General features: G+C 34.8%; 115 protein-coding genes, 14 tRNA genes, 2 rRNA genes and 3 pseudogenes (1 of these 134 running past the window's edge). 102 read left to right on the plus strand and 32 right to left on the minus strand.

Going from position 1 to position 115,343, the window contains the following annotated elements:
- From IEV35_RS06890 to IEV35_RS06985, 20 genes are all read left to right on the plus strand, one after another.
- A 23S ribosomal RNA gene (locus IEV35_RS06890) occupies nucleotides 1–87 on the plus strand; the annotation flags it as partial.
- Nucleotides 88–209: 122 nt separating this feature from the next.
- Nucleotides 210–325: ribosomal RNA gene (gene rrf, locus IEV35_RS06895) — 5S ribosomal RNA — on the plus strand.
- A 58-nt stretch (nucleotides 326–383) separates the two neighbouring features.
- Nucleotides 384–458: transfer RNA gene (locus tag IEV35_RS06900), tRNA-Asn, on the plus strand.
- Nucleotides 459–462: 4 nt separating this feature from the next.
- Nucleotides 463–554 (plus strand) — tRNA-Ser (locus IEV35_RS06905).
- Between the two features lie 19 nt (nucleotides 555–573).
- A tRNA-Glu gene (locus tag IEV35_RS06910) sits at nucleotides 574–648 on the plus strand.
- 4 nt (nucleotides 649–652) lie between these two features.
- Nucleotides 653–728, plus strand: a tRNA-Val gene (locus tag IEV35_RS06915).
- A gap of 184 nt (nucleotides 729–912) precedes the next feature.
- A tRNA-Met gene (locus tag IEV35_RS06920) sits at nucleotides 913–989 on the plus strand.
- Between the two features lie 78 nt (nucleotides 990–1,067).
- Nucleotides 1,068–1,144, plus strand: a tRNA-Asp gene (locus IEV35_RS06925).
- A gap of 24 nt (nucleotides 1,145–1,168) precedes the next feature.
- A tRNA-Phe gene (locus tag IEV35_RS06930) sits at nucleotides 1,169–1,244 on the plus strand.
- Between the two features lie 22 nt (nucleotides 1,245–1,266).
- A tRNA-Tyr gene (locus tag IEV35_RS06935) sits at nucleotides 1,267–1,350 on the plus strand.
- Between the two features lie 48 nt (nucleotides 1,351–1,398).
- A tRNA-Trp gene (locus IEV35_RS06940) sits at nucleotides 1,399–1,472 on the plus strand.
- Nucleotides 1,473–1,483: 11 nt separating this feature from the next.
- Nucleotides 1,484–1,556: transfer RNA gene (locus IEV35_RS06945), tRNA-His, on the plus strand.
- A 17-nt stretch (nucleotides 1,557–1,573) separates the two neighbouring features.
- Nucleotides 1,574–1,648, plus strand: a tRNA-Gln gene (locus tag IEV35_RS06950).
- Nucleotides 1,649–1,652: 4 nt separating this feature from the next.
- Nucleotides 1,653–1,727: transfer RNA gene (locus IEV35_RS06955), tRNA-Gly, on the plus strand.
- A gap of 9 nt (nucleotides 1,728–1,736) precedes the next feature.
- Nucleotides 1,737–1,810: transfer RNA gene (locus IEV35_RS06960), tRNA-Cys, on the plus strand.
- A 236-nt stretch (nucleotides 1,811–2,046) separates the two neighbouring features.
- Nucleotides 2,047–3,054, plus strand: a complete 1,008-nt coding sequence (locus IEV35_RS06965; protein ID WP_188383946.1) for a DUF3231 family protein — start codon at nucleotides 2,047–2,049, stop codon at nucleotides 3,052–3,054.
- A 10-nt stretch (nucleotides 3,055–3,064) separates the two neighbouring features.
- On the plus strand, nucleotides 3,065–3,541 hold the full coding sequence (locus IEV35_RS06970) for a hypothetical protein (protein ID WP_188383947.1): 477 nt from the start codon (nucleotides 3,065–3,067) through the stop codon (nucleotides 3,539–3,541).
- Nucleotides 3,542–3,620: 79 nt separating this feature from the next.
- A tRNA-Leu gene (locus IEV35_RS06975) sits at nucleotides 3,621–3,704 on the plus strand.
- Nucleotides 3,705–4,254: 550 nt separating this feature from the next.
- Nucleotides 4,255–4,914 carry a DUF429 domain-containing protein gene (locus tag IEV35_RS06980; RefSeq protein WP_188383948.1) on the plus strand — a complete coding sequence of 220 codons (660 nt, stop codon included), beginning with the start codon at nucleotides 4,255–4,257 and terminating at the stop codon, nucleotides 4,912–4,914.
- Between the two features lie 471 nt (nucleotides 4,915–5,385).
- On the plus strand, nucleotides 5,386–6,258 hold the full coding sequence (locus tag IEV35_RS06985; protein WP_188383949.1) for a hypothetical protein: 873 nt from the start codon (nucleotides 5,386–5,388) through the stop codon (nucleotides 6,256–6,258).
- A gap of 64 nt (nucleotides 6,259–6,322) precedes the next feature.
- On the opposite strand, the gene IEV35_RS06990 is transcribed toward IEV35_RS06985, so the two are convergent.
- The 6 genes and pseudogenes from IEV35_RS06990 to IEV35_RS20305 all read right to left on the minus strand — a co-directional run.
- Nucleotides 6,323–6,859, minus strand: a complete 537-nt coding sequence (locus IEV35_RS06990) for an MFS transporter (protein ID WP_188383950.1) — start codon at nucleotides 6,857–6,859, stop codon at nucleotides 6,323–6,325.
- Nucleotides 6,856–8,244 carry an FAD-binding protein gene (locus IEV35_RS06995; RefSeq protein WP_188384138.1) on the minus strand — a complete coding sequence of 463 codons (1,389 nt, stop codon included), beginning with the start codon at nucleotides 8,242–8,244 and terminating at the stop codon, nucleotides 6,856–6,858. Before IEV35_RS06995 ends, IEV35_RS06990 begins: the two co-directional genes overlap by 4 nt.
- Nucleotides 8,245–8,483: 239 nt before the next feature.
- On the minus strand, nucleotides 8,484–10,088 hold the full coding sequence (locus IEV35_RS07000) for an ABC transporter permease (RefSeq protein ID WP_188383951.1): 1,605 nt from the start codon (nucleotides 10,086–10,088) through the stop codon (nucleotides 8,484–8,486).
- Between the two features lie 22 nt (nucleotides 10,089–10,110).
- Nucleotides 10,111–10,992, minus strand: coding sequence for an ABC transporter ATP-binding protein (locus IEV35_RS07005; RefSeq protein ID WP_188383952.1), 882 nt, complete (start codon nucleotides 10,990–10,992; stop codon nucleotides 10,111–10,113).
- An 84-nt stretch (nucleotides 10,993–11,076) separates the two neighbouring features.
- Nucleotides 11,077–11,412 carry a hypothetical protein gene (locus tag IEV35_RS20095; protein WP_229740668.1) on the minus strand — a complete coding sequence of 112 codons (336 nt, stop codon included), beginning with the start codon at nucleotides 11,410–11,412 and terminating at the stop codon, nucleotides 11,077–11,079.
- 120 nt (nucleotides 11,413–11,532) lie between these two features.
- Nucleotides 11,533–11,697, minus strand: a pseudogene (locus tag IEV35_RS20305) (TetR/AcrR family transcriptional regulator); the annotation flags it as partial.
- A 357-nt stretch (nucleotides 11,698–12,054) separates the two neighbouring features.
- Here IEV35_RS20305 and IEV35_RS07015 point away from each other — a divergent pair.
- The 4 genes and pseudogenes from IEV35_RS07015 (at nucleotide 12,055) to IEV35_RS07030 (ending at nucleotide 17,227) form a co-directional block, all read left to right on the plus strand.
- Nucleotides 12,055–13,668 (plus strand): transposase, encoded by a 1,614-nt coding sequence (locus tag IEV35_RS07015; protein ID WP_229740669.1) that lies wholly within the window; start codon nucleotides 12,055–12,057, stop codon nucleotides 13,666–13,668.
- 261 nt (nucleotides 13,669–13,929) lie between these two features.
- A pseudogene (locus IEV35_RS07020) lies at nucleotides 13,930–14,391 on the plus strand (DNA alkylation repair protein); the annotation flags it as partial.
- 432 nt (nucleotides 14,392–14,823) lie between these two features.
- Complete coding sequence (locus IEV35_RS07025) at nucleotides 14,824–16,065, plus strand: LL-diaminopimelate aminotransferase (RefSeq protein WP_188383953.1); 1,242 nt, start codon at nucleotides 14,824–14,826, stop codon at nucleotides 16,063–16,065.
- Between the two features lie 559 nt (nucleotides 16,066–16,624).
- Nucleotides 16,625–17,227 carry an LptM family lipoprotein gene (locus IEV35_RS07030; RefSeq protein WP_188383954.1) on the plus strand — a complete coding sequence of 201 codons (603 nt, stop codon included), beginning with the start codon at nucleotides 16,625–16,627 and terminating at the stop codon, nucleotides 17,225–17,227.
- Nucleotides 17,228–17,443: 216 nt separating this feature from the next.
- Here the strand turns inward: IEV35_RS07030 and IEV35_RS07035 are convergent, their stop codons facing one another.
- The 5 genes from IEV35_RS07035 to IEV35_RS07055 all read right to left on the minus strand — a co-directional run bounded on the left by IEV35_RS07035 (nucleotide 17,444) and on the right by IEV35_RS07055 (nucleotide 24,064).
- Entirely contained in the window at nucleotides 17,444–17,953 is a 510-nt protein-coding gene (locus tag IEV35_RS07035; protein ID WP_188383955.1) for a DoxX family protein, read from the minus strand.
- 293 nt (nucleotides 17,954–18,246) lie between these two features.
- Nucleotides 18,247–20,430, minus strand: coding sequence for an alpha/beta hydrolase family protein (locus tag IEV35_RS07040; RefSeq protein WP_188383956.1), 2,184 nt, complete (start codon nucleotides 20,428–20,430; stop codon nucleotides 18,247–18,249).
- Nucleotides 20,431–20,592: 162 nt separating this feature from the next.
- Entirely contained in the window at nucleotides 20,593–22,113 is a 1,521-nt protein-coding gene (locus IEV35_RS07045; RefSeq protein ID WP_188383957.1) for a BCCT family transporter, read from the minus strand.
- A 552-nt stretch (nucleotides 22,114–22,665) separates the two neighbouring features.
- Complete coding sequence (locus tag IEV35_RS07050) at nucleotides 22,666–23,301, minus strand: DUF4956 domain-containing protein (protein ID WP_188383958.1); 636 nt, start codon at nucleotides 23,299–23,301, stop codon at nucleotides 22,666–22,668.
- A gap of 1 nt (nucleotide 23,302) precedes the next feature.
- Nucleotides 23,303–24,064, minus strand: coding sequence for a polyphosphate polymerase domain-containing protein (locus tag IEV35_RS07055; RefSeq protein ID WP_188383959.1), 762 nt, complete (start codon nucleotides 24,062–24,064; stop codon nucleotides 23,303–23,305).
- Nucleotides 24,065–24,337: 273 nt separating this feature from the next.
- Here IEV35_RS07055 and IEV35_RS07060 point away from each other — a divergent pair, with 273 nt between their 5' ends.
- The 4 genes from IEV35_RS07060 to IEV35_RS07075 all read left to right on the plus strand — a co-directional run bounded on the left by IEV35_RS07060 (nucleotide 24,338) and on the right by IEV35_RS07075 (nucleotide 29,381).
- Entirely contained in the window at nucleotides 24,338–24,688 is a 351-nt protein-coding gene (locus IEV35_RS07060; protein WP_188383960.1) for a VOC family protein, read from the plus strand.
- Between the two features lie 173 nt (nucleotides 24,689–24,861).
- The gene (locus tag IEV35_RS07065) at nucleotides 24,862–26,937 is read left to right on the plus strand and encodes an EAL domain-containing protein (protein ID WP_188383961.1); all 2,076 of its coding nucleotides are present in this window, start codon (nucleotides 24,862–24,864) and stop codon (nucleotides 26,935–26,937) included.
- Between the two features lie 155 nt (nucleotides 26,938–27,092).
- Nucleotides 27,093–27,731, plus strand: coding sequence for a hypothetical protein (locus tag IEV35_RS07070; protein WP_188383962.1), 639 nt, complete (start codon nucleotides 27,093–27,095; stop codon nucleotides 27,729–27,731).
- Between the two features lie 195 nt (nucleotides 27,732–27,926).
- A complete protein-coding gene (locus IEV35_RS07075) occupies nucleotides 27,927–29,381 on the plus strand; it encodes a sodium/proline symporter (RefSeq protein WP_188383963.1) in 1,455 nt (484 codons plus the stop codon).
- A gap of 59 nt (nucleotides 29,382–29,440) precedes the next feature.
- Here IEV35_RS07075 and IEV35_RS07080 read toward each other — a convergent pair whose 3' ends face one another.
- Nucleotides 29,441–30,607 carry an NAD(P)/FAD-dependent oxidoreductase gene (locus IEV35_RS07080; RefSeq protein WP_188383964.1) on the minus strand — a complete coding sequence of 389 codons (1,167 nt, stop codon included), beginning with the start codon at nucleotides 30,605–30,607 and terminating at the stop codon, nucleotides 29,441–29,443.
- 165 nt (nucleotides 30,608–30,772) lie between these two features.
- On the opposite strand from IEV35_RS07080, the gene IEV35_RS07085 reads away from it, so the two are divergent.
- Entirely contained in the window at nucleotides 30,773–31,972 is a 1,200-nt protein-coding gene (locus IEV35_RS07085; protein WP_268237916.1) for a CdaR family transcriptional regulator, read from the plus strand.
- A 35-nt stretch (nucleotides 31,973–32,007) separates the two neighbouring features.
- Here IEV35_RS07085 and IEV35_RS07090 read toward each other — a convergent pair whose 3' ends face one another.
- Complete coding sequence (locus IEV35_RS07090) at nucleotides 32,008–32,970, minus strand: ornithine cyclodeaminase family protein (RefSeq protein WP_188383966.1); 963 nt, start codon at nucleotides 32,968–32,970, stop codon at nucleotides 32,008–32,010.
- A 229-nt stretch (nucleotides 32,971–33,199) separates the two neighbouring features.
- On the opposite strand from IEV35_RS07090, the gene IEV35_RS07095 reads away from it, so the two are divergent.
- On the plus strand, nucleotides 33,200–33,883 hold the full coding sequence (locus IEV35_RS07095; RefSeq protein ID WP_188383967.1) for a phosphatase PAP2 family protein: 684 nt from the start codon (nucleotides 33,200–33,202) through the stop codon (nucleotides 33,881–33,883).
- A 76-nt stretch (nucleotides 33,884–33,959) separates the two neighbouring features.
- Here IEV35_RS07095 and IEV35_RS07100 read toward each other — a convergent pair.
- A pseudogene (locus tag IEV35_RS07100) lies at nucleotides 33,960–34,321 on the minus strand (VOC family protein).
- A 211-nt stretch (nucleotides 34,322–34,532) separates the two neighbouring features.
- On the opposite strand from IEV35_RS07100, the gene IEV35_RS07105 reads away from it, so the two are divergent.
- Entirely contained in the window at nucleotides 34,533–35,678 is a 1,146-nt protein-coding gene (locus IEV35_RS07105) for an MFS transporter (RefSeq protein WP_188383968.1), read from the plus strand.
- Between the two features lie 72 nt (nucleotides 35,679–35,750).
- Here IEV35_RS07105 and IEV35_RS07110 read toward each other — a convergent pair whose 3' ends face one another.
- From IEV35_RS07110 to IEV35_RS07120, 3 genes are all read right to left on the minus strand, one after another.
- Entirely contained in the window at nucleotides 35,751–35,906 is a 156-nt protein-coding gene (locus tag IEV35_RS07110; protein WP_229740670.1) for an FbpB family small basic protein, read from the minus strand.
- A gap of 200 nt (nucleotides 35,907–36,106) precedes the next feature.
- Nucleotides 36,107–36,664 carry a YusW family protein gene (locus IEV35_RS07115; protein ID WP_188383969.1) on the minus strand — a complete coding sequence of 186 codons (558 nt, stop codon included), beginning with the start codon at nucleotides 36,662–36,664 and terminating at the stop codon, nucleotides 36,107–36,109.
- A 156-nt stretch (nucleotides 36,665–36,820) separates the two neighbouring features.
- Nucleotides 36,821–37,126 (minus strand): phage holin family protein, encoded by a 306-nt coding sequence (locus tag IEV35_RS07120; protein ID WP_188383970.1) that lies wholly within the window; start codon nucleotides 37,124–37,126, stop codon nucleotides 36,821–36,823.
- A gap of 307 nt (nucleotides 37,127–37,433) precedes the next feature.
- Here IEV35_RS07120 and IEV35_RS07125 point away from each other — a divergent pair, with 307 nt between their 5' ends.
- The 4 genes from IEV35_RS07125 (at nucleotide 37,434) to IEV35_RS07140 (ending at nucleotide 41,255) form a co-directional block, all read left to right on the plus strand.
- On the plus strand, nucleotides 37,434–37,931 hold the full coding sequence (locus tag IEV35_RS07125; RefSeq protein ID WP_188383971.1) for a DinB family protein: 498 nt from the start codon (nucleotides 37,434–37,436) through the stop codon (nucleotides 37,929–37,931).
- 138 nt (nucleotides 37,932–38,069) lie between these two features.
- Nucleotides 38,070–38,870, plus strand: coding sequence for a helix-turn-helix domain-containing protein (locus IEV35_RS07130; protein ID WP_188383972.1), 801 nt, complete (start codon nucleotides 38,070–38,072; stop codon nucleotides 38,868–38,870).
- A gap of 329 nt (nucleotides 38,871–39,199) precedes the next feature.
- Complete coding sequence (gene asnB, locus IEV35_RS07135) at nucleotides 39,200–41,044, plus strand: asparagine synthase (glutamine-hydrolyzing) (protein ID WP_188383973.1); 1,845 nt, start codon at nucleotides 39,200–39,202, stop codon at nucleotides 41,042–41,044.
- 79 nt (nucleotides 41,045–41,123) lie between these two features.
- Nucleotides 41,124–41,255: a YuzL family protein gene (locus IEV35_RS07140; RefSeq protein ID WP_188383974.1), complete on the plus strand. Its 132-nt coding sequence runs from the start codon at nucleotides 41,124–41,126 to the stop codon at nucleotides 41,253–41,255.
- Nucleotides 41,256–41,289: 34 nt separating this feature from the next.
- Here IEV35_RS07140 and IEV35_RS07145 read toward each other — a convergent pair whose 3' ends face one another.
- Nucleotides 41,290–42,174: a LysR family transcriptional regulator gene (locus tag IEV35_RS07145; protein ID WP_188383975.1), complete on the minus strand. Its 885-nt coding sequence runs from the start codon at nucleotides 42,172–42,174 to the stop codon at nucleotides 41,290–41,292.
- 138 nt (nucleotides 42,175–42,312) lie between these two features.
- On the opposite strand from IEV35_RS07145, the gene IEV35_RS07150 reads away from it, so the two are divergent.
- Both IEV35_RS07150 and IEV35_RS07155 read left to right on the plus strand, forming a co-directional pair.
- Nucleotides 42,313–43,269 (plus strand): DMT family transporter, encoded by a 957-nt coding sequence (locus tag IEV35_RS07150; protein ID WP_188383976.1) that lies wholly within the window; start codon nucleotides 42,313–42,315, stop codon nucleotides 43,267–43,269.
- Between the two features lie 178 nt (nucleotides 43,270–43,447).
- A complete protein-coding gene (locus IEV35_RS07155; RefSeq protein ID WP_188383977.1) occupies nucleotides 43,448–44,095 on the plus strand; it encodes an SDR family oxidoreductase in 648 nt (215 codons plus the stop codon).
- Nucleotides 44,096–44,166: 71 nt separating this feature from the next.
- Here IEV35_RS07155 and IEV35_RS07160 read toward each other — a convergent pair whose 3' ends face one another.
- A complete protein-coding gene (locus IEV35_RS07160; RefSeq protein WP_229740671.1) occupies nucleotides 44,167–45,339 on the minus strand; it encodes an MFS transporter in 1,173 nt (390 codons plus the stop codon).
- Nucleotides 45,340–45,647: 308 nt separating this feature from the next.
- A complete protein-coding gene (locus IEV35_RS07165) occupies nucleotides 45,648–46,121 on the minus strand; it encodes a YbaK/EbsC family protein (protein WP_188383978.1) in 474 nt (157 codons plus the stop codon).
- A gap of 161 nt (nucleotides 46,122–46,282) precedes the next feature.
- Between IEV35_RS07165 and IEV35_RS07170 the strand changes: the two genes are divergently transcribed.
- The 12 genes from IEV35_RS07170 to IEV35_RS07225 all read left to right on the plus strand — a co-directional run bounded on the left by IEV35_RS07170 (nucleotide 46,283) and on the right by IEV35_RS07225 (nucleotide 60,512).
- Nucleotides 46,283–47,416: a tetratricopeptide repeat protein gene (locus tag IEV35_RS07170; protein ID WP_188383979.1), complete on the plus strand. Its 1,134-nt coding sequence runs from the start codon at nucleotides 46,283–46,285 to the stop codon at nucleotides 47,414–47,416.
- 117 nt (nucleotides 47,417–47,533) lie between these two features.
- A complete protein-coding gene (locus IEV35_RS07175) occupies nucleotides 47,534–48,460 on the plus strand; it encodes an LCP family protein (protein ID WP_188383980.1) in 927 nt (308 codons plus the stop codon).
- A 153-nt stretch (nucleotides 48,461–48,613) separates the two neighbouring features.
- Complete coding sequence (locus IEV35_RS07180; RefSeq protein ID WP_188383981.1) at nucleotides 48,614–49,228, plus strand: hypothetical protein; 615 nt, start codon at nucleotides 48,614–48,616, stop codon at nucleotides 49,226–49,228.
- A 267-nt stretch (nucleotides 49,229–49,495) separates the two neighbouring features.
- Nucleotides 49,496–51,859, plus strand: coding sequence for a glycoside hydrolase family 65 protein (locus tag IEV35_RS07185; RefSeq protein WP_188383982.1), 2,364 nt, complete (start codon nucleotides 49,496–49,498; stop codon nucleotides 51,857–51,859).
- Between the two features lie 68 nt (nucleotides 51,860–51,927).
- Nucleotides 51,928–53,178, plus strand: coding sequence for a sugar ABC transporter substrate-binding protein (locus IEV35_RS07190; protein ID WP_188383983.1), 1,251 nt, complete (start codon nucleotides 51,928–51,930; stop codon nucleotides 53,176–53,178).
- Nucleotides 53,179–53,434: 256 nt separating this feature from the next.
- Nucleotides 53,435–54,316: a carbohydrate ABC transporter permease gene (locus IEV35_RS07195; RefSeq protein ID WP_373284703.1), complete on the plus strand. Its 882-nt coding sequence runs from the start codon at nucleotides 53,435–53,437 to the stop codon at nucleotides 54,314–54,316.
- Nucleotides 54,316–55,152: a carbohydrate ABC transporter permease gene (locus IEV35_RS07200; protein ID WP_188383985.1), complete on the plus strand. Its 837-nt coding sequence runs from the start codon at nucleotides 54,316–54,318 to the stop codon at nucleotides 55,150–55,152. The genes IEV35_RS07195 and IEV35_RS07200 overlap by 1 nt, the downstream gene beginning before the upstream one ends.
- A gap of 55 nt (nucleotides 55,153–55,207) precedes the next feature.
- Complete coding sequence (locus tag IEV35_RS07205) at nucleotides 55,208–55,906, plus strand: YesL family protein (protein WP_188383986.1); 699 nt, start codon at nucleotides 55,208–55,210, stop codon at nucleotides 55,904–55,906.
- Nucleotides 55,907–55,939: 33 nt separating this feature from the next.
- A complete protein-coding gene (locus tag IEV35_RS07210; protein ID WP_188383987.1) occupies nucleotides 55,940–56,956 on the plus strand; it encodes a LacI family DNA-binding transcriptional regulator in 1,017 nt (338 codons plus the stop codon).
- A 57-nt stretch (nucleotides 56,957–57,013) separates the two neighbouring features.
- Nucleotides 57,014–57,706 carry a beta-phosphoglucomutase gene (pgmB, locus tag IEV35_RS07215; RefSeq protein WP_188383988.1) on the plus strand — a complete coding sequence of 231 codons (693 nt, stop codon included), beginning with the start codon at nucleotides 57,014–57,016 and terminating at the stop codon, nucleotides 57,704–57,706.
- On the plus strand, nucleotides 57,707–59,977 hold the full coding sequence (locus IEV35_RS07220; RefSeq protein WP_188383989.1) for a glycoside hydrolase family 65 protein: 2,271 nt from the start codon (nucleotides 57,707–57,709) through the stop codon (nucleotides 59,975–59,977).
- Between the two features lie 157 nt (nucleotides 59,978–60,134).
- Nucleotides 60,135–60,512: a hypothetical protein gene (locus tag IEV35_RS07225; protein ID WP_188383990.1), complete on the plus strand. Its 378-nt coding sequence runs from the start codon at nucleotides 60,135–60,137 to the stop codon at nucleotides 60,510–60,512.
- 101 nt (nucleotides 60,513–60,613) lie between these two features.
- On the opposite strand, the gene IEV35_RS07230 is transcribed toward IEV35_RS07225, so the two are convergent.
- Nucleotides 60,614–61,999, minus strand: coding sequence for a purine-cytosine permease family protein (locus IEV35_RS07230; protein ID WP_188384143.1), 1,386 nt, complete (start codon nucleotides 61,997–61,999; stop codon nucleotides 60,614–60,616).
- Nucleotides 62,000–62,365: 366 nt separating this feature from the next.
- Here IEV35_RS07230 and IEV35_RS07235 point away from each other — a divergent pair, with 366 nt between their 5' ends.
- Nucleotides 62,366–62,794, plus strand: a complete 429-nt coding sequence (locus IEV35_RS07235; RefSeq protein WP_188383991.1) for an NUDIX hydrolase — start codon at nucleotides 62,366–62,368, stop codon at nucleotides 62,792–62,794.
- Between the two features lie 254 nt (nucleotides 62,795–63,048).
- Complete coding sequence (locus IEV35_RS07240) at nucleotides 63,049–63,723, plus strand: metallophosphoesterase (RefSeq protein ID WP_229740672.1); 675 nt, start codon at nucleotides 63,049–63,051, stop codon at nucleotides 63,721–63,723.
- A gap of 70 nt (nucleotides 63,724–63,793) precedes the next feature.
- Here IEV35_RS07240 and IEV35_RS07245 read toward each other — a convergent pair whose 3' ends face one another.
- Nucleotides 63,794–64,837, minus strand: a complete 1,044-nt coding sequence (locus IEV35_RS07245; RefSeq protein WP_188383993.1) for a YkvI family membrane protein — start codon at nucleotides 64,835–64,837, stop codon at nucleotides 63,794–63,796.
- A gap of 193 nt (nucleotides 64,838–65,030) precedes the next feature.
- Here IEV35_RS07245 and IEV35_RS07250 point away from each other — a divergent pair, with 193 nt between their 5' ends.
- A complete protein-coding gene (locus tag IEV35_RS07250) occupies nucleotides 65,031–66,407 on the plus strand; it encodes a hypothetical protein (RefSeq protein ID WP_188383994.1) in 1,377 nt (458 codons plus the stop codon).
- Between the two features lie 98 nt (nucleotides 66,408–66,505).
- Entirely contained in the window at nucleotides 66,506–66,901 is a 396-nt protein-coding gene (locus IEV35_RS07255) for a VOC family protein (RefSeq protein ID WP_188383995.1), read from the plus strand.
- A 54-nt stretch (nucleotides 66,902–66,955) separates the two neighbouring features.
- Here IEV35_RS07255 and IEV35_RS07260 read toward each other — a convergent pair whose 3' ends face one another.
- On the minus strand, nucleotides 66,956–67,867 hold the full coding sequence (locus tag IEV35_RS07260; RefSeq protein ID WP_188383996.1) for a carbon-nitrogen hydrolase family protein: 912 nt from the start codon (nucleotides 67,865–67,867) through the stop codon (nucleotides 66,956–66,958).
- A 172-nt stretch (nucleotides 67,868–68,039) separates the two neighbouring features.
- Here IEV35_RS07260 and IEV35_RS07265 point away from each other — a divergent pair, with 172 nt between their 5' ends.
- Complete coding sequence (locus IEV35_RS07265; protein WP_188383997.1) at nucleotides 68,040–68,570, plus strand: hypothetical protein; 531 nt, start codon at nucleotides 68,040–68,042, stop codon at nucleotides 68,568–68,570.
- 95 nt (nucleotides 68,571–68,665) lie between these two features.
- Here the strand turns inward: IEV35_RS07265 and dsdA are convergent, their stop codons facing one another.
- Nucleotides 68,666–69,997, minus strand: a complete 1,332-nt coding sequence (gene dsdA, locus IEV35_RS07270; RefSeq protein WP_188384144.1) for a D-serine ammonia-lyase — start codon at nucleotides 69,995–69,997, stop codon at nucleotides 68,666–68,668.
- A 144-nt stretch (nucleotides 69,998–70,141) separates the two neighbouring features.
- On the opposite strand from dsdA, the gene IEV35_RS07275 reads away from it, so the two are divergent.
- From IEV35_RS07275 to IEV35_RS07290, 4 genes are read left to right on the plus strand one after another with little or no spacing between them, the layout of a single operon-like run.
- Entirely contained in the window at nucleotides 70,142–70,411 is a 270-nt protein-coding gene (locus IEV35_RS07275; RefSeq protein WP_268237917.1) for a CPBP family intramembrane glutamic endopeptidase, read from the plus strand.
- Nucleotides 70,412–70,461: 50 nt separating this feature from the next.
- Nucleotides 70,462–70,623 carry a hypothetical protein gene (locus IEV35_RS07280; protein WP_188383999.1) on the plus strand — a complete coding sequence of 54 codons (162 nt, stop codon included), beginning with the start codon at nucleotides 70,462–70,464 and terminating at the stop codon, nucleotides 70,621–70,623.
- Between the two features lie 30 nt (nucleotides 70,624–70,653).
- The gene (locus IEV35_RS07285) at nucleotides 70,654–71,148 is read left to right on the plus strand and encodes a phosphoribosylanthranilate isomerase (RefSeq protein WP_188384000.1); all 495 of its coding nucleotides are present in this window, start codon (nucleotides 70,654–70,656) and stop codon (nucleotides 71,146–71,148) included.
- 51 nt (nucleotides 71,149–71,199) lie between these two features.
- On the plus strand, nucleotides 71,200–71,646 hold the full coding sequence (locus IEV35_RS07290) for a GNAT family N-acetyltransferase (protein WP_188384001.1): 447 nt from the start codon (nucleotides 71,200–71,202) through the stop codon (nucleotides 71,644–71,646).
- A 137-nt stretch (nucleotides 71,647–71,783) separates the two neighbouring features.
- On the opposite strand, the gene IEV35_RS07295 is transcribed toward IEV35_RS07290, so the two are convergent.
- Nucleotides 71,784–72,197: a VOC family protein gene (locus tag IEV35_RS07295; RefSeq protein ID WP_188384002.1), complete on the minus strand. Its 414-nt coding sequence runs from the start codon at nucleotides 72,195–72,197 to the stop codon at nucleotides 71,784–71,786.
- Between the two features lie 168 nt (nucleotides 72,198–72,365).
- Between IEV35_RS07295 and IEV35_RS07300 the strand changes: the two genes are divergently transcribed.
- From IEV35_RS07300 to IEV35_RS07325, 7 genes are all read left to right on the plus strand, one after another.
- Entirely contained in the window at nucleotides 72,366–72,953 is a 588-nt protein-coding gene (locus tag IEV35_RS07300) for a DUF2441 domain-containing protein (protein ID WP_188384003.1), read from the plus strand.
- Between the two features lie 36 nt (nucleotides 72,954–72,989).
- A complete protein-coding gene (locus IEV35_RS07305; protein ID WP_308419772.1) occupies nucleotides 72,990–73,400 on the plus strand; it encodes an NUDIX hydrolase in 411 nt (136 codons plus the stop codon).
- 51 nt (nucleotides 73,401–73,451) lie between these two features.
- Nucleotides 73,452–73,847: a phosphotransferase gene (locus tag IEV35_RS20105; protein ID WP_229740673.1), complete on the plus strand. Its 396-nt coding sequence runs from the start codon at nucleotides 73,452–73,454 to the stop codon at nucleotides 73,845–73,847.
- Nucleotides 73,834–74,223 carry a phosphotransferase gene (locus IEV35_RS20110; protein ID WP_229740674.1) on the plus strand — a complete coding sequence of 130 codons (390 nt, stop codon included), beginning with the start codon at nucleotides 73,834–73,836 and terminating at the stop codon, nucleotides 74,221–74,223. Before IEV35_RS20105 ends, IEV35_RS20110 begins: the two co-directional genes overlap by 14 nt.
- 148 nt (nucleotides 74,224–74,371) lie before the next feature.
- A complete protein-coding gene (locus IEV35_RS07315; protein WP_188384145.1) occupies nucleotides 74,372–75,430 on the plus strand; it encodes an LLM class flavin-dependent oxidoreductase in 1,059 nt (352 codons plus the stop codon).
- An 11-nt stretch (nucleotides 75,431–75,441) separates the two neighbouring features.
- Nucleotides 75,442–76,008, plus strand: coding sequence for an NADPH-dependent FMN reductase (locus tag IEV35_RS07320; protein WP_188384005.1), 567 nt, complete (start codon nucleotides 75,442–75,444; stop codon nucleotides 76,006–76,008).
- 86 nt (nucleotides 76,009–76,094) lie between these two features.
- Entirely contained in the window at nucleotides 76,095–76,271 is a 177-nt protein-coding gene (locus IEV35_RS07325) for a hypothetical protein (protein ID WP_188384006.1), read from the plus strand.
- Between the two features lie 52 nt (nucleotides 76,272–76,323).
- On the opposite strand, the gene IEV35_RS07330 is transcribed toward IEV35_RS07325, so the two are convergent.
- From IEV35_RS07330 to IEV35_RS20310, 3 genes are all read right to left on the minus strand, one after another.
- Nucleotides 76,324–76,881: an NADPH-dependent FMN reductase gene (locus IEV35_RS07330; RefSeq protein ID WP_188384007.1), complete on the minus strand. Its 558-nt coding sequence runs from the start codon at nucleotides 76,879–76,881 to the stop codon at nucleotides 76,324–76,326.
- Nucleotides 76,882–77,086: 205 nt separating this feature from the next.
- On the minus strand, nucleotides 77,087–77,725 hold the full coding sequence (locus IEV35_RS07335) for a DUF3298 and DUF4163 domain-containing protein (RefSeq protein ID WP_229740675.1): 639 nt from the start codon (nucleotides 77,723–77,725) through the stop codon (nucleotides 77,087–77,089).
- A gap of 61 nt (nucleotides 77,726–77,786) precedes the next feature.
- Nucleotides 77,787–77,915, minus strand: a complete 129-nt coding sequence (locus tag IEV35_RS20310; protein ID WP_268237913.1) for a hypothetical protein — start codon at nucleotides 77,913–77,915, stop codon at nucleotides 77,787–77,789.
- A gap of 157 nt (nucleotides 77,916–78,072) precedes the next feature.
- On the opposite strand from IEV35_RS20310, the gene IEV35_RS07340 reads away from it, so the two are divergent.
- The 4 genes from IEV35_RS07340 to IEV35_RS07355 all read left to right on the plus strand — a co-directional run bounded on the left by IEV35_RS07340 (nucleotide 78,073) and on the right by IEV35_RS07355 (nucleotide 86,206).
- The gene (locus IEV35_RS07340) at nucleotides 78,073–78,921 is read left to right on the plus strand and encodes a patatin-like phospholipase family protein (RefSeq protein WP_188384008.1); all 849 of its coding nucleotides are present in this window, start codon (nucleotides 78,073–78,075) and stop codon (nucleotides 78,919–78,921) included.
- Nucleotides 78,922–79,342: 421 nt separating this feature from the next.
- Nucleotides 79,343–82,525 carry a DEAD/DEAH box helicase gene (locus IEV35_RS07345; RefSeq protein WP_188384009.1) on the plus strand — a complete coding sequence of 1,061 codons (3,183 nt, stop codon included), beginning with the start codon at nucleotides 79,343–79,345 and terminating at the stop codon, nucleotides 82,523–82,525.
- 176 nt (nucleotides 82,526–82,701) lie between these two features.
- A complete protein-coding gene (locus IEV35_RS07350; RefSeq protein WP_188384010.1) occupies nucleotides 82,702–84,543 on the plus strand; it encodes an FMN-binding glutamate synthase family protein in 1,842 nt (613 codons plus the stop codon).
- Between the two features lie 598 nt (nucleotides 84,544–85,141).
- The gene (locus IEV35_RS07355) at nucleotides 85,142–86,206 is read left to right on the plus strand and encodes a multicopper oxidase domain-containing protein (RefSeq protein WP_188384011.1); all 1,065 of its coding nucleotides are present in this window, start codon (nucleotides 85,142–85,144) and stop codon (nucleotides 86,204–86,206) included.
- Nucleotides 86,207–86,246: 40 nt separating this feature from the next.
- Here the strand turns inward: IEV35_RS07355 and IEV35_RS07360 are convergent, their stop codons facing one another.
- Entirely contained in the window at nucleotides 86,247–86,846 is a 600-nt protein-coding gene (locus IEV35_RS07360) for a TetR/AcrR family transcriptional regulator (RefSeq protein WP_373284709.1), read from the minus strand.
- 187 nt (nucleotides 86,847–87,033) lie between these two features.
- On the opposite strand from IEV35_RS07360, the gene IEV35_RS07365 reads away from it, so the two are divergent.
- The 12 genes from IEV35_RS07365 (at nucleotide 87,034) to IEV35_RS07415 (ending at nucleotide 94,582) form a co-directional block, all read left to right on the plus strand.
- Nucleotides 87,034–87,771: an SDR family NAD(P)-dependent oxidoreductase gene (locus IEV35_RS07365; RefSeq protein WP_188384013.1), complete on the plus strand. Its 738-nt coding sequence runs from the start codon at nucleotides 87,034–87,036 to the stop codon at nucleotides 87,769–87,771.
- 363 nt (nucleotides 87,772–88,134) lie between these two features.
- Complete coding sequence (locus IEV35_RS07370) at nucleotides 88,135–88,293, plus strand: hypothetical protein (RefSeq protein WP_188384014.1); 159 nt, start codon at nucleotides 88,135–88,137, stop codon at nucleotides 88,291–88,293.
- Nucleotides 88,294–88,335: 42 nt separating this feature from the next.
- A complete protein-coding gene (locus IEV35_RS07375; RefSeq protein WP_188384015.1) occupies nucleotides 88,336–88,857 on the plus strand; it encodes a DinB family protein in 522 nt (173 codons plus the stop codon).
- Nucleotides 88,858–88,909: 52 nt separating this feature from the next.
- Entirely contained in the window at nucleotides 88,910–89,458 is a 549-nt protein-coding gene (locus IEV35_RS07380; RefSeq protein WP_188384016.1) for a GNAT family N-acetyltransferase, read from the plus strand.
- Between the two features lie 191 nt (nucleotides 89,459–89,649).
- Nucleotides 89,650–89,976 carry a PAS domain-containing protein gene (locus tag IEV35_RS07385; protein WP_188384017.1) on the plus strand — a complete coding sequence of 109 codons (327 nt, stop codon included), beginning with the start codon at nucleotides 89,650–89,652 and terminating at the stop codon, nucleotides 89,974–89,976.
- Nucleotides 89,946–90,071: a hypothetical protein gene (locus IEV35_RS20445; RefSeq protein WP_373284710.1), complete on the plus strand. Its 126-nt coding sequence runs from the start codon at nucleotides 89,946–89,948 to the stop codon at nucleotides 90,069–90,071. The genes IEV35_RS07385 and IEV35_RS20445 overlap by 31 nt, the downstream gene beginning before the upstream one ends.
- Entirely contained in the window at nucleotides 90,056–90,499 is a 444-nt protein-coding gene (locus IEV35_RS07390; protein ID WP_268237918.1) for a PAS domain S-box protein, read from the plus strand. The genes IEV35_RS20445 and IEV35_RS07390 overlap by 16 nt, the downstream gene beginning before the upstream one ends.
- On the plus strand, nucleotides 90,499–90,738 hold the full coding sequence (locus tag IEV35_RS07395) for a PAS domain-containing protein (protein WP_229740685.1): 240 nt from the start codon (nucleotides 90,499–90,501) through the stop codon (nucleotides 90,736–90,738). The genes IEV35_RS07390 and IEV35_RS07395 overlap by 1 nt, the downstream gene beginning before the upstream one ends.
- Nucleotides 90,739–90,808: 70 nt before the next feature.
- On the plus strand, nucleotides 90,809–90,997 hold the full coding sequence (locus IEV35_RS07400; protein WP_188384019.1) for a diguanylate cyclase domain-containing protein: 189 nt from the start codon (nucleotides 90,809–90,811) through the stop codon (nucleotides 90,995–90,997).
- Between the two features lie 109 nt (nucleotides 90,998–91,106).
- Nucleotides 91,107–91,337 (plus strand): hypothetical protein, encoded by a 231-nt coding sequence (locus IEV35_RS07405; RefSeq protein ID WP_188384020.1) that lies wholly within the window; start codon nucleotides 91,107–91,109, stop codon nucleotides 91,335–91,337.
- Between the two features lie 16 nt (nucleotides 91,338–91,353).
- Nucleotides 91,354–92,121 (plus strand): AAA family ATPase, encoded by a 768-nt coding sequence (locus IEV35_RS07410; RefSeq protein ID WP_188384021.1) that lies wholly within the window; start codon nucleotides 91,354–91,356, stop codon nucleotides 92,119–92,121.
- Nucleotides 92,122–92,326: 205 nt separating this feature from the next.
- Nucleotides 92,327–94,582, plus strand: coding sequence for a LysM peptidoglycan-binding domain-containing protein (locus IEV35_RS07415; protein WP_188384022.1), 2,256 nt, complete (start codon nucleotides 92,327–92,329; stop codon nucleotides 94,580–94,582).
- Nucleotides 94,583–94,628: 46 nt separating this feature from the next.
- Here the strand turns inward: IEV35_RS07415 and IEV35_RS07420 are convergent, their stop codons facing one another.
- Nucleotides 94,629–97,421 carry a bifunctional diguanylate cyclase/phosphodiesterase gene (locus IEV35_RS07420; RefSeq protein ID WP_188384023.1) on the minus strand — a complete coding sequence of 931 codons (2,793 nt, stop codon included), beginning with the start codon at nucleotides 97,419–97,421 and terminating at the stop codon, nucleotides 94,629–94,631.
- 135 nt (nucleotides 97,422–97,556) lie between these two features.
- Nucleotides 97,557–98,378, minus strand: coding sequence for a hypothetical protein (locus IEV35_RS07425; RefSeq protein WP_188384024.1), 822 nt, complete (start codon nucleotides 98,376–98,378; stop codon nucleotides 97,557–97,559).
- A gap of 345 nt (nucleotides 98,379–98,723) precedes the next feature.
- On the opposite strand from IEV35_RS07425, the gene IEV35_RS07430 reads away from it, so the two are divergent.
- The 20 genes from IEV35_RS07430 (at nucleotide 98,724) to IEV35_RS07525 (ending at nucleotide 114,519) form a co-directional block, all read left to right on the plus strand.
- The gene (locus tag IEV35_RS07430) at nucleotides 98,724–100,667 is read left to right on the plus strand and encodes an efflux RND transporter permease subunit (protein ID WP_229740676.1); all 1,944 of its coding nucleotides are present in this window, start codon (nucleotides 98,724–98,726) and stop codon (nucleotides 100,665–100,667) included.
- A gap of 2 nt (nucleotides 100,668–100,669) precedes the next feature.
- Complete coding sequence (locus IEV35_RS07435) at nucleotides 100,670–102,490, plus strand: methyl-accepting chemotaxis protein (protein WP_188384025.1); 1,821 nt, start codon at nucleotides 100,670–100,672, stop codon at nucleotides 102,488–102,490.
- A gap of 134 nt (nucleotides 102,491–102,624) precedes the next feature.
- On the plus strand, nucleotides 102,625–103,272 hold the full coding sequence (locus tag IEV35_RS07440) for a hypothetical protein (RefSeq protein WP_188384026.1): 648 nt from the start codon (nucleotides 102,625–102,627) through the stop codon (nucleotides 103,270–103,272).
- A complete protein-coding gene (locus IEV35_RS07445; RefSeq protein WP_188384027.1) occupies nucleotides 103,272–104,030 on the plus strand; it encodes a cytochrome c biogenesis CcdA family protein in 759 nt (252 codons plus the stop codon). The genes IEV35_RS07440 and IEV35_RS07445 overlap by 1 nt, the downstream gene beginning before the upstream one ends.
- Before the next feature lie 53 nt (nucleotides 104,031–104,083).
- The gene (locus IEV35_RS07450) at nucleotides 104,084–104,677 is read left to right on the plus strand and encodes a peroxiredoxin family protein (protein ID WP_188384028.1); all 594 of its coding nucleotides are present in this window, start codon (nucleotides 104,084–104,086) and stop codon (nucleotides 104,675–104,677) included.
- A 40-nt stretch (nucleotides 104,678–104,717) separates the two neighbouring features.
- Entirely contained in the window at nucleotides 104,718–105,107 is a 390-nt protein-coding gene (locus IEV35_RS07455; RefSeq protein ID WP_188384029.1) for an OsmC family protein, read from the plus strand.
- Between the two features lie 71 nt (nucleotides 105,108–105,178).
- Nucleotides 105,179–105,862 (plus strand): response regulator transcription factor, encoded by a 684-nt coding sequence (locus IEV35_RS07460; protein WP_188384030.1) that lies wholly within the window; start codon nucleotides 105,179–105,181, stop codon nucleotides 105,860–105,862.
- Nucleotides 105,849–106,943 carry a sensor histidine kinase gene (locus tag IEV35_RS07465; protein WP_188384031.1) on the plus strand — a complete coding sequence of 365 codons (1,095 nt, stop codon included), beginning with the start codon at nucleotides 105,849–105,851 and terminating at the stop codon, nucleotides 106,941–106,943. The genes IEV35_RS07460 and IEV35_RS07465 overlap by 14 nt, the downstream gene beginning before the upstream one ends.
- Before the next feature lie 221 nt (nucleotides 106,944–107,164).
- The gene (locus IEV35_RS07470; RefSeq protein ID WP_188384032.1) at nucleotides 107,165–107,716 is read left to right on the plus strand and encodes a sulfurtransferase TusA family protein; all 552 of its coding nucleotides are present in this window, start codon (nucleotides 107,165–107,167) and stop codon (nucleotides 107,714–107,716) included.
- Between the two features lie 12 nt (nucleotides 107,717–107,728).
- Nucleotides 107,729–108,124, plus strand: coding sequence for a DsrE/DsrF/DrsH-like family protein (locus tag IEV35_RS07475; RefSeq protein WP_188384033.1), 396 nt, complete (start codon nucleotides 107,729–107,731; stop codon nucleotides 108,122–108,124).
- A gap of 82 nt (nucleotides 108,125–108,206) precedes the next feature.
- On the plus strand, nucleotides 108,207–109,334 hold the full coding sequence (locus IEV35_RS07480; RefSeq protein WP_188384034.1) for an MBL fold metallo-hydrolase: 1,128 nt from the start codon (nucleotides 108,207–108,209) through the stop codon (nucleotides 109,332–109,334).
- A 228-nt stretch (nucleotides 109,335–109,562) separates the two neighbouring features.
- Entirely contained in the window at nucleotides 109,563–109,790 is a 228-nt protein-coding gene (locus IEV35_RS07485; RefSeq protein WP_188384035.1) for a sulfurtransferase TusA family protein, read from the plus strand.
- Nucleotides 109,791–109,853: 63 nt separating this feature from the next.
- On the plus strand, nucleotides 109,854–110,633 hold the full coding sequence (locus tag IEV35_RS07490; protein WP_188384036.1) for a sulfite exporter TauE/SafE family protein: 780 nt from the start codon (nucleotides 109,854–109,856) through the stop codon (nucleotides 110,631–110,633).
- A 37-nt stretch (nucleotides 110,634–110,670) separates the two neighbouring features.
- The gene (locus tag IEV35_RS07495; RefSeq protein ID WP_188384037.1) at nucleotides 110,671–112,368 is read left to right on the plus strand and encodes an FAD-dependent oxidoreductase; all 1,698 of its coding nucleotides are present in this window, start codon (nucleotides 110,671–110,673) and stop codon (nucleotides 112,366–112,368) included.
- A 113-nt stretch (nucleotides 112,369–112,481) separates the two neighbouring features.
- Nucleotides 112,482–112,841 (plus strand): sulfurtransferase, encoded by a 360-nt coding sequence (locus tag IEV35_RS07500; protein WP_229740686.1) that lies wholly within the window; start codon nucleotides 112,482–112,484, stop codon nucleotides 112,839–112,841.
- 6 nt (nucleotides 112,842–112,847) lie between these two features.
- The gene (locus IEV35_RS07505) at nucleotides 112,848–113,108 is read left to right on the plus strand and encodes a metal-sensitive transcriptional regulator (RefSeq protein WP_188384039.1); all 261 of its coding nucleotides are present in this window, start codon (nucleotides 112,848–112,850) and stop codon (nucleotides 113,106–113,108) included.
- Between the two features lie 99 nt (nucleotides 113,109–113,207).
- Nucleotides 113,208–113,504: a rhodanese-like domain-containing protein gene (locus tag IEV35_RS07510; protein WP_188384040.1), complete on the plus strand. Its 297-nt coding sequence runs from the start codon at nucleotides 113,208–113,210 to the stop codon at nucleotides 113,502–113,504.
- Between the two features lie 47 nt (nucleotides 113,505–113,551).
- Nucleotides 113,552–113,911, plus strand: coding sequence for a rhodanese-like domain-containing protein (locus tag IEV35_RS07515; protein WP_188384041.1), 360 nt, complete (start codon nucleotides 113,552–113,554; stop codon nucleotides 113,909–113,911).
- 15 nt (nucleotides 113,912–113,926) lie between these two features.
- Complete coding sequence (locus IEV35_RS07520) at nucleotides 113,927–114,226, plus strand: rhodanese-like domain-containing protein (RefSeq protein ID WP_188384042.1); 300 nt, start codon at nucleotides 113,927–113,929, stop codon at nucleotides 114,224–114,226.
- A 53-nt stretch (nucleotides 114,227–114,279) separates the two neighbouring features.
- Nucleotides 114,280–114,519 carry a glutaredoxin family protein gene (locus IEV35_RS07525; RefSeq protein ID WP_188384043.1) on the plus strand — a complete coding sequence of 80 codons (240 nt, stop codon included), beginning with the start codon at nucleotides 114,280–114,282 and terminating at the stop codon, nucleotides 114,517–114,519.
- Between the two features lie 88 nt (nucleotides 114,520–114,607).
- On the opposite strand, the gene IEV35_RS07530 is transcribed toward IEV35_RS07525, so the two are convergent.
- Complete coding sequence (locus IEV35_RS07530) at nucleotides 114,608–115,048, minus strand: cell wall hydrolase (RefSeq protein WP_188384044.1); 441 nt, start codon at nucleotides 115,046–115,048, stop codon at nucleotides 114,608–114,610.
- 146 nt (nucleotides 115,049–115,194) lie between these two features.
- Here IEV35_RS07530 and IEV35_RS07535 point away from each other — a divergent pair, with 146 nt between their 5' ends.
- Nucleotides 115,195–115,343 carry the start of a transposase gene (locus IEV35_RS07535; protein ID WP_188384045.1) on the plus strand. 151 nt of this gene lie beyond the right edge of the window, so the window shows 149 of its 300 coding nt (coding positions 1–149); its start codon is at nucleotides 115,195–115,197; the stop codon falls past the right edge of the window.

The following is a 115,343-nucleotide window of genomic DNA, read 5'->3' on the forward strand; positions in this document are numbered from 1 at the left end:
TTAGAGACTATGAGGTTGATAGGTCCGAGGTGGAAGCGTGGTGACACGTGGAGCTGACGGATACTAATAGATCGAGGACTTAACTAACTTATTTGATTGTCGTTTGTTTACTCTTATTTAGTTTTCAAGGTATAAATTAACTAGTTTATACTTGATTTTTTCTGAAAAACGATTATAATAAAGTTTGTCACGAAAAAAGTAATATCTTGTCTGGTGACGATGGCGAGAAGGTCACACCTGTTCCCATACCGAACACAGAAGTTAAGCTTCTCAGCGCCGATGGTAGTTAGGGCATTGCCCTTGCAAGAGTAGGACGTTGCCAGGCGAACCTAATAACACTTAGGTTGTTCCTTCAAAAACTCAGTAAGGACAATGAATATTATTCCACAGTAGCTCAGTGGTAGAGCAATCGGCTGTTAACCGATCGGTCGTAGGTTCGAATCCTACCTGTGGAGCCATTCTGGAGAGCTGTCCGAGTGGTCGAAGGAGCACGATTGGAAATCGTGTAGGCTGCGAAAGTGGTCTCGAGGGTTCAAATCCCTCGCTCTCCGCCAGAAACCATTTAAATTACCTGGCCCGTTGGTCAAGCGGTTAAGACACCGCCCTTTCACGGCGGTAACACGGGTTCGAATCCCGTACGGGTCACCATTATGGAGGATTAGCTCAGCTGGGAGAGCACCTGCCTTACAAGCAGGGGGTCGGCGGTTCGAGCCCGTCATCCTCCACCATTAATGGATTAAATTTAATACTTATTATTATCGCGGGGTGGAGCAACGAGCATCACATCCACCGAATCCGCTACGAGTAACCCCGAAGCATATACATCTTCGAATAAGCTAGTAGATGCAGGGGTCACTAACAAGGTCATTGTACTAAATGCCGTACATGATTTAACTTAATACTTTTCATTATCGCGGGGTGGAGCAGTCTGGTAGCTCGTCGGGCTCATAACCCGAAGGTCGTAGGTTCAAATCCTGCCCCCGCAACCAAAAACATTCAACTTACTACGTCGAATAATCTTCTAGGTTAGTTGAATATCAGTAGCACTGTAAGTGCAACCAAATTTTGGTCCGGTAGTTCAGTTGGTTAGAATGCCTGCCTGTCACGCAGGAGGTCGCGGGTTCGAGTCCCGTCCGGACCGCCACTATATAATTTATATAAGCATAATGGCTCGGTAGCTCAGTCGGTAGAGCAACGGACTGAAAATCCGTGTGTCGGCGGTTCGATTCCGTCCCGAGCCACCATTTATGTCTTTTTTCCATTTTTGGAGGGGTAGCGAAGTGGCTAAACGCGGCGGACTGTAAATCCGCTCCTTCGGGTTCGGCAGTTCGAATCTGCCCCCCTCCACCATTTCACTTTTTAATAATTTTATAATTTAATAGTCATATTTTTAACTGTAGGGGTATAGTTTAATGGTAAAACGAAGGTCTCCAAAACCTTTGATGTGGGTTCGATTCCTACTACCCCTGCCATTTTTATTATGGCGGTCGTGGCGAAGGGGTTAACGCACCGGATTGTGGCTCCGGCACTCGTGGGTTCGATTCCCACCGATCGCCCCTTACAATAATATTATTGGGCTATAGCCAAGCGGTAAGGCAACGGGTTTTGGTCCCGTCATTCCTAGGTTCGAATCCTAGTAGCCCAGCCATATCGCGGAAGTAGTTCAGTGGTAGAACACCACCTTGCCAAGGTGGGGGTCGCGGGTTCGAATCCCGTCTTCCGCTCCATTTCTATACGGCGGTATAGCCAAGTGGTAAGGCAGAGGTCTGCAAAACCTTTATCACCGGTTCAAATCCGGTTACCGCCTCCAATCTTATCATCCTAATGGTAAATTGCTAATTCTCATAAGAAGCTCTTTTGTTTTAGTTGCTATTAAATGGCGATTAAAACAAAAGAGTTTTTTTATTGCTATAAATTGCTGTACGAAATAAAAGAGTGGAGGATTGTAATATATTTCAGAACCCTTTCAGTATTGTTACAAGAACTGTATATATTTTACAACTGGGGAATACTAAAGAGTAGTATTGACTCTGGAGGGAAGTTGTTATGGAAATAGAACATAATCCACGTTTAACAGCAGTTGAGTTATCACAAGTATGGAATGCATACATGTCAGATAGTCTATCTGTTTGTATTTTAAAATACTTTCAAAACTGTGTAGAAGATCAAAGCATAAAAGAAATTGTTCAATCAGGTGCAGAACTGTCAGAGTTACATTTGGAGAAATTAAAAGTTATTTTAGAAAAAGAAGACTTTCCGACGCCTATTGGATTCGATGAAAAAGAGGATGTACATATACAAGGACCAAAATTATACTCAGATGATTATATTTTAAATTATATGAGGGATATGGCAAGTATAGGTATGAACACGTATGGCACTGCAATTGGTTTTGCAGCGAGAGAAGATGTCCACCATTATTTTTCAACTAGTTTTGCTGAAACGAACCAATTACATAAGAGAGCAAAGAATCTAATGTTAGAAAAAGGAACATATGTAAGAGGGCCATATATTCAAGCTCAAGCTAAGCCAGAGTTTGTTAAGAAACAAAGTTTTCTAACAGGCTGGTTTGGGGAAAGAAGGCCATTAACTGCAATGGAAATAACGAGTTTATATGCTAATGTTCAAAGAAATTTATTAGGAGCATCAACATTATTAGGTTTTGCTCAAGTAGCTCAGTCTAAAGAGGTAAAAAAATATCTATTAAGAGGAAAAGATATTGCTAAGAAGCATGTTGAAGTCTTTGGATCTATCTTAACAGAAGAAGATTTACCAACACCTATGTCTTGGAATTCTGAGGTCACAGACGCTACTGATTTTGTTTTTTCGGATAAACTTATGATGTTCCATACGACAGCGCTTATAGCAGTAAGTGTTGGATACTATGGAATTGCCCTTGCTAGAAGTATGAGAAGGGATATTTCTACTCATTATACTCGTTTAATTGCAGAGATTATGAAGTATGCTGAAGACGGGACTAATATTATGATTGACAATGGTTGGTTAGAACAGCCACCTACAGCCCCTAATAGAAAAGACTTAGCAGATAGGTAGTGAAGAGGTAATGGCAAAGAACAAAAAAGCAGAAGTATTATTTTGGAGTATTGCATTACCGGGATTCGGCCAATATTTAAATGGTAAACTAGTTAAGGGGACTGTACTTATACTTTTAGAAATTATTGTAAATGTTAGATCAGGACTAAATTATGCTATACTACCAAGTTTCCATGGGAATATACAAGAGTCCATCACACATGTTAATTTTCAATGGTTAATGTTTTATCCATGTATATATTTATTTGCAATATGGGACGCATATCGAGATGCAGGAGGTGGAGAGGAGCCTTATTCTTTCTTACCTTTTGTATTCTCTGCATTTGTTGGGACGGTAGGTGTTGTTTATTCTCCTACATTTAATATTAATGGAGTGTATTTTGGAACGATATTTTTACCGATCATATTTTTATTTTTAGGATTCTTTATTGGGAAAATTATTCAAAAAATTACATTGTATGTAACAAGAACTAAGGATGTTCGTTAGAAAAACTTTACCATTGACTTAATCGCCTTTTCCGTGATATATTATTACTTGTCAGTCAAGCCGTAGACATTATTTATATGCCGGTGTGGCGGAATTGGCAGACGCGCGGGACTCAAAATCCCGTTCCCCCTGGGGAGTGTCGGTTCGACCCCGACCACCGGTATCAACTCTAAGCACATATAATTAAATATATTATCGTGATTGAGACAGGAATAACTTCCTGTCTTTTTTATATATATAAATGAAACAAGAGCTCCGCCCCTATGCTACTTAAAACCAACAAGTGCTCACTTTTGATTAAATGGACAAGACACGGTAATGGGACATGTAGGAAATGTTAAAAATGAAATCAAAATGCTAATTAAAGATTTTCTAGAAACCATCCTAATTCTAATGATCACATGTTGAAGCGTTACTTTTTTGGGAAACTGGTTAGTCCCCCAATGCGGTAAAGTAATAGACAGGGGACTGACCCCATGGCCCCGACCACCGGTTTCAAAACCTATAAACGTTGTAAAATCAAGACTTCACTCATAGTTCATTCTGTGTAGTTTTTTATTTTCCTTTAATACTTAAGGATGTGTCGGTTCGGTAGGGACCACAGGTATGATATATTATATTCGAATAAGAAATTATAATATTAAAGAAAAAGATAGAAAAGGAGATGGAATTCCCTTTCTTTTTATTTTGCTTAGAATTGAGGTGAAAATTTGATGAGAGTCATAGGGATTGATTTGTCAGGACCGAGTAACCACAAGGATACTGTTCTTACAGTGTTCGAAGTACAAAATAGTCAATTGGGATTTGTGAAAATTAGAAGTAATATGAGTGATGAAGAGATTTTAAAAGAGATTTTTGCACAAGCTCAATTAGATGAAGTTGTAATTGGTATAGACGCTCCTTTGTCTTATGAAGATGGTGGAGGGGACAGAGAATCGGACCGTGCCTTGAGAAGGTATATTGTTGAAATCGGGATGAAGCCCGGCTCCATCATGCCTCCTACTTTAAATAGAATGGTCTATTTAACTTTGAGAGGGATCAGGCTCAGTAGGGAAATTGAATCTCAAGTATACGAGCACCCAGTTTCAATTGTAGAAGTGCATCCCGGTGCTGTGATAGGTTCAAGATTATCATCAAAAGAAATGGATTATGTTTTAACATACAAACAAGACTTTAACGTGAGAAAGATTCTTCTAAGTTGGCTAGTGGAGCAAAAGCTGATTGGAGTTCCGGATACAGTAGCGGATTTTAGTCATTCTTTTGATTCCTGTGCAGCAGCCATAGGTGCCTGGCATTGGAAGGATAATGATTTTGTTCCAAAATGGATTTACCCTGCAAAATCTCCTTTACATCCTTATGATTATTGTTGTTGATGAGAACAAAACAACATACACGGAGAGGTTTGTTTTGGCTGTTAAATTTTAGTATGGGCATATTGAAAATTTGTAAGGGTGCTTACTTTGGCTTGAAGAATTTACTGTTAAGTATTTATATTGTAATTGAAATGGCCTCATTGGTTTCAATAATCGAGCTATATTGTGATGGATATAGCTTAGTATTAATTCGGGTGAACCCTACCACAAACAAGTAATTTAATACTACCTCCAAAACATCAAATCCTCCCCTTTTAATAAGAAAAAAAGGTGTCTGTCACCAATAATGACAGACACTTTATTTTTTGCAAAATTTATATTTAAAATAACGCCCCTTTTCTCCCACTTTCTTCGATTATAGTAACGAAGGGAGGGGGAGAATGAATAAACAGATCACTTAAAAAAGAATATTGAGCAGTTATTTTACTTATTAAAACGAATTATATTATTTGAAAGGAGAAGATTGTACAGTTGAATTCAAAGATTAATGTAGAAAAGAAAAGTGAAGTAAACGAGAAAAGGGTGAAATTAGAACAATTCTATCACCCTGACAATTATGAAAGAGTTGCTGAGAGAGAGTTAGATTTGGAGGCAAAGTTATATTTATCCGTAATTCTCCGTGGGGCATTGTCTGGGGGTTTATCTATAATAAAACCACTGGAATCAATTGATCAGAAATTAACGCCTACCACGGATTTTACAGTTGAGATGGTAAAGTCACTAACTACAAGAAAAATCATCGTTCCCCATTCAAGTTCTTCGTTAATGGCTTTTTCAGATGGAGATGATTTTCCTAAGCAATATGAAATTTTTAAGGTGTATTATTGGTTAAATATCAAGCCTAGTGATGGGGCATATGAGGAAATGATTAGAAGGTTGATGTATCCACATACAGAGAATTTGGTAGGAGTAGAAGATTTTTGTTATGACATGTGGAAGAAAATTGCCACGCATGAGTTATTCGAGTATATTCAATATCAATTAAAGAAGATTGATTTTCCTTCTATTTACCCAAATAAGAAAACAGCAACAGTGTTTGAACAGCTGCTAGATTATTTTTCTATGGCGGAAATATGTTATGTTATCGACCAAGGAATTAATCATGTTTCAAGGCTTTTTCTGGAAGGGAAATTAGTAAATTTAATGGCAGCTAATGAAGTGATAAATTTTTGTGAATCATACGCCGAAATGGCAATTGCAAAGAATTGGAAGTTGAAGAAATTTAGAAGGGATGAGCACTTGACCCCATCGCTAATTAGTAAAGTGTTTTTTACTACGATGTTAGGTGATCCTAATATAGGGTTTTATGAGAGTCCTGGTAATTCGCTGACGCATATTTTTTAAGAAATTAAAGGATGGTTCTAGGCGCTTCATGATGAAGCGTCAGAACCATCCTTTTGTTTCTTCTTCAAATTTTTTCCCTCTTAACAATGACGAAAGAAGCTATGATATAAACAAAGGAAATGAAATAAAATAAGCTTGCAATGGTTAAGAAATCAATTAAATATCCAGTTAGGATAATTGCTATTCCACTCCAAAGCGAAATGTATAGGTGATAATTTCCCATTCTTGTAGCTGCATTATCTGTATCTTTATTACGAGCTAAGAAGGCTTTTTCGGTATTTTTTTGGACCGCACCAAGAATCCCCATTACTATCTGTATCACATAAACTTGCCATACCTCATAAAGAAGCGGGATAAGTAACATTACTGCAGCCATGCCAAGTGTATAAATAAGAAGCATTTTCTTATCGCCAAATCGATCACCTAGTCGACCGATGATCGGATAGGAAAAAGCCGCAGTTAAGGTAAATAATCCATAAGCCCAACCAAATTGAGAGTAACTATCCCCAACATTTTTAATCAATAAAAGATAAAATGGAAACACGACACTTCCTGCTGCTATGAGAATGCTTTGGGCGATTAGAAACTTACGGAAATTCATTGGCTGTACTCCTTGTAAAATAGATTCATAAATACTTCATTCGGGTCATATTGTTTCTTTTGCTCGAAAAACTCTTTTTTACGCGGATAGGCTTCATCCATTTGTGATTGTGTCGGATAAGAATAATAAGGCAAATAATAAGAGCCATCGTGTTTTAAGGTAACATCAATCATTTTCTGGATAACCTTTTCCGTGTTTTGAATGTCTTTTTTACTTCTGCCTTGGTTAATTAACAAGACAAGGGCAAACATATCCTCTTTTGCGTAGGATAATACTGCTTCTTCATCCTTATTGACATAACGTACCGTAATATTTAATAAATTTAACTCTTCTGTCTCAAGCACTGTCCGTAGATCGTCAAGATAGGGAATGAGCTCATCTACTGGGACAAAATATTCTTGTAAAATTTCTGTTTTCGTTGGGTTATCATACTCCATAAATTTACTGTCGCCACGCATCGCGTTGTTGCGGGTAATGTAGTTTCCATCTTGACCTACATATAACTTGTTTTGCAATTCCCATAGGAGGTTCTTTCCCCAGTCACTGTAGCGTGAAAGTCCAAGCATGAATTTTTGAGGTGCAGCAAGTGTATCTTTTTTAAGTTTTGAGTAATTGGTTAACGTTTCTTGGTTCTCTACTAGTTCATAATCAGTAACATACATCTCTCTAAGTAAAGTATCTGGAGCTACTGATAATCTAGCAATATGTAACCGAATATCTTCATTTTGCATAACTTCGGTTTGAAAATAATCAGGGTAATCCAGGTAATCGATGTTCTTTGAACGAATTTGATACAGTTCGTCGTTCGTCAAATACAACGTGACATCAAGAATAATGCCGAATAAACCATACCCTCCGATTACTAGAGGAAATAGCTCACTATTTTCTGTTCGACTGACATTAATAATATCCCCTTCTGGATTAAGGAGTCGAAACGATTCAACAGTATCAATGAGCGAGCCATAGCGGATATCTCTCCCATGTGCATTAACACTAATGGATCCACCAATCGTAAAAATACTCTGAGACTGCATCACACGAATTGCTAATTTGTCGGGATTTATTTTCTTTTGGACATCATCCCATGTTGCTCCACTTTGAACGGTAATTGTTTTCTCATTAGGGTTATAATCCAGGATTTTATTATAATTCTTCATATCTATTACAACACCGTTAGGATAGTATGTATGTCCTCCTTGACTATGCTGCATCCCGGCGACAGAAATTTTCTCACCGTTAGTAATGGATTTCTTCACCCACTTTTGCAACTCTGCCTCACTAGTAGCACCATGCACCTCTTTTATCTTAGTGGGTAGCAACTGACCGACATCTTCCATAATAATTGGCTTTTGATTATAAAGCCAAAGAGAAAATAACAGTCCCATAACGTAAAAAGTACTAATCAGTATTATACTTTTCCTCAAAGAGATCTCCCCAAATTTGTGATAATTTATGTTAGTTTAGTTCAGTATAGCTTTAAAATCTCTAGAGTACAATAAACTTTTAATTTTCTGATTTTAACTAATGTATTACGAGGAAAAAAAGAGCTAGTAAACCGTGATAATCAAGTTTACTAGCTCCTTATTCTTATTATGATCAAGGTCCCAAGTGGACATATACAACTCTATGTTAAATCTCTTCGTCTATAACCGATATGGCCAATGAATAAAAGCGCAATACTTATAATCGTTAGCGTGAAGAAAATAAGTGCATCAAATTCCTCCATCGGCATTTGTGGGATCCAGCTTTGTACAGCAGTTTTAAATAACCATTCAGGTAAATCTAAAATATTGCTAAAGTAGTTTAATAGAAAAGAGTATACAAGATAAATATAAACTAATTTTCCTAGTTTTGGTGCCCAACCGAGCGCCATAGCTGCTAAACCGATAAAGAATAATACAGATGGTAAGAAGTTAAAACCTGCAGTAAGGAACTCAGAGAACCCCATAGTGTCGCTATCTCCTATCGTCGAGATTGCTGTTGCTCCTAAACTACCAGAAGCTAATACAGTTCCTACAACACCAGTTACAATAGCTAGAATAATTGTCGTCCAATAAAACTGGCTACGAGATACTTTAGTAGCAAACAGTTGGCTAAGATGTAAACGGTGTTCCTCTGCATAAAGTTTGTTAACGACAGCAATTGGTAGTATCGCAACCAACCCCATCATAACCATCGTTATGGTTGCAGTGAAGGACTCTTCTATCGTTGTACCAGCATGTGTAAACATTTGCTTCATCATTTCATTACTGCTGAGGAATGCCTGCATATCCCCGTAAATAGAACCATAACTTGCACCCATTAACACAAAAGCAATGGACCAACCGATTATGACTCCTTTATTAATTTTAATAAATAAACCACGAACAGAAAGCAGAGATTTTTTTGCATGTGCTCGACCTTCTCTGACTGGAAGATAGCCAGCCCCCATGTCACGTGCTCCTTCTAGAGCAAAAGCAATAACTACAAGGAGGATACTAAACAATAAGATAAAGCCAAGCAGATGCCAATTATTCTCAGTAAAAGGATAGGTTAAATAAGTCCACCCAAATGGATTGAGCATGGATAGGCTAACATTGGAAATATCTGTTCCGGCACGGATGATGTATAGTAATCCGATTATTCCTAGTGCTGAACCCGTGGCACCAGAAGATACAGGAATTAATTGGGACATGACAAGAGCGATTGCTGCACCAAGTACACCTGCAAATCCAATAGAAGCACCAAATAACAAGGATCCTTCAGCTGTGATCGTATCAGCCCCGAAGCTAACCATGACACCAGTAATAAATCCAGCGAGTATCACATTAATGAGAAAAACTTCTGCCATGACTGCTAGAGAATTTGCTTGCCGTCCAATTTGAAAGGAGCGTAATAATTCGGTTACACCAAGATCTTCTTCTTTTCGTGTATGACTGACCACGTGCAGAGCGGATATAATCATTGCGATTAAACCACAAAATAGTAACATTTCATGGGCGTACATGGCTCCTAATGTATAATCTTGTGCCGATTCAGCTGGTGTTGGGCCGACCATAGCAATCATTGCAGGGTTTTTTAATGTTTCGTACATTGCTGCTATTCCTTGGCCTTTTCCAATTTCTACAAAAGCTGGAACAAAGCCTGCAGAAAATAAACCAACACCTAAGATCCATATGATGATTTTTTTCCAATCACGTTTTACATATAGGAAGAACAAGGTATGCCACCGTGCAAATTTTTCCTTCATTTTATCTCCTCCTTTCTAATGGTTATCCTTCATAATGGCGCATGAACATGTCTTCTAGAGTAGGAGGCACAGCTTCGAATCGTTTGACTCCTAATTGGCTTGCTTTTAATAAAATACTATCGAAGTGTTTATGATCAACAGAAAATGTCGCTTGATTATCTTTTTGTTGGAAATCATATACTCCATTCATTTCACCGATCTCTGAAACATCACCTTTTGTTACGACCGTCACAGTAGAGCGTGTTAAATGACGCAATTCATCAAGGGTACCAGTTTCTACAATCTCGCCTTGACGAATAATAACGACCTTGTCTGCTAATCGTTCTACTTCACTTAAAATATGAGAGGAAAGTAGAATTGATTTCCCGGCTTTTTTTAGTTTTTCTACTTCTTCTTGAAAAATGGCTTCCATTAACGGATCAAGACCTGAAGTTGGTTCATCGAAAATGTATAAATCGGAATCTACCGATAATGCTGCAATCAGAGCTACTTTTTGGCGATTTCCTTTGGAATATCCTTTTGCTTTTTTCTTTGGGTCTAGCTCAAACCGGTTGATTAAATAATCTCGTCTCTTTTTATCTCCGCCACCATGTAATTGGAGGAATAAATCAATTATCTCTCCACCAGTTAAATTTCCCCATAGTGTCACATCACCAGGAACATATGAAATACGTCTATGAATTTCTAGGCTGTCTTTCCAAACATCCTTACCGAATATTTCTGCATGACCTGCATCGCGTTGAATAATTCCTAGCAGAATTCGAATTGTTGTTGATTTACCAGCACCATTAGGACCAATAAAACCAACTACTTCTCCTGCATTTACCGTGAAGTTAACATTACGTAAGGCTGGAACCTTCCCAAAACGTTTCTGTACCCCTTGGATCTTGACGATTTCTGTCATGAATTGACACTCCCTTTATATGATTTTGCTATCTCCTATCAATGGGGATGACCATTAGCAGGAGACAGCTATACTATCCGCGTGCTATTTGTAAAAGCTGTATTTCAATATTTTTGTATATTGATCCCATTCTTGAAGGTATCGCTCCCCAAATTCTTCACTATTTTCAAAGGTATCGATTTGCTCCATAGCCTTATTTCCAAATCCAAACATAGTCCAAGTTAAAATCTCAATTGCTTTCTCGGTATCAATATCATCTCGGAATTTAGAAAAATCGATGTTATGATAGATTATTTCAAGCCCACGTTGTTGTACGGACGTCACTTTATTCTTAATCATTTCTTTTATGTCGAGTGATTCCTCTTTCATACTTGAAGTTAGAAAATCAAATACAAGAGGATATTTTTTATGAATAAACATTTTTTGTAACCCGATATTCTCTATTCGTTTAAAAATATCGGTTTCCTCTAAATCTATCGTTTCGAATAATGTCTCAACGACTTCAATTCCGTAATCAATTAAGTAAGTATAAAGATCTTTTTTACTTTTAAAATAGTTAAAGAGAGAACCTTTTGATATATTGGCGTTTTTTACGATTTCATTTGTAGATGCATTTACAAATCCATTTTGGACAAATTCTTTTAATGCTGCATTAATAATAAGCGCTCTTTTTTCTTCTTTAAGTTTCAGGAAATTTGTGTTAATTGCTGAAAACTCCTTTCTTTGCGTATATGACCATAGTGGTCAATTTTATGTTAACAGGAATGACCAGTTTGGTCAATGGGGAATGGTTTTATTTCTTGGATTGATTAACGTATGATTATTTGTGAGCTTATGAAGATATTTAAGTATACCGGGAATATAAATTAACAAATTAGAAATTGTTTCATCACTTTGAAGAATAGGCTGTAGAATATAATAATTCGAGTAAGGAGTTAACATTTCATGACAACGAATCAAATGAATCCAAAGGTTATGAGTTTTTGAGCAAGGAAACGAAATGGCAGGAAGAATTTACAGAAGCTAGTTCTAGAAAGCCCATTCCTTTAAAGGGTGGGATGAATGGAATATTTTTATATTGACGAACATACGTTCCTCTGGTATAATGAAAATAAACATAATTCTATGAAGGAGCGGTGGATTATGCGAATAAACAATAATCCCACGTTTATAGTAGAACTTAAATTATCAACGGAGTTATGGCAATGTCATATTCTCGACAAACGGTTAGAAATTGCTCGGAAAATGTATAACTCCACGCTTGCCTACGCCTTAAAACAAATACAATTAATGAAAGAATCCAAACAATATCGCAAGACCATCCACGATTATCGCCAAACAAAGGCTCTCTTATCGAAAACAAAAAATAAGGAGCTGGCACAACTCTACAAAAATGAATTATCTGCGCTACGAAAGAGACTACAAGAAATCCGCAAATCCTATCATCTCACAAAATATGGACTTCATAGAATCATTGCCAAACATCAACGAAATTATAAGACACATATCGATAGCTTCACTGCGCAAAAAATTGCGGATGCTATTTATCGATCTTTGGAAGGTGTGCTTTTTAGAGGGTATCGTGCCCATTTTAAGAAATTCGGAACGCTCACTTCGGTGGAAGGAAAGTCTAACAAAACAGGTATTCGTTATAAAAGAGAGGAAAACAAGCTTTATTGGAATGGACTTGTAATTCCCGTTATCATCCGAAAAAATGATTTATTTGCAGAAGAAGTACTTTCTTCTCATCGAATTAAGTTTTGCCGGATTGTTAGAAAGGTCATTCGTGGAAAACATGTCTTTTATCTACAACTGGTTATGGATGGAACTCCTCCACCGAAACGTGTCAAAAAGACCGGTCAATTCCGTCATCAACCAACTCCAAATGGTCGAGTGGGGATTGATATTGGCACATCTACTATTGCTGTTTCATCAGACGACGAAGTCTTCTTAAAGCCCCTGGCACCAAGAGTACGGCAATTTGACCAAGAAAAACGCCGTTTATCGCGGAAATTAGACCGTAGTAGAAGAAGCATGAATCCTCAAAATTTCAATAGAGACGGGACCATTAAGAAGGGGATAAAGCTCGCTTGGAAACGCAGTAATACTTACATGAAAACTCTATTTAAACTGAAAGAACTCTACAGAAAACGCTCCATGTACGTAAAAGAACAGCATTCTAGATTGGCTAATCACATTTTATCTTTAGGAGATGAAGTCTATGTAGAAAAAATGTCGTTTAAAGGATTAGCTAGACGAGCCAAGGAAACGAAAGTAAACAAATTTGGCAAGTTTCAACGAAAAGGCAGATTCGGCAAAAGTATTGGCTCCTATGCACCGGCGCTATTCCTAGGAATTTTGAAACGAAAATTAATTTATATCGGCAAAGAACTTCATGAAATCAATACATATACGTTTAAAGCAAGTCAATATAATCATCTAACAGACACCTACCAAAAGCGAAAACTCCATCAACGTTGGATTTATATAAATAAGCATCGAATCCAACGAGATTTATATAGTGCATTTCTTCTCATGAATTGTGATTCCAATCTACAACAAACAAATCGAGAACGGTGTAAACGAACGTTTGAAAAATTTGTCATACTACATCATGAGCATAAAAATTTATTAAAAAACCAACTAACTAAATACCCGACTAGTATGGGAATATAGCCAGAAAGGTTGAAGAAATCTACCTTCGTAGGTGGAGATACCCGCCTTCGTTAAAGATGTTCGCTAATACAACAAAGGTTGTATAGAACATAAAGTCTCATGGAACAGAAGATAAATGGAAGATGTTGTACATGGACCTTTGCTTAGACTATAAAGATGAGGCTGAGCCTGTTCTATTAGTTTTGGTAAACCTGTGGAGAGCTTCCAAAGGCTTCTATGAAGTACATGGGAACCCCACTCCTTTAGGGCTGGGAGTAATCAGAAGATTGGGTTAAGAAAGCATACTGGTATCTGGTCGCAGAATATACGGTTGCACAAGTTACTGCTGAAAGTGACTATGCTCTTGAGTTGGCAAAAGAATGGATTGATTCCGACGAAGAAATGATTGCAGTAACAGGATGGAGTGCGTATGCCAATTATTTATCGATTACCCCTAATGAAGAACTCGATATCGATGAAATTAGGTCCTTGTTGAACAGAGTGAAGGACCATGTACATGAAGAGCGTAATCGAGTACGATATGTAATGAATTCTTTTGTTATTTCCGTAGGTTCCTATGTGCCTGAATTAACCGAAGAAGCGAAACTGGTAGCAGAGTCTATCGGTAAAGTTCATGTAGATGTAGGAAATACTGCTTGTAAAGTACCACTTGCAACGACTTATATTAAAAAAGTAGAAGATAAAGACCGAGTCGGAGTGAAGCGGAAGACTTGTATTTGTTAATAAAATAATGTTTTACACTTTATAATAGCGTGGTTGGGACAAAACTAAATGAGACTTATAAAACGAGCAAAAAGCATTATCAGCTCCGGGAATATACGTAGACTCCTGCGGGAAAGTAGGCATAGGTGAGACCCCGCAGTGCGTTAGCACGAGGAGGCTCAACAGCCGCCGCCCGCGGAAAGCGAAGTATATTCCCGGAGCGGGTTAGGAGCACATACTATTTTATTGTTCGGATTTATCGTTAGTCTAAACTCTTTTGTCTTAGCCCCGTTTTTATTATTGAATGGACAGAAATGTTTTCCATAATCCTTTAGTTGCTGGTAAAAAAGTGCAAATAATATGCAGGAAAGTCTAAAGAAATAAAACTCCCAAACTATTAACATATATTTAAGAATTAGAATTCGCTAGTAACTTGAGGAGTGGGGCATTAATATGGTAACGACAGAATATATACAAAACCTATTTGCAAATCGAATTGGTGGAACACAATTTGGCTTAATAGACGAAGTATATAAATTTGAAAAAATAAAACGAGCAAAACGAGATGCGATACAAAGGAATCCTAAGAAGAAATTAATTGACCTTGGGGTAGGTGAGCCAGATGCGAAGGCAGATGAAGCAGTCATCAGAATTTTAGCGGAAGAAGCAAGAAAACCAGAAAATCGCTACTATGCAGATAACGGTATTACTGAATTTAAACAAGCTGCATCAACTTATATGAAAAATGTATTTGGAGTAGAGCATCTCCATCCTGAGACAGAGATAAACCATGTTATTGGATCCAAATCAGCCCTTGCCATGATTCCTACTGCGTTTATCAATCCTGGTGATATTACAATCATGCCGTCACCATGCTATCCAATTCTTGGTACACATACAGAATACCTTGGTGGAGAGGTTGTACATTTACCACTTTTGAAGGAAAATTCTTTTCTTCCAAGATTAGACTCTTTATCTAATCATGTGTTAGAAAAAGCTAAATTACTATATTTAAACTACCCAAACAATCCAACCGGAGCTGTGGCAAGTCGGGAATTTTTTGAAGAAGTCGTTACTTTTGCAAAAAAACATCAATTGATTGTTATTCATGATGCCGCGTATGCTGGACTTGTCTTTGATGGTGAAAAAACACTAAGTTTCTTATCTATTCCAGGAGCAAAAGAAGTTGGAATTGAACTACATTCTTTATCAAAGTCATTTAACATGACAGGGTGGCGCATAGGGTTTGCTGCGGGAAATGCAAAACTTATTCATGCATTAGCTACAGTTAAAGATAATGTTGATTCAGGTCAATTTATCCCCATTCAAAAAGCTGCATCATATGCTTTAGCACATCCTGACATTACAGAAGAGATAGCAAAGAAATATTCAAGGCGTCATGAACAGTTATCTTCTATTCTAAGGGAAATTGGGTTTGATGCTGAAAAGCCAAAAGGATCTTTTTTCCTATATACAAAGATTCCGAGGTCCGTTGCAAATGGTCCAACTTTTCATACAGCAGAAGATTTTAGTCAATATTTAATTAAGGAGCACTTAATTTCAACTGTCCCATGGGATGACGCAGGCAGCTATATCCGATTTTCCGTTACCTTTCAAGCAGACGGATTAACAGAAGAAAAAAGAGTCTTTGAGGAAATAAAAGCAAGGCTAAGTACGTCAAAGTTTATATTTTAATAGAGAAATGATTGTAAATAAGAAATATCTAAATCAAAACAGTAAAGAGGATGGGGACAAAAATAACTTTCCAATTTTTTAAGCTCGAACAATACGATACATTAGCTCCGAGAATATACGTAGACTCCTGCGGGAAGCAAGGCATCGGTGAGACCCCACAGTGCGTTAGCACGAGGAGGCTCACCAGCCGCCCGCGGAAAGCGAAGTATATTCCCGGAGCGGGGTAGGTGCACCCAAATCGTATAGTTAGGCTTTTACTATGTAGAAAATGCTATTGTACCAGCCCCATTTACTATTTCAGTGGAGTTCCAACTACTATGAAAGTTTCACTAATTATTTCTAATTTTATTGAAATACTATAAAGGAAGGTACGTCCAATTCCCTATCCTAGTAATTTTACTTTATTTATATTACAATGAAAAAGCTGCATTTTTTCAAACAGCAGCAGATTCCGTATTTAAAATGTTCCAGACATTGTAGAGGATTGGGGAGTCTACATAACGGAAAGATGATTTAGAGCAGGTCTTCAAAAATTTAACGAAGAGGGGATTTATACATCATGAGAAACATTATTAAATTTGCATTCTTAATTGTACTAGCATTCGTTTTAACAGCATGCGGTACTAGTTCTGATAACGACACTACTTCTGGTAGTGAAGGAGATAAACAGGCAGGAGAAAACAACACAAGTGAAGAGCAATCCGTTGAAAGAGAAGAATTAGAATTAACATTTGAAGTAGCGGATTATGACGAGGAAAATAATGCACTAAACATTACATTTGATACAAACTTACCAGATGAAACAGCAATTTATCGTGCTGTTCTGAGAGATGATGAAGGTAAAAATCGTTTAATTGAGTATGAGATTACAATTGATGAAGCACGTCAAATTGCTTTTGGTATGGAAGGAATCGATCCGGAAACGATCACTAATAAAGAGTATCAATTAGTTCTTGAATTTAACGTAACGGAAAGAACGAACAGTAATTTATTCTCCGACAAACATATCGGTGGATCTTTTGCTGAGATGGATGAAATGTATAAGGATTCTGAACAAGTACAGTTAACAGATCTTGGTGAAGCTTACACGGTTACTTTAGATTCATCAAATTCAAATGCTATATCAGAAGATAAGTTTAATAAGGAAGCGGCTGCTGAGTAAATAGCTGTCGTGTAGAGAAGTTTTTAATAAAGATACTGCTTTATTTATATTTAAAATACGGAATAGCCTTCAACTAACACCTGAAAATGTTGAGAATATCAATGTTTTTAGGTGTTTTCTATAATAAAGAGATTTATTCTATAAGAGAATCCACATAAAGAATACAACACACACATAATTATAGAATGGTCCATAATTATGTGTGTTGTTTTTAGCTTAGACAAGAACGACACTATCTTTCACTTGTTTTTTATGCATAATTTTAGTTTTAATAAAGTAATTTAAGAATGGAAGAACCCAACGGTCTAATCCAATTCGACCAGCATTTCTACCCGCTATAACAATAAATACTGTCAAAACAGCCATTTGTGCATCTAGCATTCCTGAACCACTAAATAAGAAAGAAAGGTTCATCGTAACCCCCATTAAAGCCGCAAAGTTTGTAAATATCCCCACAATTAATGCTAAACCAACTAAAAATTCTCCCCACATTACCATGAAAGAGAACAGTTCTTGATTAGGTACTGCAACAGTTTTTAGGAAAGCAGCCCACCATTCTGGTACTACTGAACTTTCCGAAGCCATTTCGATAAATCCCCCTGCATTAAAACTACCACTAGATATTTTAGAAAAGCCAGCCGTAATCCATTTATATCCAATATATATTCTTAATAGTGTAAGTAGCCATGAGACTATCTTATTATTTCGAATAAAGTTCATCACCATTATTGATCACTCCTATATGTATAATTTGCTCAATGATTCACATAAAAGAGAAACATTGAAACTGGTGTTAAGTATATCACGTTTTTAGAATACTTAATTCCTATTGTATAACGATTCACAATACAGTAACAATGTCTTGACGGTTTCGTTAAATACCAAAAATGTGTGATTAATGCCACTTTAATTAACAAAAACACCTACAAATGGTTAACATTTATAGGTGTTTTACATAGTACCAATCTATTTTCTGTGTTAACTTCCTTACTTTGTTTCGGTCTGTAGAAGAAAAATTTTTAACGTGAGAGTCCGATACCTTCTAGTAATACTTCTCCTGAAGGTCTGTCGAACTGCAATGAGATACGTTTTAATTTATTTCTATCAAACTTTGCATTTTTCTTCTCAAAAGCATCCAATGGAATTTCAAAGGATTGGAACACGGCTTCCCATGAATTTTCATATTTTCCTTCTCTGAAAATAGAATCAAACCATCCAAAGTGTGTAAAATCACTAGTAATTACTGGTGGAAAGGGTAGAAAAGCAGATAATGGTAAATCCACTTTAATACCATCTGTTGTTTCTAACAAGATTTGTATTTCGGGAATTCTATTATCTTCCCCTGTAAAATTGGCCATAGTCAACATGAGATTTTCTTTGTTTTCAAGACGATTTTTATCAAATTCTTCTAGTTTAATAGTGTATTCCGCAGTTGATTTCCACTTTAAGTGGCTAGCATCTACTGTTCTATTATTATTACGTCGATCCTTTGGAGTGAAAATGTTTACTTCTGAGAAACCATCCTCATTAGTTGAAATTCCTTTTGCCATTACAGGTTTGTTATTATCGAATTCAATTAATGGAAAGTAAGTTGAATTCTCATATTTAGTTACGATAATAGTATCTGGAAGCCAACTAATTCCATGTTGATAATTTCTAAAAAATTCTTCATAAATCATTTGTCCATGAAGGGTACGTTCAAAGAATGCAGAAATATTGACTTTAGCTAGTTGACGTTGTTCTTCAGGTTCTATTGTTTGCATTTGATTTAAAATAAGACCTTCAGGTAGGCTTGTATCCATGCTTCCCCATTCGGTATTAAATTGGCTATGGTTAGCACCAGCAATATACAAGGAGGCTTTAAACGTATCATTTGATACGCTAGTACGATAATATTGGCGATCTCCTTGAAATGTATTGATATCTGCGTCTTGTGCCCCTTGAATAACGAAGTAGGATACATTACTTAGCCAAGCTCTTTTTCCATCTAGACTTTTGTCTGTTGGAGCTAGAGCTACAATCCCTTTTATTTGAATATCTTGTAATTGGTTGAACCAAGGTTCATCATCAAAGAATCGTTTATAGTCAGCAGCCATTGCAACAGCTTGACCGCCTCTAGAATGTCCGACTAGTCCGACGTTTGTTAAATCTACTTTTTCATAAAGTGGATTTCCTATTGTTTCATTTAGGTCTTTTAGCTGCACTAAATGTTTCAACAAAATCCAAGTACGTAATTCATAATTATTATTAGGAATTCCAGAGACATTAGAATAATTTATAAAATCCTCATCTACTGATATCGTAATAAATCCTCTGCTTGCTAATTGTTCACCTAAATAATCATATCCACTCGTCGAGAAATCTTCCATTGTGTGATTTCCGTGAACGATAAGAATTACTGGGAAAGGTCCTTCTCCATCGGGTAACCAAACTCTACCATTGATCGGTAATTGACTCTGGTTAAACCCCCAGAACTCTTCCCGTTTATCTTTCCATCTTGTAATAAAATGAGATGCATCAACTGTTGGAGTGATTATATTTACATTCTGGCCAAATTCGCTCCGATGTTTATCGGTACCACTGCCATAAGTTAAAAAGGTATAAGAATAATTCCCTTCTTCACCTGGATTTTCAACGTTAAGTTGTTCCAAATTCATATCTGCCATAGCAGGTACATCTCTAGTAAACAAGGCATTCCCAAAATGTTCAAAGACTAGATAACTAGAGACTATAAGTAAGGAAAATATAACTAGATTCATAATAAATCTTTTTTTGAATAACAGTAGAAGAAGTAATGTGAATAACAAACATAATAAACTGTAACTAATGCCAAAGGTGAAAGCGAAGACTACTCCACTATCCTCTATGATAAAGACAATAACACTTGCAAACATTAAATAACTAAAACTACTTAATAATAATCGAGGGAATGGGATATAAAGAAAAGATAATATAGCACTAATGATAAGAGTCCAAATACAATAAGTAATACCATGTAATAGAACAAGTTTTCCGATATTTGTAACGTGAGCAAAAAGGCTCACTCCTGTTGGGTTACCAATTGCATAGATGATGGCAACGAATAAACTAGTGATATAGAAACTAAGCATAAACCACTTTGTATTTTTTCGATCTTTATCGGGGATAAGACGAATACGTTGTAATAGCCAATGACCTAATTTGGAAAGAAAATTTCTTAACAAATAATTACACCACCTAATAAGGACAATGATAACTTTGTCCAAGAATTTATCCTTTATTTATATAGTACCATTTATTTGGTGAAAGAGAATTTAGACTTTTAATATCACACGAAAAAAAACCTACAATGTCTTTTTAACAAAAGGATTGTAGGTGTAGTTTTCCTATTTCTTTTCTTTGTTTGGTGTGTAACCTAATTGATTTAACATGAGATCTTTTCTTTCTTGTCTCAAAGATTTTATTAAACTAAAGACCATAATACCCAAAATTATTGAAAATGGAAGTGCTGCAATTATCATCGTATTTTGTAAAGCTAGTAAACCTCCGGAATACAGTAAGGCAATTGCAGTAATCGATAGTAGTATTCCCCAAGTTACCTTCATTTTATTGCTTGGATTTTGAGAACCATTTGTTGTCATCATTCCTAATACAAATGTTCCTGAGTCTGCGGATGTAATGAAAAATGTAATGATAAGCAGAATCGCCAAGATTGAAAATACTAAACTGAATGGGAATGTTTCTAACATACCGAAAAGCGATTCTTCGGGTAACAAGGTAGAAATGGAAAAGCCTGCTCTTTCAGTAGAAATAGCTGTACCACCGAATGTTGTAAACCATAAGAAACTTATTAGTGACGGTGTAAGTAATACATAAATGATAAACTCACGAATAGTTCTTCCTTTGGATACTCTTGCAATAAATACCCCTACAAATGGAGACCATGCAATCCACCATGACCAATAAAAAATGGTCCAGCTATTGATCCAACTCCGGCTTTCTTCATCGACAGGAGCAGTTCGAAAGCTCATATTTATAAAGTTATGTAGATAAGAACCGAGAGTATCCATGAATAGATTTAAGACGAATAAGGTAGAACCAAATACAAATACACTTAAGAAAAGTAAAGCGGAGAGCCCCATATTTAAATTACTTAAAATTTTAATTCCCTTTCCTAGGCCAGTTAATGCTGAAATTAAAAACAATATGGTTACCACTACTATTATAATTGTCTGAGAAAGTATATTACTTGGAACTTCAAATAAATAGGATAAACCTCCATTTACTTGCATAGCTCCAAAACCAAGAGAAGTTGCCACTCCCATAACGGTTGAAATGACAGCAATTACATCAATAATTTTACCAACTGTCCCATCCGCGTGTTTCCCTATTATCGGACGTAAAGTTTTACTAATTAAGCTTAATTCTCCTTTTCTAAACGTAAAATAGGCAAGTGTTAAAGCAATACATCCATATATGGCCCAGGCATGGATTCCATAATGTAAATAAGTATATCTCATGGCATCTTTTATACCTTGGTCTGTACCTAATTCCCCTGTTGGAGAACTTATCGCATAGTGACTAATCGGCTCAAATGTTCCATAGAACACTAAACCAATTCCGATACCCGCACTAAATAACATCGCTAACCAAGTTGGTTTTGAAAACTCAGGTTTGTCATCATGTTTCCCAAGTTTAATTTTTCCAACTGGGCTAATTAATAAATAGAGTAGTACGAATACAAAAAAAGAAACAATTCCTAGATAATACCAGCCAAACGTATTTGTAATAAAACTTTGTGTACTATTCGTAGTTTGTTCTAATGATTCAGGTATGAATACCCCCATGAGAACTAAGCTTAATAGGATTGCTAGTGAAATGTAAAAAACAATAAGTGACTTTTTCATGTATGCTAAGTACTCCTAACTTAAAATAAAGTCATTAAGAATTCTTTTTTAGCTTTTCACTAGTAAATCAAATTTATTCTTCTTCCTAATCTACACTAATTATATATGTTTAAGAAAAAGAGGACTGGGACAAAATTCCCTACATAGTAAAACCGAACTACGATTTGGGTGTAACTAACCCGCTCCGGAAATATACTTCGCTTTCACTTCCAGTACCGGGGCGACATCCGCTCGGAAGAACCATCGCGGTGTCTACCTCGCCGCGGGCGGCTGTTGAGCCAGGCTACTACTTGAATAGGCTTCCTTGCTGCCTTGCACCGAGGAAGCCTGCTTCGTAGCGATACTTGCAGACTAGAGGTGCATCTGTGGGGTCTCACCGATGCCTTACTTCCCGCAGGACAAGGAATGCTACGGTAGCGAAACATCGCACGCAGAAAAAAGTGGTTTTCTTTTTTCAAGGAGTCTACGTATATTTCCGGAGCTAATGTATCGTATTGTTCGGCTTTAAATTTAGTAGTTTAGTTTTGTTCCAACCTCGTTCTACCTACACACTTATTCTAATTTCTCTAGGTATGATAAGGATACTTTTAAGTTTGCATTACGTTCTCTAATTACATTAAGTAAATCTTGATCTTTAGTATTTATTTTACTACGGATTGCAAATGTATAAAGAATCATTGTTCCAAGATTGGTTGTTTCCACGCTTCTTAAGACATGACTGTCTGTATATTTATCTAAAATATCTTCAAATAAATCTTCGTGATTAAGATTCTCAGGTACAGTAATTTTGAGAATTTGCGTATCTTTTCCCTTTGCATAATTAAACTTATCTAATAAATAAATGACGATGGAAGCAAAAATAGTAAGTAATACGGCAATTGTTATTTGATTAAGTCCGGCTGCCATTCCAACAATTAAGCCAAAGAACATGAAGGATATATCTTTTGCATCTGTAACAGCACTTCGGAATCGAATTAATGAGAAGATAGCAAATAACCCAAAGGCAACACCAGCATTATCACTAATTACATTCATCACAGCAGATACGATAATACTCATAATTATTATCGTATGTACAAAAGACTGTGAGTAACGTTCCCCTTTAAAGGTGATTTGGTACACCGTTGTTATAATAATACTTAATACTGCTGCAACTGACATCCCAACTATTGTTGTTGTTAAATCCATTTTATCTCGCTCCTATCAATACTTTTTCTTGTTGTAAATTTCCTGGTAAAGCACAACCTTTTAAAAGTTCTAAACTTGTGCAAAATTTTGAGGCACTGCGCTGTTCGCATTGTAATTCTTGTAGTATCCTTGCTAACCAAAGGGGGACACTATCCGAAACTTTTACTTCAAGAACTACTAGATTAGGGTCAATGAAATTCTCCCCATAAGGTCCATACTCAATATTCAAATCTTCATTTCTACATCGTAGATTCAAGTCAAAGGTAACCCGTAAATCTGGATCCGTAATACAATGAAAAGCGTGACGGTCGTAGCTAACGACCATTTCAGGTTCCAATTGATAAAACTTACGGAAGTGATCAATCTCTTTCAAGATTTGGTAATTTGATGCCTCATATTCCTTTTCTAAGTTTTCGGTAGGTTTATTAATGTACCGATATGCATCAATTAAGGGAATTGCTGTTCTTCTTTTATTAACTACGTTTTTATGCTTTTGTTTTACTTCAAAAAAAGCAAGCCCATTAATATCGGTATCATCATAAATACGAAGTCTCAATTTCTGCCTGAACTTAAGCTTGTTTTTCGTTTCGAAATAAATAGTATGCTGCCTGTTTTCAAAGTATAGACTTGTTACCGTATACTTTCCTTGATTACCAAATTTGTCATAACGCATATATGGCGACATTCGATCTACGAGTAATTCATACTGATTCTTGGTAATTAAATATTTTTGTTCTCTTCTCCTAAAAATCTCTAAGACCATTTTCCACATCCTAACTCATTGTATTTATATAAGGTGCTTAACATTGTTTTAATATTAAATTTACAATCTTAAAATACATGGAGAGCAACATTAGAAATGGATTAGAATTGAATGAGAATTTAAAAAAGTTTAGTTAGCTCTGTACAGTAGGTAACTTACAAATGATTTAAATGATTTTAAAAAAAGTTCTTAAAATTTATCTGGAAATATTTATAGTATTGTTAGAAAAATTAGTCTATTCTATTGATAAAATAGATTTATTGGAGTGATATAATGAATATAATTGGAATTGGTGGCGTGTTTTTAAGAAGTGAAAAGATAGAAGAAGTTAAAGATTGGTATAAAGAAGTGTTGGGGATAACTTTAGAAGACTGGGGCGGGACAATAATTCAACCTCAGCCTGAAAATGAAACGGTGTTTTCGTTTTTTAAGAAAGAAAGTGATTATTTTCCTGAAAAGTATGATGTCATGATTAATTTTCAAGTAGCAAATATCGAAAATTGCTTAGAGCGATTGGAGCAATTAGGGATTCCCCTTGTGAAAGATATTGAAAAAAGTGAATATGGAACATTTGTAACCATTGAAGATCCAGAAGGCCGCTGGATAGAACTTTGGGAGAAGTAAAATATATAACAAAACCTAGACACAAGTAATAAAGATGTGTCTAGGTTTTGTTAATTTTAATAACTTAGTAGAGCTATTTAGTAGTGTATAATTTAAGTTACCAAATTATCTTATATCGTCATAAGGGGTAAGATAAGTAACATCAAGAGAGTGTAACAGAAAGGGTACTACATATGTTTGAACTAATAGAGTTATTAAAAACAGAGCAATACTCCATTATTAACATTTTAGAAAAATTAGTTGATTTCATTTGTGTGAAAGATGGTGAAGGGAAATGGATTCAGGTAAATCTTTTATCTGGCCATGATATCACGCTTAACGAATTATACAATATTGAGGTTCAAGGAAAAAAAGATGAAGAACTAGAACAACTTTATCCAGAACTTAGCTGGTTTTTCGAAAATAGTCGCGAGTTAGATGAGAGAACTTGGGCAATTGGTGAAATCACTAAATTTGAAGAACAACTAATCGATAATGATGGAAAATTATACGTTTTTGAAGTAATTAAGATTCCATTTTTCAATGAAGATGGCACTCGAAAAGAATTAGTTGTATTAGGAAAAGACATTACAGTAAATAAGACGAATGAGTTACAAATGATACAAAACAATAAGGAACTTGAACAGTTAAAGTTTGCTATTAATGAGTCGGCAATTGTAGCTATAACAGAAAAAAGTGGCATGATTACATATGTAAATGACATGTTTTGCGAAGTGTCTAAATATAGTAAGGAAGAATTAATTGGTAAAACCCATCGTGTAATTAATTCTGGTTTTCATCCGAAAACGTTCTTCCGGGATATGTGGAAAACAATCCAAAGTGGACAAGTATGGAGAGGGAATATAAAGAATAAAACGAAGGATGGAAAATATTATTGGGTTAGTTCAACGATTGTTCCTTTTCTTGATGATAATGGAGAACCATATCAATATATATCCATTCGTCATGATATAACAGAACAAAAAAGAATAGAAGAAAAAATCCGCTACCATTCATACCATGATCAACTAACAGGACTACGGAATCGTTGGTATTTAAATGAGGAAATAAATAATTGGCTGGAAAAGCATTCTGAGAACCATCGGATGGCTGTGTTATTTATGGATATAAATCGATTTAAAACAATTAATGATACGCTAGGACATACAGTTGGGGATATGATTATAAAGAGTGTAGCAAAAAGATTTCTAAACTATTTGCCTGATGAAGTGGAGCTATATCGTTTTGGCGGGGATGAATTCATCTTTGTGATGAAGAATTGCACAATTGATGAAATTGAGGATCTTACTAATATGATTAATCGGTTATTAGCGAATCCCTTTTTAGCTAAAGGGGAGAAAGTTTATTTGACAGCTAGTATTGGAATTAGTCTGTATCCGAAAGATGGAAATGATTTGGACACACTTGTTCGGAAGGCTGACAGTGCGATGTATGTAGCTAAAAATAATCATATTAAAGGTGCGCAATATTATTCATCTGAGAAATATGAAGAAATTAAAAAACGAGCATTATTAGAAAAAGAATTAAGAATAGCAATCAGGGAAAACAATTTCCATCTACTTTATCAACCACAATATGATTTGAAAACAAATAGAATCGTTGGTGTAGAAGCTCTAATACGGTGGGAACATCAATCACTCGGAATAATATCTCCTGCTGATTTTATTCCATTAGCAGAAGAAATAGGAGTAATTTCCCAACTAACTGAGTGGGTATTAGCGGAAGCTTGTAGACAAGCAGTGGAATGGCAACAACAAGGGTTACCTCCAATACAAATTGGAATAAATATTTCCCCTTTCTTACTAGGTGAAGAAATCATTACATTAGTTGAAGAGACATTACATAATACAGGTTTGGATGCTCAATTTGTTGATCTAGAGATTACTGAGAGTTTTATGCAAGACCCAGAATATGCAATTAACATTTTAAACAGGTTAAAGAATATTGGGGTGAAGCTGTCAATTGATGACTTCGGAACAGGGTATTCTTCTTTATCCTATCTAGGACGGTTGCCAATGGATAATCTCAAAATAGATCGTTCCTTTATAGATGGAATTAAAGCGGATAATGGCATGATGGTTAAGACCATTCTTGATATGGCTAACCATTTACATGTTAGCGTCATTGCTGAAGGAATTGAGACAAAGGAGCAATTACAGTTTCTTCGAAGATTTCAATGTCAAATTGGACAAGGATATTATTTTAGTCGTCCGGTTAGTAGTGAAGAAATTAAAGCGCTATTTCATTAAATATAATTTTACATTTGGAGGCGGGTATAACCTGTCTCTTTACTTTTGAATGAAATTTTCGAATAGAAATATTTTTAAAATAATAGTATTGATATGAATGCAAGGTATTTATATACTATTGGAGATGACTAGATTAAATAAAGGTGGACTAACTTATGAAATTAATTTTAGAGTACCAGTGGGAGATTTTTATCGGTATAGAAGTTATATCTTTTATATCACTTATATTATTTGGGATTGTCCGATATTTATTTAGTAAACCAAAAATGAGCCGATTTTTCTTACTTGTATTTTTTCTCTTACTTATTTTAGAAGCTGTTTTAGCAGTAATTCTTTATCAGGAGACAGGGGAAATATCAACATTTCAAATTGTAATAATTATTTTCATATTTTATGCATGTACTTTTGGAATAAGCGATTTTAGAAAACTTGACCGGTGGATGCGATTGAAGATAGGCAAATGGAGAGGGATTGATTTACTGACTGAGAACGATAAGAGGATTATGAAAAAACAAAAAGATCCTAAATATATTGCTCGAAAATATCGATATAGTTCCTTAGTGCATTTACTCGTATTTGTTCTAGCACAAATTATATTTTGGAGCTATGGAGTAAATAGTTTGGAAGAAGTGAAAGCATATCTAACGGACTTATCTTGGATTAGTGCAGATAATTATGCAATTTCGCCATATCCAAGTGAAATGCTATATGGTGTTTCTATGGTATGGGGAATTGTATTTGTTGTTGATTTTATTTATTCTTGGTCATATACGATTTTTCCTTCAACAAAATAGATTCTACTATGCACTTTGTACAACTCTTATTATTTATAGTATTACAAGATTTAGGAGTTGAAAAAGGTTATGTAATTCCTATCGAATTTATGTAAGCCCTTTCAATTTTGTGCACTTTAACTATAGATAAAGTGAAAAAGCACGTTCATAATTATTATAATATTTAGAAAATATTATAATGAAAGGGGAAATGGTATGAATACAATACTCATAACGTTTATCATCTATTGTATCGTTATCGTTGTAATTGGAGCAATGTTTAGTAAGAAGAGTAAAACACAATCAGATTTTTTACTTGGAGGAAAAAAGTTACCTGGATGGACATTAGCTTTTTCAGAACGAGCAACGGGTGAATCTGCCTGGCTATTATTAGGGTATACTGGCTTTGTCTTTACTGCTGGTTTATCTGGAATATGGGTAGCTATCGGTATTGCATCTGGGATCATCTTTGCTTGGCTATTTTTAGCAAAGCGATTCATGCAAGAAACGGATAAACAGAATGCACTTACACTTACCGACTTCTTAGCTAATCGTTTTGGGGAAAAAGCTAAATTAATTCGATGGCTTTGTGGCATTTTAATTGGTGGTTTTTTAATGTTCTATGTAGGTGCACAGATGGCTGGTGCAGGTAAGATGTTATTAACTACTTTTGAAATGCCTACTTATGTTGGTGTTATTTTGTCAATGATCGTTATTGTCCTCATTGCATTTACTGGTGGATTTATTTCTGTTGTATGGACCGATGTAATCCAAAGTATAATGATGCTCATCACATTAGTTGGTCTCCCAATTATTGCCCTAATCTATATTGGTTCAAATGACATTTCTATTACCCAATCTTTAAATACTGCTGGTGCTGATTTTAATTCATGGTTTGGTGGATTAACTGGATTTTCATTAGGTGTATTATTTTTTAATAACTTTTCCTGGTTCTTTGGATTTTTAGGTGGGCAACCACAATTAAGTTCTCGTTTTATGGCGTTAAAGAATGAAAAAGAAGCAAAACAAGGTAGTGCTGTTGCTATAATATGGACATTTTTAGCTTATGGTGGAGCTTTCTTAATTGGGATTTGTGCTATTGCTATATATGAACAAGGTTCATTTAGTGATGTAGAAACTATTTTACCAACAATGATTTTAGAGTTTATGCCTCCATGGGCTGCAGGAATACTTCTTGCAGGTGTACTTGCAGCAATTATTTCTACAGCAAATTCTCAGTTACTAGTTGTTACTGGAGCAGTTAGTGAAGACATTATTCATAAGGCTTTAGGGATAAAAATGACTGAAAAGCAATTAGTAATGGTTTCTCGTTTATCTGTATTAATCTTTGGATTAATAGGGATGACAATTGCTCTTGTTTCAGAATCTTTATTATACTTAATCGTTAGTTGGGCGTGGGCTGGAGTTGGATGTACGTTGTCCCCAGCTATACTAATGACCTTCTTCTGGAAAAAGTATTCTAGTACAGGGGTTATTGCTACCATTCTATCAGGATTATTCGGTACAATCTTGTGGATTAGTACACCACTAGAAGAAATGATTACATCACTATTTACGACTTTCTTTATAGCATTGATTTTCGGAGTAGTCTTTAGTCTTTTATTCCCTGATAAAGATGCAGACAGTGCAACAGTTGAAAAAGTTATCTAATTAAAAGAAGCATTAGTAGTTAGTTTAACTGCTAATGCTTCTTTATTTTGGAACAATAATTAAACAATTGCTCCTTCTGTCGTTAATTGATTAGTAGAGAAACGCTCGAAAGAAAGCGGTTTCAAATCTAAAGTCTCATAAGTACCAGTTCTAATTAATTCGGATAGTCCTTTTCCAACTGCTGGTGCTTGTTGCATACCATGCCCGCTAAAACCACAAGCCATATAATATCCATTTAATTGTGGATGCTCTCCAATAATTGCATTTTGATCAATCGTATTCATACTATAAATACCTGCCCAACCACTTAAAATTTTCGCTTTTTCGAAATTAGGAACACGGTTAGCTAGGATAGGCCAAAGTGTTTCATAGAAGAAATCTCGTCTCCATTTAAAGTCAATACCAGGTTTTACTTTTTCAGAATAACCACTAATAATGGAACTTCCTTCGTGTCTGAAGTATACACCTGTTGTATCTACTGTGAGAGGCAAAGGATTTTCTAGTGGTTTTTCAATATCAAATTGAATAATTTGTCGTTTTAGTGGAACGACAGGGATTGCTAGACCAATAGATTCACTTAATGCGGCTGCCCAAGGACCTGCACAGTTAATAACGATTGGTGCTTGATACATTTCTCCATTTTTTAATTTAACCCCTGATACTTTTCCTTTCTCTTTACAAATATAGTCCACTTCTTCGTATACATAGTTAGCTCCGAGTTGTTTCGCTTTTTTTATATAACCTTGCATGACAGAATAGGGATCTAAATATCCATCTTCTGCGCAGTATAGCCCAACTTCTAAATCATCGTTTTGCAATTCAGGGATAATGGAATGTAATTCACTTTTAGAGAGAAGCTCTGAAGGGACTCCATGATTCACCTGAAGTAAATGTTGTTTTCTTAAATAATCCAAGTTTGTTTTGTCCCCTAAAAATAAATATCCTCGATGTTTTAAATCAATTTCTGCTTTTTCATCTCCAATAGCCATGTCATCGGGAAATGTTCGATATTTTTGTAAACTATACTTGGAAATTTGTATATTGATGCTAGATGTAAATAATTGCCTAATTCCTCCAGCACTTCTTGGAGTCGATGCAAATTCATATGTTCTATCTTTTTCAAAAATAGTAATGTCCCCACTAAATCCGTCATTGAGTAAATTAAATGCAATGCTTGAACCAATAACACCGCCACCAACAATTATCACATCTGTTTTTTTATCCACTCGCTTCACCCTTTCTAAACTTTATAACTAGTATTCTTGTTATATCGAATGCTAAAGAATAAATCTATAGTCAAATTACACAAAAGATTATTTATTTTTTATTTTCAAAAAACAAGTTGAATGCTAGAATTATAGCTAAAGACTACTAAATAAGGAGGGTTCCCTATCGAGCAATTAGTACAATTTGCACAAAAAGTAGTAAAAAACATTACTAATATTTTACCGTTTCCGATTAGTTTAAGTGATAATGATGGAAGAATTATCGGTTCATCAATTCCGGAGAGATTAGGGACGATGCATGCTCCTTCGAAAGAGGTAATAAGAGAGGGACGTGTTGTCCTATTTGAAGAAGATAAAGTAAAGAATATGGATAATGTTCTTCCTGGAGCAGCAGCACCATTAGCTTTTGAAGGGAAAATGATTGGTGTAGTAGGTATCATTGGTCCTCCTAAGGAAGTAAAGCCATATGTTTATTTGGTGAAACAGTATATCGAAATGATGTGGCAGGAAACTATATATCGGCAGCTTGAAAGCTTAAAAAACAAAAATCTAGAAACCTTTGCACAATACATTTTATTAAATGAAGCTATCAACAACCAAAGGGTAAAGCAATACTGCGAAATGATGGATATATCCTTTGATGCAAACCGTTTTTGTATTGTGATTGATATTGGTGATCCGTTAATGGAGCTTGACGATCTTACCATGCAATTGCATTTAGATGATTTACAAGAGAAGTTAATCGAATTAACACGTAGTAGTTATCAATGTGATTCTCATTCTATCTGTACGTTTTTAAATACGGGAAAAATTGTTTTATTGAAAACAGTAGAAAGTGAAAAAGAGTATGAAGTAGCTATACAACAGTTTTATAGCCAAAGTATAAAACTACAAGAACTATATCAAATTTATAATATCACTGATATTACGGTAGCAGCCGGGAACCTTAGTAGTAGTTTACAAGATATTCATACCTCCTACATGGAAGCAGAACGATTAATTGATTATGGTAAAAAGCTATGCATTATGCCGAGAGTATATAGTTATCATCATTGGAAGATGTTGATTTCCTTGCTACCAGAACAAATATCTTCCAGTTTTATTGAAAAAATAAACTGGAAATTAAAATCATTTGCATCTGATGATAAATTTATAGAAATGGCAAAAACCTTTATCGTTTATTGTAAAACGAACCTGAATATTAGCCAAGCAGCTAAAGAGTTATTTGTTCATCGCAATACGTTAATCTATCGTTTGCAGAAAATCGAATCAATGACTGGATTAGACTCAAAGAAATTCGATGATTGTACGTTATTATATTTGTGGCTTTTAAGAAATTATAAGGAATTAGTGGTTGAAATGTAATAGTAAAGCCCCTTTTTAGAAAAGGGGCTTTACTTTTATAGGTGTAACTCCATTCCAATGTCTTTTTCTAACGCTTTTTTGTAAATGATATTCCCCACGACTACATCAAACAGGGCCATTCCGACTGATTTAAAAACAATCGTTTCATTTTCGTCTAATGCTACTGTGTGTGGATTAGCAAGATAACTAGACATTGGAATAATCGAATCATTAGTAATCCAATTCTTTTCAAGTGGTTGTATTAGGTCACCAGCTTCATCCAATGCGTCCATTGTATCTACTAAAATATGATTGGTTAGCTGATAAAGGGTTTCTGGGAATTCTCGCATATCAGGTTGAAAAGAACCGATTCCAATGACGAGTTTACCTCGAAGTAACTCTTTGTTTTCTGGAAGTACTGGTGATCTAGAGGTAGTTGCGGTAATAATTATTTCAACGGGTTCGATAGCTTGTTCAATTGTTTTTGCTTCAATTAGTTCAATATCATCACCAATCCATTCCTTTAAACTTTCTTTAAAGGCTGGAATCTTTTCCGCCGTACGATTATAGAGATATATTTCTTTGATTGGTCGTTCAGAACAAGCAGCCACCGCTTGATAAAGTCCTTGAACTCCAGTACCTATAATCGCAATTTTAGAGGCATTCTTTTTTGCAAGATGTCTAATAGCAGAACCACCAATAGCTCCTGTTCGAAAACCAGTTATAAAGGATCCATCAAGAATTCCTTCTATTTCTCCTGTATCTTTATTATTTAAAATTACTAGTCCATGAATTGTTTTTTCCTGATTATTAGGGAATATAGTAACTAACTTTGTACCGATTGCATGATTGGTAATACTCGGCATTAATACGAGTGTATTATTACCATCTTGTACTTGGGAACGAAGCGGCATTTGAAATTGATTGGATTCATATATTTCATAAGCCCTGTCTATCCCGTCAATTACTTCTTTCATTGTTACTGCTTGTTTAATACTCTTTTCATTTATAAAAAGCATATTATCCCCCCCATGTATATTTAGTTGAATATTTGGAATATTAATTATATGGTAACATAAGAAAGGGGCTCATGGTACATGATAAAAGATAAATCATTTCTGTATATGTAGATATGTGCCAAATATAGAAATTAAATATATTATGAAACCATTTTGTTCTAAATGGAGTAATAACATATAAGAAATAAATCTTATAAAACATATACATAGAATAGTGAGGGGGAATGAGATGAATTATAAACAACTTTGTATTACTTCTTTCTCTTTATCTATTATGCTAGTAATTTTTGTTCAGTTTGGTTACTTTCATACGATGGACTCATTTATCTATGAGTGGACAAAATCTATGTCTAATTCAACTACAGATACTATGTGGCGTATCTTTACCTTAGTAGGTGAAACAGAAGTATTAGCAATACTCTCTTTGGTAATTATTATATTTCTTATTTGGCAAAGAAAATGGAAGGAAAGTTTCTTGTTTTTATTTCTAATGGGGATTGGTGTCGTTCTAACATTTTGTTTAAAAGTTTTGTTTCAAAGGGATCGTCCTGGTGGAATTAAATATATTGATTTTTGGGGATTTGGCCAAGAGATTATTTCCTATAGTTTTCCTAGTGGTCATGCAGTGAAAAGCTTGTTATTACTTGGCTTCATAATCTGGTTATTTCATCATACTGGAAATCCAAACAAGTTAAAGCCTTTAATTTATTTTCTATTAGTCTTTGCAATAGCGATGTGCGGTATAGGCCAGGTATTTCTACATGAGCATTTTTTAAGTGATAGTATAGGAGGTTTTATCATTGGTGTTTCAATCCTATTTTTTTCTTTTTGGATGTATTCCCTATGGGAAGATAGAAGGGTTAGATCTAGCTTAAAATCAAATCATAGAGAGAAAAAGGAAATAGCAAATTGAGCAAGTGTACATGAAAAATGCCTACGATAATAGAAAGTTACCGTAGGCATAAAAATGAAGCAATAAAATGATTAAATTATCCTTTAATTAAGAAATTATTTCCATCTAAATCAGAAAAGATAGCGCTCGTACCCCAAGGAGCTTTTTTAGTTCTTGTGTAAATTCAACTCCATTTGCTTTCAGTGTTTCATAAGTTTCTTCGATATTGTCACATTCAAAGACGATAGAAATTTGAGGCATATCATATCCACCTCTCATAGATTTAGGATAAATGACGAGTCGACTTTGTGCATTAGGTGGTGCAACTTCTAACCAAGTGGCATCAGGTCCCATCCTATGTTCTAAAACTACTTCAAATCCAACTTTCTCTAACCAAAATTGTTTTGCCCGCGCTTGATCTTCCACATAAACTCCAACAGTAGCAATATTTGTAATCATGTTTATTCCCCCTAATAATTACGTAACATTTAATTAGTTCTTCATTGGTTCATCAATACCCTTTAATCATGTTGGAGAAATATAGAAAAATTTCAATATGAAGTAATAAATGGTATGATTAGTTTGATTATTCATATAAAAGTAATAACAGCGTAGTACTCAATTGGTTTTGAAGCATTGCAAGAACTGATGGAAAGAGAGAGGATGTAGCATGAGTAGAATTCTTTTCTTTTTAATTATTGTTTCGTTCCTAGATACGTTTATCCAATTACCGATAATTACTCCATATGCAATGGATCTTGGAGCATCTCATATTTTAACGGGTGTAATTGTTGCGATATATTCCCTTTCCAATATGGTGGGTAATATATTTGGTGGGCATTGGATTGACCGGTATGGTAGGAAAAGCATGTTGTTTCTTGGAATGCTTTTAGTAGCGGTAATATTATTATTTTATCCTTTAGCACAAACTGGTTGGCAGTTATTCTTTATACGTTTTGTCCATGGGTTAGCAGGAGGATTGTTAATTCCAGCAGCATTCGCCTATGTTGGCGACCGTTCTAAATCAAAAACACGTGGGAAATCGATGGCACTTACGGGAGCAAGTATTGGGATTGCTGCTATTACTGGGCCAGCTATTGGAGGGGCAATGGCAGCTAGGTCTCAAGTAGAATATGTATTTATCTTTGTATCTATTTTATTTTTTATTTGTACATTTTTGATCTATAAATTTATTGATGAATCTTATGTACCTACGGAAAAGGGAAAATTCACTCCAAAAGAGTTTATCCCATTATTAAAACATCCGTTAGTTCTTCAGGCGTCACTTGCTGCATTTGCTCTAATGATTAGTAATGGGACATTGGCATTTGCACTTCCTTTAAAAGTGGGAGAGATGGGATTAGATTCCGAAACGACGGGGATGATGTTAAGTATTTATGGAATTGTAGCTATTATTGTTTTTAGCACGCCACTCAATCGGCTATATGACAAATTTTCCTCTGTAAAACTTGTTATTATAGGAATTATGATCATTGGATCTGTTCATATTATGCTTAATATGACAGCTCTTTATTGGTTGAGTATGTTATTAATGGTTGTATATGGAATTGGATTTGCACTTGTCTTTCCTTCGATGAACCGAATTGTTGCGGAAGCATCTACGAAAGTGGACCGTGGAAAAGCATATGGTATTTTTTATGCCTTTTTCTCTTTAGGTTCAGTAGTTGGGTCGTTTGTTTCGGGGGCTACTGCTGAGAAGTTCGGTCTACCTTTTCTATCGAGTGCTATTACAATGATCTCGATTGGGATCATATTAGTGGTCATAGCAAAGTTCTTTACACCAAAAATACAGTAGGAGATAATTTTTAAAATTAAAAGACAGGACGATATTAGTCCTGTCTTGTTTATATTAGTTCCCCTTAATTATTTAGCGAGAGTCTTTTTCTTCTACTGCTTCTTTACTTTTAGCAAGCAAGCGACTTTCAAATCGCTCTTCAAACTTATCCATTAGTTGTTCGTCACTTAATAGTTCTTTTTTATATTGATTAACTAATTCATCATAGTTAGACGTAAATCTAGACAAAATAATTCCCTCCTCTCAAAAATGAAACCATTTATCTAAATTATTGGTGTGACATAGTTCACTCAATTATAATTATACATCAATAAATGAGTAAAAAGTCTGTAATTTTTGAACAATTCGTGAAATGTTGGTAAAAGGATGTCAGTACATAAATAAGGCGTATTGGGGATTCCGTTTATCCCAATACACCTTAATTTAGATTAATTGTTATATTCTTTTTCAGTTCCATCAAGAAACTTTACTTCTAATTCAAATTCTACATAGTCATCATTTAAGTTAAATGCGTTTAATACTTCTGAAATAACTTCAGCATTGTCGGTATCTTTATTAAATGTCATCTTCTCAAAAATAGGTTTTAACCTTTCAAATGCTTCATCGCCACTCAATTTTTCATTGTTAAGGTTATCTTTAATTTCTGCTTCCATTCCATCTCGTTCATTTTCATAATCAACATCAAAGTCTTTGTTATTACTATACTCAATATCTAGGTCAAAACTTGTAAAGTTAAACATTGATTCATCTTCTTGATTGTTGACACTATCATTTGTAGCGTCATTTTCTGTTGTAGTATTATTATCATCATTTGTAGTATTGTTATCGTTTGTTGTATCTGATGTTGAATCATCTGATACATTATTTTGACTGTTATCCTCTACAGGAGCATTATCTGGTGGATTTGTAACTTTATCCTCATCATTACATCCTGATAAAATAAGCAGGATAACAGTAGCGTATAGAACTAAATTTAATATTTTCATGTGTGTCGCCCCTTTTACTTTGTTGGTCTATAGACCATAAAAATTAACCATCGCTTGTACTATTATTTGCCACCCGTGAAACATTTATACAAAGTACATATACCCCAAAATAAAAAAGGTAAACGATTTATCTTGCAGAATCGCTACCATTTCTAGTTACTCATCTTTATTCACTTTATCTTTTTCGGGACTCTTTTGTAACCAATTTGCCCCACCAATTGTGTTCTGTATTATATCTCTTGAAATTACTGCTGCTCCTGTAACTAGTATACCTTGAACTACAGATTGTATTTCCCAAGCATAATAAAGGGAACATGCAACTATAGCGAAAGTTAACTGAATCCATACATAGCTCCACTCAGGGATACGAGGAGTTTGTCTAAGAAAAACACCGATAAAATACAGAACTGGAATTAAGATAAAGGCATCTGGTCGTATATACATATCAAAACTAAGATCCATACAAAGATCACCAACTATCATTCACTCTATAACACACTATATTCCACCCGGCTTCTGTCAGTTACTGTAATGGCTACTTCTTGGGAAGAAAATTGCCAATTCCATCATTTTTTGAGGAATAGCAGTAGAGGGTTATTCATATTCATAGTGATAAGGTTACTAGCGACAAGATTTCTTAATATGAGATAGGACTGAGAAGAAGACGCAAAAAGAATATATGAAATTAAAATATTTGACGAGTCCTAGGAATAACTAGGTACTAATTAATCATATTGTAATAGACTAGTATTTTTTAAGGAGGATATTCATGAAAAAGCTTATTACAGATAATTTTAATAAGACCCATAAAGAACTCATTGCCTTAATTGAAAGGTTAACGGAAGCGGAATTAAATGCACGTCCAAATGCCAATACATGGAGTATTGCAATGGTTTGCCATCATATTGCATTAGTAGAATTTGCGACTATTAAAGCAGTACGATATGGGCTTAAAGAAGAGAAAGATACGAAATCGGAACAAAAAGATTTATCCATCATGTTAGACCGGACGAAAAAGTTTTCAGCACCAAAAGTTGTTGAACCTGGTGGAGGTCCGTTTGAACTACAAGAACTAGTGGAGATGTTGAATAATGCTAGAGATAGTTTGAACAGGACATTGGATAGTATGGGGGATCAGTCCATATTAGAAGAAAAGTCTGTATTTCACCCAGCTTTAGGGTTGCTTCCATTGAATCAGTGGATTGAAGTTTTACCATTACATGAAGAGAGGCATTTGGAACAAATTAAAGATTTATTGGGAAAATAATGGAATTCCACACTAGAAAAAAATTCTAGTGTGTTTTTTTATAAATAGATACATAGGCATTCCAAACAACTCATGAAAACTATATAATGCAAATAAAATAGATTCTAAGAAATGCAAAAAAAAGGGGTGTACCGAATCATGCTACATATTAATCCAGAGCAAATTATCATTACCCCAGTATTTGCGACAATAACTTGTGAGCCAAACTGGCAATGGAAAAGAACCGAGCCGATTCCTAATTATGATTTAGTGTATGTATGGAAAGGGGAAGGCCAATTAGTATTGAATGGGAAAGAATTCCAACTAAAAAGAGGTAGTTGTTTTTTATTTGTACCGGGTGACTGGGTAACTGCTACACATAATCAACAGAATCCACTAGTCTTAACTTATATCCATTTTAATTTAGAGAAGGAACCTAATCATCTACCATCATCCTATCGAATATTGCATGACCATCTAACAGTTGAAACACTCCTAACAAGGTACATTCGTTTGTTTTTCGTTGAAACATTTGCAGTAGAATTGGAAGCACAATTGATCATCAAACAATTAATGATTCAGCTTTTAAGGGAAGAGTATCAAGTCGACCGACAAGTAGAAAACGTTTCAAAGACATTATTAACTACAATAAGAGAAGTAGCGAACTATGTGCAGCAACATCCAGGCGAGCGACATACGATAGATAGCTTATCAAGCCGAGCTAATCTGTCTCCTCGTTATTTTTCTAGAAAGTTTAAAGAAATCATGGGCGAGTCATTACGTTCGTATCTAATTGAAGCGCGTATTAAAAGGGCAAAACACCTATTAAACTATACTGGAATGACAGTAACAGAAGTGGCAGAAGCACTAGGGTATACTAATTTACACTTTTTTAGTAGACAATTTAAACAATACACAGGAAAAAGTCCATCTGAATTTCGTGAGGCTGGGACAAACTAAATTTTTAATTTTAAAGCCGAACAATACGATACATTAGCTCCGGAAATATACGTAGACTCCTGCGGGAGGAAAGGCTTCGGTGAGACCCCACAGTGCGTTAGCACGAGGAGGCTCACCAGCCGCCCGCGGAAAGCGAAGTATATTTCCGGAGCGGGTTAGTTGCTCCCAAATCGTATAGTCCGGTTTTTACTATGTAGAAAAAGCTTTTGTCCTAGCCTCGTTTATGCAGAAAATGCAAATTTTGTATGGATTAGTCTAAATATTTTCATGTAGTATCATGCTATATTTTTACTATGAATTAAAGAAACTGGATGAAAAGAGTGATATGTATGTGTGGTATTACAGGTTGGATGGATTGGAAAGAGAATATGACTAATCAGGAAAACATCATTCGAAAGATGGCAAAAACTTTAGAAAAACGTGGACCAGATGCCACTAATATCTATACAGACCATCATATTGGCTTAGGACATACAAGGCTTGCTGTAGTAGATATTTCTGGAGGAGCACAGCCGATGACAAGGAAATCAAAGGACGGAAATAATTATACGATTGTTTACAACGGAGAACTGTATAATACAGAAGAATTAAGGCAGGAATTAGCTAGACGAGGGTACTCCTTTCAAGGGCATTCCGATACGGAAGTGTTATTACTTTCATATATAGAGTGGAAGGAAGGCTGTTTGGATCGATTAAATGGTATTTTTGCTTTTGCGATTTGGGGCCAGGTTGAGGAGAAGTTATTCATAGCACGAGATCGGCTCGGTGTGAAGCCGTTATTTTATAAAGATAATGATAGTAATCTTTTATTTGGCTCAGAACTTAAAGCTATTTTAGCTCATCCTAAAGTAAATGCTGAGATTACTAGAGAAGGGTTACAAGAAGTGTTTGGTTTAGGACCTTCTCGTACACCGGGGCATGGTGTTTATAAGGGAATCAATGAGTTACGTCCAGCTCATTTTCTCATTTATGATCGAAATGGACTGCAAATTAAAAGATACTGGAACGTGGAAAGTAAGGTGCATTCGGATTCTTTAGAAGAAACGATTGCACAGGTAAAGTTACTAGTAACTGATGCAATTGAAAGACAACTTGTTTCTGATGTTCCACTATGTACCTTTTTATCGGGTGGACTTGATTCTAGTGGGATAAGTGCTGTTGCATCGAATTATTTTAATGAGCATGGGAAGGGAATCCTGCACACGTATTCCATTGATTATGAGAATAATAGTGAGCATTTTCAATCAAGTTCATTCCAGCAAGACGAGGACCGACCGTGGATTCAACAGATGGTTAAACATATTGGATCTGTTCATCATAGTGAAATTATTACTCAAGATTTACTTGCAACTAGGCTTGAGGATGCTGTTTTAGCTAGAGATTTACCTGGCATGGCGGATATTGATTCATCTCTACTATGGTTTTCTGAGAAAATAAAACAAGATTTTACGGTTGCATTGTCAGGAGAATGTGCGGATGAGATTTTTGGTGGGTATCCTTGGTTTCATCGGAAGGAATTATTAGAAGGGAATCAATTTCCATGGATGAAACGTGGCAGAGATGCGTTGTTATTACCAAAATGGCAGGAGAAACTACAATTAGAAGAATATGTGAAAGAACGATACTTGGAGACGCAACAAGAAGTTCCAAGATTAGAAGGGGAAAGTGCAATCGAGGCGAAACGTAGAGAATTATTTTACTTCAATATGATTTGGTTTATGACAACATTGCTTGAGAGAAAAGATCGAATGAGTATGCGGGCCAGTTTAGAGGTTCGAGTACCATTTGCAGACCATCGATTAGTCGAATACGTGTGGAATATCCCTTGGGAGATGAAAATGGTTGGGGGTCGAGAAAAAGGTATTTTGCGTAAAGCTTTTGAAGGAGTCCTTCCCCATGATATTTTATACCGTAAAAAAAATCCATATCCAAAAAACCACCACCCAACTTACACAAAACTAGTAAAAGATATGCTCACTTCGATTATTAATAAAAAGAATTCCCCAATATTAGAATTAATGTCTGAAGAAAAGCTTAGGATGTTAATTGAATCGGATAGTTCTAGCTCAACAATTCCTTGGTTTGGTCAGTTAATGACAGGTCCACAAGTATTAGCACACTTTGTACAAATCAATATGTGGCTAGAAGCGTATAATGTTAATATAACGGATTAGGAATTTGTCAGGGAGTGTATTAAAGAGTGATTAGTAAAAAATTCATCTAGCGGAATACTAATCCGTGGAGGTGAAGAAGATGGCAAAAAGAAAAGCAAACCCATTAACTAATGGGATGAGTTCTCCAGAAGTTGAAGGTCAAGGAACAACAAATCGTGAGACAGGAAGAAAAGAAGTAGATTCTTCACGAAAGAAAAAGAAACGTCATTAATAGAGAAAGGGCAGGAATTCCTGTCCCTTTTTCGTTAAATGATCATAGGTTGATCTTTAAGATCTACTTTATTATTTTCGATTGTTTCAATGAATTTTTCCATAGTAGGGGTTAAATACGTATCTTTTCTCCTTACAAATACAGTTTTTATTTTACTATATTTTTCTGGTAGGTTATGAAAGCGGACAAGTCCTTGTTTTTCAAGTTGCGCGACTTCAGACTTAGGAACGAAGGCAACTCCAAGTCCCATTACTGTACTACGAAGGATCGTTTCTAATGTACCAAATTCCATTATTTTTTTCGGGGGGATTTGTTGATCTTTATACCACCATTCTGCTAAACGGGCACGATATCCGCAACCTTTACTAAAGCAAAGAATAGATTCCTCTCTAATTTCCTCTAATTTGGTAATATGCTTACTTGTAATTAGAACAAGTTCTTCTTCAAATACTTCATATGAAACTAAATCTGGATGAATATCTAATTCAGATATAAATGCGCCGTCTAATTTATAATCTAATACTTGATCGACTAGATTTTGAGTCACACCAGTAATTAACGATAAATCTACCTCTTTGTATTTATTAACGTAGTTAGATAAGATTCTTGGAAGGAATATCACCGTTTCTATTGTACCGATTTCCAATTTTCCACTTGGTTCTTTGTTTGTTTGAACAGCTTGTTTCATTTCTTTTTTTAATGCTAATATTTTTTCACTATATGTTAAAAGTTTTTTTCCTTCTGGAGTTAGGCTCATACCACGTCTATGACGATTAAATAATGGTGTATTCATTTCTTTTTCTAGCTTTTTAATTCTTGCCGTAATATTGGATTGTACGTAATTAAGTTCGTCTGCAGCTTCAGATATAGTTCCTTTTTCGGCAACTAATTGAAATATCTCGAGATCTCTAAATTCCATCTAATTTCTCTCCCTAAAATAGCCTTTTATAAATGATATCACAAAAAGTGATGGATAATCATCAATAAGATTCATTTTACAAGATATCAAATAGGTTAGATAATGTATCTGCTATTACATTAGGGGAGAAGATGAAAATTGAGAAATACTGTATTATGGGGAGCTATATTATGTTTTATCGCAGCAGTTTCATGGGGGGCAATGTTTCCAGTTGCGCATGCAGCATTTAAATACATAGATCCGTTTTATTTTACACTTATCCGATATGGGGCAGTAACAATAATTTTAGTTGGATGGCTTCTTTGGAAAGAAGGAAAGAGTGCATTTCGTTTAGAAGGAAAAGGATTAAAGCTATGGTTTTTCGGAACGATGGCATTTACTGTATATAATTTATTTATCTTCTGGGGCGAAGATTTACTTGGTGAGCCGGGAGTAATGGTAGCATCTATCATGGAATCGTTAATGCCAATGATTTCTATCGTGATTGTATGGATGTTATTCCATAAACGACCACATGGCTTTACGTTAACATGTGTTTTGATTGCTTTAGTTGGTGCTTTTTTAGTTATTACGAAAGGCGATGTGCGGTCGTTTCTTGGAGCGACAGAAGATATCGTACCGTCTATTTTAATCTTTATTGCAGTTATTGGTTGGGTTATCTATACAATGGGCGGCGAAGAATTTAAAGAATGGTCCGTCTTACGTTATTCTACATTAAGCTGTTTACTTGGAACAGTAACTGCTGGTGTATTCGTTGCTGTGGCAACGGCAGTTGGATATGTTTCTGTACCAACGACTGAAGTTATTGTTGCAACAGCTCCACATTTACTGTTTATGATAATCTTTCCAGGGTTAATCGCATTACTTGGATGGAATGTAGGAGTAAGTATTTTATCTCCAATCAATGCGTTACTATTCATTAACTTTGTACCCGTTACTACTTTGTTAGTTTCCATGTATCAAGGCTATGATGTAACTAAATTTGATATTATCGGGACAGTTCTAATTATCATATCACTCGTTGCCAATAACCTATTCGTTAGAATGCAAAAACGAGAAAAACAATACAAACAACCAGTCCCTGCAACACAATAGGTCTTTGTATAACAGGTGTTTTTTTAAAAGGTGTCTCTTTAAAAGGTGTCTGACACCTCCCGGAATTTGTCGAACTTTGACGAAGGTAAGGGAGGAGTCAGACTTTCTTTATGTCGCTTGCTATATGATTACTTTTTTGAAACAATAACATTACATACGTATGAAAGGGGTATTTAGAATGAAAGTATTCCTAATTGGTGCAAACGGTCAAGTGGGAAAGTATATGGTTGATTTCCTTAAACAAAGTGAAAAACATGACTTAACAGCGATGGTACGTAATCAGAATCAAGTAGAACAGTTAAACTCCTTAGGTGTAAAAGCGGTCCTTGCTGATTTAGAAGGAAGCGTAGAGGAGCTTGGCGAAGCGATGAAAGGATCGGATGCAGTCATCTTTTCTGCTGGCTCAGGTGGTAAGACGGGGCCTGATAAGACATTACTTGTTGATTTAGACGGTGCGGTTAAATCAATGGAAGCAGCAGAAAAAGTTGGGGTAAAACGTTATATTATGGTAAGTGCTTATAAAGCGTATGACCGTGAGTCTTGGAAAGATAGTCCAATTAAACCTTATATGGTTGCAAAACATTATGCAGATCGCCTACTTGCAGCAAGCAATTTAAACTATACGATATTTGGCCCGGGGATCTTACTTAATGAACCTGGTACAGGAAAAATAGCGGTTGGAGAAGAAATTAAGAAAACCTCCATTCCTCGTGAAGATGTAGCGAGAACTGTTGTAGAAGCATTAGATAAAGAAAATACCTATCGAAAAACTCTAGAGATTATGTCCGGTGATACACCTGTAGTAGAAGCATTAGAAAATGTGTAAATGACTGATAGCATAACTTAGGAACATTCTTCTTAATAGATAAAGCATCCCCAAAACTTAAGGGGATGCTTTTAATAATGGTATTGTTTTTTAGATATTGAAATTGCTCCCGATTGAAGTCTAGAATATCCAATAATGGTTAGTGCAATCATGCCGATAAGAAAAGCTATAAAGTATGGAGAGACGACATCCCTGATAATTCCTGTAATAAACGAACTACTAATCATACCAGCTGAATAAACAGCAGACATTACCCCAAATGCTCTCCCATGCCCCTCATTTGAAATAGCGTCTGTAACAGCAGTCGCCATAGCTGGCATCATAATTCCAAAGAAGAATCCGAGACAGAATAATAGAAATGGCAGTGCTAGAAGGCTGTTAATTAATAGAAATAAACTAAAACACATGCCAAATAGTCCAAAAATTAATCGTTTTATCGGACTGAAGCGGTGAATGAAAAATAGTGACAAGGAAAAAAATGTCCCGACTCCAAAAAAACTAAATAGCACACCGGTAACTGCGGTGGATAAGCCTTGTTCTACTGCAAGATAAGGTACCTCATAAATGATGACCCCGTGAATGTACATTAAAGCAAATCCAGTTAAAAATACGACTTTAAGTAGTGGATTCTGGATGACTTGAATAAAACTTAGTGGTTTTGCCTGAGCGTCAACACTGATGATATTTTCCTTTTCAATAATCGTTTTAACTGTATAAAATCCGATTAATATTAAAGAGATACCGATAATGTAATATGTATTTGCATAACCAATTGCGGTACCGAGTAACCCTCCTATTAAAGGAGCAATAATACTAGCGATCGTACCAAGTATGCCGTTTATAGCCATGTTTTTCCCTTGTTGTTGACTGTTTTTTGCATAACTTGATAATAAGGCAAGTGCAGCTGGAATTAAAAAGGCTAAGGAAAATCCATTTAATGCACGCAAAATTAGTAAACTAGTTGAATTGGAAGCAAGTGCATGAGCTATGAATAAAGTACCGGAGACTAGAATAGGGACGGTTATAAAGACTTTCTTACCAAATCGATCAACTAATGGTCCAGCAAGTAAATTCCCGGTTAGATTTGTAAACGATGCAATACTTAACATCATCCCAATCAACACACTTGATGCGCCTAGCTTTGCAGCATACGGTGCAAAAATAGGTGCTTGAATACTCATAACTAAACTCATGAAAAACATAATGATAAAAATATGTGTTTTCTCAATAGCAGCTTTTCTCATTTTTTTCACCTCGAAAAAAATGTATGCAAAAAGCATAGAAATAAGACGAGCTATTTAATACTTTTTAAAACTTTTAAAAATGGTGCGTTTCATAAATGGTGTCTGACACCTCCCGAAAAATGTCGAACGATGGGAGTTCGTGTGCAAAGTCATAAAATAAAAACACTTCATTCTAGCTAGTAAAGCTTGAATGAAGCGTTCGACATAATTTGCCATAACTCGACAGGTGTCAGACACCTGCACTTAATTCGACAAAACCCCCTAAAATCCGACAGGTGTCAGACACCTTCAAAACCGGACCTTCAAAATTATTCCCATTCTTTACATACGTCAATCCAATCTTTGGCTCCGGAGTATGTATAGAGTTCTTCACAGGTTAATTCGATGGCTGAGTTTGTGCTGCCACAGGCTGGAAATACTTTTTCAAATCGTTTTAAAGAAACATCTAAAAATACATCTAACTCATTTGCTAGACCAAAAGGGCAGACACCTCCAATTGGATGACCAGTTTGTTCCAACACTTCATCTGGTGAAAGCATACGTGCTTTGAAATGGAATAAGTGTCTAAACTTTTTATTATCAATTTTTGCATCACCTGCAGTAACGACTAAGATTGCTTTCTCTCCTTCTCCCCTAAAGGATAATGTTTTGGCAATTTGTGCAGGTTTCACTCCAATTGTGTCCGCAGCTTCATGAACGGTAGCACTTGATGTCGTAAACTCCATAATATCTTCTTCGCGATTCCATTGCTTAAAATGTGCTTTAACACTTTCTAATGCCATTTTTCTTCTCCTTCATAATTTATATTTTAATGTGAATAATAACATAAAATTATTTGAAAAAACAATTAATTAAGATTATTAATCAAAGAACATAGAAAATATAATGTTTCTATTCCCTTATGCATGGTTACACTGATAATAAAAAAGATGGGAGAAAAAACATGTCAACGGTGGATATTTTTAATTTGGATGAGAATATTAATGAATTTATTCAAGATGACAATAAAGAGGATTTATTGGTTATTGTCGGAGAATTTAAACAAGGTCATTTCCTTCATGTTTTATCAAAGATTAAAGCATATCAAGATAAGTATGAGGTGAATAACGGACTTGCTAGAATTTTTTCTTTACTAAAAGCAACTTGCTACTCGCAAACTGGCGAAGGTAAAAAAGCAAGTGACATTGTTAGCAATATGTATGAAAATACGAATAAAGCAGCCATTGATGATCTAATTCTATACGGCAATCTAGCTTATATGTGTGACTATAAATTATCTCGAAGAATCATGTCAGATGTTGTTAGCCGACTTAGTGACGATAAAGGAATTGATTATAATCAATCTGCTCGTGCCTATTTAATATTAGGACAGGCAGAAGAGAACTTGGACAAGATCCGGAGAGCGGTAAAATACTATAACCGGTCCTTGGATTATTTGCAAAAAGAACAACCACAGGACAATGAATTAATTCTATTTATTAACTATAAACTAGGTGGCCTCTATTCAAAAATTAACGAAATAGATAAGGCAATCCAATACTTGGAGCAGACAATACAATTAGCAGATGAATCCAATCAAGAAGTTAAAATAAATTGCTTTGTCAGCATTGGAAAACTCTATGGAAGTAGCAATCACTACGAAAAGGCAAATTCTTACTTAAAGAAGGCAATACCTATGTTGGAAAGTTCCAACCTTGCTGGAAAATTCGTTCATGCAGAAGCCTATTCTGAATTAGCTTACAATAACTTTGACCAAAAGCAATATGATGAGGCAATTCCTTTGTATGAGAAGGCAATTGGGATTTATGAAAAACTGCCCAATAATTCTAAAAAGACAATTGGAATGATGTATATGCAATATAGCTATTGCATGGAGCATAAAAAGAATCCAGAAAAACTACTAGCTGCAACTAATTATGAGAAAGCAATTTCTTTCTTAGAAAAATCGAACGATAAAGAATTAATTCAAAGTGCCTTAGGAGACGTTATTTCATTTTTTGAAAGAACTGGAAACAAGAAAAAGAAGCGTCAATATGAAAACAGATTCGTACAATTAATTAATGAAAGAGCGAATTAAGATGCTAATCACCCCGATTTCTAAAAAAATAGAAATGGGAGGTGATTAGCATCTTTTTGTTGTGCTATAATAGAATTACTTCATTTTGAATATTCTAAAATTTAGGGTGGTGATAACTTGCAGGAAATCAGTAAGAAATCTAGTATTCCTTGGATGAAAATATTGTTCGGATCTATTCTCTTGATGATATTAGGTTTAGCAATATACTTACTTAGTATTTTTAGTGGTATGAAGGATACGATTAATGCACAAATGTACCAGCCAATCCCTTCTATTAATCAAATTCAATCGGAAGAAAAAATTGCACATGGAGAACTGATAAATATATTATTTATTGGAGTTAATACGAAAGCAAGTAACCGTACCGGATCAGATACTCTAATTATTTTTTCATTAGACCCAAAGACAGATTCAGTGAGTATGATTAATATTCCAAGACATACTCGTGCTTCATTAGGAAGTGAAGAAAAAGAGGATAAAATCAATCGAGCCTTTACATATGGTGGCGCAGATTTGGCAGTGGAGTCTATAAAATCCCTTTTAGATATTGAAATAGATTATTATATTCAATTAGATTTAGCTGGGATTGCAGAATTGATTGATGGAATTGGCGGACTTACTATACATAATGAATTGTCTATTGAAGCGGATGACTTCCAGGTTTCTCCTGGCGAACTTCACCTAAGTGGTGCAAAAGCATTACGATATGTAGAAATGCTTTATCAATACCAAGGAGAAGATTTAGATCAAGCAGAACTACAGCAACAGGTCTTTGAAACAATCATGACGAAACTTACAACTTCTTTAACGATAAATAAAGTGGAGGTAATTGCGAGCTTTTTAGGAGAAAATATCATAACGAATATAGACTATGATAATGTCGAACAACTTGTAAGAAACTATTCAAGTGTGGGTGGGAACATATCAGACTACACATTAGATGGGACAGAAGAAATAATAGATGATGAGTATTATTTTATTGTTCCAGATAGCGAAATTAAGAAAGTTCAGCAATTAATTGTGAATCCAGATACTGAGATATAGAAAAAATCAGCTAAAAACTACTTTTTGAATCATTAAAAGTAGTTTTTTATTTTGTGAAATATTAATTTAAATTAGTGACTAAAATTAGCATCCTAATAAAATCATCTGATTTCGGTTAACTTAAGGGTAGTATACTAAAAAGGAGATAGGATTATGAAAAGAATACTTACAGCAATGGTCCCTATATTCTTTGTTCTACTATTAGTTGCTTGTGCTGGAGGCGAGAATGAAGAACAAAATCAAAATACCTCCAATAATACTAGTGAAAACGAAGAAGAAGCTAAAGAAAATGAGCAAACATCTAACCTAGGGAAGCGATCAAACCCAGTACCAGTTGGGGAATCAGTAACACTTTCTTCCAATGTCTATTCAGATGATGGAGAGGAAGCGAAGGGAGAATTTACGATCAGTTTAACGAACTTCCAACGTGGACAGGAAGTTATGGATTTCTTACTATCTGAAAACCAATTTAATGAGCAGCCACCAGAGGGACATGAGTGGATGATGTTTGATGTTTCTATTGAGGCAAATATTGATAACCCAGATATATCGTACTATGTTGCACCATCATTCAATGTGCTTGATGCAAATGGAAGTCCTGTTCCACAGGATATTTATCCAACATTTGATACGGGAGAATTTGGATATGAAGATTTATATGATGGTGGTAAGCTTACTGGAAAAGCAGCAGTTGTCGTTCCAACGGATGAAGAAGTATTAGTGGAGTACTCCGACTTTGATGTGGAAGCATTTTTTAAAGCAGAATAGGATTTCTCTCCACTCCAATTGGCACTACTTAGAGCCTGTTTCTCATGGTAGTGCCATAAATATAAATCTGACTTTTCTTGACAATACAAAAACGGTTTCCTATACTATAAATGTAAGCGCTTATATTTTTTTGATTGTTTTCTAAAACGTTTTCGGAAAAGATGTATAATCTCACTCCTAATAACGTATTTTTTTATTATCAGTACAAAAACGTTTTCGAAAAAATATATATGAATACAGCGAAAGTGGAAAGGAGGGTGAATTATTATGTTGAATTATTCACAAGGTACTGGTCTCCTAGAAAACTGGCTTATTTCAGAAATGGAATTTTCACCCGATACACTTGGGAAATGTGAAGCAATAATGTATTTAGGAAATGGGTATATGGGACTGCGATCAGCTACAGAGGAACCTTATATCCAAGAAAAAAGAAACTTATTCGTAAGTGGTACTTTTAATAAAGCGGAAGAAAATGAAGTAACTGAGTTACCAAACTTAGCGGACATTACGAGGATAGATATTCGAGTAGATGGGGAAAAGTTTAGTCTTGAAATTGGAAAAACGAAACAATATTTACGTCAACTAAATTTAAAGACAGCTGAACTTTACCGAACTTTCTATTGGACTTCTCCACAAGGAAAAGAATTGAAATTTAAATTTAGACGGTTTGTCTCATTAGATAACCTACATATAATAGGAATGAAAATGTCCATCGAAAGTACTAGTCACCCTGTTCAAATTTCATTCGATTCTGGAATTAATGCGCAAATGACCAATTCAGGCTCCCAACATTTTATCGAAGGTGAGCGGAGGATTTTTGACAAAAAATTTATCCAGTTAATCCAGACCACGAACGAATCCAATATTGATATGGTCATTAATACAGCTCACGACTTATCAATAAATGGTCAACTAGTAAATGCTAACCCAACGATGAACATGGGACGAAGAAAAGTATGGTTAACATATGATGTTGAATTAAAACCACACGATAAACTTGAAATGGAAAAAATAACAACGGTGTTTACTAGTAGGGATAAAGAATTTGATACAAATGAGTACTCGTTGCAATCACTTCGAGAACATTCTTTAAATGTATTAAAAGAAAGCTTCGAAATTGGGTATGATAGACTTTTTGAATGTCATAAACAGGCGTGGCAATCGAAGGTTTGGAGTAATTATGATTTTGAGATTAATAGTGACAATTCATTTGATGAACTAGCTATTCGTTTTTCCATTTATCATTTAACCGTGATGACACCTGCACATGATGATCGAATGGGAATTGGGGCTAAGGCACTAAGTGGGGAAGGATATAAGGGACATTCCTTTTGGGATACCGAAATATTTATACTTCCATTCTTTGTCTATTCTAATCCCCAAATAGCAAAATCTCTTCTTACTTATCGATATCACGGACTTGTTGGCGCAAGGAAAAAAGCTATGGACAATGGTTTTAAAGGCGCGATGTACCCGTGGGAAATGGCTTGGCCATCCGATGGAGAAGTAACTCCAATCTATGGGGATGTTGATGTTGTCACAGGAGAACAAATGAAAATTTGGTCCGGGTTTATTGAACAACATATTTCTGCAGATATTGCATTTGCAGTATATCAATATTACCAAGTAACAAATGATCAAGATTTCATGGACAACTATGGGTATGAAATGGTCTTTGATACAGCGCGTTTTTGGGCGAGCCGTTTAGAGTGGGATGAAGGAAAACAACGCTATCATATCAATAATGTGATTGGACCTGATGAATACAAAGAACATGTAAATAATAATGCGTTCACGAATTATATGGCGTATTTTAATATGAAACTAGCAATCAATTATTATTACATTTTGGCTAATAAAAACCCTAGATTGCTAGAGGAGTTAAATGCGAGGATTAATATCAAAGAAGCTATACAAGAAATTCACACTAAAGTAGAACAAATCTATTTACCGAATCCACGTAATGAAGATCTTGTTATTCCACAAGATGATACATACTTGCAGCTAAAAGAGATTGATTTAACAAAATACAAGCAGCAAGAATCGGTTCGGACGATCTATAAAGATTATAATGCAGAACAAATTAACACGATTCAGGTAACTAAGCAAGCAGATACACTACTATTATTTTACTTATTAGAGCAAACTTTTTTACATGATGATAATCGTTTTCAAGATAAGGTTAAACGAGCTAATTTCCATTATTATGAACCTAGAACTTTGCATGATTCGAGTTTAAGTCTAGCAACACATGCAATTCTAGCAAATGATATTGGTGAGCATGATTTAGCATATTCCTTATTTAAAGAAGCTTGTGAAATTGATCTTGGACCAAATATGAATACTTCAGATGATGGAGTCCACGCAGCAGCAATTGGTGGAGTATGGAAGGCCGCAGTTTTTGGATTTGCCGGGGTTAGACAAATTGATGGAGAGCTTCACATAAATCCAAACCTTCCGAAACATTGGCATTCAATGAAGTTTACGATTCATTGGCATGGGCAGCCAGTCACATTGTTTATTACCCAATCAACATTAACTGTAAAAGTATCAAACAAACAGCAATTAAGTTTTGAAGTATTTGGAAAGCGCTTTAAATGTAGTGATTCTATTACTTTAGCAATCAAATAATCAATGGTGGTAGTTATAAAATGTTTATACATTTTATTTACTATAAATAAAAAAAGAGGGGTATTAACATGAAAAGAAGTAAAAAATTGTTAATTAGTCTTATCACAATTGGTTTGCTAATCGTATTAGCGGCATGTGGTAGCAATGATGACAACAACTCAGAAGGTTCAAATGGCGATTCAGATGGTAAAAAGATTACAATTTTCCAAAGTAAAGTAGAGATTTCTGACGCACTAGAAGAACTTGCAAAAGAATATGAAGAAGAAACTGGTGTGGAAGTAGAAGTATGGGGAACAACAGGTGATGATTACTTCCAACAATTACAAATTCGTTTAAATAGTGATCAAGGACCGTCTATTTTCAGTCTACAACACGTAAAAGAAGCTGAAAGAGTGGAATCTTATGTCTATGATTTAAGTAATGAAGACTACGTAGGCAATATTGCACCGAACATGGAACTAAAGCTTGAAGATAAAATTGTTGGTATTCCGTATGGAGTAGAAGGGTTTGGTTTAGTTTATAACAAAGATTTAGTAAGTACGGAAGATGTAAAAGATTTAGATTCATTTGTAAGTACTTTAGAAAAACTAGATGGTGAAGGAATTAATGGATTAGGATTATCTCAAGAAGCTTACTTTTTAATTGGACATATTAGTAACTATCCTTTCTCTTTACAAGACGATCATTTTGACTTTATCGATCGATTAACTGCTGGTGAAGTTACAATGGCTGAAACAGCTGAATTCCAGGAGTTTGGAAAGTTCTTTGAAGCAATTAAAGAATATGCAGTAAATCCTTTAGAAGTTAATTATGATAAAGAAGTTGGTGACTTTGCAGCTGGTAAATCTGCTATGATTCACCAAGGTAACTGGGCATATGGCTTATTAGCTGATTTCGATTTTGATTTTGAAGTAGGTATGTTACCATTCCCGCTAAATGGTAATGATAAATTAGCAGTTGGGGTTGGAAATAACTGGGCAATTAACGGTACGAAAGATGAAGCTGAAATAAATGCAGCTAGAGACTTTTTAGAATGGCTACATACTAGTGAAACAGGAAAACGTTATATTGTTGAAGATTTTGGATTCGTTCCAGCAATGACAAATATTGAAGCTACTGAATTAGATCCATTATCACAAGCTGTATTAGAAGCATCTAATAGTGGAGAAACTATTCCTTGGGCTCAAAACTATTATCCTGCTAACGTCGTAACTAATGACTTCACACCTGCAGCACAAGATTTCTTCTTAAATGAAGATATGACAGGTCAAGAATTCATTGAGAACTTAGATAAAGCATGGCAAAACGCTGTGAAGTAATGTAGTTAAATCATTGAGGTTGGGACATAACTTTTTCTCACAAGGTTAAAACCGAACATTAAAGTCAGTGCATCTAACCCGCCCCGGAAATATACTACGCTTTCCGTGGGCGGCTGGTGAGCCTCCTCAGAGCTATCGCTCTTGCGGGGTCTCACCGATGCCTTTCCTCCCACAGGANATTGTTCGTAATTTACTACCTTTAATCAAGTTATGTCCCACCCTCATTATTTTAGAGGTAGACTACGAGAAAGAAGGTATGGACGTGGCGAAAAGTAAAAATTGGGGCTGGTATGCACTATTTGTTTTACCGCTTCTATTAATCTTTGTAACCGTAGTAATTGTTCCTTTTCTCATTGGAATTTTTTATTCGTTTTTTGATTGGGATGGAATTCGAGCAAATCCAATGGTATTTGTAGGAATAGAAAATTATTTAAAACTATTAGATGATGCTAGATTTATTGATTCTGCTTGGATTACGATTAAGTTTACTATTTTAGCAGTCATTTCAGTAAATATCGTAGGGCTAACCTTTGCACTACTGGTGACATCAAAGTTAAGAACAGCAAATCTTGCTCGGACGTTTGTTTTCATGCCATATTTAATTGGTGGACTATTATTAGGGTATATTTGGCAATTTGTATTTACAGATGTGTTTGCGATGGTTGGTGAAATAACTGGTTTTGATAGTATCTTTTTCAATTGGCTAATGCATCCTGATTATGCATTGTATGCATTAGTAATCGTATTCACTTGGCAAATGGCTGGATATATTATGATTATTTACATTGCTGGTATTCAAAGTATTCCTGGTGAGGTCATTGAGGCATCTAAGATAGATGGAGCTAACTTATGGCAACGTATTAGAAAAATTGTTTTTCCGTTATTAATGCCATCATTTACAATCAGTCTATTCTTAACCCTTTCCTTTGCATTCAAAATTTACGATACGAACCTCTCCTTAACTGGTGGTGGGCCAGCAAATGCAACAGAATTATTTGCAATGAATATTTATAATGAAATCTTCGGTTATGCAAATTACGGGTATGGTCAGGCAAAAGCAATTATCTTCTTCTTAATCATTGCCATCATTTCCTTAACTCAAGTGTATATGACGAAGAAGCGGGAGGTACAAATGTAATGAAAAGAGTAAAAAGACTGATTCCAGAAATATTACTCGTCTTAGTCGCATTATTTTTCTTATCTCCCATCTATATTATTATCGTAAATTCATTCAAAGATCGTCAAAGTTTGTATGAAAATGTACTCGCTTTACCGGATTCATTTAGCTTTCAATATTATGTCGATGCAATGGATAAAATGAACTTTATGAGTGCACTTGGCAATTCACTTTATATTACAATCTTATCTGTAATTATTATTGTTGTGTTATCTTCTATGACAGCATGGATGTTAGCAAGAACAGATAATGTGCTAAGTAGAGTTATTTTTATGGGATTTATAGCGACAATGCTTATTCCGTTCCAAACAATTATGATGCCCCTAATTCAATCCATGAACACGATTATGAGTACAACTGGTATTCCAATGTTAAATACCAGAGAAGGATTAATTTTTATGCATGTTGGCTTTAACTCAGCAATATCTGTCTTTTTATATCATGGGTTTATCAAGTCAATACCGATATCCTTAGAAGAAGCAGCAACTATTGATGGTGCATCTAAGTTTGGGATCTTCTGGAGAATTATCTTCCCGATTTTAAAACCAATAACGGTTACAGTATTAATCATTAATGTTATTAGTATTTGGAATGATTATCTATTACCATCATTAGTATTAACGGATAAGGGACTAAGAACAATTCCATTATCAACATTCTACTTCTTTGGAGAATTCACTATTCAATGGAACTTAGCGATGGCCGGGTTAATGCTTACCATTATTCCAATTGTGATTTTCTATGCTACAGCTCAAAGGCATATTATTAAAGGAATTGGAGAAGGAGCAGTGAAATAGAATTCAGCTTTGTGTTGGCATCATTAAGTATAGGGTTATTTAGGAGGAAGTGTATATGGGAAGATTAACAGGTCTTATGGGAGGGCTACATGGAATAGCCAACTGGGTGATGAGAATCTCAGTCATCAATATCATTTGGTTCATCATTAATTTACCAATGATCTTTATTATCGTAAGTGCGTTACAACATGAAGAGATCAGTGGAAAGGTTCTATATTCGATACCAGCCATATTGTTCATCCCTTTCCTGTTATTTCCCTCAACGATTGCAATGTTTGTAACGGCACGTGATTGGGTGATGAAGCGTGAACAAGTATCATTAATTAAAGCCTATCTCTCCTATATGAAAGATAATTATAAGCAGAGTTTTCTTTCTGGTATACTTTGGGCAGTGATATGGTTTGTTTGGTTAGTTGATATTCTATATGTCCAAAAAAGTAGTCAACTATTTACAATCATATTTCTTATTTTAGGCATTACATTGTTTGTGATGAACGTAAATTACTTCTCCGTGCAAGCCCATTATCATATGAAATTAAAGGAACGCTTCAAAAATACATTTTTTGTAACAATTGGAAGTCCATTATTATTCTTCGGAGTTTTAGTTGTCAATTTACTATTAGTCATGATAACTATGGAAATCTGGTTCCTGTTTCCGTTTTTTTCTGGAACTATAAGTGCATGCTTATCCTTCCTAACTTTCTACCAATTTACTAGGAAGGTAGAAAATAAAAGAGTAGGGGAAAGTGTATAGAGGAAATAGTATAAATAGGAAGAGGTTTTGAGAGTGGCTACAATAAAAGATGTTGCAGCAAAAGCAGGGGTATCCGTTAGTGTTGTTTCTAAAGCTTTTAATAATTATGCAGATGTGAATGAAAAAACAAGGCAGAGGATTTTTGCTGTTGCAGAGGAATTAAATTATAGCCCAAATATCGTGGCAAAAAATTTATCTTCCAAGAAACAACGTACAATTGGGCTTATATCATCAGGGGTTCTTAATAATAATGAAAAAGATACGAATGCATTTGATATATTCAAAGGTGTGTATACTGCTCTTGAGGAGACTCAATATGAGTTATCTATCTTTTTAATTGACTCTCAAAAGCAAAAACAAAAGAGTTATGCTCAATTTTGCCGTGAGAGGAATATTGGTGGAACTATCTTACAAGGGATGCGAACGGATGACCCGTATTTTAAGGAACTTATCGATACAAAGTTACCTGTAGTCTATGTTGATATTATTACTGGATTAGAGAATAAATTAATTGGAAGTGTCTCTATAGATAATAGAAAGGCAAGCTTTGAGATAGCTAGTCATTTATTAGAGCGAAATCACCGAGACATTGTCATTATGGCTGGAACGAAGGAAACCTTCGTTAATATGGAGCGCATAAAAGGAGTAGAAGAGGCCTTTTATTCTTATGGTTTAGAGTTAACTAATAGTTCAGTGCTATTTGCTAATTTCTCTGAAGAGGAAGCTTATTTGTTAGCAAAAGATTATTTGAAGAAGAAGCGGCCAACTGCATTTTTGTGCTTTAGTGATTTGATGGCATTTGGTGTCATTCGAGCTGTTACGGAAGCCGGTCTAAGCATTCCTGAAGATGTTTCTGTTACAGGTTTCGATAATCTCGTATTTAGTAATTATTCCAACCCCAAACTGACAACGGTGCAACAAGACTTTGTGGAGATTGGTAGACAGGCCGCAATTCTATTACAGAATTTAATGAATAATAAAGTAGATAAAAACCAAGTCTTTGTGGAGCATGAATTAGTATCAAGAGATAGTGTGAGAACATTGGAATAGTGTTAGATACCGTGTTAGAAGAATAAATAATCACTTTTAAAGGGATGGAAAGCAACGATGAAAAACTACCCAAAAGCGTTTATCTTTGACTTAGATGGAGTAATCACTGATACATCAGAATTTCATTATTTAGCATGGAAAAAACTTGCAGACGAGATTGGGATAAAGATTGACAGAGAGTTTAATGAAAAGCTTAAAGGAATTAGCAGGATGGAGTCATTAGACCTTATCCTTGCCTTATCTCCGTCTAATAATAATCTTTCAGCAGATGAAAAAGAAAGACTAGCATCGAAAAAAAATGAACACTATCAAGAGTTGATTCAATCGATTAATGCAACTAACATATTGCCGGGTATTGAAGTTCTCTTGAAAGAAATTAGAAGAAATAATATTAAAATCGCGCTTGGTTCCGCTAGTAAAAATGCTACTGAAGTCCTTAAACAGCTAGGTATTACCGAGTACTTTGACTTTGTTGTCGATGCGTCAACTGTAACAAAAGGTAAACCCGATCCTGAAACATTTACAACTGCTGCAGATCGATTACATATCCCTTATGAAGCATGCGTTGGAGTTGAAGATGCAAAAGCAGGGGTAGAAGCAATTAATAAGGCTGAAATGTTCTCAGTAGGTGTTGGAGAAATAAAACACTTAGGGGATGCAAAGTATGTAGTTCAGGATACATCAGAGTTAGTATTTGAAGAAATTGTAAAGCGCTATAACGATTGGAATCTGCATAAAGGGGTGAGGTAGATGACATGGACATTAACAAACTCAGCATTAGATCAAGAAAATCTATTAATCAATGAGAGTCTCTTCTCCCTAGGAAATGGTTATCTTGGTGTAAGAGGAAATTTTGAAGAAGGATATCAAGATAATTTTAAATCGATTCGTGGTACATATATAAATGCATTTCACGATGAAATACAAATTAACTATGGGGAAAAACTATTCGGTTTTCCAGAGAAACAACAAAAACTTGTTAATATCATTGATGGACAGGCTGTTCAAATTTATATAGATGGAGAACGATTTTCCTTATTTTCAGGAGAAGTAATTTCCTATGAAAGGAAATTGCATATGGATAAGGGGTTTTCCGAAAGAATCATTCAATGGAAATCACCTGCTGGGAAAATAGTAAAATTCCATTTTAAGAGATTAGTATCATTTGTTACGAAAGAGTTATTTCTTATCGATTTGAAGGTTGAGCCTGTAACACCAGTTAATGAAATTAAAATTATTTCTACGATAAATGGAGATGTAACGAATTTTGTTGATAAAAACGATCCTCGTGTTGCATCTAGTCATGCAAAGCTGCTTCACGTAACTGAGGTGAAGCAAGAAGGACATATCAACATTATTAAAAGTGAAACAGAGAATACAAAGTTAGAAGTTGCATGTGCTACTACTTCGAATGTTTCAGCGTCTAACTATACATATGAAACAAATATGACCGTAAATGGTGTAGAGGAAGTCTATATCGCAAATGGTCCCACTCATTTTACGAAGTTTAATATTTATACAGATACTTATCGACATGGACGTAGTACAGTTGAAGAAGCAATTACCATTCAAAACAGGGTAAAAGGAAAAAGTTTTGCTACTTTGTTAGAACAACAACAACGTTATCTCAATGACTTCTGGGAAAAAGCAGATGTGAAAATTAGTGGCGATCAAGAACTTCAACAAGGTATTCGATTCAATCTGTATCAGCTATTACAATCAGTAGGTAAAGACCCATATAGTAATATTTCTGCAAAAGGGCTGTCTGGAGAAGGGTATGAAGGACATTACTTCTGGGATACGGAAATCTATATATTCCCTGTTTTCTTAATGACAGATGCAAAAATAGCGAAAAATCTTTTGTTACACCGTTACTCCATTTTAGATAGTGCTCGTGAAAGGGCAAGAGAAATGGGGCATAAAAAGGGTGCACTATTTCCGTGGAGAACAATAACAGGACCAGAAAGTTCTGCTTTCTTTCCAGCTGGAACAGCACAATATCACATAAGTGCTGATATTGCGTATAGTTTCATCCAATATTATTTAGTAACGAAAGACGAGAATTTTCTTAAAGAATATATGGCTGAAGTTTTATTTGAAACAGCGAGATTATGGGTCGATACAGGGCATTTCTTGAATGGGGAATTTCGAATTGATAATGTAACTGGACCAGACGAGTATACGTGTATCGTTAATAATAACTATTATACGAACGTTATGGCAAAACATAATTTACTTTGGGCAGCAAAGACATATCAGTTATTAAAGAAAAAAGACCCTTTAAGTATAGAGGAGCTTACTGAACGTCTACAATTAACGGAAAATGAAGTAATAGAGTGGCAAGAAGCTGGCGAGAAGATGTTCTTACCATATGACGATAATCTAAAAATTACTGCACAGGATGATACGTTCCTTCAAAAAGATCGTTGGGATTTTGATAGTACGCCTAAAGAAAAATATCCATTATTGTTACATTATCATCCATTAACTTTATATCGATATCAAGTTTGTAAACAGGCTGATACAGTACTTGCACATTTCTTATTAGAAGATGAGCAGGATTTTGAAACAATGAAAAATTCTTATGATTATTATGAACAAGTAACAACTCATGACTCTTCCTTGTCTCACTGTGCATTCAGCATTATGGCATCCAAACTTGGCTATAAAGATAAAGCATATAATTATTTTATAGAAACAGCACGTCTAGACTTAGATAATACACATGGAAACACCAAAGACGGGCTTCACATGGCAAATATGGGTGGAACGTGGCTTGCTATTGTTTATGGTTTTGCGGGTGTTCGAGTAAAGGAAAGTGGAATATCGTTTACTCCATCCCTTCCTGAACAGTGGACATCATTAGAATTTAACGTTCAATATCAAGACAGACTGATTAAAGTAATGGTTGAGAAAGAAAAGACTACGTACACCAATCTAAACGGAGAAGGACTAGAGATAGTCCATCAAGGTGAGAAGGTATATGTAGAGAGTGGTAGTAAAATAGAATGTATGAATTAGGAAATAAAAAAGAACTCATTTTGGATTTAGAATGAGTTCTTTTTCGTATTCAAAGTCAATCTATGCCTCGCGTTTCATTTTTTTGCTATAATCTATTTTAATGTCAAGTTTAATTTCCACGCAGATAGTTTATGTATGGGTAAGGGAGAATACGAGTATGAAATCTAAAATAGATATAATATTAGATGAAAAGTATATGTATTATGTTCAATCAATAAAAGATAAATTAGAAGCCCAAAGTGGATCAACATACGAAAATAATTGGTTAGAGTTTGCTTTTCAAGTGCAAAAAGGAACTACTGTGATTTTTGAAATGTATGAGTTTTTTATTCTAAACATGATTAACGAACTTGTTAGAGAATTACCTAATCACGAAATTAAACTTTTATGGTTACGAACAGATCATTTTATTTATTATGATACTGGAGATCCGCATTTTTACGCGGGTTCTGTAGAGATGGAACAAGCAGTAGTAAAAGAGATCTACTCTATCCTTAGTTCCAAAGCCGAAAGGGAAAAATTGCCGTTAGAATAGGCGCGAGGTAATAAATCTTCTTCCTTATACTATTCTATATTAAGTGAAGTAAATTAGAAGACATAAGAGCTCCCCACTTATAGAAAGTGGAGAGCTCCCTTTTATGCGATATAATCTTCTTTATCTATATCATTTGCTTCTTTTCTAACGTAATACTTTCCTTTAGTAGAAATAGAAAGAACTATGGTAATGATAGCTGCTAATAATGCAGCGAAAAAGGCTGCTGTGCTTTGTAAGAATTCTCCAATGAACCCTAAAGCAGCAATGGTACCTAGTATACATGAAATGAGTAAAGCTGTTACACCTACTGGGTTCCATTTAAATAAATTACTTTGTCTAGCTTCATAATAACCAGGTCCAATCTTTAGTAACTTTTTGACGATTACAGCGTCTACTACTAAAATGGTAGCCCAAGTCATTAAGAATACTCCTTGGAAAGTCATTGCTAATTCTAGATGATCTACAATTCCTCCAAGCATAAGGATAATTGCAGCAACACCAGTAACTACTACCCAAAAACGTCTACCAGGTGTAAATTTAAATGCGTTTTCAAAGAAATTAGCTAATGAAAGTGATCCACTATAAACGTTTGTAATGTTAATTCTTATTTGCGTTAGCATGGTAAATAATACCCCAAAGATTCCGAGTAATAATACGATATAGACCCCTGGATTTGGTTCACCTAAACGTACACCAAACCAAATTCCTAGACCACCCATTACTCCAAAACAGAAGATTTGTGGAATAAATCCTATAGCAAAGATACCTATTTTCATATCTTTAGGCTTTAAGAAACGAGCATAATCTGATGCAAGTAATGGGGTTAAGCCCATAATTCCATGCTGCATACCAATACATAATAATAAAGCGGTTCCGCCAGCTTGGACTCCTTCAGGCATATATGACCAAAAGTATCCATCATATTCAGACGGTGTCATGAACGCCATCACAATAGCTGCGATTAGGAACACGAAAAATAGTGGAAGAGACCATTTTTGTAGTTTGTCTAACTGTTTAATTCCGAACCAATTAAGTGGAATTACGATTGTTCCGAAGAAGAGGATTAATGCCCATTCAGGAATGACGGGGAAGAATTCATGTACTGCAGCAACTAAAATCATACCTTCCAGTGCACAATACATTATAAAATTAGTTGCGTAAATTAATGAAGTAAGCGATGCACCGATATAACCAAAACCACCGCCTCTGGATATTAGATTCACATTCATTCCGGACTTTGCCGAAAGATAGGCGATGAATGTACCTAATATACCAGCAACAATTATGGCATATACAGCAGAAATAATAGCGTTAATTGCGCCAAATTGAAGTGCCATTACACTTCCCATTTGGAAATAAAATATTGCTGTCGCAATTCCAAATGTAATGTTTGTAATACTAAGCCATCCCATGTTTCTTTTTTCTCTTGGTACTCTTCCTAATGAATAATCATCTCCTTTTGATTCAGAAAGATGATTTTCTGTCATATTAGTAGAATCCAAATTACCATCTCCTTTGTGCAATGTTTCACATAATGTATTCATAAAAACAAACCGTCAAATAACTGTTTACTTGCTTGAAACAGACAGTGACTTATTTATACTATCAGTATTTTCATCATAAAACAAACGCTATATTAGTGAATACTTAATCATAAACGGCGAAAACTGAGTGCTGATTCGGAAATAAGCTTGTTTTTCGTAGGAATAGTTCGTTTTATGTTGTATTACTGCACCTTTTTGTAAAAAGCAAGGTTAACGGTTCATAATTTTGAATACTATGGTATATTGATTCCTAATAAGATTATTTTAAGAAAACTGCAATTAATCAATACTTGGGAAAAGGTGATTCTTATGTTTATTGTTAATGTGGAAGGTGCCATCTATCGAGGTGGAGAATGGCTATTAATTCGTCGCAGTGAAAAAGAAGAGCATGCAGGAGGAGCCCTTTCTTTAGTAGGGGGGAAGTGTGAAAAAGAAGGCACAACTTCTGATATTTTAGAAAGAACTTTACTCAGAGAAATATATGAAGAAGTAGGAATTGAAGTTACGATTCAACAGTATGTGAATAGCTCATCTTTTATAACAGATGCTGGTCAGCATGTCGTTGATATTGTGTTTTTGTGTCGACATAAATCAGGGGAACCTTACGCAAAGAGTATCGATGAAGTAGATGAAGTTTTATGGATGACAACGAATGAAATAATGGATCATTCTCATTTGCCAGGTTTTATAAAGAAAAATATTGAGCTAGCAAGTTTACTATTGAAGGAACGTTTTTGAATCGATAAATGAACAATTTGGGTGCAACTAGAAATTAGATTATAATAAGTAAAAAATGTCACAGAAGACTTATGAGTGGGTGAAACCTAATGGAAAATAAATTTTGCACCTTGAAGAAATTTGTAACGGTAATAATCACATTGTTCCTAGGTACTTTAATAAAATTATTTTATGATACAAACATAATTAAAATAAATCGTGTTCAGTTTAAAACTAATAAAATCCCACGAGGATCAAAAGTTTCAATTTTACAAGTGAGTGATCTACATAATAAAGTGTTTGGTAAGAAAAATAAAAGATTGATTCAATCAGTAAAGGAAGCGGACGCAGATATCGTCGTCTTAACTGGCGATTTAATTAGTAGAGGGACATCGGAATTTAATAAGGTTTATGATTTTATTGAGATGATCAAACAGATAAATCAAAATGTCTTTTATGTAACCGGAAATCATGAAATGACAAATGATAACTTAGAAGAATTTATAAATGGCCTACGAGACCGAGGCGTTGTTGTATTACGTAATGAAAATAGGGTAGTCACTATACAACATATTGACATTAATTTAGTCGGTATTGATAATGAATCAACTAATCATGAAGATATGAATGGTGCTTTTGCTGATGTGAATCAAGGGAATTATACGATACTACTTTCACATTCCCCAAGTGTCGTAAATAATTATCATAGTATAAAGGCAGATTTAATTTTGAGCGGTCATACACATGGTGGCCAAGTGAGATTTCCATTTGTAGGAGCAATTATTGGTCCGGACAGAAGTTTATTCCCAGTTTTAGATAAAGGTGTATTTAAAATCACAACGGAACAATTTTTATATATAGATAGCGGTGTTGGAACCACAGGTTATCCAGTTAGATTTTTGAATCAGAGTCAGATTAGTTTAATCGAATTGAAACATGAAATGGAATAAAGATTTCGCGCATGATAAGGAGTAAAAGGCTAAGAAAGACAGCTTGCAGATTTTTACAAGCTGTCTTTTATTACTTTTGAGGAACTTTTTTAAACAATATAAAAGCAAGATAGATCAAGCCTACATAGCCAAATATCGGATATAAAATGGAAAGTAGTTGTCCATACCCGTACTGTTGGCTAACTAAAAAAATAATAAGAAGAACAATTAAGGTAGAATGATTGTTCCTTAAACCAAAACTCATTTTTAATTGTCTGCTGATCCCGTAAACATTAGCAGTTACCGTATTAAAAATTTCACTAAAAATAATAATTAAAAATAATACATGGATGAACCTACCAAACTGTTTTACAATTTCAGCCATTGGTATGTCAAAGGGAAATGTTCCGGGATTTACCAATAGGGAAAAATGACTGAGTAATAATAAAATGAATAATCCAAGCCCCCCAAAGAACCCTCCCCATTTAAGAACTCTTTCATCTTTCATTTCCTTGCCTAAAGGTACGAGTACGACTAGTGCGGTAATAATATTGAAAGAAGCATATGTAAAAGGTGAGATAATCCAAAATGAGTTACTTGGTATTTTTAACATAAATAAAGGACTAAGCAGTTCAATTGGATTTTCACTAAATAATGAAATGAAGATAAATATGCCAAATAAAATTATTAATGGAACTATATAAGCATTTATAGCAAAGAGGCCGTTTAATCCTTTTAAGACAACAAAGTATACGAGAGTAATTGTCATAATAACCCCAAATAGATAAGGAATTCCAAGTTGTTCGTGAAATACAGCACCTGCACCAGATAACATAACAGATGTTACAGACATTACAATGATGAATATAATTGCGTTGATTAGTCTACCCCAGATTTTTCCAAAGATATACTCATTAAACTCTTTATATGAGTATGCTTCTATTTTGGCTGAGATTAACATAATTTTTGTTCCGAAAAAAGTTAACAGATAACAACTGATAAAAATACCAATCGTGCCTAATACTCCAAAATTACTAAAAAAAGTTACTATCTCCTTACCTGTTGCAAAGCCTGCACCAATGACTGTTCCAATATAAGTTGCCGCTACAAGCATGATCGCTATCCATTGATTCATAAGAATACCTCCCACAAATATGTATATGTTGAAGGTGGCAAGATAAGACAAGCTTTCTATCGTGAATCTGAGAAATTGTAAGAAAGCTTCTTGATAGGAGGTAAATTCACTATCCTTGCAATTAAAGGAATATTTTATGCTACACTAAAGTATAAAGTATAGAGTCAAAATGTAAGAGGGGTGCTTTAGGATTTTGAATTTAGAAAAGGAAGTATCTAAGCTAACAAAGAAGGAATTAGTTGATTTAGTTATGGAGTTAGCAGACAGTTATCAAGATGTGGCAAGGACAATTGAATTTAAATTGTCTACACCTAGTGATGAATTAAAAGCTAGTAAACAATTAATTCGAAAATATATTAATGAGAACAAGAGACAAGGATTTATAGCTTGGCGTAATGTTCATGCCGCGCTTCAAGGAGTAGAAATGGTTCTTGATAAAGGTAGGAACAAATTAAACAGTGGAGAGGAAGAAATGGCGGTAAAACTAGGTATTGCAGTACTCTCCAATGTTATTGACATGCTGCAATATACGGATGATTCTGGTGGTGAAATTGGATTTACGATAAGTCAAACGATTACTTTACTTAATGACGCATCCTCACTACTACTATTATCTACAAACAATCGTGTGCAAGAGCGTACATTTAACTTAATCCTCAAGGAAGCAATGCATAAGCGGTATGATGGATGGAGTGATACCCGTTATGAACTGCTTGATGTCTGTACAATCTATTCAGCCCGTACGACTGTAAGAAGAAAATTAGAAGAAACGGTAGAGAAGTTATTAAACCAACTTGCATCTATACCTTCCAGGTCTTCTGATCATGATAAAGAAGCATTGTTACAAATTCAGTTAAAGATACTTGAAAGAAATGGTGAAGTCGAACAAGCAACTGAATTTGTATATAACCATTTAGAATATGATTCATTTCGGAAAATGGCTATTGAAAAAGAAATGGAACTTGAAAACTATAAATCTGCCTTGGATCTTTGCATAGAAGGAGAAGAAAAATATCATTTATATCCGGGACTTGTGAAAGAATGGAAGAAGTATCGTCTACAGATATACGAAGAAACAAATAATATTGAAAAACAAAAAGAACTTCTCCTTGAGTTTGTACTAGATAATCAATATGACGCTTATCGGAAGTTAAAGGAATTATATTCTAATGGGGAATGGCAGAATGTGTTAGAGGATATTTTTCTAATGTTTGAGGAAAAAACAGAGTACTTACCCCATGTCTATGAATATATCGCCCAATCAGAGAATCGCAGTGACAAAATTTTAAACTATGTAGAACAATCTCCTTCTACGATACTAGAGCTTTATCGAGATATTAAAGAAGATTATCCAGAGAAAATGGAAGAAATCTTTACAAACTATTTATTATTTGAAGCTAATAATGCTCGGGATAGAAGAGAGTATAAAGCTGTTTGCAAGAAGCTGTTAATATATAAGGAAGCCTGTGGGGATAATAAATTTGAACAATTAGTTATTAAATTAAAGGATACCTATGAGCGAAAACCTGCCTTTATAAATGAACTGGATAAAATTGAAAAACTCGCATGATTGTAAATAAATTATTTTCTTTATACTCCTTGAAGGATAAAGAATAAGGAAAGTCGAATTCTATTATAGAATGATAAGTTTATCCTAGGAGGGGTATGATGGGAAGATTAGTACATTTTGAGGTTCATGTTATAGATATGGAGCGAGCACTAAATTTCTATGGCGAAGTTTTTGGGTGGAAGTTTGAGGACTGGAGTGACTATGCGGGAATGCCTTATTTTGGGGCAGTAACAGGTGATGACAATGAACTAGGAATCAATGGCGCCTTAATGCAACGTAAAGGTGCACCACCAGAGCCCGGTCAACCAATGAATGGATTTTCATGTACGATAAATGTTGAAGATTATGACACTACCGAAGCGAAAATTCTTGAACTTGGCGGAAAAGTAGCTTTGCCTAAGTATGCTTTACCTGGTATGGCTTGGCAAGGTTACTACTTAGATACAGAAGGAAATGTTATTGGTATTCATCAACCTGATGAGAATGCAAAATAATATGCATTGTCCCCCACATATGTACGTCTTGTGTATGTGGGGGATATTTATTATTTATTGCTTCTTTTCGTTCACTATAAGTTGAAAAATATCCTTTCGATTGTAATGTCCAACTGGATCAAAATCAAAATGGCTACGAGTAATGTCATCTAGATTTAATTGGGCATAGAGTATTTCCTCTTTTCCAAATACTGGTTCCACAATAAATTCTCCAAGAGGACTAACGATACAACTTCCGCCTCTAGTAATTTCATGAGGCATCTTTTTAATATCCTCGTTTTCGAGTAAATCTTCTTCATACATATCCTTTGTTGAATACTGATTACATGATAAAACAAAGCATCTACCTTCAAGTGCAATATGCTGCATGCTAGCAAACCATGTGTCACGTGCATCAGCTGTTGGTGCAATATATAGTTGAATTCCTTTCTCATACATTGCAGCACGTGCTAATGGCATATAATTCTCCCAACAAATTAATGAGCCAATTTTACCGTATGGAGTATTAATAACAGGCATTGTGCTTCCGTCTCCTTCACCCCAAATTAGCCTTTCACTCCCTGTTGGTTTCAATTTCCGATGCTTTCCAAGTAAAGAGCCATCTGGCCCAAAGTAAACCGTTGTGCAATAAAGAGTACCGCCATCCTTTTCTACAATTCCCATAACAACATAAGCGCCGATCTCTTTGGCGGCATTTCCAAGTAAATCTATTTCAGGACTAGGTATGGTGATGGAATTTTGTGCGTATCGTAAAAACTCATTACGACCTGTATCTGATCGACTTCCAACTATAGCACCAAAACTCATTCCTCTAGGGTATGCAGGGATAAACACTTCTGGAAAAACGATAATGTTTGCATTTTCCCTACCAGCTTCTTGAATTAATTGAAGAGCTTTGTCTACACTTTTCTCCTTATTCATCACAATAGAACCAGCCTGTACTACGGCAACCTTAACTGTCGACATCTGACTCCCTCCTTTGCTGAAAGTATAGCTAGAAAGAGACTTTTTGTAAAACAAAGACTTTAGGGAAAATTACTTAAATAACTTACGACGAAATTCGACAAAAACTGACGGGTGTCAGGCACTTTGAAACTATGGTAATATTTAATTAATTAGGAGAGGAGCGCGCTGATTTATGAAAAAACTAAAAAGAAAAAGTGTGGCTACGTTACTTTTGTTCTTTGCACTACTAGTATTAACAAGTTGTCAGCCGGGTGTTGATAATCTTATTGATGGTGATGTACAAGTTACTGATGAGATGAATGAAGTCATTTCCGATTACATTGTTCAAAAATATTCTTCCTCTTATGCACATACAGACAAACAATTTGAAGTACATAAAGTCTATGGTACGAGTGAAGTGGACGGAGTTATTACTGTGTATATATGGTCTTTTTTTGCTGGATTTAATGAATCAACTGGGATGGAAAATCAAGCGGCTCATTCATTGCCTGCGGTCATACAATTAAGTAAACAGGATAATAAATATTCGGTTATCGACTATACAGAACCTAAAGATGGGAGTTTGTATGAGTCTTCTTTGAAAAAAATGTTTCCAAAGAAATATGTAAAACTTGCTCAAAAAGACGCGGGAAATATAGAGGATCTGCAACTTGAGATGGATGAAAAAGTAAAACAGTGGCTAGAGGAAATAGGGAGTAACTAGCTTCCTAGTCATAATGGAGATGGTTGTAAATTACTATATAAAAGGCGAAATCATTACGATGATTTCGCCTCCTAACATATAAATACTTTCAATCTTTAAATCCATTCTTTTCCCTTCTGATAGTATTCCGTCATCACTTCTTTAGGAACCATACTCCCACCAGTTCCCCAAACAATATGAGTGGCACTACCCATTTGCTTGTTCAATTGATTCTTTTTAAAATAGTTAGTTCCATCTCGAAATAACATTGTTGGACCAATCATTCCAGCTAAAGCAGAAGGTTCTAAATAAATTTCCTCAGTATCAACTAATTTCTTTAATAAACTATACAGTTGGTCATCACTAACGGTATAACTACCACTTAAGAAAGGCTCCATTACTTTCCCAACAAAACCAGAAGGTCTCCCGACTGCAAGACCATCTGCAGCAGTTATATTATCAATTCCAATATCTTGTACAGAGATTTTATCATGGAGTCCTGTCATGAGACCGAGTAACATACTTGGTGAATGTGTTGGTTCTGCAAAAAAACAATGAACATGATCTTGAAATAATAACTTCAACCCAAACGCAATTCCACCAGGTCCTCCACCTACACCACAAGGTAGATATACGAATAATGGATGATCCTCGTCTACTGTTACCTCTAATTCTTCTAACTGTTTAACTAGTCGAAATGCTGCAACTGCATACCCTAAAAATAGATCCATAGAATTTTCATCGTCTACAAAATGGCAGGAAGGATCTTTTTCTGCTTGGCGCCGGCCTTCCTCTACTGCTTTACTGTAATCAGATTCATATTCAATTACGGTGGCACCTTTCTTTCGAAGTAAGTCTTTTTTCCATTGTTTTGCATCAGATGACATATGAACAGTAACATTGAATCCTAATTTCGTACCGATAATACCTATGCTTAGTCCTAAATTCCCCGTAGATCCTACCGCTATTGTATATTGAGAGAAAAAATCCCTGAATGTCTGACTATCAAAAATAGAATAGTCCTTATGAATCGTCAATAATTCGTGTTCGATAGCTAATTCTTCCGCGTATTTAAGAACTTCATAGATTCCACCTCTTGCTTTGATAGAACCAGAGATAGGGAGGTTACTATCGCGTTTTAGTAGTAAATCTCCATGGATTTTTTGGTTAAACTGCTGTTCTAAAGCTTCTTTCATCGAAGCAATGCTAATGAGAAGCGATTCGATGATTCCTTTCATCGGCCTTGTTTCAGGAAAAGCGGTAGCAATGTATGGTGCAAAGCGCTTCAACCTTTCTTCTGCCTCTATTACGTCATCCAATCCTAAAGGAGATTTTTTGATACTACTGTCGAATAACTCCTTTTTTGGGTTTACCCAGAATAATTCTTCCAACGAAGTGAGTGATTGTATGAGTGGTTGGAGAGTTTCATTTAATAGAAGTGCTTCCATATTTAGATTGTCCACGTTAATCCCTCCTTAAGTAAAATATTATAGGTAACTACCATATTAGCATATCTGTTATACAGAAAATTTAAATAATATGATAAGATTATAATACTATCCTGTTCCTCATATAAAATATAGATTGAGGAAATTGTCTTTAGAGGCTTTATACTAAGAAAGTTAATGGACTATTATCATTTCTGGCTAGCCAATACAGTTACAGCATTATTATTTGTTTCGATTCACTTTCCAATTTGGTTTTATCGTGGAATGTTCGAATTCCCAGGCATTGTTAGTCCAATCCTAACTACATTTATATTGGGTATCATTTTTGGTTACATTTATAGGAAAAGTAATTCGCTATGGTCAGTAATAATCATCCATTCTATGTATAACCTATTAGTTTCATTGTTCTTTTAGTTATTTTCGCATTTATTATAGGGGAAAATGATAATGGAAGGAGTGATTTTATGGAAAAGATCATTCATAAAGAAAGTGAAGCTGATTTCATACAATACGCATTTGTCACTTTACTATCTTTGTTAACTTTTAAGAAAATAAGGAAACTAGAGAGCTATAGATTGGAACTCAAAAAGAAACGTGAACAAAAGGATGAACATTATAGAGTTTAAAAGATAAAAGAGATTTAAGAGGTGTAAGTAATGAATATAAACAAATTTGATGAATTTATTATCATAACAACAAAATTAAATGAGATTGGAATAACTCCATTGTTAATGGGCTCAGTTGGATTAGAAGTTGTGACTGGAAAGGATTGGGAATCTGGGGATTTAGACATACATGTACCTGGTGATGAAAGAGGATGGGAAGTACCACCAGATCGTAATATCTATAATTGGTCGGAGATTGAGAAGCTCATGATGAATTTAGGTTATGAATTAGTAGATTTGCACGAACATGAATTTACTAAAAATGGATTATCTGTTGAGTTTGGCATTATTGATACTTTACCAAGTTTTGCAGGAATTGCTCTTGAAGACTTAGAATTACAACAAACAAGAGGAGCACAATATTATTTGCTAAATCCTAAACAATATTTGCAAGTTTATGAGGCATCTTCTAAGGACAGTTATCGTGCTAATCAAAATAATAATAAAGACTTAAGTAAAATTGAATATTTGAAACGAATAATGTAAGGAACAACATAATAGCTGGTTGAAACACATAGCGGCAGGAAGAGGATTGTTATGGGAAAACTCTATTTTAAAAATATAACTGATACGAATGAAAAACAGGTAAGAAAAATTGAACTAAGGCAAGAACAAGAGCATTTTATTGAGACGGTAGCTGAGTGTCTAGAAGAGGCTAGTATATATAAAGAATGGCATCCAGTTGCTATTTATTATGACGAACATATAATTGGTTTTGCGATGTATGGTTCTTTTGGGCCTAATAAAGATACTTGGATTGACCGAATTATGATCGATAAACGATTCCAAGGCAAAGGCTATGGAAGAATGGCAATGGAGCGACTAATACCCATTGTGGCTCAAGATTATGGGGTTGATGTAATTTATTTAAGCATTCTTGAAGAAAATACAGTTGCTCGTCGATTATATGAAAGTATTGGTTTTGCATATATGGATGAAAAAGACCCGAATGGAGAACTAATCTTTAAATATGTACTTGATTAATTAGGAGAGTTCTATTAACTTTTTTCATAATAAAGGAAGATAATAAGTCTTACATACATATGCTCCAAAATATAATTCTTGTTAAAATAAAAGGGTGCAAACTATTAAGTGAATAGTAATGCACCCATTTATTCTGATTAACTTAAATATTTCTCTTTAAAATCAGGACTAAGTTCACTCCATACATCAAATAGATTTCCATCTAAATCAGAGAATACAAAATTTCTACCAGCATGTCCTCTATTTTCAATTTCTCCGACTGTCATACCTTTCTTGGTGAAGTCTTCGTGTAAATATTTTAAAGCCGTTAATCCATCTACCTCAAAAGTTAATGAAAATCGCTCTTTTCCATAGATGTCACTGAAATTAGAATGTTCATTCTCTAGTGACTTAACTAGAAAAAAACTTTGATTTGCAAAATTCAATATTGCTTTATCATCATCTTTGTAATTTAATTCTGCATCTAAATGTTTTACATACCAGTCTGATGCTTGTTCTACATTACTTACTGGTAAATAGGTTGTACCTACACGTAATAATTTCTGTTTCATGTTATCTCTCCTCTTTTTTTGGATAAATAATACATTCTCTTTTTTTATTGAATTCTCCTTTTTATTATAAAAAAAACTAGAATTTTATGTTTGGTAAATTAATTGTCGTCTGAATAGTATGGTAATATAGAACAAAATAGAATAGCTGGTAGATAGGGAGACGACATAATGGCAAAAGGAGCATTTTACGCATATCATCTTGTGACGAAGAAAAAGATGGTGCTTGGACAAGTTATTCATTTCGATAAGAATCAAAAGAATACATTATATAATTTCTTCTTTGAAAAGGAACGGCTAAACTCAAAAGGGGAAGACTTCATTCAGATTTTGTACGGGAATTATACAAATGATGGTTTACATTTAACTAATGAAAATGCAGAAGTAGCGATTAAATATGTTAGTCAAACAATTAGAGCGATTAGAGAAGTCATTGTTGAAATGGTCAGATTAGAGGAATATCCTGAATACCCTTCCCGATTATCTTGTCTATATGCTGCAAGGAACTATGAGGATATTTTAAAATGGGAAAAATTATTTAATTCGTTTAACCGAGAAGTATTGCAGATTGTAAAATTAAAAGTAACTGGTAAATATTTTGAAGGTGATGCAAATCTATTACCAAAAGAAGATGGGGTACCTTTCTCGAAAAAAATAGACCAAGCGAGAGAATATTGGAAAAGTAATGGAACAAGTGACCTTCCTGAACTTTTAATTGACGGGAAGATAGAAGTAGTAGAAATTATCAAGGAATATTAAATGAGGGTGAGTGCGGTGCAAGGGTATAACGTAATCATGGTTTATAACAAGGCGATGGACAAGTTATTAATGTGCAAACGATTGAAAGAGCCTTATAAGGGATTAAGTAATTTAGTTGGCGGTAAAATTGAACGTGATGAAACAGGAATAGATGCAGCCTATCGTGAATTATATGAGGAAACAAGTATAACTAAAGATGATGTTCAACTTCATCATTTAATGGACTTTACATATTATTTTCATGATTTGTATATTGAAGTATATGTTGGCAGGCTGGCACGGGAGGTATTCGTTTCTGGTGATGAAAATACATTATATTGGTCAGAATTAGATCATAACTTTTTTGATCAGTCTATATATGCAGGAGAAGGAAACATAGGTCATATGATTGAACAGGTCAACTCAGTAAAAGATAAGTTGTTTCATGACGATACTATTCGTTTGTAGTTCACTCGATTTTCTATATTAATTTTTAAGTGGTTAAAGAGGTGTATGAAAGTGGATACAGAGCTGAAGCAGAGACTAGAAGAAATAACTTCTGAGATCAAGGAAATTATTAAATTACTAGAACAAGGTTGTACATCACAAGTACATAAGATAGTTACAGATGAGGCTTGCTATTTGTTAAAAAGCTCATTTGATGAAAGGTATAGAGATTGGTTAAATACGGAGGCGCAAGTACTAAAGAAATTAAACCAACTAAATAGAGTTCCAGTCCCAAAGTTTTATAGTTTTATACAAGCTAAAGATAGCAGCCATTTACTTATGTCTTTTGAAGAAGGAATCACATTAACTTCTGCATTGAGCAAGGCGAGAGATAATTCAGAAAGAAAAAATTTAATAAGAAGTTTCGGGCGTTTTTCTGCAACAGTTCCACGAAATGGAATTGGTTGAATGTCTGAATCATCATGAGAACTGGCTAGAGCTTCAATTAATAAAGGCTGAAAAGTATCTAAAATTAGGACAAGCAGAAGGAAGTGCATATTTGTTAGATAAGCTAAATTCTAATATGCCAGCCCCTGTGATGCAAACTAATATTCATGGAGACTGTACAACTGATAATGTATTAGTTGTGGATGGAAAGGTACAAACATTTATTGATGTGGCAGGAATGACAATAGGTGATCCACGGTATGATGAATCTTTGGCGATAAGTCGTTTTTTAGAAAATGAAGAATACGTGGAGGCTTTTTATGAAGGATATACAAGATATAGAGTAACAAAAGAAGAGTACACATATTTTGATGAAGGGTTATATGAGTTTTTCTAATTATTATTTTGTAAAGTTCTTTGATTGGAAATTTGTTTAAACCCTAACTTTTTCATTCATGTTTCCAAAGCGTTATAATCATATTAGAAAGAAGAATTAAATTTCATCAGAATAAGAACATGTAATGAAAGTAGGCTAATAGATGAATATGGAAAAATATCGTATTAACCAAAATGAAGGATTAGAATTTGGATTATATACACTAGGGGATCATCTTCCGAATCCACTTACAGGGGAACGAATCTCTGCCGAGCAGCGTATTAATGAGATGGTAGAAGCAGCTAAATTAGCGGAACAAGCAGGGATACACTTTTTTAGTGTCGGTGAAAGTCACCAAGAGTATTTTACAACACAGGCTCATACCGTAGTATTAGCAGCAATTGCTCAGGCTACCGAGAAAATAAAAATTGGAAGCTCTTCAACGATTATTTCTACCTCTGACCCGGTTCGAGTATATGAAGATTTTGCTACGATTGATTTATTATCGAATGGGAGAGCAGAAATTATTGCCGGGCGCGCTTCACGGGTCGGACTTTTTGAATTATTAGGTTATGATTTACGGAATTATGAGGAGTTATTTGAAGAAAAATTTGAGTTACTATTACAAATTAATGAAAATGAAGTAGTAAATTGGAATGGGGAGTTCCGTGCACCACTTAGAAATGCAAAAGTATTACCTCGACCAAAAGATGGTTCCTTGCCAATTTGGCGTGCAGTTGGTGGGACACCTGCAAGCGCAATAAAAGCAGGTATCCAAGGGGTGCCAATGGCTCTTGCAATGCTCGGTGGACCAGTATCTCATTTTAAACTGTCCATTGATGCTTATCGTGAATCGTTAATACAAGCAGGTCGAGACCCATTAGATTTTCCAGTTGCAACAACAGGATTTTTCTATACTGCTGAAACAACACAACAGGCATTAAGGGAATATTATCCTCATATAAATGAAGGAATGAAATATACGAATGGTCGTGGCTTTGCAAAGCAATTATTTGCCCAAGGAGCAGATAAGCGTAGTGTAATGCTTGTTGGAAGTCCGGCAGAAATCATTGAAAAAATTCTTTATCAGCATGAACAGTTTGGGCATCAACGCTATATGGCACAATTAGAATTTGGTGGAGTTCCTTTTGATAAAGTGATGAAAAATATAGAGATTATTGGTAATGAGATTTTACCAGCAATTAAAAAGTATACTGCAAAGAAATAGGAGAATAGAACATGAAAATAGTAGGTTTGTCAGGTTCTATTGTTGGTTCGAAAACAAGAACCGCAATGAACGATGTAGCGATGGAAATAGCCGATAAATATCCTGAAGTTGATTTTCGTTTGATTGACTTAGCAGATTTTAATATTCAATTTAGTGATGGCCGAAACTATTTGGACTATGACGGCGATACTGCTTATGTAACCAAGGAATTAATGGATGCAGATGCTATTATCATTGGAACACCGATCTTTCAAGCATCCATTCCAGCCACATTAAAAAATATTTTTGACTTACTACCTGAAAAGGCATTTCAGGATAAAGTAGTAAGTATAGTTGTTACAGCTGGATCATCTAAGCATTTCTTAATTCCAGAACAACAACTTAAACCAATTCTTTCGTACATGAAAGCACAAGTTGTTCAATCTTATGTTTTTATTGAAGAAAAAGATTTTTATAGAAGAGAAATCATTAATGATGATGTTAGCTTCAGAATCGAACGGTTAGTGGAAGATACTGTTGTATTAACAGAAACATATAGTAATATTCGCAAAGCAAAAGAAGAAGAGTACGGATTTTAATTAAAGAAAAACAGGATGTTCCTAAACGGGAGATCCTGTTTTTTTACAAGGCTATTCTACATATTAATAATCATGGGAGGGCTATAATGAATAAAAATAAGAAATTAAATGGTTATGCAACTACTATTGGATTATTAGTTGGAACAGGTCTTGGAATAATAACAGGAATGTTTACGGAACAATTGTTACTAGGAATTACAATTGGTGCATTTATTGGATATGGTATAGGACTAGTATTTATGGTGATCGGTTATAAGAAGTAAATTAGTAATTCAAAAATGGTACTTAGTAAATACACTAAGCACCATTTAAAGATTAGTTATCCTGTTCATTACGTGTATTAATACTTTTCTGCATAAATACCATTTCTTCGGCTAGACTTTGAATTCGTTTCGCTATTTTAGTATCTATAATTTCATCAGTCTCAATATCAAAAGAATTGTTATGGACAAACACATAAGAAGATGGTATCGATGCTTTTAAGTATGACAAAATTGGTCTAAGTTGATATTCAGGAACTAGGAAATGTTTTTCTGAAGCCCCTGTAGCAATGATTCCAGTTGTTTTATTCTTAAAGGCATACTCAGGGAAAAAGTCTAGTAAGTTCTTTAAAGCTCCTGATATAGATGCTTGATAAATTGGTGTACCAAATACTAAGAAATCCGCATTTAAGATCTTTTTAACAACACTCCAAGTTTCATCATTATAATATGTTAAAGGTTCCCCACGGCAAAATTCAATATCATAATCTTTCAGATCAATTAATTCTATATCAATAGTTGAATCGATATTTTTTACAGCATTTAGCACATCATGCACTGCTTGAGATGTCTTATTTCCAGCTAATGTACCTGAAATTCCGACTAGTTTCAAAATAATTCCCTCTCTTCTTTAACTTATATTTAAAATCCTACCCTATTATCAGGATTCCTTCCAAAGTAATTGCTCAAATGTGTATTAAGCTTATGAAAAAATCGTACTTCGCTAGGAATTTTATTTATGAAGCAGGAGAATAGAGGATAGTATAAAGAAGTGTTAGTAGAATGAAAAGGCTGGTTTCATCAGCCTTTTCACATTCTCAATTATTCTGCGCCATTCTTCCCAAAGGGCCTTCTTCATCAATTATATCTTGTAAATCATAAACAGAGATAGGGAACATCGGGAATCCAAATACATAAGGTGTTAAATCATAGAGTTGGAAATAAATCACCAGTGTTTTGTCTGCAATGTAAAACTGTTGATTAGGACTAATCTCAGTAAATTCATTGATTAAGCTAATTTCACGAACCCGAATTTGTTCTTTAATAAGTTCTGAAGTTCTTTCTACATAGTTACTACCAGGTTTAAATAAATCTGCTAACTCACATTTCTTTCCTTTTTCTAGATCAAATGTTAACGATACAATATATGTCATACCGTGGGCAGCTTTATCATGGTAGGCGTAATTAGTTAGAGTAATAGATAAAACATCACGTTGATTATTTTTAATTTCAAAGGTACCAACCATACTCACGATAGGTGTATCCATTTCAGATATTTGTTTATTAATTAACTTTTGTGTTTCTTCTATAATCGATTGATTAATATATTGTTCTAGTGCTTTATCATCCATGTTGAAAACAATTGGGTAATATACAACTATATCAGGTCCACTACTAATCATTTGGTTACTTACTTGGACTGGAAAAGTAGGCAAATTTATCATTCCCTTTTTCATTAGTTTATTCTAACGATAAAAGAGTGTGCCATTTAATTAGGTGGGGACAGTCCCCACCATGCTACTTTTTATTTTGAAATTCTGAGGAGTCATTGTAATCATAGCGAAAACCATCTTGTAGTGTTGCGTCATTTGCTTTTTTATTTTCTTGCTTCAATTCTTTTTGGTTATGTTTTTTATCCTTTTTCATGTTTTGTCCTCCTTTTCAGTCTTATTTTCATTATTGTCTCTAAATCCAACTTGTATATACGAACAGTCACTTTCAATAGAAACTTTCATTTCTAAGATTTATAATAGAAATAGTTGTTTTAGAACGAAATTTAAATTTGCAAATAAGTGGGGATTATATGGAAGATATAGGATTAGTATTAGAAGGTGGAGGAAGTAGAGGAGTATACACAGCTGGTGTATTACATTATATGATGGAACATGATGTCTTTTTGCCATATGTTATCGGTGTTTCAGCAGGAGCGTGTAATGGTTCTTCTTATGTCTCTCGGCAAATGGACAGAAACCGTGCAGTGAATATTGATTACATTGATCATCCTGATTATTTATCTTTTCGTAACCTGATTAAGAAAAGACAATTATTCGGAATGGATTTTTTATTTGATAGTCTTCCGAATGAGTTAGAACCATTTGATTTTGATACATTTTATCGAGCGGAAGAAGAATTTGTTGTTGGCGTTACAGATTGCATGACAGGAGAACCTGTTTTCTATAAAAGAGAGGATTATCAAAAGGATATCTTAACTGTTATTCGTGCTTCCAGCTCCCTTCCTTTAGTAGCACCGATTATATCGTTTGATGGGAGAGAACTAATGGATGGAGGAATATCCGATCCAATCCCAATTAAGCAATCAGAACGAGATGGAAATAGAAAGAATGTAGTAATCTTAACAAGGAACAAAGGATATTTGAAGAAGCCTCAATCCTTTAGTTGGTACTTCGAAAGAAAATATCGGGACTATCCAGGTTTATTAAAAGCAATGAAAAATCGGCATATCATCTATAATGAGACACTTAAATATATATTTGAGGAAGAAAAGAAAGGGAATGTGTTCATTATTGCCCCTTCGCAAAAATTAGATGTAGGGAGAATTGAACGAAATAAAGGGAAATTAACAACCCTTTACGAACAAGGAATAGCAGATGCAGAAAAACTCGCAGATAAATTAAAGGAATTTATCTCATAAGATTTTATCTAAGATGAAACAATTTTGTTAGATAACGTATGTAATTATAAATTTCTGGAGGGAAAATATTGACTTCTCAATCAAGGATGTAATGGCTGAACGAGCACTAACTAGCCCCGGAAATATACGGAGACTCCTGTGGGAGGATAGGCATAGGTGAGACCCCGAGAATGCACCTGCGTCTGCAAGTTTCGCTACGCAGTATGCTTCCTCGGTGCAAGGCAGCATGGAAGTAATTCCAAGTAGTAGCCTGGCTCAACAGCCGCCCACGGCGAGGTAGACACTGCGATGGTATTGATCTGAGCAGATGTCGTCCCGGTACTGGAAGTGAAAGCGCAGTATATTTCCGGGGCGGGTTAGATACGCTATCTATAATGTTTGGTATTACTCCTGTTAGAAATAGCTGAAAGGAGACAAACTCATGCAATTAAAACTTAATCAAAAACAAATTCAAGAACGTTGTGGGGTTGTCTCTTATAAACGTGGAGAAGCCTTTTATCGGAACGGTAAAGTAACAATGGAAGAAGTAAAAGAAGATGGTTTATTTGCGATTGTCCATGGAGCGGAGAATTTTGAAGTTCATCTAACTAAAGAAGAGAAAGATATTACAGCAACATGTACATGCCCAACACTATCTTCCTTTTCTAAAGATTGTCAGCATGTTGCGGCAGTCTTAATTGCTTGGAATGACAAGCAACAAGAAATGGTGGTAGAACATGAAACAGATCCACTATATGATGAGATTACGGATGGCTTATTAGAAATATTCGAATCCACCCCCTTCCGAAAAAGTGGGGAGCAAATTCACTTTGAAAATCGACAAGTATTAAAGACGTCCATTCTATGTAAAGTGGTTGAACAAAAGGGTAACCAGCCGATGTTTGGAATCGAGTTATCTATTGAATCAGAGCGAATCCAAAACATTCGTGATCTTCTAATTCATATTAAACAAGGTAGAAGCTACGAGATTAAAAAGACATTAACCTATGACCCTTCTATTTATTATATTGACAGACGTACGGATGAAGTGATTCAACAATTAATCTTAATTATGGATGATGAAAGAATCATTCAGCCAATAACTAATCAGCGAGAGGCTAGTACAATAATAGTTCCAGCCTCAGCTTGGAAAAGAATGGAACCATTATTACTTCAAGCTCCCCACGTAAATGTGCATTATAATGGGAAAAGACATGTAGGTTTTCATTTATCCGACGAAGAGTTGCCACTAACATTTGAATTTACTGGGAATGAAGAAACAGGATTTCAGCTTTTAGTGCAAGGTTTAAGTGACTTAGTTATCTTGAAAGATTACGATACAGTACTATCAAATGGAAAACTTGTCGTTGTAAAAAGAGATGAAGCGGAACGACTCTTTGAACTAAAGCGAATGCTAGATAAATCAAACTCCAATGCCATTAAAATTCCTAGAGAACATTTAAAATATTATATGGAAAAGCTTCTACCTAATCTAAGGAAAATGGGAGCAGTGCATTTGTCTGGCGAAATTACTGCTAAGCTGAAAAAGACCCCATTACAGGCGAAATTATACTTAGATCGTATTAAAAATAGACTGCTAGCAGGATTAGAATTTCATTATGAAAATGTTGTTATCAATCCATTAGAGAACCAGCATCCGAAAATTGGCTCCATGATTATTCGTGATATGGAAAAAGAAGAAGCGATTCTTCAGTTAATGGACGAAAGTAAGTTTAGCGAAACAGAGAGCGGCTATTATATTCAAAATGAAGAAATAGAATATAACTTTTTGCATCACCAATTACCTAAATTACAAAAATATGTCCAAGTGTATGCAACAACTGCTGTACGTTTACGAATTTTACCAAAAACGACAATACCTAAAATTAAAATTAGGCATTACCGAGAAAAGAACCATTTACTGGAATTTACTTTTCAAATTGATGGTATTCCAGAGTCTGAAATTAAAGAAATTCTTGCTGCATTAGAAGAGAAACGTAAGTATTATCGACTACGTGATGGGACTCTATTTTCATTAGAAACTCGTGAAATGGAAGAAATCAGGCGCTTTATGCAAGCAGTTCCTGTGCAAGATGATGAATGGGAGAAACAGTTTGAAGTACCTATTGTAGAGGGGTTACGGTTGCTTAATGTGTTTGGTGATTCAAATGCTATTTCATTAGAAGCTTCCTTTCGAGAATTTCTAGATAAGATTCAGCATCCTGAAAAGTTAGATGTTGACATTCCGACTGCTATGGAAGGAGTTCTGTATAACTATCAAAAACATGGATTTAAATGGATGAAAACACTTGCCCATTACGGATTTGGCGGTATTTTAGCGGACGATATGGGACTCGGAAAAACGATACAAAGTATTGCGTTTATCGTGTCCGAATTAGAAAATATCCGTGAATCAGGAAAACCGGCACTTATTGTATGTCCATCATCGGTAACGTATAACTGGCAAAGTGAAATGATGAAATTTGCTCCAGATATACAAATGATCATTATGGATGGAAATAAATCGATGCGAGCAAAACTGCAATCGGAATTGGAAGGAATTGACGTTCTTATAACAAGTTATCCCTTATTACGTAGTGATTTGAGATGGTATGAGGAACAAGAATTTCATGTAGTCTTCTTTGATGAAGCACAGATGTTTAAAAACGTGTTAACCCAAACGGCCCGTGCGGTTAAAAGAATAAACGCCACGCATCGCTTTGCATTAACAGGTACACCAATGGAAAATGCTTTAGAAGAATTATGGGCAATTTTTCATGTTGTATTTCCTGAATTGTTTTTGGGACTTAGAGAATATAGTGAATTAACGAATAAGCAAATTGCCCGTCGTATTCGTCCGTTTATGTTACGGCGTGTAAAAGAAGATATTTTAGATGAATTACCAGAGAAAAGGGAAACAATTGATCAGTCGGAACTTTTTCCAGAACAAAAGAAATTATATGCTAGTTACTTGGCGAAACTAAAGCATAAAACACTTAAACATTTAGATAAAGATACGATAAGAAAAAATAGAATTAGAATTTTAGCTGGATTAACTAGATTACGTCAAATTTGTTGTCATCCGGCATTATTTGTTGATGGGTACGAAGGTTCCTCTGCGAAGTTTGAACAAATGATGCGGATTGTAGAAGAAGCAAAATCTTCTGGAAGAAGAATGTTGGTCTTTTCTCAATTTACGAAAATGCTCCATTTAATTGGCAATGAGCTAAATGAACTTGGAATTGAACACTTTTATTTAGATGGACAAACTCCTTCTGATGAGAGATTAGAGCTTTGCAATCGGTTTAATGGCGGAGAAAGAGATGTTTTTCTCATTTCCTTAAAAGCAGGAGGTACGGGTTTAAATTTAACAGGTGCAGATACTGTCGTATTTTATGATAGTTGGTGGAACCCTGCTGTAGAAGAACAAGCTGCAGACCGTGCCCACCGAATTGGCCAAAAACATATTGTTCAAGTGATCAAACTAGTTGCTAAAGGTACAATTGAGGAAAAGATGAATGAACTACAAGATAGAAAGCGTCATTTAATTGAGGAAGTAATCGATCCTACTGAAGAAAGAAACATTACGCTTACAGAAGAAGATATTAAGGAATTATTAGGATAATAATGAGCTCTGATGCGTTATATTAATAAACGCATCAGAGCTCATTTTGCATTCAAAAAAAATTCTCCGATAAACATATCTCAGGCTATAAGATGGTGCCAAATAATAGAGTAATATATTTTTATCACTTTCCTTTCAATTTTCGACAAATTTGTTACAATGAAGGTGGTATGAACATGATTATATATTACTTACATGAGAAGGACGGGGTGTTTGTTCTGTCAATGCTTATTTCATTTTTGAAAATGCTACCATTTATATTATTCTATGGACTTATTTTATTTATTATTTATCTTTATCTTAAAGACAAATATCAAAACCAGCATTCCATTTTAAAGACTCATCCACTATTAGGTAGATTACGTTATATCTTTGAAATGATTGGTCCTGAGTTTAGACAGTATTGGTTTTTAAATGATAAAGAAGGTAGACCAGTTGATCGCGATACACAAGAAACAATTGCAAAAGCTGGTAAATATGCAAATACCGTAATTGGATTTGGGTCAAAGAAAGATTTTAGTAAAACAGATTTTTATTTAACAAACTCTATGTTTCCATTAAATGTGGATGAATTAAAGGTAGACAATCGTTCGCCTATTACAACATACACATATCAAATTATTAATGAATCAATTACAAGCAGAAAAGAAAAACGAAATCAAAAAACAATTAAACCTTGGCATTTAACTAAGGACAATAGTATTGTTATTGGAGAAAGACGCAACCATCCATTTAAAGTAAAAGGTTTACTAGGTATCTCAGCAATGAGTTATGGTGCTTTATCAAAAAGTGCTGTGAAGGCGCTTTCACAAGGCGTTGCGATAAGTGGTGGGAGTTTTATGAACACAGGTGAAGGAGGAATTTCACCTTATCATTTATCTAAAGTCTATCAAGTGCTAGAAGGTACTTCTGTTCCAACCGATCGTTTAGAGAAAAAGGTGTATTGCTTTATAAAAGAATTTCCTCATGCTTCTAATTTCCAATTAGAGAAAAAATTTGGGGAAGAAGTGAAAGAAACAATTCAGCAACTTGTTGATAAAGAAATTATTGAAGAAAGAGGCGCGGATTTAATTTTCCAAGTAGGATCTGGATTATTCGGAGCCCGTAAAGATGGGAAATACTGTGAAGAGACTTTTCTAAGTAATGCTTTACGTCCTGAAGTGAAAGCAATTGAGCTTAAGCTTGCCCAAGGTGCAAAAGTTCGTGGTGGAAAACTACCAAAGGAAAAAATTACTCCAGAGATTGCTAGTATTAGAGGAATTGAAATGGGTAAAGATGTAGAAAGTCCAAACCGTTTCCCATTATTTAAAGATATGGATGGACTGTTTACTTTAATTCGTCATTGGCAAGAGATTACTGGAAAACCAGTAGGTATTAAAGTGGTAGCAGGTGATGAATATTCATTTGATAATCTAGCAAGCTATATGAAGGAAACAGGAGAAGCACCGGATTTTATTTCTATTGATGGTGCTGAAGGTGGGACAGGCGCGACATATCAAGAAATGGCAGATGGACTAGGGCTGCCAATATACTCCGGTATTTTGATACTAGATCAGACGTTACGCAAATACGGTGTACGTGATGATGTGAAAATAATAGCTTCTGGTATGTTAGCTACTGCGAATAAAATGGCTACTGCGTTATCACTAGGTGCGGATTTAATCTATGTAGCACGTGCTGCCATGAATACGGTTGGTTGTATTAATGCAGGGAAGTGTCATACAAATCTATGTCCTGTAGGAATTACTACTCATTTGCCACATCTAGAAGCGGGATTAGCTGTAGAAGAAAAGAGATTCCGTACAGCAAATTATTTAACAACGATGAGAGAGGGCTTATTCATGCTTGGTGCCTCTTGTGGAATTGATTCCCCAACAAAATTCGGCAAAGAGCATATTGCATTAAGAAGATCTGATAATGAAGTGAAGAAATATACTGATAATACGAATCTAGTAGAGTTGCATAATTCTCAAACTACTATTCCTATAGAAAAAGAACGTGAATTAGTAAATAGCTAAAAAAGATAAAAGAAAGGAAGGTTCATATTTTCACTTTATAGCCGTCCTTTCTTTTTTTATTTTCCATAGGGATTTGGCAAGTTCCAATTAGTTGTATTGTGTTAACAGAAGAAATGAAAGAACAAATTGAATCTCAGAATAAGGTGTTTTTAAAAAAAAGCGAGACATGTTTATTGTTTAGCTGTTTTTTTATTTTTGGGTACTGAGCTATATTGTTATCTATGTCTGCTGTTTAACACGTAAAAATGCTGTTTTAGTTCGTTGCGCTATATGCTCACCAATTCACTTGTTCATAAGTTCACATTTCTGTGCGAAATAAGAAACTTTGAAAACGGATATGAAAAATAGACAAATTATTAGTGGAACCTTGATAATATGCGATTTAACTATGTTTAAAAACAAAAGATAAACGCGTTTGTTATGATTTTTACTTAGTGAATCGAATCACATACAAAATCCCTATGCTTCGATACAATATACATGTAGATAAAAAGAAGCAAACTATGTTGCACCAATAGATCATTATCTACACAAAATAGACTAGTCTACTATTATTCACCTTTAAGTTATTTTATAAAAAAATACGGGAGTGAATGTAATGGAAAAAATGAAAAAAATGATTTTTATCGGAGCGTTAGGACTTTCTTTACTATTAGCGGGTTGTGGTAATGATACGGATGCAGCAGAAGAAACTAGTAATAAGGAAAACAGTGCTTCTAATGAAAAAGTAGAGACAACAGCCAGTATGATTCCTGGACACGAAGATTTAAATCAAGAACCAGTACCAATTAAGTTTGAACGAGTAGGTGAAAATGAAGTAAATATTGAAATGACAGCACAGATTACTGATATTGAAATTGATAAAGGGCAAATCTATAAAGCGTGGACATTCAATGGAGAGGCTCCAGGTCCGTTAATCGTTGTGAAGGAAGGAGATACAATGAACTTCACATTAAAAAATATGGACCCTGCAGTTCCACATAGTATGGACTTCCATGCTGTAGAAACTTCACCTACGAAGAATTTTATTGATGTAATGCCTGATGAAAGTGGAACTTTCACCTTTACAGCAAATAGACCTGGGGTATTCATGTATCACTGTGCAACTGGTCCAGCTCTATCTCATATTGCCAATGGAATGCATGGTGTTGTAATCGTTCAACCGAAAGACGGATACCCAACGGATGACATCGTGGATAAAGAATTTGTACTTATTCAAAACGAATGGTATGACTATAACAGTATGGAAGATTTTACAGATGGAGAACCAAATCAAGTTGTATTCTCTGCTAAAGCTCTAAATGAAGGAGACCGTAATACGAATGGGGATACCTTCTCACTTAAAGATGAACCATTACAAGCAAAAGTTGGGGATCGTGTACGTATTTATGTAAATAATGTCGGACCAAATGAGGTCAGCTCATTCCATGTTGTTGGGGCCCAACTTGACGTGACATACCTAGATGGAAACCCAGAAAATGTGCTAAAAGGCATGCAAACCATCCAATTACCAGCTAGTGGAGGTGCAGTAGTTGAATTTGAAGTTTTTGAAGAAGGAGATTATACAATCGTAACGCATCAATTTGAACATGTTGAAAAAGGTGCAGCAGCGATCCTACGAGTGACTGCAGATGATGACAACACCACAGCATCAATTGAATAACTAATAAAGGAAGCAAGTAACACCTTGCTTCCTTTACGCTTTAACCAATGTATCGCACGGTAGCCATATGCGTTTGTGCTAATTGTATAATATCTTGAATAAACGCCTCTTGAGATTGTTTAAATTCACTATTAATCCAATTAGAGACGAGTCCATAAAATCCATAAGCAGTGTATCTTGTAAAAAAATCCATATTTACGGGCTTATTTTCAATTGTTTCAAAAACAAATTTTTCTTGATAGATTTTTAAAATCGTCTGTGGAAATTTTGTATGTAAATCAGGTAAAGTATCACTATATTTAATTAACTCAAAGAAATTCCGGTTTTCATATATGTAAGAAATAATTGAAAAAGATTGTTCGTTAAGATTGGAGGTGTCTACAATACGCTTAGTTTGATAGGATTTTTGGATAGAATATTCCAAACCTAAAAGCATGGTATCTAATAAATCCTCTGCTAATTCATACTTATCTTGATAATGTATATAAAAAGTACTCCGATTATATTTTGCATAGTCAACAATATTTTTAACCGTTACGGAATGAAAGCCTTTCTCTTTAATTAAAGCAATTAATGCATATTGTAGATGTTCAGCGGTTCGTTGTTTACGTTGTGTATTCTTGTTAGATTCCAATCTTATCCCCCACAATAAGCAATTTTATTTATTTTGTTGATTTAATAGACAGATAGTTACAGTTCGTCTATCTAATAAACATTATAACAAATTTTAATGATTGGTAAGTAATGAACAAATTGTTAACATATAAATGTAAATCTTTTCAATTCATATTTAAAGTACTAAATAGATGATATAGGGGGAATTTGTAATGGGTAAACTACAAGAAAAAGTAGCGGTAATTACAGGTGGAGTTTCAGGAATTGGTGCAGCAACAGCTAAACTATTTGCTGAAGAAGGGGCTAAACTAGTATTAGTAGATTTTAATGCAGAAAAAGGTGCAGCTTTTGAAGCAGAATTAAAATCTGAAGGATATGAAGCTAAATTTGTTAAAGCTGACGTAACAAGTGAAGAAGATGTTAAAAATATTTATGATGTTGCTTTATCTACATTTGGAAAAGTAGATGTTCTTTTCAATAATGCTGGTATTGGTGCGGTAAAACCAACTGAAGAACTGTCATATGCTGAGTGGAGAAGAACTGTTGAAGTTGACTTAGATGGTGTATTCTTAGTAGCTCAAGGTGCAATTAAAGAATTCTTAAAAGCTGGTGGCGGTGTTATCGTTAATACAGCATCTATGTATGGTTGGGTTGGATCACCTGGTAGTGCAGCTTACAATGCAGCAAAAGCTGGTGTTATTAACTTAAGTCGTTCATTAGGTTTAGAGTATGCGGAACGTAATATCCGTGTAAACGCATTATGTCCTGGATTTATTGAAACACCAATCTTAGGTGAAACAGATCGTGCATTCTTAACAAACGCAACACCAATGAAACGTCTAGGTAAACCAGAAGAAATGGCTAAAGCGGTACTATACCTAGCTAGCGATGATTCAAGCTTTATGACTGGTAACAGCCTAATCGTTGACGGTGGATATACAGCTCAATAAGATAAGTTATTAATTAAAGAATCCATTCCAAGTGAGTGGATTCTTTTTTTGCATAGCCAGCCGCCACGGCAAAGAAGACACCGCGATGGTTGTTTCGAGCGGATGTCGCCCCTGTACTGGAAGTGAAAGCGAAGTATATTTTCGGGGCGGGTTATGTGCACTAATTGTAATGTTCAACATTAACCATGTTAGGGATGGTTTCCTCTCAGAAATCTATAGAATATTTATGACTGTATTGCTAATCTTTCTTAGTCAAATTATACTTAATAATAAGACATCTTAATAAACTTAAAGCATAGAGCACCTTATGAATAAATAGGGTGCTTTTTTTACCTTAAAACTAACGAGGGAGGAAGTCTTTAAATGGAAAAAAGAGAAATTGTAATACTTTCAGCTTTAACATTCACAATCGGACTCATTCTAGGATTTTTAGCTTCGCCAATGAAAAAAGGGGTAATTAATATTCAAGGTAATAATAATACATACCGTTACAAACCATCTGAGGTTAAAAAAGAAGAGTAATAGAATTAATGATAGGATTCCTACCTTGAGGAGGGGACAAAGTTGAATTTTAATTTTCAAGAATCAATCCAAATCCTAGAAAGGACACCTAAAACTCTTCAAAATCTCTTAACGGACATATCACCTGAATGGTACAAAATCAATGAAGGAGAGGGCACATGGACTCCTTTAGAAGTCATTGAACATCTAATCGAAGGTGAAAAAACAGATTGGTTGAAGAGGACAGAAAAAATTATTAATCCAGAGTTAGATAATATGTTTGAAGAATTTAATCGTTTTACACATCTAGCCAAACCTGTACGGAAAATAGAAGTGGCTCTTGAGGAGTTTGCAACATTACGCGCGGAGAATCTCTCTAAACTAATTAATTTTAAAATAAAAGAGGAAGATTTAGATAAGGTAGGTATTCATCCTGAATTTGGGGAAGTGACATTGCAGCAATTATTAGCAACTTGGGTCGTTCATGATTTAACCCATATTTCTCAAATTGTTCGCGTAATGGCAAATCGATATAAAGATGATGTTGGCCCATGGATTTCTTACTTAAGTATATTGCAAAAATAATATGTTTCTATTTTAATAGAAATAATTTCACATTAAAGGAGAAAGACATAATATGATTGATTTAAGGAATAAACCTACTATTTATGGAGAGAAAGTTCTATTGAGGCCGTTTTTAATTGAAAATGACTTTCCCTATATAGAAGAATGTTTACAAGATCCAGAAGTAATAACATTAACAGGTAGTACGCCTGGATATAATAAAAAGGAAGTTTGGGAATGGTACGATACTAGAAATGATCAAGAGGACCGTTTGGATTTAGCAATTGTTGACAAGTCTACAAATACATTTGTTGGTGAGGTTGTAGCAAATTTATATGATAAAGCAAATCATAGTATGAATTTTAGAATTATGATTGGTCCAAGAGGAAGAAATAGAGGGCTAGGATCAGAAGCAACTAAATTAATGGTGAGTTATCTTTTTGAGAATACAAATCTAAACCAATTAACATTAAGTGTATTTGCCTTCAATCCAAGAGCAAAAACAGTATATGAAAAAGTTGGTTTTTTCGTTGATAGTATTGATAGAAATGAGTTAGAATACGAGGGAGAATGGATTGATTCCATTAATATGAAGTTAACTAGAGAACTATGGCAAAAATAAGCAGTTATTGGAAAGGCGTTTCTAATGTTTACACCAAACACTAGAAACGTTTTTTATTTTGCTATGGTATTTGTATCCATAAATGGTAATAATAAATCTTACTTGTCTGTTATAATATATTATTGTTTCTCAAGAAATAGTTTAAAATGTAGAACAGTGGTTTTTAGGTAAAGAAAAGGAACGAATAGTTTATGAAACGCTTTTTAGAAGAAGTTAGTCATGACGTGCTAGCATTTACTCGTATGTTTGATTATATAAAGGATATAGTTTTAATATTAGAGGTTGATAGAGATTCATTTAGACATATATATCTAAATAAGTCTGCAGAGGAAACTTTTAAGTTAGAGGAAGGTTTTATTGGGAAACGATTAGAAGAAGTGTTACCAATCAACCAAGCAGCTGGTTTGAACGAAAAATTTCAACAAGTTCAATCTACCTTAAAATCGATAGAGTTTACAGAAGAATTACTAATAATAACAAAGAATTTATATGTGAATCAACGGTTAGTCCTATTATAACCGGACTTGGTCATTCTAATTATTTACTGGTTATTTTACGAGACATTACAGAAAGAAAAAAGAAAGAGAAAGAAAACTTATCCAAAAAAGACTAAGTTCTTTAGTGGAACAAAATAGTGATGCTGTATTTGAAGTAGATCAAAATGGAAAATTCGTTAGCATTAATGATATCGCAACTGATATTACTGGATACAGTAAAGAAGAACTTATTGGTACATTTGAGCGGTTAGTTAATGATGGAAAATTAATTGAGTCAAAACAGTATTTCCAAAACACATTACAAGGACATAGTATGGAGTATGAAACATCAATCTATCATAATGACGGCCATTCCACCCAATTATTTGTAAATAATATACCAATTATAGTTGATGAAGTACTCGTAGGTGTTTACGGTATTGCGAAAGATATAACTGAAGAAAAAATATTGCAGAATGAAATTAGGGAAAAAATGAAGAAATCAATGCATTTTGGACAAATTCAGTTATTCCTATATTTCGTACCAATATACATGGTGAAATAATTCGAGCAAATCCTGCATTTGAAGATATATTTGGTTTTAATGAGGAAGAGGTTATCGGAAAATCCTTTTTAACTTATATTCATCCTGATGATGTGCCAGTTTTTGAAAATATATTTAGCAAATTAATTTCTGGAGAAAGTCATTCTACTGTAGAATACCGTTCAAAACATCGATCAGGCCATTATATTTGGATGGAAGCAACGGCTACACTTGTAATAGAAGAAGGTAGGGTACTATAAATTGTAAAGATAGCACGTGATATTACTGAAAGAAAAAGGCTTCGTAATAAATTAGAGAAAGCTGCTTTTTATGATCATTCAGGCATTTAATATTCCGTTCTTCTTTAAAGGACATGAAATAGAGATCGGTGTGGGAATTGGTATTGCTATTTACCCAGATCATTCTACGAAGAAAAAGCAATTAGTAAATATGGCGGATAAAGCATTATATCTTGCCAAAGAGTCTAATAACAATATTTATAAAATGTATGAGGCTTAAAGATAATGTATATTGTTAATGAAGCATGGAGAAATTTCATGCTTTTTTTGCTATTATTCTATATTAAAATGGTTTAAGCTTGTAGTAACTAGGAGTAGGGGGATACGGGATGCTATCATATTATTTGGCAGTAACTGTAGATGTTTGTGAACATAATAAATTATATGAACATATGAATGAATATCAAATAAAAGACTCAGTCAATTTAGATGGAGAGGTAGCAAAGTATGCAAAACAAGATATTGCTCCTATTGTAGAACTATATGAATGTGTTGGAGCTAAGAAGAAACTGATAAAAAAGTATCAATTCAAAGAATATGAATGTAAATGCAATAGTTGAAGGGGAGAGACTGGATATGTTATTAGATAGAGACACCCAATATTTAAAAAGTATTGATTTAAAAAGAGAAAACATATCCTCTTATCGGAATTTTCCACTTAATTTACCTGTTATTCAACATTTCAGGAAATTAGATTTTCACCCAAATGTGACCTATATAATTGGAGAAAATGGGATGGGTAAATCAACATTGTTAGAAGCAATTGCTGTTAGTTTAGGATTTAATCCTGAAGGTGGATCGTTAAATTTTAATTTTTCAAGCTTCGACTCCCACTCCAATCTACATGAATACATAAGAATTGCAAAAGGTGGGTTTCGTCCTACAGATAGTTTTTTCTTTCGTGCGGAATCTTATTATAACCTAGCTACAAATATTGAAGAGCTGGATAAAGGAGGAAATTCTCCGAGAATTATCGATTCTTTTGGTGGAACTTCTTTACATGAACAATCTCATGGCGAATCTTTTTTCGCTACGTTTATTCATCGATTACAAGGAAAAGGACTTTATATTCTAGATGAACCGGAAGCAGCACTGTCTCCACTAAGACAAATGTCACTACTGGCAAGGATTCACGAATTAATACATGATGAATCTCAGTTGATAATTTCCACCCATTCACCAATCATCATGGCATACCCTGAAGCAAAAATTATACAGTTAACCGAAATGGGAATGGAAGAAACAACATTGGAAAATACAAATCATTATAAAATGATGGAGCAGTTCTTCGAAGACAGAGACAGATTACTTCATCATTTGTTTGGGGAAGCGAATAAAAAATAAATGATTTCCTTTAAATTTTTCTCTACGTTTATTTTCTCATTTAAACGTAATTTAATACATAAGTGGTCGTTTGGTTTTAATTTACATATTGGTCATTAAAATAGAAGTTGTGGTAATTTTTTATAAGTTTTACATCCTCCTGATAGGACAACTTAATGATTAAGAAAATGCAACAAATTGTCCTTAAGGAGGGTGTAATTTATATATGAGAAAGATCTATCTTTCGGTAACTGCAACTGCTGTAATATTATCTGCATGTGCACCACAACAGGAGGCAACACCACAAGAAAGATCAATACCTCATCAACAAATGGAAGAAAGAAATAATGGACAAATCAATCTTCAGCAAGTAAAACATGGACCTAGACAGAATGTGAACCAATCTGATCAAGGTTCTATGATTGATGAAGATGAGCATTTTCTGACAGACATGAGTAAGTTTTATGATAATGCAGATTTTGAAAACGACCAAATTCATTTGCTCATAGATGGGATGCATCTTCATACTACTCCATCAGCTTTTATCGATGGAGATGAAGTGTATATCCCAATTTCCTTTATATCAGCACACTTAGAAGCGGGCGTTCGATATGATAAAGAAGCGAATTTAGTAGAGATACTGAAAGCGGATACCAATATCGAATTATTCATTGATGCTGATCAAGCTACTGTGAATGGTGTTGACGTAGAAACACCATCTTTCATCGAGAAGGATGGAACTATTTTTGTACCGATTTGCTTTGTTGCGGAAGCGCTTGGTTACACGGTCGAAAAGAATATTGCGGAAGATGAGGTAAAAATTGAAACTCATCAACCAGAAGCCGAAACTTTTGGTTATTATGAAGAAGCTGAAACGGTGCAAGAAGAACAAAGTATTCCTGCTCAGGCAATGAATCAAGAGACCTATACAGTTCAAGCAGGGGATAGCTTATTTCTCATTGCAAAAAAGTTTAATACAACTGTAGAACGATTAAAGGAAATCAATGGTCTTTCTGATAATGAGATTGAAAAAGGGCAAGTGTTAGTTGTTTTATCTAGACCGGAATCATACACGGTTATTGCAGGTGATACGTTATTTACTATTGCAAGAAAATTCGAGCTAACGGTAGAACAATTAATACGTTATAATGAGCTAACTTCAACGTCTATTCAGCCAGGGCAGCAGTTATCGTTAATGAAACAAAGCTCTTATACAGTAAAAGCTGGTGATACGCTATATAGTATAGCTAGGAGCTTTGGTGTAACAGTTGCTAATATACAAAAGTGGAATAACCTTTCAGACAATATGCTTACAGTCGGTCAAACGCTGAAAGTATCGGAGCGTGCAGCTACAATTCCAAGTGACAATGGAAATGATGACACGTATAAAGTGCAAGCAGGAGATACGTTATACTCGATTGCTAAACGCTTTAATGTGACAGTTGATCAAGTGAAAAACTGGAACAACTTATCAAGCAATATGATAAGTGTCGGACAAGATTTAAATATAATAGATAATAAACAAATGAGTACCCCATCAACTGAAAAGATGTCAACGTATACTGTTCGTTCTGGTGATACGCTTTATTCTATCGCTCAGCGTTATAACACAACAGTAGACAATATTAAGCGTTGGAATAACCTAGCGATTAATACACTTAGTCTAGGTCAAATCTTATCAATTGATGGTGAAGCAAAAGATGATACTTCATCATCCAAAAAAGAGACTAAGTCCCCAGGACAAAAAACGTATACGGTTGTAAAAGGTGATACTTTATTAGGTATTGCTCGACGTTTTAATACAACTGTAGACGAACTAAAACGTATAAATGGATTAAGACATGACGATTTAAATATTGGACGTACGTTAACCTTAGTAGGAAACGGTAATTCGTCTACGAAAGAGCAAGAAGGGGTCACAGTAAGTTTTAAAACCCATACCGTTAAATCTGGAGATAACTTGTGGGATTTAAGTATCCAATATGGTATTCCGATGCTGGAATTAGCTAAGGAAAATAATTTGACTCTTAATAGTTCACTCTCTCTTGGCCAAAAAATTACGGTGCCTGTATACAATGTCCCAGTAAAAAGCACAGTTAGCCCAAATCATGGTGAAATATTAGATTGGTGGACAGAGGCGAGATATGTGTTCCCTGTTGGTACAGTTGCTACTGTAAAGGATGTAAAGTCGGGCAAAACGTTTAAAGTGAAGCATACTACAGGAGGAAACCATGCTGATTCGGAACCATTAACAGCTAAAGATGCAAAAATCATGAAAGAAATATGGGGAGGAAAATATAGTTGGACCCCAAGGGCGATTATTATCAACGTTGACGGAAGAAAATTAGCTGCAGCTATGCACTCTTATCCACACAGTATTGCTGAGATAAAGAATAATAACTATGACGGTCACTTCTGTATCCATTTTCTAAATAGCACAAGGCATAAGGATGGGTTAATTCAAGATGCAAGAACAAATTAAAATTTCTGCTGGGATTAATTAAAGGAGAGGGTTGCCTCTCCTTCTTTCATTCTTGGTCCGTAATTTCTTTGATTTTTTCTGCTAATTGGTCTGGTGGTAATGGTTTGCTAAAGTAGAAACCTTGACATATAACGTTATATGCCCTTAGCACATCGACTTGTTCTTTTGTTTCTATCCCTTCAACCACTATTGTCATATGATTCGAATGCTTAGTTGCTTCTAAAACGACTTTTAAGATAGATATATTATTTTTATTCTGAAATCCTTTATCTAATAACGATTTATCAACTTTTAATGTATCAAATTGAACATTGGATATTAAATGTAAAGATGAATAACCGGTTCCAAAATCATCAATTGCAATTTTTAATCCGAATTCCCTAAGTTCTTGAATTAGCTCTCTTGATTCCTCTAAATCAAGCATGACACTTTCCGTTATTTCAATCTGAATTAACGTAGGATCAATATTTGCATCATGAATAATCTGCTTAATATTCTCAATAAAATTAGCACTTTTAAACTGGCGGGCAGAGACATTTACTGCAACGGGGACAATAGGGAAAACTTCTTTATTTTGCCATTCCCTTATTTGGCGACAAGTCTCTTTTAATACCCATTCTCCAATAGGGACAATGAGCCCAGTTTCTTCAGCAATTGGAATAAAGTCACAAGGAGAAACAAACCCGAACGAAGGATTCCACCTTAGTAATGCTTCTACTCCTACGACTTTTCCCCTATGGATATCAATTAGTGGTTGGTAATGCAACTTCAATTCTTGTTTTTCAATTGCTCTTCTTAAGGAATTTTCTAATTTTACTTTACGAGTAACTCTTTCATTTAGTTCGTTTGTATAGAACTGATAGTTGTTTTTCCCTTTTTCTTTCGCATAGTACATGGCAATATCTGCTTGTTTGATCATGGTATCCATATCAGTGTTGGAATCAGAATGCTTACTTATTCCAATACTTAATGTAACTGTTAACTCATGTCCCAAAAGAGTTAGCGATTGATTCATCGATTGGATGATTCTTTCTGCAATTATAGATACCTCAGCGTCCGTTACACCCTGTAAAATAATAAAAAATTCATCACCACCGATTCTAGTAATTTCATCATTTTGTCGTAATGATTCTTGTAATCGTTTTGAGACTTGTTGCAGGAAAATATCTCCAATATGGTGTCCAAGTGTATCGTTAACGTCTTTAAAGTTGTCAAAGTCGATGGAAAATAAAGTAATTGGAATGTTATTTTCCATCGAAGAATGTAATAATTCTGGGAAAGTTTTATAAAACCATGCTCGATTAGGGAGTCCAGTTAGCTGATCGGTATAGGCTAATTCCTCTATACGTTTACGTGCCTCTATCTCTAATGTCAAATCCTTTGCAATCCCAAATACACCTGTAATACGATTATCGATATCAATTGGGATAAGAATGATTTGTGCAGGGATTTTTATCCCACTCTTTCCTATTGCAATAATTTCATAGTGTTGTGGCTTACCGTTGAGTGCTTCTGCAAATTTTATCTTTACTTCTTCTAATAAATTAGGGCTTATAAGCTGGTGAAAGGTCATCTGTAGTAGTTCTTCTTCTGAATATGCCAATAAATCCCAAACAACGGAGTTGACTTCGATGAAATAGCCATCACGGTCCAGTGAAAAAACGGGGTCTGGGTTATGTTTAAACAAAGATAGATAACGTTGATTTTTTTCTTCTAATTCGCGCTTTATCTTATTTTGTACGGTTAGATCTCGCATCACAACTTGTGTGGCAGGTTTGTTATTGTAGATGATTTCAAGCCAGGCAACTTCAACTTCCCGAATTGTACCTTTAAGGGTAACGATCCGTTGATGGCTAAATACATCAACCTTACCAGATTTTTTTAATGCTTGCGCATAATCTAATAATTTGTTTTTATCATCTGGATGGACAAAATTAAATATATCTTTTCCAATGATCTCACTTTTATGGGAGGCCTCGACAAGCTGTATACAAGCATCATTAACAAAAAATATTAGCTTCCCGTCATGAACAAATGTTGGTTCAGGAGAGCGTTCTAATAGTCTTCGATACCTTGTTTCACTTTCTTCTATTTTTCTTATCAGACTTCTTTGAGCGTTTAATGAGCGATTGTCAATATATGCAGATAATAATGTTGCTACCATGATTAAAATTGTACTGAATGCAACAATATTACCTAATACTATGGGTTCAACTCCATTATGAATGCTCAGGGGTGTATCTAAGAACCGTATTGCCTTTACACCAGTATAATGGACAGCAGACACAATTAATCCTAATATCACTCCATTTACTACATTATTTAAGGTGGGGTGATTTGGTTTATTTCGCATGTTTATTACAATTTGAATTGCGATAAATGAAAATATAAGTGAAGTGGATAGAGTTAGGAAGAAATATACTGATGTAAATTGAACCTCTACTTGCTCATGGATTGCAAATGTAGCAATAAAGTGTAAAAAGATGATACCAGCACTTATCGCAAGCCCGCTAATTACTTTTTTAGTTTTCGTTACCGGTTGTATATGTAGAAGGAAGAACGCTGTCAAGGATGATAGTAAGGCACATAGAAATGCAATAAGTAATAGAAGTCCATTGTAGTTAACATGTGCATCAATATGAAAGGCAATCATTCCAATAAAATGCATCGAAAAAATACCAATTGCCATAATGAATGCACCGGTTACAAGCAATGGCTTTTTTCTCAAACGTTTCCCATCAATAATTCTTTCGATTACCACAAGAGTAGTATAAGATGTAATGATTGCGATAAAGACTGAAAAGATAATAAAAAATATACTATAGGCTTCATGTATCATGATGTTACTCCTTTTTTACAAGCCATCCCCTTAATAATATTTTAGTATTTCACATAAAGGTAAATTTTATCTCATAAAGGGGGTCAGTCCCTCTGTGAAGTCCCTCTGTGAAATTTTCACAGAGGGACTGACCCCCTATAAAGCAAAAATTGATCTTAATTCTTTTGTTTGTTTTTCATTTAAAAAATAATAATCGATACTATTAAAATATATACTACATTTATCCTCGCGAAACCATATAAAACCTGAGAGTTCAGAACTTATTTCCACAGGTGTATCAAGGGCAAAAAATATGTCTGATGTTTTATCTACGATAGGTTTTGGTATTTTAGAAATATGATTAAATAGGGTTCTTAATCTTTTTACTGCTAGTGGATTGTTAATCTCTTTAAAATAATTTACATGAAACCGAATAACTTCATTGGAATCATTGTAATTGTATGGTGTACCTACTTTAATTACTTCATCAATTAGCCCTTTATAGTATCCTAATACGTATCGCTTATAAATTTCAGGTAGCAATTTATTAAATGATGAGGAACCAGGTAATATCCCCCATTCAACAGTTGGTTCTTCATCTAGAGATTTTCTCATAGCAATTAATGTTTCTTTTTCAAGGGGCATACTTTCTATCTTAGGGTTCTCTAGTGTTTTAGTAATAAACTGATAAACTTTTTTATTTCTTCTCTCTTCATCTAAGAGATTGACAACTTCGCAACATAAGGCAATAAAAGCACCTTGTCGAACTATCTCCATCTGATCTGGATATATGCCATCCATATCTTCATCTGCACTAGCAAAGAAAAAACGCTCGTATTCGATATGTTCAAAATCAATATTATGACCAAATCCACTATAGGTAGTAACCATATCATGGTACATCCAAAATACCTTTCCAAATGCAATTTGAAATTCACGATAATTGTCTCGAGTTAAAATGAAACTCTCTTGTACCATTTTTATCACCTATCTTTCTTTATACATAATATTAAAAATATTTAGTTGTTTAATTTTACCATATATACAAGGGATTGTTGTAATGACATCACATGTATTTACAGAGAATGAGTGTATGTGGTTTGTCCCATCTACTTTAAAGTCGAGGTGCATGGTGCACATCCTTGTAAATTCAAGTCTTAAAAACATATAATTATAATGGAGTTTTTATGAAGGACGAAAGGGTGTTTTAACATAGATATAGCAGCAAGGATTATTAAACATAGGAAAAGTGTACTTATAACATTTCTCGTCGTTACTATTGTTTGTGTGATAGCACAGTTTACAGTTTCTGTGAACTACAATATGGTAGATTACTTACCAGAAGATGCTCAGTCAACAAAAGCTCTGGAAATAATGGAGCAAGAATTTGACGGAGCAATTCCTAATGCAAAAGTAATGATTGAAGATGTTTCGATACAAGAAGCATTAGTATTCAAAGAAAAATTAGCCTCTATCGATGGAGTTAGTAATGTCACATGGTTAGATGATGTCGTCGATCTAAAAGTACCTATCGAAGTGGCCGAGCAAGAAACAGTGGAATCGTATTACAAAGATAATCATGCCTTGTTTTCCTTTAGTATTCATTCTGGTGATGAAGTTGAAATAACGGATGCAATTTATGAATTAATTGGGGAAGAGAATGCAATGGCAGGAGAAGCTCTTAATACAGCTACCCAACAAAAGATGGCACTTACGGAAACGATGTATGCAGCTGCATTATTAATTCCAATTATTATCCTTATTCTCGTCCTATCAACTAATTCATGGATTGAACCTGTATTTTTCTTAACTGCTATTGGTGTATCTGTCCTTATCAATTTAGGAACCAATATATTTATAGGTGAGGTTTCTTTTGTTACTCAATCTGTCGCCCCAATTTTACAGCTAGCTGTTTCCTTAGACTATGCGATTTTTCTTTTACATAGTTTCTCGGATTACAGACAAAAAGTTTCTGATCCGAAAGAAGCGATGCGTTTAGCGATGAAGCGTTCATTTCCAGCTATTATTGCTAGTGCATCGACAACCTTCTTTGGGTTTATTGCTTTATCATTTATGGAATTCGGAATTGGTGCAGACTTAGGGGTTAACTTAGTTAAAGGTATAGCCTTAAGTTTTATTAGTGTTATGGTCTTTTTACCAGCCCTGACTATCATGTTTTACAAATGGATTGATAAAACAAAACATAAACAATTCATTCCTACTTTTAGAAATATTGGTAGTAAAGTAGTGAAAATAAGGATACCAATTATCCTAATTGTCTTTATCCTAATCGTGCCAGCATTTTTAGCACAAAGTGAAACGAACTTTATATATGGAATAGGCGAGCAACCAGAAAATACCCGTGCCGGTAGTGATATTGCAAAGATAGAAGAGAAATTTGGCAAGAGTACTTCCATAGTATTACTAGTACCTCGAGGAGAAATTGCAAAAGAAGAAGAGTTAGTGCGTGAATTAGAAGAAATGAAAGAAGTGACTAGTGTCATTTCTTATGCAAATATGGTTGGAGCAGGTATACCTTCCGAATATTTAGATGAATCCATCACAGAGCAATTCTTGTCAGAAAATCATAGTAGAATTATTCTTCAGACAAGTACTGACACGGAAGGGGATGAGGCGTTTGGCTTCATTGAAGATGTTGAACAGTTAGTAGAAGGGTATTATGGAGATAATTTTTATGCATTAGGTGAAAGTGTGACATTATATGATATTAAAAATGTGGTACTTAAAGACAACGCGTTAGTGAATATGCTAACTGTGATAACTATCGCAATTGTTCTATTGGTGACTTTTAAATCAATAACTTATCCAGTTATTTTATTATTAACTATTCAGTCAGCAGTATGGATTAATTTATCCGTTCCCTATTTTACTGACTCATCTTTAGTATTTGTCGGATATTTAATTGTTAGTACCGTACAACTCGCTGCAACAGTAGATTATGGAATATTATTTACAGAAGAGTTTAAAGAGAACCGAAAAGAAATGCCTGCTCTTCAAGCGATTAAGAAAACACTTGATGAGAAGACATTCTCGATTGCGATTTCAGCTTCCATCCTATCTAGTGTCGGATTTATTTTATGGATTACCTCTTCTAATCCAATTGTTTCTTCGATTGGATTATTATTAGGACGGGGTGCATTACTAGCCTTTATTATGGTTTTATTATTCTTACCAGCCATCTTATTGGTCTTTGATAAATTAATAGAAAAAACAACTTGGAAAGCAAATTACTATAAGGAGAAATGATGATGAGGAGATTCAAAAAGATAATAATTATCTTATTAGCTCTACTACTAATATTGCCGTCATTTCTAACAACAGCTTCAAACAATGACAGCACAGAAGAGGATACAGACCCTACAAAAGAAGGGAAATTTTCCTCAAAGGATGAAGTAGTTTATGCAACTTTAAGTGCAACAGGAGAAAGTAAAGAAATATATATTGTTAATTCATTTGAAATAGAAGAAGAAGGAAAAATTATCGATTACGGAACGTATTCAAATTTGAAGAACTTAACAAACCTATCGGAAATCGTTCAGGATGATAATCAAGTAGAATTTATAGCCTCAAAAGGAGAATTTTATTATCAAGGAAATTTAAATAATAAAGATTTACCATGGGATATTTCTGTATCCTATTACTTGAATGGAGAAGAGATAACCCCGGATGAATTAGCAGGAATGAATGGACATGTAGAAATTAGAATTAAGACCAGAGTAAATGAACAAGTCGATCCTGTATTTTTTGAAAACTATTTATTACAAATCTCTGTGCCACTTGATTCAGATATATTCTCTGAGATTCAAGCCCAGGATGGATTAATTGCAAATGCAGGGAAAAATAAACAAGTAACATTTACAGTTATGCCAGAACAAGAGGAAGAATTTATTGTAGAGGCAAAGGCCGTAAATTTTGAATTAGCTGGGATTGATATCACTGGTATTCCTTCTTCCATGCCCATTGAATCTCCAGATGTTGATGAGATGACGAATGAGATGAAAACTTTGTCTAAAGCTATATCCGAGCTTAATGATGGAGTTGCTGATTTTAAGAGTGGAGTAACGGAATTAAACGTGGGTGTAGCTGCTCTTCGTGATGGTTCTTCACAATTTAATGATGGGGTAAATAAATTAAACGACTCCTCGCCAGATGTAGTGAATGGTTCAAAAGAAATTGAACTTGCACTTGAATCTATTAGTACCTCACTTCAAGATCTCCCAGACATTGATACTGAGGGGATGAACGAACTAGTTAGTGGGTTGAACAGTACAGCATCAGGTCTTGGAGAAATAATTACCCAATTAGAGTCTCTTAAACAAAATGTGAAAGAAGCATATGAAAACTTAGATACAGCTATAGCCAATATTCCTTCTTATGAGTTGTCAACGAAAGAAATGGAAGACTTAAGAAATAGTACTGCAAATAATGAAACTGTGGAAAAACTTATCGATATGTATAACGCTGCAAAAGAAGTTAAGTCTGTATATACTAACGTAAAGCCGACTTTTGAAGCGATGGATATGACGATGCAAGGTGTTATTAATGCACTTTCTGAAATGCAGATAGGCTTAAATACGATGGCAGAGGAAACTGCTGCTTCATTAGAGGAAATGAATGATATTGGAAAAATCGTTCAATTACAGCAAGGTCTTCAAGAACTTGCATCTAACTATACAGTTTTTCATTCTGGTTTAGAGGCATTTGTAAATGGAGTAGGTCAACTATCTAATTCATATCAAGAACTACATGAAGGAATTGTCGGGATATCTGATGGAACGAATGAGTTAGAAAATGGTATGGATGATCTTCATAAAGGTACAACTGAATTAGATGAAGCGACGAGTGATTTGCCAAACCAAATGACAAAAGAAATTGATCAAATGATTTCCGAATATGATAAATCTGATTTTGAAGTAGTTTCCTTTATTTCTAATAAAAATAAAGAGGTTGGTTCTGTACAGTTTGTATTAAAAACAGAAAGCATTAAAATTGAAGAATCTACAACTACGGAAGAACCTACAGAAGAGAAAAAAGGATTTTGGTCTCGCTTTTTAGATTTATTTAAATAAATAGATTGAAATGTTTAGTGGATATTTTCAACTTAGGTTGACTTTATCCACTATTTTTTAGTTTACTTTCATCAAATTTTCATAATCGATGGATAAGATATAATTGGATAGCATTAGAAAGTGAGGAAACGCATGTGGCGATAACAAGCAAATTAACGGCAATAGGAATAATAGCCCTTAGTTTAACAATAGGCTTTTTGTCCTTTTATCTACTCCGTGATTTACCGAAAGAAGAAAAGAAGAAGCATTTAGAGGAACTAACCTCACAACTAATTAATTTCGTTCTTTTTATTTGGCTAGGAAAGATTATATTAAATATTTCTATATTTATTTCGGACCCTTTATCCGTATTGGCATATCCAAGTGATTCAAAAGCATTTTATTTAGCTACTGTGCTCCTTTCTTTTCTACTAGTATATAAAACGAAGCGGAAAAACTTAGAAGTCCTTCCTATATTGGAATCTTTTGTCCACGTCTTTCTTATTAGCTCGTTTGTATATGAATTTATACAACTCGTTATAGAAGAAAATCGGTACGCTTTAGGTTATCTAGTCCTATTAGCTCTACTAATTGGTTTATTCTTCTTTCTAACGGAGCGTTTTACAGTACCAATTTTATTAATCATAATAACCTCGATATGGTCAGTAGGGATGTTGGTATTGTTGTACGTTCAACCGTTTGTAACTGTTTTTGGTTATATGATGACACCGTGGTTTGTAATGCTATTTTCTATTACAAGTGTTGGTAGCTTAACTTATAAAATAAGAGGGAGGGATACATAATGGGTATTATTGAAGCCGATACAATACTAATAGCAGGAATGCTTTTAGCAATTGGGGCTGGGGCATTATCTTTCCTATCCCCTTGTGTACTACCAATTTTTCCAGCGTATTTGTCCTACATAACTGGTATAAGTGTAAAAGAGTTACAAGGGAATAAGGATAGTAGAATGATAAGGCATTTGTTCACTCATTCTTTTTTCTTTCTATTAGCTGTCTCGCTTGTCTTTTTAAGTTTAGGAGCAAGTGCGTCATTTCTAGGACAATGGGCACAAAAACTTCTAATAGGTGATTCCGGCTTACTTATTCAACGTATTGCAGGAGTTTTAATTATCATAATGGGTCTGTTTATAGCAGGATGGATTAATATACCTTTCCTGATGAAGGAACGACGCTTTCACTCCACTAGAAAGCCAACGGGATATATTGGAACTTTCTTAGTAGGGTTAGGATTTGCGGCTGGATGGACACCTTGTATTGGTCCAATTTTTGGTTCTATTTTACTTCTAGCTGCTAGCAATCCTGGGCAAGGTTTGTTTTATACAGCGATGTATGTCATTGGGTTTGCGCTACCATTTCTACTACTTACCTTCTTCATTGGAAAAACAAGGTGGATTGTGCGTCATAGTGAGATTATCATGAAAATTGGAGCGGTCATGATGATTATTATGGGATTAGTTTTATTCTTTGGCTTGATGCCACGTATTTCAGGATTTTTACTTGATTTAGTACAGGATACATGGTTATCGAAATTAGGGTAAGAATGAAAGGATTCGAAGCTATCTTGTCCGACAAATTATAGGAGGTTCAGACAATGAGAAAGTGGATTCTAATGGTCATTGTAGTTGGTATGCTTGGTTGGGCTATAGTTGATTTTATTGATTCAAATAGAGAATCAGCTAATCAATTTAATATTGTAGATGCAGAAGATAACGGAGAACAAATGGATACAAGCAACGAAAATAGAGAAGCGGATGAGTCAGTTATTGGGTTGGAAGTTGGGAATAAGGCACCTGACTTTCAGTTGCAGACATTAACCGGTGACACAGTAAAACTTTCTGACTTTCGCGGAAATCGTGTGATGATCAACTTTTGGGCTACATGGTGCCCACCTTGTCGAGCAGAAATGCCAGATATGGAAAAGTTTCATCAAGATAAAGATGTTGTCATTTTAGCAGTAAATTTAACAGACACAGAAACTAGTTTAGAAGATGTTGATAAATTTTCCGATGAATATAAGCTTACATTCCCAGTTTTGTTAGATGAAAATTTAGATGTAGCAACACTATATATGGTACAACCGATCCCAACTACTTATATGGTCGATTCTGAAGGGATAATTAGTTATAAAGCATTTGGAGCAATGAATTATGATCTAATGGTCCAAGAATTTGAGAAGATGGATTAATTTGCACGAATAGAATGAAAGAGCTTTGGAGGAGAAGAAAATGAAATTCCAAGTAGGAGAATCTGGTGTAATTCAAGGGGAGTTTGAATATGGAGAATTAATTATTTCAAGTAATTCTGAAATAGGTTTCCGACCTGTACAGTTACTTGTTTCATCGCTAGCAGGCTGTAGTGGTGGAGTGCTAAAGAAAGTATTAGAAAAGAAACGAATTAAATTTGATTCTATTGATATTGAAGTTGACATTGAACGTAATGAAGCAGAAGCAAATAGAGTTACGAAACTGTCACTCCACTTTATTGTGAATGGTAATCATTTAAATATAACAACTGTACAAAAATCGCTAAATATAGCAGTAAAAAACTGTGCAATGGTACAGTCAGTAAAAGATGCAATTGAAATAGTGGAAACTATTGAGATTAGAGAAAAATAAGGGACTATGTAGATGGCAAAGATTGAGAAGTGAATTTAAGGTGTGTAGTATTGTTGGCAAGGGGTGATAGGATGAAGCAAACGATATTAGTTGTTGAAGATGATAAGATGATTCGAGAACTAATAAAAATTTATTTAACGAAAGCTGGCTATGATGTGGTAGAAGCTCTGGACGGAGAAGAAGCAAAAGAAGTCTTCTTAACGGAACATCCTTGCCTAATTATACTCGATTTAATGCTTCCGAAGCTTAGTGGAGAAGAATTTTGTCAATGGGTTAGGTCCCAGGAGCGAAATGAAGTGTCTATTATCATGCTATCTGCTAAATCCCGTACGGAAGATAAAATAAAAGGATTAAAAATGGGGGCAGATGACTACATAGTTAAACCATTTGAACCAGAGGAGCTTCTAGCCCATATTGAAGCAGTACTACGTCGTACCGGCCAATTCTGTCAAAAAATTGCCTATGATGGTCTTTGTATTAAACCACGTAAGGGAGAAGTATTACTTTTTGATGAAGAAATTAAATTAACAAAACATGAATTCAATATACTATATTACTTTATGGAAAATCCTAATGTTATTATCTCGAGAGAAAATCTTATCGACCAGTTATATCCATATGCAGATAAATTAGTGCTTGACCGAACAATTGATGCCCATATTAAAAAACTACGAAAAAAAATAGAAGAAGATCCAGCTAATCCGAAACGGATCATTACAGTTAGGGGAATGGGGTATAAATTTGTTAAGGAATAAATGGAGGAATGTGCTTGTTCCCAAACAATTTCTTTTTCGACTTACGTTTATCAATATCGTAGTTATTGCGGCCTTTGTTGGGATTAGTAGCTGGGCAATTTATAATACCGCATGCGTACTTGCAGATGGTTTAGTCTCCATGAGTAGCCAAAAACAAGCTCGCTTTGAATCTACCTTGTTACAATACTTATGGATATTCAGCATTTCAACCATTATCATTGGTAGTCTAACCCATTTTTATTTAACAAAAAAACTTATCCGTCCATTAAGAGAGTTAATTGACTCCACGAAAAAGATGAAACACGGTGAGTATCCTCAGCCTATAACAATGAAACCCGATGGAGAGATTGGCGAGTTAATTAGTCATTTTAATGATTTAGTGCAACAAATAGAAGCGAATGAACAACACCGTGAAAAGCTAGTCTCTGATTTATCCCATGAATTTCGAACTCCTTTGTCTAATTTAAATGGATATCTTAAAGCATTAAAAGCTGGGGTGATTGAAGGAGATGAAAAACTGTACCGATCACTGTATGAGGAATCGAGAAGGCTCATTCATTTGGTAGAGCAGATGGAACAGTTAAAGGAATGGGACTATGTTTCCAATCAAAACTTTACTCAAAAAACACCGAGTAATATTGAAAAGTTAGTGTATCAAGTGGTAGAAATGTTTCGTCGGAAGTTAAAACAAGCGAATATTGAAATGGTTGTTGATGTTGCTTCCTGTCAGCTGATAGTTAACAGTGCTGCAATTACACAGGTCATTAGCAATTTACTGGATAATGCTATTCGCTATTATGAAGGAAATAGTCCAATTGAGATAAGGGGCATAGTGGACCAATCAACTTATAAACTGTCAATAACAGGACCTGGAAAACCAATATCTATGGAGGAACGAAAAAAAATATTTGATCGTTTTTATCGTGTTGATCATTCAAGGTCACGAGAGTTTGGAGGCTCAGGATTGGGGCTTGCGATATCAAAAGAGATTATTGAACGTCATCAAGGTAGACTAAGTGTTACTTCGGAAGGTAATATCCATTCATTTTGGCTTCTGTTACCTATTGGGAACACTCTTTAAACTTCCATTATAGAAAAATATAATTCAAAGGGTTGACATTTTACCCCTAGGGGTATATTATAGGTCATGTAACAGATAACCACTAGCGAAATTAGTGGTGAAATTTAAAAAAAGCATCAGATAAAAGTCGTATGGATGGAAGACGACTTTTTTATCACTTGTAATTATACCCATGCCGGTATATGTATAGATGCCATTAAAATACTTAAGGAGGTAACGGTATGATTCAAGCGAATATGCAGTTAGATGCAAAAGGCTTAGCATGTCCAATGCCAATCGTGAAAACGAAAAAAGCAATTACCGATATTGAAGAAGGTCAAGTATTGGAAATTCAAGCAACAGACAAAGGATCAAAAGCAGATTTAGCTGCTTGGGCAAGTACTGTAGGCCATCAATATTTAGGAACAGTAGAAGAAGGAGATGTACTTTACCACTACATTCGCAAAGGTTCTAATGAGCCAGAAGTGGAAAAAACATTTGAACAAACTGTTTCACTTGAAGAAATAGAATCACGTAACGGCTTAGTTCTAGATGTACGTGAAGCAGCAGAATATGCATTTGGTCATATTGAAGGTGCGAAATCCATTCCAATGGGAGAGCTAGAATCTCGTCTTGGTGAGTTGGATAAAGAAGAAGAAATTTATGTGATTTGTCGTACAGGAAAGAGATCAGACTTAGCAGCACAACTATTAGCTAAAAATGGTTTTACAAAAGTTTATAACGTTCTACCAGGTATGAATGAGTGGAACGGTAATATAAAAAAGGATATATAGGAGGAATTTATTATGTCAAATAAGGTAGCAATTATCGCAGCAAACGGTGGAGTGTTTGATGCATACAAAGTATTTAATATCGCAACAGCAGCAGCAGCTTCAGAAAAAGAGGTGCAAATCTTCTTTACGTTTGAAGGACTAAACTTAATTCATAAGCAAGCGATGCATAATTTAGAAATGCCAGCTGGAAAAGAACATTTTGCGGAAGGATTTGAGAAAGCTAACATTCCTTCTATCCCACAACTAGTGGAAATGGCTATCGAACTAGGTGTTAAATTTATTGCTTGCCAAATGACAATGGATGTTATGGGTCTTACAAAAGAAGATTTTGTTGACGGAATCGAAGTTGGTGGAGCTGTTACATTCTTAGAATTCGCTAAAGATGCTCAACCAACATTAACTTTCTAATTAGATTAAAAACTTCATGCAGTGGGGAAAATCTCCACTGCAAAAAAATAAATTAAAATATACCTAGGGGGGTAATTTGGATATGACAGTAAACAAATGGACAGCAGCAACTGTTGCTAGAAAAGTAATTGATAATGAAGAATTATTTATCTTAGATGTACGTAATGCAGATGCATTTGAAGATTGGAAGATTGATGGACACAAGTTTGAGTATTTAAATATTCCTTACTTTGAATTATTGGATGGTGTAGAAGAAATTCTACCTAAGATTCCAACAGATAAAGAAGTATTAGTTGTTTGTGCGAAAGAAGGGTCTTCTGTAATGGTTGCAGAAATGCTATCAGAAGCTGGTCGTGAAGTAGCATACCTTGAAGGTGGAATGAAGTCTTGGAGTAGCTATTTAGAACCGATTAAAGTAGCTGACTTACCAAATGGTGGTGAACTATACCAATTCGTTCGTCTTGGTAAAGGTTGTTTATCATATATGGTGATTTCTGAAGGAGAAGCAGCAATTATTGACGCAGTTCGTTTCACTGATATATTCACGAACTTCGCAAAAGATAAAGGTGTAGAAATCAAGCACGTATTTGATACACACCTACACGCGGACCATATTTCAGGTGGACGTCATATTGCCGCTGAAACTGGAGCAACATACTATCTTCCACCAAAAGATGCAACAGAAGTTGTGTTTGATTACACACCTTTAAACGACGGATTAAACGTGAAGATAGGTTCATCTCAAATTGATGTTAATGCACTATACTCACCGGGGCATACAATTGGTTCAACTTCATTTGTTATTGACAATCAGTATCTTTTAACAGGTGATATTCTATTTATTGACTCAATCGGTCGTCCAGATTTAGCAGGACTTGCAGAAGACTGGGTAGGCGATCTACGTGAAACATTATATACACGTTATCGTGAACTTGCAGAAGACCTAGTGGTTTTACCTGCACACTTCATGATTATTGATGAATTAAATGAAGATGGTACGGTAGCAAAACGATTAGGTGATTTATTTAAAGAAAATCATGGTTTAAACATTGAAGATGAGGATGAATTCCGTAGCACGGTTACAGATAATTTACCACCTCAACCAAATGCATATGAGCAAATTCGTCAAGTAAATATGGGTAAAATTACTCCAGATAATGACGAACAAACGGAAATGGAGATTGGTCCAAACCGTTGTGCAGTTCGATAAGATTTGGTAAAACTTTTAAAACGGTTGATAGATTTTGAAAAACAGTCGATAGTACTGTAATACGGTTGATAGTACAGCCAAAACGGTTAATAAATTCGTATCACAGTTGATACTCCGTAAAATCAGTTGATACTCCGTAAAATCAGTTGATAGTCCCGTGAAAACAGTCGATAGAACGATAAAATCGGTTGATATTCTAACTAAAAGATTTATAAAGGAGAGTTTCAAATGAAGATTACAAAAACATTAGATGCAAAAGGCTTAGCATGTCCAATGCCCATCGTAAAAACCAAGAAAGCAATGGACACAATTAACTCTGGGGAAGTGCTAGAAGTAGTTGCAACAGACAAAGGTGCACTAAGTGACATCCCTGCATGGGCAAAATCTGGTGGCCACACCATACTAGAACAAAAAACAGAAGATGATCTTTTATACTTCTATATTCAAAAAGCATAATGACAACCAAATAGCGAGTAGCATTCCCTACTCGCTTTTCTCAATTAGAAAGAAGGATTGCTTATGGATTTAACTTTTATTATCGTCGTATTTGCAATTGGATTTATTGGTTCATTTTTATCTGGTATGCTAGGTGTTGGCGGTTCGATTATTAAATATCCAATGCTATTATATATTCCCCCTTTGTTTGGTCTAGTTGCATTTACCGCCCATGAAGTTTCTGGAATAAGTGCTGTACAAGTACTTTTTGCATCGATTGCTGGAGTATGGGCTTATCGAAAAGGTGGTTACTTAAACAAACAACTTATCATCTATATGGGGGCAGCCATTCTTATTGGTAGCTTAGTTGGTAGTTATGGATCCAGTTTCTTATCCGAACAAGCTGTTAATGTCGTATATGGTATTCTTGCTGCAATTGCTGCAGTAATGATGTTTGTACCAAAAAAACAGGTAGATGATATGCCATTAAATGAAGTGACATTTAATAAGCCACTAGCAACTATATTAGCTTTAATTGTTGGTGTAGCATCTGGAATAGTTGGAGCGGCTGGTGGTTTCTTACTTGTACCAATCATGTTAACAGTCTTACACATTCCTACTCGAATGACTATTGCAACTAGTTTAGCAGTTACTTTCATTTCTTCTATCGGTAGTAGTTTTGGAAAACTTGTTACAGGACAAGTGGATTATTGGCCAGCATTTATCATGATTATAGCAAGTCTACTAGCTGCCCCACTTGGAGCAAAAGCTGGTAAGAAAATGAATACTCGAGTTTTACAAATAATATTAGCACTTATGATAGCAGGTACAGCTGTGAAAATATGGTTTGATATTTTAATGTAGTTATAAAATTATAAAGATATAAAAGGAGAAAAAAATCATGACAAAGCGAATTTTAGTTGTTGGTGGTGTAGCAGGTGGAGCATCTGCTGCAGCTAGAGTTAGAAGATTAGATGAGAATGCTGAAATTGTTATGTTTGAAAAAGGACCACATGTATCTTTTTCAAATTGTTCCTTACCTTATCACCTAAGCGGTATTGTAGAAAATAGTGATTCGTTAGTATTAATGAACCCAGATACATTTAAAAAACGTTATAATATCGAGGCTAGAGTGAATAGTGAAGTGATCAAGGTTAATCGTAAGGAAAAGACTATCACAGTTAAAGACCTGGCAACTGGTGGTACGTATGAGGAAGCATATGATAAGCTAATTCTTTCACCAGGAGCATCACCGATCCGTCCGAATAAAATTGAAGGTATTCATCATCCAAATGTGTTTACGGTTCGTAATGTTATCGACATTGAACAATTAAATGCGTACGTAAAGACGAAGGATATGAAAGATATTGCAGTAATTGGCGGTGGGTTTATCGGTGTTGAAGTAGCCGAAAATCTCCGTTTAGCGGGCTTCAATGTATCTTTAGTTGAATTTGCAAATCAAATCATGACTCCATTTGACTATGATATGGCACAAATTCTTCATAAGGAAATGGTCGACCACGGTATCAATCTGATTGTGAACGATGGGTTAGCTAAAGTAGGCGAAGGTTTTATTGAAACAGGATCTGGTAAGAAGATTGATGCACAAGCAGTAGTATTAGCAATTGGAGTAAGACCAGAAACAAAGCTAGCGGAAGAGGCTGGTTTAGAGATTGGTAAGACTGGTGCAATAAAAGTAAATGCCAATTATTTAACGAGTGACCCGGATATTTATGCAGTGGGGGATGCAATTGAAGTATACCACCGTTTGCTACACAAGCCGACAAGACTTGCTTTAGCTGGACCAGCTCAAAAACAAGCGAGAGCTGTTGCCGATCATATTTACGGTATACCAACGCGTAATTTAGGTGTAATCGGATCATCTTCTATTCATCTTTTTGACTTAAATGCTGCATCAACTGGATTAAACGCGAGAACTGCTGAAGCGGCAGGATTTGGCTATGATTCTGTTTATGTGATGCCTAGTGATAAAGTTGGACTAATGCCAAATAGCAATGTGATGCATTTTAAATTAATTTACGAAGTTCCAACCGGAAGAATCCTCGGTGCTCAAGCAATTGGTAAAGGTAATGTCGATAAACGTATCGATGTTATCGCCACAATGATTACGATGAATGGCACATTAGAAGATCTTAAAGACTTGGAATTATCGTATTCTCCGTTGTTAGGAACAGCTAAAGATGTAGTGAATCACGCAGCTCTTGTAGCCCTAAATCAACTAACTGGAAGATATAATGAGGTGAAAGTCTCTGAGGTTCGAGAACTAGTTGAAAACAATGCCTTTATTATTGATGCTCGGGAAGAAAGTGAATTCCAAACAGGATATTTAAAAAATGCAATGAACATTCCTTTAAGTGAATTTAGAGATAGACTAGATGAAATACCAAAAGATAAACCAGTTTATATACACTGTCGCTCTGGCCAACGAAGCTATAATATGGTAATGGCTCTAAAAAACTTAGGCTATAACAATGTTTCTAATATATCAGGCTCTTATTTAGGTATTAACTTATACGAATACTTTAATGACCTAGTAACTGGTAGAGACAAAATTGTTACAGAATACAATTTCAAATAATGGACTAGACTGTCACTACGATGGCAGTCTAGAATATAGGAATTTCCTTCTAAAAACATCTTGACTTAAATACCTAATGGGGTATATTATAAAGATATCCTTTTTAGTAGGTGATGAACATGAATACCTATATTATTTTAATTGTAAGCTCACTTTTATGTATAATGTTATATAAAAGATATTTTCCTGTACTAGGTATTCCTTGCAAAAAGTCAGGTCATGATAAGACAAGCACAGTTGTATTAGATATTAGAGACTATAATATAGATGTGAATCAAAGCCAAAATCGAAGTGATATGCGTATACCGTATGCGTATTTGAAACGATTTATTCAAGAAATCCCTCATCAAAAAATTCATGTGATTGCAAATGATCGACTTGAACTAAACTTAGGTTTAAGATATTTAAGGAGCAAGGGATATCAAGTCGCTAGTTATCAGTTAAGTAACTGTCCGTGCAGAGAAAAGGAGTGATAATCCATGGAATATGATAAAGCAGTTGTCAATCGGTTAAAACGAATTGAAGGTCAAATTAAAGGCGTTTTAAGTATGGTTGAGAAAAACGAAGACTGTAAAGATGTCATTACTCAATTATCTGCATCTCGTAGTGCTATTGATCGTACGATTGGCTTGATAGTTAGTATGAATTTGGAGCAATGTGTACGAGATAATATAGAGAATGGCGAAGACACGAAACAATTAGTAAAAGAGGCAGTAGATTTGTTAGTGAAGAGTAGATAAGTTCAGCAATTCATGTATTCATTAGAAGAGTTGATGAACTTTTCTTTTAAATCAAATCATACCTATACGGGTATAATAAAAACTTTGGAGGTATTTGTGATGAAAGAAATTACAGCAAAAGAATTAGAGCAAAAGTTAACTGCAGGTGAGAAACTTAATATTATTGATGTTCGCGAAGATGTGGAAGTTGCTACTGGTATAATTCCAGGAGCAAAACATATTTCTTTAGGTCAAATTCCAGACCGTTTAGCTGAATTAGATAAAAATGAACATTATTATATGGTATGTCGTTCAGGTGGTAGAAGTGGAAACGCTTGTCAATTCTTAATTCAAAATGGTTACAATGTAACAAATATGATTGGTGGAATGCTTGATTGGGAAGGAGAAATGGAGTAATTTCTCCTTTTCTCTTTTTAAAAATCTAAAGAAACTGAGGTAATCAAATGGGGATATTTGAGTGGATCTTATTAGTAATCATTATTTTATTTTTAGTTAATCGCTTTATGCCAGTGAAAGGTATTACGAATATAAGTGTACAAGAGGCGAAGGATAAATTTAAGGATACAACCATACAATTTATTGATGTCCGTACACCAGGTGAATATAAAGGAAATCACCGTAAACCTTTTAAAAACATTCCACTGAATAACTTAGCAAGCAAAACTAATAAGTTAGATAAAGAAAAAGAGATTGTTGTCATTTGTCAAAGTGGAATGAGAAGTGCTCAAGCAGCTAAAATCCTTAAAAAACAAGGCTTCCAAAAGATATACAATGTAAAAGGCGGTATGAATGCTTGGTTCTAAGAAAGGAAGACAATAATGGCTAAACAAATAACACCGGAAGAAGTAGCTAAACGTATACAAAATAGTGAAGAAATGACTGTAATTGATGTACGTGAAAGTAGTGAAGTGGCAACTGGTAAAATACCGGGCGCGAAACATATTCCACTTGGTCAGTTAGCTTTACGTAAAGGTGAATTAGATAAAAATAAAACCTATATCATTACTTGTCAATCTGGAAACCGAAGTAAAGCTGCTTGTGGTATTCTAGAAGCATTAGGATATAAAGTAGTAGATATGATTGGCGGAATGAATAACTGGAGCAGGGAAACAGTATAAGGTTCTAAACACAAATAATCACGTTAAGTATAAGAATTTTGAGGTTGGTAAGAATGGACCGAAATATTACACTTTACACAACTACAATGTGCCCAGTGTGTGGGATGGTAAAGCAATTTCTAAATGATATGAATATAGAATATAAAGAGGTTAATGTGGATTTGAATCCCATTGCTATGATTAAATTAATAGGAAAAACTAAAAGATTTTCTGTGCCACAGACAAATATTAACGGACAATGGGTTTTTGGATTTGACCCTGTTCGTATTTTAAAAATAGTGAATGCAAATTAGTACCTGGTATTTTTACGCACTTGTAAATACCCATACTAGTATATTCGTATAAAACGAAGGACATTAAATGTTGTCCTTCGTTTTATTATTATCCAATATATACACTATCACATGTATTTGCTTGTGGCTCATAGTAACAATGTTGCTTGTATTGTCCGGAGTGCGGTTGATTATACCAAGTTGGAGGACAAGGAGCATAAGGATTAAAGTACCAAAGAGAATACTTAGAAGGATGTTCTCGCCAATAGTCTAACACTTGTTTCGCTAATCTCCGTTCTGATTCTCTAGCACGGTTATAAAACACATTTCCTTTTTGTACAGCTTCAAAGGAATAGTTTCCACCTTGAACTTGATAAATAACATCGGAAATACTTCTTAAGTCTTTGAAGTCTAAACAATCCGCCTTTAAACGGTTGACAATAACATTCCCAACCATAAGCATCCCTAATTTACCTTCCCCTTCAGCCTCGGCACGTATCATCCTTGCAACTAAATCAACATCTTTATCAGTATATTTCACTCTAGCCATTATTTATCACCTCTTCTAATAAGAGTGTATGTAAATAGAGTGCAGAGTGTATCTAATTTGAAGTTATTCCCTTTATAAAATTTCATGATTCTTCTACCTTGAATGTACATACTAATTTTACGGAGACATGATAAGAGGGTGATTTAATGAAAGTTTTTTTAGTAATTGGTAGTATTCTCATTCCGATATTAATGTTCTACATTCAGAGAAATTCTCCAAAGCTAGCGTTGCTATATCACAGTATAGCTGTAATTGCAGCTTTAGTTTTTGGTAATATTGCTTCCTTGTCTATTTA

It is taken from the genome of Ornithinibacillus halotolerans (assembly GCF_014637405.1).
Lineage (GTDB): Bacteria > Bacillota > Bacilli > Bacillales > Amphibacillaceae > Ornithinibacillus > Ornithinibacillus halotolerans.

What these genes read in the sequence shown, in the direction of transcription:
- IEV35_RS07480 (WP_188384034.1), top strand. Translation starts at nt 108,207, where the DNA reads ATGACAGTAAACAAATGGACAGCAGCAACTGTTGCTAGAAAAGTAATT.
- IEV35_RS07365 (WP_188384013.1), top strand. Translation starts at nt 87,034, where the DNA reads ATGGGTAAACTACAAGAAAAAGTAGCGGTAATTACAGGTGGAGTTTCA.
- IEV35_RS07205 (WP_188383986.1), top strand. Translation starts at nt 55,208, where the DNA reads ATGGGAAGATTAACAGGTCTTATGGGAGGGCTACATGGAATAGCCAAC.
- IEV35_RS07500 (WP_229740686.1), top strand. Translation starts at nt 112,482, where the DNA reads ATGAACATGAATACCTATATTATTTTAATTGTAAGCTCACTTTTATGT.
- dsdA (WP_188384144.1), bottom strand. Translation starts at nt 69,997, where the DNA reads ATGGAAGCACTTCTATTAAATGAAACTCTCCAACCACTCATACAATCA.
- IEV35_RS07455 (WP_188384029.1), top strand. Translation starts at nt 104,718, where the DNA reads ATGAAATTCCAAGTAGGAGAATCTGGTGTAATTCAAGGGGAGTTTGAA.
- IEV35_RS07470 (WP_188384032.1), top strand. Translation starts at nt 107,165, where the DNA reads ATGATTCAAGCGAATATGCAGTTAGATGCAAAAGGCTTAGCATGTCCA.
- IEV35_RS07045 (WP_188383957.1), bottom strand. Translation starts at nt 22,113, where the DNA reads ATGAAAAAGTCACTTATTGTTTTTTACATTTCACTAGCAATCCTATTA.
- pgmB (WP_188383988.1), top strand. Translation starts at nt 57,014, where the DNA reads ATGAAAAACTACCCAAAAGCGTTTATCTTTGACTTAGATGGAGTAATC.
- IEV35_RS07265 (WP_188383997.1), top strand. Translation starts at nt 68,040, where the DNA reads ATGAAAAAACTAAAAAGAAAAAGTGTGGCTACGTTACTTTTGTTCTTT.
- IEV35_RS07235 (WP_188383991.1), top strand. Translation starts at nt 62,366, where the DNA reads ATGTTTATTGTTAATGTGGAAGGTGCCATCTATCGAGGTGGAGAATGG.
- IEV35_RS07350 (WP_188384010.1), top strand. Translation starts at nt 82,702, where the DNA reads ATGATTATATATTACTTACATGAGAAGGACGGGGTGTTTGTTCTGTCA.
- IEV35_RS07290 (WP_188384001.1), top strand. Translation starts at nt 71,200, where the DNA reads ATGGGAAAACTCTATTTTAAAAATATAACTGATACGAATGAAAAACAG.
- IEV35_RS07000 (WP_188383951.1), bottom strand. Translation starts at nt 10,088, where the DNA reads ATGAAGGAAAAATTTGCACGGTGGCATACCTTGTTCTTCCTATATGTA.
- IEV35_RS07025 (WP_188383953.1), top strand. Translation starts at nt 14,824, where the DNA reads ATGGTAACGACAGAATATATACAAAACCTATTTGCAAATCGAATTGGT.
- IEV35_RS20110 (WP_229740674.1), top strand. Translation starts at nt 73,834, where the DNA reads ATGGAATTGGTTGAATGTCTGAATCATCATGAGAACTGGCTAGAGCTT.
- IEV35_RS06995 (WP_188384138.1), bottom strand. Translation starts at nt 8,244, where the DNA reads ATGGGACTGTTATTTTCTCTTTGGCTTTATAATCAAAAGCCAATTATT.
- asnB (WP_188383973.1), top strand. Translation starts at nt 39,200, where the DNA reads ATGTGTGGTATTACAGGTTGGATGGATTGGAAAGAGAATATGACTAAT.
- IEV35_RS07180 (WP_188383981.1), top strand. Translation starts at nt 48,614, where the DNA reads ATGAAAAGAATACTTACAGCAATGGTCCCTATATTCTTTGTTCTACTA.
- IEV35_RS07380 (WP_188384016.1), top strand. Translation starts at nt 88,910, where the DNA reads ATGATTGATTTAAGGAATAAACCTACTATTTATGGAGAGAAAGTTCTA.
- IEV35_RS07520 (WP_188384042.1), top strand. Translation starts at nt 113,927, where the DNA reads ATGGCTAAACAAATAACACCGGAAGAAGTAGCTAAACGTATACAAAAT.
- IEV35_RS07325 (WP_188384006.1), top strand. Translation starts at nt 76,095, where the DNA reads ATGAATAAAAATAAGAAATTAAATGGTTATGCAACTACTATTGGATTA.
- IEV35_RS07105 (WP_188383968.1), top strand. Translation starts at nt 34,533, where the DNA reads ATGAGTAGAATTCTTTTCTTTTTAATTATTGTTTCGTTCCTAGATACG.
- IEV35_RS07285 (WP_188384000.1), top strand. Translation starts at nt 70,654, where the DNA reads ATGAATATAAACAAATTTGATGAATTTATTATCATAACAACAAAATTA.
- IEV35_RS07060 (WP_188383960.1), top strand. Translation starts at nt 24,338, where the DNA reads ATGAATATAATTGGAATTGGTGGCGTGTTTTTAAGAAGTGAAAAGATA.
- IEV35_RS07190 (WP_188383983.1), top strand. Translation starts at nt 51,928, where the DNA reads ATGAAAAGAAGTAAAAAATTGTTAATTAGTCTTATCACAATTGGTTTG.
- IEV35_RS07140 (WP_188383974.1), top strand. Translation starts at nt 41,124, where the DNA reads ATGGCAAAAAGAAAAGCAAACCCATTAACTAATGGGATGAGTTCTCCA.
- IEV35_RS07445 (WP_188384027.1), top strand. Translation starts at nt 103,272, where the DNA reads ATGGGTATTATTGAAGCCGATACAATACTAATAGCAGGAATGCTTTTA.
- IEV35_RS07340 (WP_188384008.1), top strand. Translation starts at nt 78,073, where the DNA reads ATGGAAGATATAGGATTAGTATTAGAAGGTGGAGGAAGTAGAGGAGTA.
- IEV35_RS07005 (WP_188383952.1), bottom strand. Translation starts at nt 10,992, where the DNA reads ATGACAGAAATCGTCAAGATCCAAGGGGTACAGAAACGTTTTGGGAAG.
- IEV35_RS07315 (WP_188384145.1), top strand. Translation starts at nt 74,372, where the DNA reads ATGGAAAAATATCGTATTAACCAAAATGAAGGATTAGAATTTGGATTA.
- IEV35_RS07255 (WP_188383995.1), top strand. Translation starts at nt 66,506, where the DNA reads ATGGGAAGATTAGTACATTTTGAGGTTCATGTTATAGATATGGAGCGA.
- IEV35_RS07425 (WP_188384024.1), bottom strand. Translation starts at nt 98,378, where the DNA reads ATGGTACAAGAGAGTTTCATTTTAACTCGAGACAATTATCGTGAATTT.
- IEV35_RS07410 (WP_188384021.1), top strand. Translation starts at nt 91,354, where the DNA reads ATGTTATTAGATAGAGACACCCAATATTTAAAAAGTATTGATTTAAAA.
- IEV35_RS07335 (WP_229740675.1), bottom strand. Translation starts at nt 77,725, where the DNA reads ATGAAAAAGGGAATGATAAATTTGCCTACTTTTCCAGTCCAAGTAAGT.
- IEV35_RS07220 (WP_188383989.1), top strand. Translation starts at nt 57,707, where the DNA reads ATGACATGGACATTAACAAACTCAGCATTAGATCAAGAAAATCTATTA.
- IEV35_RS07225 (WP_188383990.1), top strand. Translation starts at nt 60,135, where the DNA reads ATGAAATCTAAAATAGATATAATATTAGATGAAAAGTATATGTATTAT.
- IEV35_RS07295 (WP_188384002.1), bottom strand. Translation starts at nt 72,197, where the DNA reads ATGAAACAGAAATTATTACGTGTAGGTACAACCTATTTACCAGTAAGT.
- IEV35_RS07320 (WP_188384005.1), top strand. Translation starts at nt 75,442, where the DNA reads ATGAAAATAGTAGGTTTGTCAGGTTCTATTGTTGGTTCGAAAACAAGA.
- IEV35_RS07530 (WP_188384044.1), bottom strand. Translation starts at nt 115,048, where the DNA reads ATGGCTAGAGTGAAATATACTGATAAAGATGTTGATTTAGTTGCAAGG.
- IEV35_RS07035 (WP_188383955.1), bottom strand. Translation starts at nt 17,953, where the DNA reads ATGGTGATGAACTTTATTCGAAATAATAAGATAGTCTCATGGCTACTT.
- IEV35_RS07485 (WP_188384035.1), top strand. Translation starts at nt 109,563, where the DNA reads ATGAAGATTACAAAAACATTAGATGCAAAAGGCTTAGCATGTCCAATG.
- IEV35_RS07075 (WP_188383963.1), top strand. Translation starts at nt 27,927, where the DNA reads ATGAATACAATACTCATAACGTTTATCATCTATTGTATCGTTATCGTT.
- IEV35_RS07185 (WP_188383982.1), top strand. Translation starts at nt 49,496, where the DNA reads ATGTTGAATTATTCACAAGGTACTGGTCTCCTAGAAAACTGGCTTATT.
- IEV35_RS07065 (WP_188383961.1), top strand. Translation starts at nt 24,862, where the DNA reads ATGTTTGAACTAATAGAGTTATTAAAAACAGAGCAATACTCCATTATT.
- IEV35_RS07145 (WP_188383975.1), bottom strand. Translation starts at nt 42,174, where the DNA reads ATGGAATTTAGAGATCTCGAGATATTTCAATTAGTTGCCGAAAAAGGA.
- IEV35_RS07355 (WP_188384011.1), top strand. Translation starts at nt 85,142, where the DNA reads ATGGAAAAAATGAAAAAAATGATTTTTATCGGAGCGTTAGGACTTTCT.
- IEV35_RS07170 (WP_188383979.1), top strand. Translation starts at nt 46,283, where the DNA reads ATGTCAACGGTGGATATTTTTAATTTGGATGAGAATATTAATGAATTT.
- IEV35_RS07525 (WP_188384043.1), top strand. Translation starts at nt 114,280, where the DNA reads ATGGACCGAAATATTACACTTTACACAACTACAATGTGCCCAGTGTGT.
- IEV35_RS07030 (WP_188383954.1), top strand. Translation starts at nt 16,625, where the DNA reads ATGAGAAACATTATTAAATTTGCATTCTTAATTGTACTAGCATTCGTT.
- IEV35_RS07120 (WP_188383970.1), bottom strand. Translation starts at nt 37,126, where the DNA reads ATGGATCTTAGTTTTGATATGTATATACGACCAGATGCCTTTATCTTA.
- IEV35_RS07095 (WP_188383967.1), top strand. Translation starts at nt 33,200, where the DNA reads ATGAATTATAAACAACTTTGTATTACTTCTTTCTCTTTATCTATTATG.
- IEV35_RS07460 (WP_188384030.1), top strand. Translation starts at nt 105,179, where the DNA reads ATGAAGCAAACGATATTAGTTGTTGAAGATGATAAGATGATTCGAGAA.
- IEV35_RS06990 (WP_188383950.1), bottom strand. Translation starts at nt 6,859, where the DNA reads ATGAATTTCCGTAAGTTTCTAATCGCCCAAAGCATTCTCATAGCAGCA.
- IEV35_RS07055 (WP_188383959.1), bottom strand. Translation starts at nt 24,064, where the DNA reads ATGGTCTTAGAGATTTTTAGGAGAAGAGAACAAAAATATTTAATTACC.
- IEV35_RS07155 (WP_188383977.1), top strand. Translation starts at nt 43,448, where the DNA reads ATGAAAGTATTCCTAATTGGTGCAAACGGTCAAGTGGGAAAGTATATG.
- IEV35_RS07490 (WP_188384036.1), top strand. Translation starts at nt 109,854, where the DNA reads ATGGATTTAACTTTTATTATCGTCGTATTTGCAATTGGATTTATTGGT.
- IEV35_RS07245 (WP_188383993.1), bottom strand. Translation starts at nt 64,837, where the DNA reads ATGAATCAATGGATAGCGATCATGCTTGTAGCGGCAACTTATATTGGA.
- IEV35_RS07345 (WP_188384009.1), top strand. Translation starts at nt 79,343, where the DNA reads ATGCAATTAAAACTTAATCAAAAACAAATTCAAGAACGTTGTGGGGTT.
- IEV35_RS07090 (WP_188383966.1), bottom strand. Translation starts at nt 32,970, where the DNA reads ATGCTTTTTATAAATGAAAAGAGTATTAAACAAGCAGTAACAATGAAA.
- IEV35_RS07130 (WP_188383972.1), top strand. Translation starts at nt 38,070, where the DNA reads ATGCTACATATTAATCCAGAGCAAATTATCATTACCCCAGTATTTGCG.
- IEV35_RS07515 (WP_188384041.1), top strand. Translation starts at nt 113,552, where the DNA reads ATGGGGATATTTGAGTGGATCTTATTAGTAATCATTATTTTATTTTTA.
- IEV35_RS07305 (WP_308419772.1), top strand. Translation starts at nt 72,990, where the DNA reads ATGGTTTATAACAAGGCGATGGACAAGTTATTAATGTGCAAACGATTG.
- IEV35_RS06980 (WP_188383948.1), top strand. Translation starts at nt 4,255, where the DNA reads ATGAGAGTCATAGGGATTGATTTGTCAGGACCGAGTAACCACAAGGAT.
- IEV35_RS07430 (WP_229740676.1), top strand. Translation starts at nt 98,724, where the DNA reads ATGGTAGATTACTTACCAGAAGATGCTCAGTCAACAAAAGCTCTGGAA.
- IEV35_RS07125 (WP_188383971.1), top strand. Translation starts at nt 37,434, where the DNA reads ATGAAAAAGCTTATTACAGATAATTTTAATAAGACCCATAAAGAACTC.
- IEV35_RS07260 (WP_188383996.1), bottom strand. Translation starts at nt 67,867, where the DNA reads ATGTCGACAGTTAAGGTTGCCGTAGTACAGGCTGGTTCTATTGTGATG.
- IEV35_RS20095 (WP_229740668.1), bottom strand. Translation starts at nt 11,412, where the DNA reads ATGTTTATTCATAAAAAATATCCTCTTGTATTTGATTTTCTAACTTCA.
- IEV35_RS20310 (WP_268237913.1), bottom strand. Translation starts at nt 77,915, where the DNA reads ATGAAAAAGGATAAAAAACATAACCAAAAAGAATTGAAGCAAGAAAAT.
- IEV35_RS07510 (WP_188384040.1), top strand. Translation starts at nt 113,208, where the DNA reads ATGAAAGAAATTACAGCAAAAGAATTAGAGCAAAAGTTAACTGCAGGT.
- IEV35_RS07370 (WP_188384014.1), top strand. Translation starts at nt 88,135, where the DNA reads ATGGAAAAAAGAGAAATTGTAATACTTTCAGCTTTAACATTCACAATC.
- IEV35_RS07405 (WP_188384020.1), top strand. Translation starts at nt 91,107, where the DNA reads ATGCTATCATATTATTTGGCAGTAACTGTAGATGTTTGTGAACATAAT.
- IEV35_RS07415 (WP_188384022.1), top strand. Translation starts at nt 92,327, where the DNA reads ATGAGAAAGATCTATCTTTCGGTAACTGCAACTGCTGTAATATTATCT.
- IEV35_RS07300 (WP_188384003.1), top strand. Translation starts at nt 72,366, where the DNA reads ATGGCAAAAGGAGCATTTTACGCATATCATCTTGTGACGAAGAAAAAG.
- IEV35_RS07475 (WP_188384033.1), top strand. Translation starts at nt 107,729, where the DNA reads ATGTCAAATAAGGTAGCAATTATCGCAGCAAACGGTGGAGTGTTTGAT.
- IEV35_RS07160 (WP_229740671.1), bottom strand. Translation starts at nt 45,339, where the DNA reads ATGAGAAAAGCTGCTATTGAGAAAACACATATTTTTATCATTATGTTT.
- IEV35_RS07280 (WP_188383999.1), top strand. Translation starts at nt 70,462, where the DNA reads ATGGAAAAGATCATTCATAAAGAAAGTGAAGCTGATTTCATACAATAC.
- IEV35_RS07050 (WP_188383958.1), bottom strand. Translation starts at nt 23,301, where the DNA reads ATGGATTTAACAACAACAATAGTTGGGATGTCAGTTGCAGCAGTATTA.
- IEV35_RS07070 (WP_188383962.1), top strand. Translation starts at nt 27,093, where the DNA reads ATGAAATTAATTTTAGAGTACCAGTGGGAGATTTTTATCGGTATAGAA.
- IEV35_RS07200 (WP_188383985.1), top strand. Translation starts at nt 54,316, where the DNA reads ATGAAAAGAGTAAAAAGACTGATTCCAGAAATATTACTCGTCTTAGTC.
- IEV35_RS07230 (WP_188384143.1), bottom strand. Translation starts at nt 61,999, where the DNA reads ATGACAGAAAATCATCTTTCTGAATCAAAAGGAGATGATTATTCATTA.
- IEV35_RS07400 (WP_188384019.1), top strand. Translation starts at nt 90,809, where the DNA reads ATGATCATTCAGGCATTTAATATTCCGTTCTTCTTTAAAGGACATGAA.
- IEV35_RS07165 (WP_188383978.1), bottom strand. Translation starts at nt 46,121, where the DNA reads ATGGCATTAGAAAGTGTTAAAGCACATTTTAAGCAATGGAATCGCGAA.
- IEV35_RS06970 (WP_188383947.1), top strand. Translation starts at nt 3,065, where the DNA reads ATGGCAAAGAACAAAAAAGCAGAAGTATTATTTTGGAGTATTGCATTA.
- IEV35_RS07195 (WP_373284703.1), top strand. Translation starts at nt 53,435, where the DNA reads ATGGACGTGGCGAAAAGTAAAAATTGGGGCTGGTATGCACTATTTGTT.
- IEV35_RS07450 (WP_188384028.1), top strand. Translation starts at nt 104,084, where the DNA reads ATGAGAAAGTGGATTCTAATGGTCATTGTAGTTGGTATGCTTGGTTGG.
- IEV35_RS07505 (WP_188384039.1), top strand. Translation starts at nt 112,848, where the DNA reads ATGGAATATGATAAAGCAGTTGTCAATCGGTTAAAACGAATTGAAGGT.
- IEV35_RS07495 (WP_188384037.1), top strand. Translation starts at nt 110,671, where the DNA reads ATGACAAAGCGAATTTTAGTTGTTGGTGGTGTAGCAGGTGGAGCATCT.
- IEV35_RS06965 (WP_188383946.1), top strand. Translation starts at nt 2,047, where the DNA reads ATGGAAATAGAACATAATCCACGTTTAACAGCAGTTGAGTTATCACAA.
- IEV35_RS07385 (WP_188384017.1), top strand. Translation starts at nt 89,650, where the DNA reads ATGAAACGCTTTTTAGAAGAAGTTAGTCATGACGTGCTAGCATTTACT.
- IEV35_RS07420 (WP_188384023.1), bottom strand. Translation starts at nt 97,421, where the DNA reads ATGATACATGAAGCCTATAGTATATTTTTTATTATCTTTTCAGTCTTT.
- IEV35_RS07115 (WP_188383969.1), bottom strand. Translation starts at nt 36,664, where the DNA reads ATGAAAATATTAAATTTAGTTCTATACGCTACTGTTATCCTGCTTATT.
- IEV35_RS07015 (WP_229740669.1), top strand. Translation starts at nt 12,055, where the DNA reads ATGGAATATTTTTATATTGACGAACATACGTTCCTCTGGTATAATGAA.
- IEV35_RS07435 (WP_188384025.1), top strand. Translation starts at nt 100,670, where the DNA reads ATGAGGAGATTCAAAAAGATAATAATTATCTTATTAGCTCTACTACTA.